General features: G+C 38.3%; 104 protein-coding genes, 1 tRNA gene and 2 pseudogenes (2 of these 107 cut by a window edge). 76 read left to right on the top strand and 31 right to left on the bottom strand.

Annotated elements, in window-relative coordinates; genetic code table 11:
• The 10 genes from CIL03_RS14155 to CIL03_RS14200 all read left to right on the top strand — a co-directional run.
• Positions 1-1,482, top strand: partial view of a heavy metal translocating P-type ATPase gene (locus tag CIL03_RS14155; RefSeq protein WP_094886531.1) — the 3' portion only. It extends 417 nt beyond the left edge of the window; the window shows 1,482 of its 1,899 coding nt (coding positions 418-1,899); the start codon falls outside the window, past its left edge; it ends in the stop codon at positions 1,480-1,482.
• A 116-nt stretch (positions 1,483-1,598) separates the two neighbouring features.
• Positions 1,599-1,808 carry a heavy-metal-associated domain-containing protein gene (locus tag CIL03_RS14160; RefSeq protein ID WP_094886532.1) on the top strand — a complete coding sequence of 70 codons (210 nt, stop codon included), beginning with the start codon at positions 1,599-1,601 and terminating at the stop codon, positions 1,806-1,808.
• A gap of 156 nt (positions 1,809-1,964) precedes the next feature.
• Positions 1,965-2,924, top strand: a complete 960-nt coding sequence (locus tag CIL03_RS14165; protein ID WP_240508089.1) for an alpha/beta hydrolase — start codon at positions 1,965-1,967, stop codon at positions 2,922-2,924.
• Between the two features lie 214 nt (positions 2,925-3,138).
• Positions 3,139-4,179, top strand: a complete 1,041-nt coding sequence (gene argC / locus CIL03_RS14170; RefSeq protein WP_094886533.1) for an N-acetyl-gamma-glutamyl-phosphate reductase — start codon at positions 3,139-3,141, stop codon at positions 4,177-4,179.
• Between the two features lie 17 nt (positions 4,180-4,196).
• A complete protein-coding gene (gene argJ, locus CIL03_RS14175) occupies positions 4,197-5,423 on the top strand; it encodes a bifunctional ornithine acetyltransferase/N-acetylglutamate synthase (protein WP_094886534.1) in 1,227 nt (408 codons plus the stop codon).
• A gap of 10 nt (positions 5,424-5,433) precedes the next feature.
• Complete coding sequence (gene argB / locus CIL03_RS14180) at positions 5,434-6,237, top strand: acetylglutamate kinase (protein WP_094886535.1); 804 nt, start codon at positions 5,434-5,436, stop codon at positions 6,235-6,237.
• Positions 6,230-7,429: an acetylornithine transaminase gene (locus tag CIL03_RS14185; protein WP_094886536.1), complete on the top strand. Its 1,200-nt coding sequence runs from the start codon at positions 6,230-6,232 to the stop codon at positions 7,427-7,429. Before argB ends, CIL03_RS14185 begins: the two co-directional genes overlap by 8 nt.
• Before the next feature lie 42 nt (positions 7,430-7,471).
• Positions 7,472-10,729, top strand: a complete 3,258-nt coding sequence (gene carB / locus CIL03_RS14190; protein ID WP_094886537.1) for a carbamoyl-phosphate synthase (glutamine-hydrolyzing) large subunit — start codon at positions 7,472-7,474, stop codon at positions 10,727-10,729.
• A 294-nt stretch (positions 10,730-11,023) separates the two neighbouring features.
• Positions 11,024-11,896: an Hsp33 family molecular chaperone HslO gene (locus tag CIL03_RS14195; protein WP_094886538.1), complete on the top strand. Its 873-nt coding sequence runs from the start codon at positions 11,024-11,026 to the stop codon at positions 11,894-11,896.
• A 1-nt stretch (position 11,897) separates the two neighbouring features.
• Positions 11,898-12,620: a MerR family transcriptional regulator gene (locus CIL03_RS14200; RefSeq protein WP_094886539.1), complete on the top strand. Its 723-nt coding sequence runs from the start codon at positions 11,898-11,900 to the stop codon at positions 12,618-12,620.
• Positions 12,621-12,772: 152 nt separating this feature from the next.
• Here the strand turns inward: CIL03_RS14200 and CIL03_RS14205 are convergent, their stop codons facing one another.
• Positions 12,773-14,188: a Na+/H+ antiporter NhaC family protein gene (locus tag CIL03_RS14205; protein WP_094886540.1), complete on the bottom strand. Its 1,416-nt coding sequence runs from the start codon at positions 14,186-14,188 to the stop codon at positions 12,773-12,775.
• 172 nt (positions 14,189-14,360) lie between these two features.
• On the opposite strand from CIL03_RS14205, the gene CIL03_RS14210 reads away from it, so the two are divergent.
• Complete coding sequence (locus CIL03_RS14210) at positions 14,361-14,492, top strand: YuzL family protein (RefSeq protein ID WP_094886541.1); 132 nt, start codon at positions 14,361-14,363, stop codon at positions 14,490-14,492.
• Between the two features lie 113 nt (positions 14,493-14,605).
• On the opposite strand, the gene CIL03_RS14215 is transcribed toward CIL03_RS14210, so the two are convergent.
• From CIL03_RS14215 to dat, 6 genes are all read right to left on the bottom strand, one after another.
• A complete protein-coding gene (locus CIL03_RS14215; RefSeq protein WP_094886542.1) occupies positions 14,606-14,869 on the bottom strand; it encodes a hypothetical protein in 264 nt (87 codons plus the stop codon).
• Positions 14,870-14,938: 69 nt separating this feature from the next.
• Positions 14,939-16,654, bottom strand: a complete 1,716-nt coding sequence (locus CIL03_RS14220; RefSeq protein WP_094886543.1) for a GMC family oxidoreductase — start codon at positions 16,652-16,654, stop codon at positions 14,939-14,941.
• A 21-nt stretch (positions 16,655-16,675) separates the two neighbouring features.
• A complete protein-coding gene (locus tag CIL03_RS14225; RefSeq protein WP_206207708.1) occupies positions 16,676-17,437 on the bottom strand; it encodes a gluconate 2-dehydrogenase subunit 3 family protein in 762 nt (253 codons plus the stop codon).
• Between the two features lie 359 nt (positions 17,438-17,796).
• Positions 17,797-19,800 (bottom strand): S9 family peptidase, encoded by a 2,004-nt coding sequence (locus CIL03_RS14230; protein ID WP_094886545.1) that lies wholly within the window; start codon positions 19,798-19,800, stop codon positions 17,797-17,799.
• 77 nt (positions 19,801-19,877) lie between these two features.
• Positions 19,878-20,387 (bottom strand): DNA topology modulation protein, encoded by a 510-nt coding sequence (locus tag CIL03_RS14235; protein ID WP_094886546.1) that lies wholly within the window; start codon positions 20,385-20,387, stop codon positions 19,878-19,880.
• A 345-nt stretch (positions 20,388-20,732) separates the two neighbouring features.
• Positions 20,733-21,605, bottom strand: coding sequence for a D-amino-acid transaminase (gene dat / locus CIL03_RS14240; protein ID WP_094886547.1), 873 nt, complete (start codon positions 21,603-21,605; stop codon positions 20,733-20,735).
• 227 nt (positions 21,606-21,832) lie between these two features.
• Here dat and CIL03_RS14245 point away from each other — a divergent pair, with 227 nt between their 5' ends.
• From CIL03_RS14245 to CIL03_RS14290, 10 genes and pseudogenes are all read left to right on the top strand, one after another.
• A complete protein-coding gene (locus CIL03_RS14245) occupies positions 21,833-22,522 on the top strand; it encodes a Crp/Fnr family transcriptional regulator (RefSeq protein ID WP_094886548.1) in 690 nt (229 codons plus the stop codon).
• Positions 22,523-22,925: 403 nt separating this feature from the next.
• Positions 22,926-22,999: transfer RNA gene (locus CIL03_RS14250), tRNA-Gly, on the top strand.
• Positions 23,000-23,154: 155 nt separating this feature from the next.
• Entirely contained in the window at positions 23,155-24,852 is a 1,698-nt protein-coding gene (locus CIL03_RS14255) for an ABC-ATPase domain-containing protein (RefSeq protein ID WP_094886549.1), read from the top strand.
• A 16-nt stretch (positions 24,853-24,868) separates the two neighbouring features.
• On the top strand, positions 24,869-26,014 hold the full coding sequence (gene queG, locus CIL03_RS14260) for a tRNA epoxyqueuosine(34) reductase QueG (protein WP_094886550.1): 1,146 nt from the start codon (positions 24,869-24,871) through the stop codon (positions 26,012-26,014).
• 144 nt (positions 26,015-26,158) lie between these two features.
• Positions 26,159-27,001: an amidase domain-containing protein gene (locus CIL03_RS14265; protein WP_094886551.1), complete on the top strand. Its 843-nt coding sequence runs from the start codon at positions 26,159-26,161 to the stop codon at positions 26,999-27,001.
• A gap of 46 nt (positions 27,002-27,047) precedes the next feature.
• Positions 27,048-27,521 (top strand): tRNA (uridine(34)/cytosine(34)/5-carboxymethylaminomethyluridine(34)-2'-O)-methyltransferase TrmL, encoded by a 474-nt coding sequence (gene trmL, locus CIL03_RS14270; RefSeq protein WP_094886552.1) that lies wholly within the window; start codon positions 27,048-27,050, stop codon positions 27,519-27,521.
• A 455-nt stretch (positions 27,522-27,976) separates the two neighbouring features.
• Positions 27,977-30,841 carry a 2-oxoglutarate dehydrogenase E1 component gene (locus tag CIL03_RS14275; RefSeq protein ID WP_094886553.1) on the top strand — a complete coding sequence of 955 codons (2,865 nt, stop codon included), beginning with the start codon at positions 27,977-27,979 and terminating at the stop codon, positions 30,839-30,841.
• Entirely contained in the window at positions 30,828-32,141 is a 1,314-nt protein-coding gene (gene odhB, locus CIL03_RS14280) for a 2-oxoglutarate dehydrogenase complex dihydrolipoyllysine-residue succinyltransferase (RefSeq protein WP_094886554.1), read from the top strand. The genes CIL03_RS14275 and odhB overlap by 14 nt, the downstream gene beginning before the upstream one ends.
• Positions 32,142-32,366: 225 nt before the next feature.
• Positions 32,367-33,557 (top strand): NupC/NupG family nucleoside CNT transporter, encoded by a 1,191-nt coding sequence (locus CIL03_RS14285; protein WP_094886555.1) that lies wholly within the window; start codon positions 32,367-32,369, stop codon positions 33,555-33,557.
• 550 nt (positions 33,558-34,107) lie between these two features.
• Positions 34,108-35,532: pseudogene (locus tag CIL03_RS14290) on the top strand (aldehyde dehydrogenase family protein).
• A gap of 64 nt (positions 35,533-35,596) precedes the next feature.
• Here CIL03_RS14290 and CIL03_RS14295 read toward each other — a convergent pair.
• A complete protein-coding gene (locus CIL03_RS14295; RefSeq protein WP_094886556.1) occupies positions 35,597-36,955 on the bottom strand; it encodes an MATE family efflux transporter in 1,359 nt (452 codons plus the stop codon).
• 132 nt (positions 36,956-37,087) lie between these two features.
• Here CIL03_RS14295 and CIL03_RS14300 point away from each other — a divergent pair, with 132 nt between their 5' ends.
• The 4 genes from CIL03_RS14300 (at position 37,088) to CIL03_RS14315 (ending at position 41,773) form a co-directional block, all read left to right on the top strand.
• Entirely contained in the window at positions 37,088-38,158 is a 1,071-nt protein-coding gene (locus tag CIL03_RS14300) for an undecaprenyldiphospho-muramoylpentapeptide beta-N-acetylglucosaminyltransferase (protein WP_094886557.1), read from the top strand.
• A 457-nt stretch (positions 38,159-38,615) separates the two neighbouring features.
• Positions 38,616-39,614, top strand: coding sequence for an ABC transporter substrate-binding protein (locus CIL03_RS14305; protein WP_094886558.1), 999 nt, complete (start codon positions 38,616-38,618; stop codon positions 39,612-39,614).
• Positions 39,615-39,707: 93 nt separating this feature from the next.
• Positions 39,708-40,565 (top strand): ABC transporter permease, encoded by an 858-nt coding sequence (locus CIL03_RS14310; protein WP_094886559.1) that lies wholly within the window; start codon positions 39,708-39,710, stop codon positions 40,563-40,565.
• The gene (locus CIL03_RS14315) at positions 40,565-41,773 is read left to right on the top strand and encodes a quaternary amine ABC transporter ATP-binding protein (RefSeq protein ID WP_094886560.1); all 1,209 of its coding nucleotides are present in this window, start codon (positions 40,565-40,567) and stop codon (positions 41,771-41,773) included. The genes CIL03_RS14310 and CIL03_RS14315 overlap by 1 nt, the downstream gene beginning before the upstream one ends.
• Positions 41,774-41,802: 29 nt before the next feature.
• On the opposite strand, the gene CIL03_RS14320 is transcribed toward CIL03_RS14315, so the two are convergent.
• The 4 genes from CIL03_RS14320 to CIL03_RS14335 form a co-directional block, all read right to left on the bottom strand.
• Positions 41,803-42,945, bottom strand: a complete 1,143-nt coding sequence (locus CIL03_RS14320) for a Ger(x)C family spore germination protein (RefSeq protein ID WP_094886561.1) — start codon at positions 42,943-42,945, stop codon at positions 41,803-41,805.
• Positions 42,938-44,056, bottom strand: a complete 1,119-nt coding sequence (locus CIL03_RS14325) for a GerAB/ArcD/ProY family transporter (protein ID WP_094886562.1) — start codon at positions 44,054-44,056, stop codon at positions 42,938-42,940. Before CIL03_RS14325 ends, CIL03_RS14320 begins: the two co-directional genes overlap by 8 nt.
• A 9-nt stretch (positions 44,057-44,065) precedes the next feature.
• A complete protein-coding gene (locus CIL03_RS14330; RefSeq protein ID WP_094886563.1) occupies positions 44,066-45,571 on the bottom strand; it encodes a spore germination protein in 1,506 nt (501 codons plus the stop codon).
• A 112-nt stretch (positions 45,572-45,683) separates the two neighbouring features.
• Positions 45,684-46,223, bottom strand: coding sequence for a beta-class carbonic anhydrase (locus tag CIL03_RS14335; protein WP_133087836.1), 540 nt, complete (start codon positions 46,221-46,223; stop codon positions 45,684-45,686).
• Positions 46,224-46,564: 341 nt separating this feature from the next.
• Between CIL03_RS14335 and CIL03_RS14340 the strand changes: the two genes are divergently transcribed.
• The 7 genes from CIL03_RS14340 to CIL03_RS14370 all read left to right on the top strand — a co-directional run bounded on the left by CIL03_RS14340 (position 46,565) and on the right by CIL03_RS14370 (position 55,075).
• Entirely contained in the window at positions 46,565-46,801 is a 237-nt protein-coding gene (locus CIL03_RS14340) for a hypothetical protein (protein ID WP_094886565.1), read from the top strand.
• Between the two features lie 400 nt (positions 46,802-47,201).
• Complete coding sequence (locus CIL03_RS14345; protein WP_094886566.1) at positions 47,202-48,947, top strand: ABC transporter ATP-binding protein; 1,746 nt, start codon at positions 47,202-47,204, stop codon at positions 48,945-48,947.
• Between the two features lie 2 nt (positions 48,948-48,949).
• A complete protein-coding gene (locus CIL03_RS14350) occupies positions 48,950-50,980 on the top strand; it encodes an ABC transporter ATP-binding protein (protein ID WP_094886567.1) in 2,031 nt (676 codons plus the stop codon).
• 31 nt (positions 50,981-51,011) lie between these two features.
• Entirely contained in the window at positions 51,012-51,824 is an 813-nt protein-coding gene (locus tag CIL03_RS14355) for a S1C family serine protease (RefSeq protein ID WP_094886568.1), read from the top strand.
• A 73-nt stretch (positions 51,825-51,897) separates the two neighbouring features.
• Complete coding sequence (locus CIL03_RS14360) at positions 51,898-52,611, top strand: PRC-barrel domain-containing protein (RefSeq protein WP_094886569.1); 714 nt, start codon at positions 51,898-51,900, stop codon at positions 52,609-52,611.
• Between the two features lie 455 nt (positions 52,612-53,066).
• Positions 53,067-53,795: an RNA polymerase sigma factor SigI gene (gene sigI / locus CIL03_RS14365; RefSeq protein WP_094886570.1), complete on the top strand. Its 729-nt coding sequence runs from the start codon at positions 53,067-53,069 to the stop codon at positions 53,793-53,795.
• Entirely contained in the window at positions 53,792-55,075 is a 1,284-nt protein-coding gene (locus CIL03_RS14370) for an anti-sigma-I factor RsgI family protein (protein ID WP_094886571.1), read from the top strand. Before sigI ends, CIL03_RS14370 begins: the two co-directional genes overlap by 4 nt.
• 51 nt (positions 55,076-55,126) lie before the next feature.
• On the opposite strand, the gene CIL03_RS14375 is transcribed toward CIL03_RS14370, so the two are convergent.
• Positions 55,127-55,363, bottom strand: coding sequence for a YhdB family protein (locus CIL03_RS14375; protein ID WP_094886572.1), 237 nt, complete (start codon positions 55,361-55,363; stop codon positions 55,127-55,129).
• A 166-nt stretch (positions 55,364-55,529) separates the two neighbouring features.
• On the opposite strand from CIL03_RS14375, the gene CIL03_RS14380 reads away from it, so the two are divergent.
• From CIL03_RS14380 to CIL03_RS20160, 8 genes and pseudogenes are all read left to right on the top strand, one after another.
• Positions 55,530-56,183 (top strand): YhcN/YlaJ family sporulation lipoprotein, encoded by a 654-nt coding sequence (locus CIL03_RS14380; RefSeq protein ID WP_094886573.1) that lies wholly within the window; start codon positions 55,530-55,532, stop codon positions 56,181-56,183.
• Positions 56,184-56,484: 301 nt separating this feature from the next.
• The gene (locus tag CIL03_RS14385) at positions 56,485-57,120 is read left to right on the top strand and encodes a class I SAM-dependent DNA methyltransferase (protein ID WP_094886574.1); all 636 of its coding nucleotides are present in this window, start codon (positions 56,485-56,487) and stop codon (positions 57,118-57,120) included.
• A gap of 21 nt (positions 57,121-57,141) precedes the next feature.
• Positions 57,142-57,603, top strand: coding sequence for an S-ribosylhomocysteine lyase (locus CIL03_RS14390; RefSeq protein WP_094886575.1), 462 nt, complete (start codon positions 57,142-57,144; stop codon positions 57,601-57,603).
• Positions 57,604-57,625: 22 nt separating this feature from the next.
• Entirely contained in the window at positions 57,626-58,540 is a 915-nt protein-coding gene (locus tag CIL03_RS14395; RefSeq protein ID WP_094886576.1) for a PLP-dependent cysteine synthase family protein, read from the top strand.
• A 14-nt stretch (positions 58,541-58,554) separates the two neighbouring features.
• A complete protein-coding gene (locus CIL03_RS14400; protein WP_094886577.1) occupies positions 58,555-59,688 on the top strand; it encodes a bifunctional cystathionine gamma-lyase/homocysteine desulfhydrase in 1,134 nt (377 codons plus the stop codon).
• Between the two features lie 104 nt (positions 59,689-59,792).
• A complete protein-coding gene (locus CIL03_RS14405) occupies positions 59,793-61,163 on the top strand; it encodes a dipeptidase (RefSeq protein WP_094886578.1) in 1,371 nt (456 codons plus the stop codon).
• A gap of 181 nt (positions 61,164-61,344) precedes the next feature.
• Complete coding sequence (locus CIL03_RS14410) at positions 61,345-62,103, top strand: (S)-benzoin forming benzil reductase (RefSeq protein WP_094886684.1); 759 nt, start codon at positions 61,345-61,347, stop codon at positions 62,101-62,103.
• Between the two features lie 148 nt (positions 62,104-62,251).
• Positions 62,252-62,338 (top strand): annotated as a pseudogene (locus tag CIL03_RS20160) (YjcZ family sporulation protein); the annotation flags it as partial.
• 100 nt (positions 62,339-62,438) lie between these two features.
• Here the strand turns inward: CIL03_RS20160 and CIL03_RS14420 are convergent.
• Both CIL03_RS14420 and CIL03_RS14425 read right to left on the bottom strand, forming a co-directional pair.
• Positions 62,439-64,076: a putative ABC transporter permease subunit gene (locus CIL03_RS14420; protein ID WP_094886580.1), complete on the bottom strand. Its 1,638-nt coding sequence runs from the start codon at positions 64,074-64,076 to the stop codon at positions 62,439-62,441.
• A complete protein-coding gene (locus CIL03_RS14425; protein ID WP_094886581.1) occupies positions 64,069-64,794 on the bottom strand; it encodes an ABC transporter ATP-binding protein in 726 nt (241 codons plus the stop codon). The genes CIL03_RS14420 and CIL03_RS14425 overlap by 8 nt, the downstream gene beginning before the upstream one ends.
• A 286-nt stretch (positions 64,795-65,080) precedes the next feature.
• Here CIL03_RS14425 and map point away from each other — a divergent pair, with 286 nt between their 5' ends.
• Complete coding sequence (gene map / locus CIL03_RS14430; protein WP_094886582.1) at positions 65,081-65,833, top strand: type I methionyl aminopeptidase; 753 nt, start codon at positions 65,081-65,083, stop codon at positions 65,831-65,833.
• A gap of 132 nt (positions 65,834-65,965) precedes the next feature.
• On the opposite strand, the gene nhaC is transcribed toward map, so the two are convergent.
• A complete protein-coding gene (nhaC, locus tag CIL03_RS14435; RefSeq protein WP_094886583.1) occupies positions 65,966-67,330 on the bottom strand; it encodes a Na+/H+ antiporter NhaC in 1,365 nt (454 codons plus the stop codon).
• Between the two features lie 690 nt (positions 67,331-68,020).
• Between nhaC and CIL03_RS14440 the strand changes: the two genes are divergently transcribed.
• Both CIL03_RS14440 and CIL03_RS14445 read left to right on the top strand, forming a co-directional pair.
• Positions 68,021-68,704, top strand: a complete 684-nt coding sequence (locus tag CIL03_RS14440; RefSeq protein ID WP_094886685.1) for an AzlC family ABC transporter permease — start codon at positions 68,021-68,023, stop codon at positions 68,702-68,704.
• On the top strand, positions 68,701-68,994 hold the full coding sequence (locus CIL03_RS14445; protein WP_094886584.1) for an AzlD domain-containing protein: 294 nt from the start codon (positions 68,701-68,703) through the stop codon (positions 68,992-68,994). Before CIL03_RS14440 ends, CIL03_RS14445 begins: the two co-directional genes overlap by 4 nt.
• Before the next feature lie 45 nt (positions 68,995-69,039).
• Here CIL03_RS14445 and CIL03_RS14450 read toward each other — a convergent pair whose 3' ends face one another.
• A complete protein-coding gene (locus CIL03_RS14450; RefSeq protein WP_094886585.1) occupies positions 69,040-69,906 on the bottom strand; it encodes a cation diffusion facilitator family transporter in 867 nt (288 codons plus the stop codon).
• Between the two features lie 527 nt (positions 69,907-70,433).
• On the opposite strand from CIL03_RS14450, the gene CIL03_RS14455 reads away from it, so the two are divergent.
• The 3 genes from CIL03_RS14455 to CIL03_RS14465 all read left to right on the top strand — a co-directional run bounded on the left by CIL03_RS14455 (position 70,434) and on the right by CIL03_RS14465 (position 73,627).
• Complete coding sequence (locus tag CIL03_RS14455; RefSeq protein ID WP_094886586.1) at positions 70,434-70,667, top strand: IDEAL domain-containing protein; 234 nt, start codon at positions 70,434-70,436, stop codon at positions 70,665-70,667.
• A 104-nt stretch (positions 70,668-70,771) separates the two neighbouring features.
• Positions 70,772-72,235: a methyl-accepting chemotaxis protein gene (locus tag CIL03_RS14460; protein WP_094886587.1), complete on the top strand. Its 1,464-nt coding sequence runs from the start codon at positions 70,772-70,774 to the stop codon at positions 72,233-72,235.
• An 87-nt stretch (positions 72,236-72,322) separates the two neighbouring features.
• The gene (locus tag CIL03_RS14465; protein ID WP_094886588.1) at positions 72,323-73,627 is read left to right on the top strand and encodes an MFS transporter; all 1,305 of its coding nucleotides are present in this window, start codon (positions 72,323-72,325) and stop codon (positions 73,625-73,627) included.
• 221 nt (positions 73,628-73,848) lie between these two features.
• On the opposite strand, the gene CIL03_RS14470 is transcribed toward CIL03_RS14465, so the two are convergent.
• Positions 73,849-74,763, bottom strand: coding sequence for a zinc dependent phospholipase C family protein (locus CIL03_RS14470; protein WP_094886589.1), 915 nt, complete (start codon positions 74,761-74,763; stop codon positions 73,849-73,851).
• Positions 74,764-75,086: 323 nt separating this feature from the next.
• Here CIL03_RS14470 and fumC point away from each other — a divergent pair, with 323 nt between their 5' ends.
• Both fumC and CIL03_RS14480 read left to right on the top strand, forming a co-directional pair.
• Positions 75,087-76,472 carry a class II fumarate hydratase gene (gene fumC, locus CIL03_RS14475; protein WP_094886590.1) on the top strand — a complete coding sequence of 462 codons (1,386 nt, stop codon included), beginning with the start codon at positions 75,087-75,089 and terminating at the stop codon, positions 76,470-76,472.
• Between the two features lie 137 nt (positions 76,473-76,609).
• Positions 76,610-76,813, top strand: a complete 204-nt coding sequence (locus tag CIL03_RS14480; protein WP_094886591.1) for an alpha/beta-type small acid-soluble spore protein — start codon at positions 76,610-76,612, stop codon at positions 76,811-76,813.
• Positions 76,814-76,963: 150 nt separating this feature from the next.
• Here CIL03_RS14480 and CIL03_RS14485 read toward each other — a convergent pair whose 3' ends face one another.
• Positions 76,964-78,064 carry an ABC transporter ATP-binding protein gene (locus CIL03_RS14485; RefSeq protein ID WP_094886592.1) on the bottom strand — a complete coding sequence of 367 codons (1,101 nt, stop codon included), beginning with the start codon at positions 78,062-78,064 and terminating at the stop codon, positions 76,964-76,966.
• A 127-nt stretch (positions 78,065-78,191) separates the two neighbouring features.
• A complete protein-coding gene (locus tag CIL03_RS14490; RefSeq protein ID WP_094886593.1) occupies positions 78,192-79,091 on the bottom strand; it encodes a PucR family transcriptional regulator in 900 nt (299 codons plus the stop codon).
• Positions 79,092-79,250: 159 nt separating this feature from the next.
• On the opposite strand from CIL03_RS14490, the gene CIL03_RS14495 reads away from it, so the two are divergent.
• Positions 79,251-79,610 carry a YlbF/YmcA family competence regulator gene (locus CIL03_RS14495; protein ID WP_094886594.1) on the top strand — a complete coding sequence of 120 codons (360 nt, stop codon included), beginning with the start codon at positions 79,251-79,253 and terminating at the stop codon, positions 79,608-79,610.
• A gap of 143 nt (positions 79,611-79,753) precedes the next feature.
• Entirely contained in the window at positions 79,754-80,524 is a 771-nt protein-coding gene (locus tag CIL03_RS14500) for an enoyl-CoA hydratase (RefSeq protein ID WP_094886595.1), read from the top strand.
• Positions 80,525-80,574: 50 nt separating this feature from the next.
• Here CIL03_RS14500 and CIL03_RS14505 read toward each other — a convergent pair whose 3' ends face one another.
• Entirely contained in the window at positions 80,575-80,760 is a 186-nt protein-coding gene (locus tag CIL03_RS14505) for a YhzD family protein (RefSeq protein WP_094886596.1), read from the bottom strand.
• A 179-nt stretch (positions 80,761-80,939) separates the two neighbouring features.
• Here CIL03_RS14505 and CIL03_RS14510 point away from each other — a divergent pair, with 179 nt between their 5' ends.
• From CIL03_RS14510 to CIL03_RS14550, 9 genes are all read left to right on the top strand, one after another.
• Positions 80,940-81,149 carry a helix-turn-helix transcriptional regulator gene (locus CIL03_RS14510; RefSeq protein ID WP_094886597.1) on the top strand — a complete coding sequence of 70 codons (210 nt, stop codon included), beginning with the start codon at positions 80,940-80,942 and terminating at the stop codon, positions 81,147-81,149.
• Complete coding sequence (locus tag CIL03_RS14515; RefSeq protein WP_240508090.1) at positions 81,142-81,459, top strand: DUF2178 domain-containing protein; 318 nt, start codon at positions 81,142-81,144, stop codon at positions 81,457-81,459. The genes CIL03_RS14510 and CIL03_RS14515 overlap by 8 nt, the downstream gene beginning before the upstream one ends.
• Before the next feature lie 57 nt (positions 81,460-81,516).
• Positions 81,517-82,416 (top strand): ABC transporter ATP-binding protein, encoded by a 900-nt coding sequence (locus tag CIL03_RS14520; RefSeq protein ID WP_094886599.1) that lies wholly within the window; start codon positions 81,517-81,519, stop codon positions 82,414-82,416.
• Entirely contained in the window at positions 82,409-83,659 is a 1,251-nt protein-coding gene (locus CIL03_RS14525; protein ID WP_094886600.1) for an ABC transporter permease, read from the top strand. The genes CIL03_RS14520 and CIL03_RS14525 overlap by 8 nt, the downstream gene beginning before the upstream one ends.
• A 103-nt stretch (positions 83,660-83,762) precedes the next feature.
• Positions 83,763-84,986, top strand: a complete 1,224-nt coding sequence (locus tag CIL03_RS14530) for a metallophosphoesterase family protein (protein ID WP_094886601.1) — start codon at positions 83,763-83,765, stop codon at positions 84,984-84,986.
• Between the two features lie 13 nt (positions 84,987-84,999).
• The gene (locus tag CIL03_RS14535) at positions 85,000-87,969 is read left to right on the top strand and encodes an ATP-binding protein (RefSeq protein WP_094886602.1); all 2,970 of its coding nucleotides are present in this window, start codon (positions 85,000-85,002) and stop codon (positions 87,967-87,969) included.
• A gap of 51 nt (positions 87,970-88,020) precedes the next feature.
• Positions 88,021-88,569, top strand: a complete 549-nt coding sequence (locus CIL03_RS14540; protein ID WP_094886603.1) for a GbsR/MarR family transcriptional regulator — start codon at positions 88,021-88,023, stop codon at positions 88,567-88,569.
• Positions 88,570-88,657: 88 nt separating this feature from the next.
• Complete coding sequence (gene yhaM, locus CIL03_RS14545) at positions 88,658-89,608, top strand: 3'-5' exoribonuclease YhaM (RefSeq protein ID WP_094886604.1); 951 nt, start codon at positions 88,658-88,660, stop codon at positions 89,606-89,608.
• Between the two features lie 70 nt (positions 89,609-89,678).
• Entirely contained in the window at positions 89,679-89,876 is a 198-nt protein-coding gene (locus CIL03_RS14550) for a sporulation YhaL family protein (RefSeq protein WP_094886605.1), read from the top strand.
• Positions 89,877-90,182: 306 nt separating this feature from the next.
• On the opposite strand, the gene CIL03_RS14555 is transcribed toward CIL03_RS14550, so the two are convergent.
• From CIL03_RS14555 to CIL03_RS14565, 3 genes are all read right to left on the bottom strand, one after another.
• Positions 90,183-91,067, bottom strand: a complete 885-nt coding sequence (locus CIL03_RS14555; RefSeq protein ID WP_094886606.1) for a peptidylprolyl isomerase — start codon at positions 91,065-91,067, stop codon at positions 90,183-90,185.
• Between the two features lie 94 nt (positions 91,068-91,161).
• A complete protein-coding gene (locus CIL03_RS14560; RefSeq protein ID WP_094886607.1) occupies positions 91,162-91,347 on the bottom strand; it encodes a hypothetical protein in 186 nt (61 codons plus the stop codon).
• Between the two features lie 150 nt (positions 91,348-91,497).
• Complete coding sequence (locus tag CIL03_RS14565) at positions 91,498-92,040, bottom strand: DUF3267 domain-containing protein (protein ID WP_094886608.1); 543 nt, start codon at positions 92,038-92,040, stop codon at positions 91,498-91,500.
• Positions 92,041-92,259: 219 nt separating this feature from the next.
• Here CIL03_RS14565 and CIL03_RS14570 point away from each other — a divergent pair, with 219 nt between their 5' ends.
• Positions 92,260-92,616 carry a DUF1878 family protein gene (locus CIL03_RS14570; RefSeq protein ID WP_094886609.1) on the top strand — a complete coding sequence of 119 codons (357 nt, stop codon included), beginning with the start codon at positions 92,260-92,262 and terminating at the stop codon, positions 92,614-92,616.
• Positions 92,617-92,629: 13 nt separating this feature from the next.
• Here CIL03_RS14570 and CIL03_RS14575 read toward each other — a convergent pair whose 3' ends face one another.
• Positions 92,630-93,118 carry a GbsR/MarR family transcriptional regulator gene (locus CIL03_RS14575; RefSeq protein ID WP_094886610.1) on the bottom strand — a complete coding sequence of 163 codons (489 nt, stop codon included), beginning with the start codon at positions 93,116-93,118 and terminating at the stop codon, positions 92,630-92,632.
• Positions 93,119-93,472: 354 nt separating this feature from the next.
• On the opposite strand from CIL03_RS14575, the gene CIL03_RS14580 reads away from it, so the two are divergent.
• From CIL03_RS14580 to CIL03_RS14590, 3 genes are all read left to right on the top strand, one after another.
• A complete protein-coding gene (locus CIL03_RS14580; protein ID WP_094886611.1) occupies positions 93,473-94,672 on the top strand; it encodes a quaternary amine ABC transporter ATP-binding protein in 1,200 nt (399 codons plus the stop codon).
• Positions 94,665-95,522 carry an ABC transporter permease gene (locus CIL03_RS14585; RefSeq protein ID WP_094886612.1) on the top strand — a complete coding sequence of 286 codons (858 nt, stop codon included), beginning with the start codon at positions 94,665-94,667 and terminating at the stop codon, positions 95,520-95,522. The genes CIL03_RS14580 and CIL03_RS14585 overlap by 8 nt, the downstream gene beginning before the upstream one ends.
• 137 nt (positions 95,523-95,659) lie before the next feature.
• Complete coding sequence (locus tag CIL03_RS14590; protein WP_094886613.1) at positions 95,660-96,574, top strand: glycine betaine ABC transporter substrate-binding protein; 915 nt, start codon at positions 95,660-95,662, stop codon at positions 96,572-96,574.
• A gap of 232 nt (positions 96,575-96,806) precedes the next feature.
• Here CIL03_RS14590 and CIL03_RS14595 read toward each other — a convergent pair whose 3' ends face one another.
• The 3 genes from CIL03_RS14595 to CIL03_RS14605 all read right to left on the bottom strand — a co-directional run bounded on the left by CIL03_RS14595 (position 96,807) and on the right by CIL03_RS14605 (position 98,395).
• Positions 96,807-97,166 carry a YtxH domain-containing protein gene (locus CIL03_RS14595; protein WP_094886614.1) on the bottom strand — a complete coding sequence of 120 codons (360 nt, stop codon included), beginning with the start codon at positions 97,164-97,166 and terminating at the stop codon, positions 96,807-96,809.
• 148 nt (positions 97,167-97,314) lie between these two features.
• Positions 97,315-97,836 (bottom strand): tryptophan transporter, encoded by a 522-nt coding sequence (locus CIL03_RS14600; protein ID WP_094886615.1) that lies wholly within the window; start codon positions 97,834-97,836, stop codon positions 97,315-97,317.
• 130 nt (positions 97,837-97,966) lie between these two features.
• Positions 97,967-98,395 carry an HIT family protein gene (locus tag CIL03_RS14605; protein ID WP_094886616.1) on the bottom strand — a complete coding sequence of 143 codons (429 nt, stop codon included), beginning with the start codon at positions 98,393-98,395 and terminating at the stop codon, positions 97,967-97,969.
• Between the two features lie 1,235 nt (positions 98,396-99,630).
• Here CIL03_RS14605 and CIL03_RS14610 point away from each other — a divergent pair.
• Complete coding sequence (locus CIL03_RS14610; protein WP_094886617.1) at positions 99,631-100,377, top strand: ABC transporter ATP-binding protein; 747 nt, start codon at positions 99,631-99,633, stop codon at positions 100,375-100,377.
• The gene (locus CIL03_RS14615; protein WP_094886618.1) at positions 100,370-101,581 is read left to right on the top strand and encodes an ABC transporter permease; all 1,212 of its coding nucleotides are present in this window, start codon (positions 100,370-100,372) and stop codon (positions 101,579-101,581) included. The genes CIL03_RS14610 and CIL03_RS14615 overlap by 8 nt, the downstream gene beginning before the upstream one ends.
• A 34-nt stretch (positions 101,582-101,615) precedes the next feature.
• Here the strand turns inward: CIL03_RS14615 and CIL03_RS14620 are convergent, their stop codons facing one another.
• Complete coding sequence (locus tag CIL03_RS14620; RefSeq protein ID WP_094886619.1) at positions 101,616-102,785, bottom strand: M20 family metallopeptidase; 1,170 nt, start codon at positions 102,783-102,785, stop codon at positions 101,616-101,618.
• Positions 102,786-103,551: 766 nt separating this feature from the next.
• Positions 103,552-103,986, bottom strand: coding sequence for a ferritin-like domain-containing protein (locus tag CIL03_RS14625; protein WP_094886620.1), 435 nt, complete (start codon positions 103,984-103,986; stop codon positions 103,552-103,554).
• A 110-nt stretch (positions 103,987-104,096) separates the two neighbouring features.
• Here CIL03_RS14625 and CIL03_RS14630 point away from each other — a divergent pair, with 110 nt between their 5' ends.
• From CIL03_RS14630 to CIL03_RS14660, 7 genes are all read left to right on the top strand, one after another.
• A complete protein-coding gene (locus CIL03_RS14630) occupies positions 104,097-104,735 on the top strand; it encodes a phosphatase PAP2 family protein (protein WP_240508091.1) in 639 nt (212 codons plus the stop codon).
• A gap of 88 nt (positions 104,736-104,823) precedes the next feature.
• Positions 104,824-106,056, top strand: coding sequence for an MFS transporter (locus CIL03_RS14635; RefSeq protein WP_094886621.1), 1,233 nt, complete (start codon positions 104,824-104,826; stop codon positions 106,054-106,056).
• 15 nt (positions 106,057-106,071) lie between these two features.
• Positions 106,072-106,836, top strand: a complete 765-nt coding sequence (liaF, locus tag CIL03_RS14640; protein ID WP_094886622.1) for a cell wall-active antibiotics response protein LiaF — start codon at positions 106,072-106,074, stop codon at positions 106,834-106,836.
• 12 nt (positions 106,837-106,848) lie between these two features.
• Complete coding sequence (locus CIL03_RS14645) at positions 106,849-107,886, top strand: sensor histidine kinase (RefSeq protein ID WP_094886623.1); 1,038 nt, start codon at positions 106,849-106,851, stop codon at positions 107,884-107,886.
• A 59-nt stretch (positions 107,887-107,945) separates the two neighbouring features.
• Positions 107,946-108,572: a response regulator gene (locus CIL03_RS14650; RefSeq protein WP_094886624.1), complete on the top strand. Its 627-nt coding sequence runs from the start codon at positions 107,946-107,948 to the stop codon at positions 108,570-108,572.
• Between the two features lie 161 nt (positions 108,573-108,733).
• Positions 108,734-109,177, top strand: coding sequence for a disulfide oxidoreductase (locus CIL03_RS14655; RefSeq protein ID WP_094886625.1), 444 nt, complete (start codon positions 108,734-108,736; stop codon positions 109,175-109,177).
• Positions 109,178-109,327: 150 nt separating this feature from the next.
• A complete protein-coding gene (locus tag CIL03_RS14660) occupies positions 109,328-109,807 on the top strand; it encodes a thioredoxin family protein (protein ID WP_094886626.1) in 480 nt (159 codons plus the stop codon).
• Between the two features lie 244 nt (positions 109,808-110,051).
• On the opposite strand, the gene CIL03_RS14665 is transcribed toward CIL03_RS14660, so the two are convergent.
• Positions 110,052-110,549 carry an antibiotic biosynthesis monooxygenase family protein gene (locus CIL03_RS14665; protein WP_094886627.1) on the bottom strand — a complete coding sequence of 166 codons (498 nt, stop codon included), beginning with the start codon at positions 110,547-110,549 and terminating at the stop codon, positions 110,052-110,054.
• A 157-nt stretch (positions 110,550-110,706) separates the two neighbouring features.
• Here CIL03_RS14665 and CIL03_RS14670 point away from each other — a divergent pair, with 157 nt between their 5' ends.
• The 4 genes from CIL03_RS14670 to hemY form a co-directional block, all read left to right on the top strand.
• Positions 110,707-112,875 (top strand): transglycosylase domain-containing protein, encoded by a 2,169-nt coding sequence (locus tag CIL03_RS14670; protein ID WP_094886628.1) that lies wholly within the window; start codon positions 110,707-110,709, stop codon positions 112,873-112,875.
• A 152-nt stretch (positions 112,876-113,027) separates the two neighbouring features.
• Positions 113,028-114,062 (top strand): uroporphyrinogen decarboxylase, encoded by a 1,035-nt coding sequence (hemE, locus tag CIL03_RS14675; RefSeq protein WP_094886629.1) that lies wholly within the window; start codon positions 113,028-113,030, stop codon positions 114,060-114,062.
• A 109-nt stretch (positions 114,063-114,171) separates the two neighbouring features.
• Positions 114,172-115,107 (top strand): ferrochelatase, encoded by a 936-nt coding sequence (gene hemH, locus CIL03_RS14680; protein ID WP_094886630.1) that lies wholly within the window; start codon positions 114,172-114,174, stop codon positions 115,105-115,107.
• Positions 115,107-115,343: the start of a protoporphyrinogen oxidase gene (gene hemY / locus CIL03_RS14685; RefSeq protein WP_094886631.1), read on the top strand. The gene runs 1,167 nt beyond the window's last position; the window shows 237 of its 1,404 coding nt (coding positions 1-237); it begins with the start codon at positions 115,107-115,109; its stop codon lies beyond the right edge, outside the window. Before hemH ends, hemY begins: the two co-directional genes overlap by 1 nt.

The raw sequence follows: 115,343 nt of genomic DNA on the forward strand, positions 1-115,343 counted from the left end.
GAAGGAGATCGCGTAATTATTCGCTCTGGTGGCAAAGTTCCAGTTGATGGCAGTATTGTAACAGGGCAGGCTTCCCTAAATGAAGCTGCAGTTACAGGAGAATCAGTACCCGCAACGAAAAAACAGGAGGATAATGTTTTCAGTGGAACGATTGTTGATAATGGATACATTGAAATTGTTGCAGAAAAAGTTGGTGATGATACAACCTTTGCTAAAATTATCGAGCTGGTTGAAGAGGCACAGGAATCTAAATCAAAAACTGAGAAGTTTCTGGATAAATTTGCAAACTTTTATACCCCAGCCGTTGTTGTATTATCTGTTCTAGTCTATCTATTAACAAGGGATCTTCACTTAGCAATCACCTTCCTTGTTGTAGCTTGTCCTGGTGCACTTGTCATTGGTGCTCCGGTTTCTAACGTTGCAGGAATAGGAAATGGTGCGAAGAATGGGGTTCTTGTTAAAGGTGGAGAGGTCATGGATAAGTTCTCCAAAGTAGACACCCTGGTTTTCGATAAAACTGGAACCCTTACAAAAGGGAAACCAGAAATAACTGATATAAAAACATTTAACGGTCAAGAAGAGAATAAATTGCTGCAGCTTGTTGCTCAAGCAGAAACTATTTCGGAACATCACTTAGGACAGACAATTGTAAAAGAAGCCAAAACAAGAAATATTGCTCTGGATCAAGAACCTGAAAAAAGTGAGGTAATCAAAGGAAATGGAATCCGTGTCACACTGGCAGGGCATGTACTGGCAATTGGAAATCGTAAATTGATGAAGGCTGAAGCAATTGAAATTCCGAAAGATGTTGCAGACTATGCTGTAGAACGTGAAAAAGCAGGAAATACCGCTATCTTCGCATCTGTAGATGGAAAAGTTTCCGGTATCTTCTCAATCGCTGATCAAATCCGGGAAGATGCACCAAAAGCACTGGCACAGATGAGAAAGAATGGCATAAAGAAAATTGTAATGCTGACAGGCGACAACAAACACACGGCAGAACTGGTTGCCAACCAACTGGGATTAGATGAATTCCATGCAGAACTATTACCGGAAGATAAAGTAGAATTTGTAAAACAATTAAAAGAGTCAGGGCATGTCGTAGCAATGGCAGGAGATGGAATCAATGATGCACCAGCGATTGCAACAGCAGATATCGGACTGGCAATGGGCGAGGGCGGAACCGACGTCTCGATGGAAACCGCAGATGTTGTTCTGATGGCGGATAAACTAATGCAATTCTCACATGCTTACTCGCTATCGAAAGCAACCATCCGCAACATGAAACAAAACACCTTCCTCTCAGTTGGAATTGTCTTCGTTCTGCTTGCAGGCGTCTTAGCAGGAAGTGTTCATTTAGCTTCCGGTATGTTCATCCATGAAGCAAGTGTCCTGCTTGTTATCCTGAATGCAATGCGACTGATTCGATTTAACCGTAAAGACAGGAGAGAAGAATCACACGTAGAAGTAGCACCTGCGTAATCAAGTAAGTGGTTCCTGCTTTTTAAAAGAATCAAACAAAAATTGACCTGCGTCAAGGAATGCAATCAGAAACACTTTTATAATAAAGATATAAGAAAACAAAGGAGAGATTCGATATGACAACAGCTAAATTTCAATTAGAACCATTAACTTGTCCATCCTGTATTAAAAAAATTGAAGGCAAACTAAGCAAAATGGATGGGGTGGTAGAAGCAAAGGTATTGTTTAACTCCAGTAAAGTGAAAGCAACTTTTAGTGAAGATCAGGTTACTGCTGATGAGTTAAAAATAACTATTGAAAAGTTAGGGTATCCAGTAATTGCATAGAGATTGATGAAATTAGAACCCCGCCTTTGGTTTATAAAGTGGGGTTCAATTCCTTTTTAGAAGAACTTTTGTAAACAAGTACCAGCCAAAAATAGGTTTATGCTGCTTTATTTTCCTGTATAATAGAATTAGAGATTAACAGAGAGGAGAGGCAGCGTGAAAAAGAAGAAACTTTGGATGAAAATAGGGATAGGACTGCTTTCTATTCTTTTAATTATAGATATTACTGCCAGCTTTTATTTCTATAATCTGGCCATCGAACGTAATGTGAAAGACTTTCTAGTTGGAAACTCAGATTTGGAAGTGTCCGCCGAAGCAATGGATGTATTCATTGATGGTGACTGGCGAGAGTGGGTGGACAATCAGGATTTTGAGCAATGGGAAATGGAATCCTATGACGGTCTGAAGCTGCAGGGATATTATTTAGAAGCAAAGGAACCAACGGATAAAACAGTTGTACTGGCACATGGCTATCTGGGCCGGGCTAGGGATATGGGGCTGTATGGACAGTATTATTATGAAGAGCTTGGCTATAACATATTTACTGCTGACCTGAGAGGACATGGACAAAGTGAAGGGGAATACATTGGATTTGGCTGGCATGATCGTCTGGATTACCTGGACTGGATTGATAAAGTGCTTGAAAGGACGGGATCAGATTCAGAGATTGTACTTCATGGTGTATCCATGGGTGCTGCCACAATGCTTATGACCAGCGGTGAGGATCTTCCTGAAAATGTAAAAGCAATTGTAGCTGACAGTCCATATACAAGTGTATATGATATGTTTGATTATCAAATGGGGCGCATGTTTCATTTACCGGCATTCCCTATTTTGCCAAGTACCAGTCTAATAACACAAATGAGGGCAGGTTACTCGTTAACAGAGGCCTCGGCACTGGATCAGGTTAAAAAAGCAGAAGTTCCAATTTTATATATTCACGGAAATGCTGATACATTCGTACCAACTTCAATGACGGAAGAATTATATAAAAATACGAAAAGTAATGCGGAAATGATTACCTTTGATGATGCCGGACATGGAGAAGCTTTTGTCACACAAAAGAATCGCTATATTAATAAAATGAATGCATTTTTAAATAAATATATAGATTAGCAGTTTAAAGGTTTTCTGTCTTCGGACAGAAAACCCTTTTAAACTAAAATGGCGGCTTATTTCTATGTTTATTCATTAATTAAATGAATTTTTGTTTATAATAATACATAAAAATGTATAAATATAAATAAAAATTCATAAATATACTTGATTAATGAACCCAAAACTTCTATAATAATGAATAATTTAATAAATGGAGGAAGGGAAGAGTTTCGTGAAAAAAGCAGCAATTATAGGTGGAACGGGTTATGGAGCAATTGAACTAATCAGGCTTATTCAAATGCATGAATATATACATCTGGAAAAAATTATATCTCATTCACAGCATAAAAAGCAACTTTATTCATTTTATCCGCATTTAACTAATTTTATAGATGATCCAATGGAGGAATTAGAGATTGACAGTTTGAAAGAGGAAGTGGATATAATTTTCTTCGCAACGCCAGCTGGTGTAACGAAGAAGCTTATCCCCAAGCTGATAGACTCATCTGTACAATGTATTGATTTATCAGGTGATCTCAGGATCAGCTCAAGAGAGCAGTATGAACACTGGTATAAAGGTGAGGCAGCTCCGCAAGTTGCATTGGATCTGGCAGTTTATGGAATGCCGGAATTATATAAAGAACAAATAAAAGGTGCAAGGGTAATTTCCAATCCTGGATGTTTTCCAACATCTGCCATCCTTGGATTGTATCCAGCACTTGAGCAGAAAATAATTCAGCCTAATCCCATCATTATTGATGGAAAGACTGGCGTATCAGGTGCTGGCAGGACACCATCAGCGATGACTCATTTTTCAGAGACGAATGATAATCTGAAAGCTTACAAAATCGGAAAGCATCAGCATATTCCTGAAATTGACCAATATCTGTCGACCGCAGTAAATGAACAGGTGTCTTCTGTTTTCACGACCCATTTGATTCCGATGACACGCGGGCTGGTCTGCACTATGTATGGACAATTGACAGAAGGAATAACTACAGAGGGTGTCGTCAGTTTATACAAAAATTATTATGAATCCGCTCCGTTTGTCAGGATCCGTCCAGAAGGAGAGTTTCCTGTTACGAAAGATGTTTACGGAAGTAACTTTTGTGACATCGGATTTTATGCAGATAAACGAACAAATCAGCTAATTATTGTTTCTGCAATAGATAATTTAGTAAAAGGAGCAGCTGGTCAGGCAATACAAAATGCAAATATAATGAATGGCTGGGAAGAAGGCCACGGGTTAAACTCAATACCAATGTATCCATAAGAAAGGGTGAAAAATCAATGATTACTGCAACAGAAAAGAGTATTCAAATTATTGAAGAGGGGCATATAACAAGTCCGAAAGGTTTTACAGCAGGGGGGGTACATTGCGGACTTCGAAAAACAAAGCTTGACTTTGGCTGGCTCCACTCGGAAATACCAGCTGCTGCTGCAGGTGTTTATACATTGAACTCCTTTCAGGCTGCGCCACTAAAGGTTACGAAAAATAGTCTTGAAAAATCAAAAAAGCTGCAGACAATTGTCGTGAATTCAGCCAATGCCAATGCATGTACCGGAAAGCAGGGCTATAGCGATGCATTGGAAATGCAAAAGCTCACGGCGGAACAAATGGGAGTAGAGACTGACCATGTAGCTGTATCATCAACAGGGCTTATTGGTGTCCCGCTTCCAATGGATAAAATCCGTTCAGGTATCGGGATGCTTGGAAAAGAAGCAGATACTTCACCTGAAAATTTTGAGAAAGCTATTTTAACTACAGATACTGTAACGAAGCATCTTGCTGCTCAAGTGGAAATCGATGGGAAAATGATCACAATTGGCGGTGCGGCAAAAGGATCTGGAATGATCCATCCAAATATGGCAACAATGCTTTCCTTCATTACGACAGACGCTGCGGTTGAACAGAAAAGTCTGCAGTCTGCTTTAAAGTCTGCAACTGACAACACATTTAATATGATCACGGTTGATGGAGATTGCAGCACAAATGATATGGTGCTGGTGATGGCGAACGGTATGCAAAAAAATAAGCCATTAAATGAGTCTCACCCTGAGTGGGATAAATTTTTTGAGGCATTTCAATTTGTATGTCAGGGGCTTGCAAAGCTAATCGCTAAAGACGGAGAAGGCGCGACAAAGCTGATTGAAGTTAACGTAACTGGAGCACCTTCAGAAATTGCTGCAAGACAAGTAGCAAAGGCGATAATTTCCTCGAATTTAGTCAAAACAGCAATTTATGGAGCTGACCCTAACTGGGGAAGAATTGTTTGTGCAGTTGGCTACAGTGAACAGCCGATTGATGCAGACAAAGTGGGTATTTCTCTAGGCGATATTGCAGTTGTAAAAGATGGACTGCCACTGGATTTTGATGAAGGAGAAGGGAAACTATACCTGCAAAATGAAAATGTCAAACTGATTGTGAATTTAAACATCGGTGAATACGAAGCGACTGCATGGGGCTGTGATTTGACCTATGATTATGTCAAAATTAATGCTTCCTACCGGACATGAGGTGAATGTGATGAATGCAGTGATTTTAAAAATCGGGGGAAGTATTTTAGCAAAACTTCCTGATTCCTTTTATGAGATGGTTGTACAATTGAAAAAGTCTGGCATCTGTGAGCCTGTCATTGTCCATGGTGGCGGGCCGGATATTAATCAGGCCTTAGAAAAATTTGAGGTTGAAAGTACTTTCATTGATGGATTGCGAGTAACAACAGATGAAGTTCTTGATATTGCAGAAATGGTAATGAGCGGGTCCGTAAATAAAAAAATCGTTCATCAGCTAGAGAAGGCAGGGGGAGCAGCATGTGGAGTGAGCGGATTGGATTGCTCCCTGCTAAAGGCTGCTCCGGTTGATCCGACGGGGGCTCTGGGCTATGTTGGACAGGTGGCAGAGGTAAACTCCGATTGGCTGAATCTCTTAGTGAAGACTGGAATAATTCCAGTAATTTCACCAATAGGAATGGATGCTTCAGGCCAGCGATATAACATTAACGGAGATATGGCTGCATCGGCAGTTGCCGGAAGTTTGAAGGGGAAGCTTGTCTTAATCAGTGATATTCCCGGTGTAATGGAAAGCCTTGATAATACCAAGATTATCCATCCAGTACTGACGAAACAACAGGTTGAAGAAAAAATTTCAACTGGTGTTATCCATGGCGGAATGATACCAAAAGTCCGTTCAGCGTTAAAAGGGCTTGATGGCGGTGCAACTGAATCAGTAATTTTAAATGGATTGGATCCTATTGATTTGAAAAATTATATTGAAGGTAAAAAGGCCGGGACAAAAGTTGTTATGGAGAAGGAGGCTTATCATGTCTAGCGTTACAGTAAAACAGAGCAATCTAATGAATACCTATAACCGTTTTCCAATCAGCCTTGTGAAAGGAAAAGGCAGCTATGTCTGGAATGAAAAAGGAGAGAAGTTTCTGGATTACACGTCCGGTATTGCAACATGCAATCTGGGGCATGTACCAGATTCAGTTCAGCAAAAATTAAAAGAGCAGGTCGATACACTATGGCATTGCTCAAACCTATATGAAATTCCATCTCAGCATTCGCTTGCAGCTGCATTAACGAAGAATAGCTGCTTAGACCAGGCTTTTTTTGCTAATAGCGGGGCGGAGGCAAATGAAGCTGCCATCAAAATAGCAAAAAAATATGCAAAGGACAGCGGGCATCCAGAGCGGACCGAAATCGTTACATTCAAAAGTTCATTTCATGGGAGAACAACTGCAACTTTGGCAGCTACTGGCCAAAAAAAGATCCATGATGGTTTTACTCCATTAACCCCTGGCTTTCGATATTTGCCGTTTAATGATTTCGAGGCTCTTCAACAAATAAACAATGAAAAAACAACTGCCGTGCTTCTCGAGCTTGTTCAAGGTGAGGGAGGAGTAAATCCTGCTGATAAGCAATGGGTGAATGAGCTTGCTGATTTATGTAAAGATAAGGATATATTGCTGATGATCGATGAAATTCAAACCGGAATCGGCAGAACAGGGACGTTATTTGCCTATCAGCAATACGGTGTGGAACCAGATGTTATTACATTGGCTAAAGGACTGGGTTCCGGTTTTCCTATTGGTGCCATGCTAGCAAAAGAACATGTTGCAAAATCCTTTCAGCCGGGTAGCCATGGCAGTACTTTTGGCGGAAATCCATTGGCAATGACTGCAGGCTTGGCAACACTGGAAGAAATACTGGAAGAAAACTTGCTGCCAGATGTTTATAAAAAGGCTGTATGGTTCTGGAACGAAATGGAAACTGTAAAACAGAATTTTAACTGTATTAAAGAAGTCAGAGGGACCGGTTTTCTGATCGGGGTTGAATTATATGACGAAGCAGCTCTAGTGATTACCAGATTCAGAGAAAAAGGGATCCTTGTCCTGGCTGCAGGAGCTAAGGTGCTTCGAATATTACCACCATTGACAACCTCACAAGAGGAACTGGAGATTTTTACAGATACATTCAAACAAATTGCTGCTGAAATAGATGCCACTTCAACAAACTAAAATTGTATATTTTCAGTAACTCACCTCAGGAGGAATTTAATTATGTGGAAGCAAAAAGCTTTAAATAAAGTGCTTGTAATAGGCTCCGGTCCAATTGTCATTGGGCAGGCTGCTGAATTTGATTATGCAGGCACACAGGCGTGCCTGTCTTTAAAAGAGGAAGGAATTACTGTTGTACTTGTTAATAATAATCCCGCAACCATCATGACAGACGAAAAAATTGCGGATTCTATCTATATGGAGCCACTGCAAGTGGATACATTGGAAAAAATCATCGCAAAAGAGAAACCGGATGGATTGATTGGGTGTCTGGGAGGACAGACGGGATTAAACTTAACGGTGGAGTTATCCGAAAAGGGAATTCTGGATAAATATAAAGTTAAGCTTCTGGGTACTTCTGTTTCCTCCATTAAAAAAGGCGAGGACCGTGAACTATTCCGCAATTTAATGATTGAAATAAATGAGCCAATCCCAGAGTCAAAAATAGTGGAGTCCATGGATGAGGGTATTGATTTTATAAAAGATGTTGGATTTCCAGTGATTTTGCGGCCAGCTTACACACTCGGCGGTACAGGTGGCGGGTTTGCATATAATGAGGATGAATTTATTGGAATTTTAAATCAGGGGCTGAAATTGAGCCCGATTCATCAGGTGCTGGTTGAAAAAAGCATCAAAGGCTGGAAAGAAGTAGAGTATGAGGTAATGCGCGATTCCGCAGGTAATTGTATGGTTGTCTGTGATATGGAGAACATGGATCCAGTAGGGGTGCATACAGGAGACTCCATTGTTGCTGCACCCGCGCAAACATTATCAGAATTTCAAAAACAGATGCTAAAGAATGCATCCATCAAAATAATTCGGGCACTCGATGTTGTCGGTGGCTGCAATATTCAATTTGCATTGCATCCGGAGGCCAATGAGTACTTCATCATTGAAGTAAATCCAAGAGTGAGCCGGTCTTCAGCACTTGCTTCAAAAGCAACCGGATATCCAATTGCCTATATAACAGCAAAGTGTGCGGTTGGAAAGCAGCTTGATGAGATACAGCATCCTGTTCAGATCAGCACAAATGCTTACACGGAGCCAATACTGGATTATGTTGTTGTAAAATTGCCCCGCTTTCCGTTCGATAAATTTACGGAAGGTGATCGGACATTAGGGACACAAATGAAGGCTACTGGTGAAGTAATGGCGATTGACTCCACATTTGAAGGTGCACTGAATAAAGCTGTCCGTTCCCTGGAAATGAATGTGACCAGTCTAAACTGGCCTGGAATGCATGATAAATCACTTGTGGAACTGGTAGACCTTTTATCAACCCCGAATGATTTAAGACTTTTTGCAATTACTGAAGCCTTTCACCGTAAAATGAATATTGATCAGCTGATAAAGCTCACAGATATGACTGAATGGTTTTTAGGCAAAATTAAATCGATTATTGTATGTGAACAATTACTGGTAAAGGATAAATGGCCAAATTTATCGATGAAAAATCTAAAAGAAGCGAAGCGATTGAATATCAGTGATGAGCGGATTGCTGATCTAGCTGGAACCACAGCAAAAGAGCTGAGAAGTTTTTATCGGAAGCATTCCATGAAACCTGTATATAAGGCAATTGGTTCAGGTGAATTTGATGATTCTTCAGTATGCTATTACTCCACCTGGCAAGGCAGTGATCATGCAGTCCAAACTAGTAACAAGAAAAAAGTTCTTGTTCTGGGTTCCGGTCCAATCCGTATCGGGCAAGGAGTTGAATTTGATTACTGTTCAGTTCATGCCGCGTTGTCTTTAAAGAAGATGGGCTATGAAGCAGTAGTGATCAATAACAACCCGGAAACAGTCAGTACCGACTATTCAGTTGCAGACCGTCTGTATTTTGAACCATTGGCATTGGAAGATATAATGGCAGTTATTGAAAAAGAAAATATAGATGCGGTACTGATTCAGTTCGGTGGTCAGACGGCTATTAATTTAGCAAATGATCTGAAAGAGGAAGGAATCAATGTTTTGGGGACCACGCCAGAACATATTGATCAAATGGAAGACAGAGAACAATTTTATAACCTGTTAAATAAGTTAAATATCCCTCATATTGAGGGGCACATTGTGAGAAAAAGTGAGGAATTAACGGAGTCTGTTCAAAATCTTGGATTTCCAGTTCTGATTCGACCATCCTATGTGATAGGGGGACAGTCGATGTTCATTTGCAATAATGAACAAGAGATGAACAGTTACATGGAAAGAATGAAAAAAGAGACGAATGGACGAATCTGGCCACTATTAGTTGATCAGTACGTTCCGGGACTGGAGTGCGAAATTGATGTAATAAGTGATGGCAACGAGATTGTCATTCCAGGGATCTTTGAACATCTGGAAAAAGCAGGGGTCCATTCCGGTGACAGTATGACAATTTTCCCATCTGTAAGTCTACCTGAAGAAACGAAAATGCGCATTGTGGAAATTGCAGAAAAAATCAGCAGTGCTGTGCCTGTTATTGGAATGATGAATATTCAATTTGTTATTTTTGAAAATATTATTTATGTCCTTGAAGTAAATCCTCGTTCCTCCAGAACCGTGCCAATTATGAGCAAAGTGACTGGAATCCCGATGATTGAGTGGGCGGTGAAAGCACAGCTCGGCACCCCGCTGATAGAGATAACAGAGGAATTGGGTTTATTAAAGGAACCAGTCCACTTTACTGTAAAAGCACCAATTTTCTCAGCTGGTAAGCTAAATGGTGTTGACCATGTTTTAGGACCGGAAATGAAATCAACCGGAGAAATTATTGGATTAGGATGGTCGAAACCGGAAGCATTGGCAAATGCATCTTCTTTTCTAGGAATCCAAAATCTGCATCAGGAAAAATTACAGCTCTTTGTGTCCGTTTCTGACCGCATGAAAAAGGAAAGTATAAAGCTGATAACAGAATTTATGCAGCTTGGAGTACAGATAACTGCAACGGAAGGTACAGCAAAATATTTGCAGAAAGCGGGTATTCAAGCAGAAGAAATCATAAAAAATAAAGAAGGTTTGCTCAATCACTGGAAAAATACACCGCCACATATCGTCCTGAATATACCTAATCAGGGAAGGCAAAAAGAAAAAATCGGATTTTATATCCGTGAATTATCAGTTAGATACCAGGTTCCGTATTTTACCAGTTTGGAAACATTACAGGCAATGACAGGCTGGTTTAAGAATAAAAAATTTGAAGCAAAACCGAGAACATTAAGAGAGTATTTAAAGCAAATGGATGTGGAGAAAAATGTAAAGGAGAATTTTGAAAGTGCAGTACTTTAATAACATCCAAACGAGTATATTTCAGGAATGAAAATGAAAACAAACACGTTATTTCACATTAGAAATAACGTGTTTGTTTTTGTTGTTATATCATGATTTGAAGAACTGGGATGATCAATATAAAATTGTATTTTCAAAAGTATAAATTTTGGGGGACAGAGATGAATATTCAACAAAAGTACTATTTGGTCATTTTTGCTGAAAAATAATTTCGCATTATACTTGAACCTTACGTAAGGTAATGTTTTATAGTTATCTAAAAGGATTAATTTACGTAAGGAAAGGATACTCCAAATGAAAAATAAAATCATAAAGGCATTGGTTTTTGATAAACAGGTTCGGTTATATTTTGTAGATAATACAGCACTGATTAATGAAATTATCAATTTGAACGGTCATAACAATCGAATAATTAATGTTGCTCTGGGAAAAACCGTATCTGGAATTAGCCTCCTTTCTGCAACTTTAAAGGGAGAGCAGAGGTTGAGTGCTACTATTACGATGAGCAATCCTAAATATAAAATTTTTGCGGATACAAGTGCACATGGTAATGTACGTGGTTATGCTAATCAATCGCTTGTGAAAGCTAGCGGCATGGAAGATGTTTCTATTCAAAACCTTATCGGTCAGAAGGCTTCTATTCGAATGATCACAGGCTCTGATATGAATCAATTTACTGGGATTACAGATATGCCTTATCAGAACATAGATAAGGATCTGTCCCATTATTTTAATCAAAGTGAGCAACTGGAAACATATATTGAGACAAATTTAGCTATAAATAAAGAAAATACCGTTCTTTATAGCTATGCCATGTTTGCTCAACTGCTTCCCGGTGCTCCACGGCATTTGTTAAGTGAAATGAAGGAAAGAATTAATACGAGCTCAAGCTTTTTAGCAAAACTTAAAGGGATAGATCGTATACAGATCCAAGAAGAGCTAAGAAACTATTTCAGTGACTTAGAAATCATAGGTCAGGTTCCAGTTCAATTCTCATGCAGGTGTTCCAAGGAAATGTTCTATGGAATGCTGAATTCTTTGGATGAAAAAGAGTTAATGACATACATTTATGCCAACAAGATAATCAAATCAAGCTGTCACATCTGTGGAAGAACTTATCAATTTTACCCGACTGAAATTAAAACCCTTTTACGGAAAGAGGAATAACATGACTAATTATTGGAAGGTAGGCGAACTAGCAAAATTAACAGGTCTTTCGATTCGTACATTAAGATATTATGATCAAATTCAATTGTTCTCTCCATCTGAATACACAGATTCTGGCCATCGTCGTTATACGCATGCAGATTTGCAAAAACTACATGAGATACTTGTTTTAAAGCAGATGGGCTTATCATTAGAAGAGATCCAAGAAATAATTGAGAGTGAAGAAAACACTTCTGTAATGGAGACGATCGATAAACAAATTGATCGTATAAGGGAAGATATTAAAATTCAACAACAATTGCTCTGCCAATTAGAGCAAACGAAAAATGAACTTGCCAATCAAAAATATATTTCCATTAAAGAACTAACATCGTTGTTCGAACTCATGAAAATGAATCGATCTAAGTATTTTTCAAACTCGCAATTAGCAGAAATGAGAAGTTACTATGAGCAAATGGATAAGGATGCGTTAAAAGCTGCAGAGGAAGAATTTCAATTGTTGTTAACAAATTTGCGTTTGGAAAAAGAGAAAGGAACTTCGCCCAAAACAAAAACTGTGCAAGAGTTAGCGGAGAGATGGAAAAGCATGGCATATTCATTTTCAAAAGGTGATTCAGAAATCGAGAAAAATGCTGAGGCATTTTATGCCGATAATCCAAGTGTTGCATTACAATACGGATTGGACGCTGAATTATATCTTTATATACGTGAAGCATTACAGTAAACTGATCAATTTCAACACGGTAAAACTTAAACTCGATAGATAAGAATCCATTTTGAACATATTTTTCAAAATGGATTCTTACTTTCAATATACTATCTAACGATTACAGATGTAAAAACGAACAGAATTAGCATTTGCCTTGTCTAATGAAGTCACCCAAGAAAGAATGCTGCCGCTAGATACAAAACCGCAGCGATGCCGACACCGATTGATACAATTTTTAATTTATATCGTGCATAAGCGATAAGGGGGACTTCCATAATGGATGCCGTTGTGATCGTTGTATCACCAAGCGGAGAGGTCATGGCACCGAAAGACCCACTGGCAAATACCGCGCCGACTGTCATTGGGAGGGATGCACCGGTGGATGTTGCCAATGCAATTCCAAGGGGCATGAAAATCCCCCATGTTCCAAAGGAGGAACCTAGGAAATAGCTGACAACTGAACCGATTAAAAAGACGATGGCCGGGATGGTGAAGCCCGGAAGAAATGACCCCAGAGTTGCTCCGATAAACTGGGAAAATCCAAGATCTTCTGCCACCAAAGACAGTGACCATACTAGTACAAGGAGAATGATCGGCTGCATCAGCTGATTTCCGCCATCATAAAAATGATAGATCGTTTCACCAAGTTTCTGTTTTCTTAGCATATAGTAAATAAATGTAACGATCAGTGTAATAAATACTGCAAGCAAAATAACAAAAGTTGCATTCGCTACCGCAAAAGCATCCAGGATTCCTGTGGCACCTTTTTCTATACCGTCTTGCCACAATAGGTACAATGTCAGCCCAAGCAGCAAAAACAAAGGGACAATCAAATTCCATGGCTGTGCTTTCACCGTGGACAATTCCTTCTTAATTCCCATGCGGTGAAGATTCTCCTCTGCACCCTTTAGTTTGTTTTTCTTTGCATTTTTCTTTTTTGGTTTTGACCAGAATGTCCAAATCAGTCCAATGATCAGCATCACAATCGCAAAAAAGTTAAACGGAATACTGTATAGGAATACCTGATACGCATCTGCTTCCAGGTTGTGTTTTTGGATACCACCTTCAATGAGTGAGACCATAAAGCCGACAAATGCGGTTGCAACCGGCAGCAGCACAATCACCGAACCAGTAGAAATGTCCATGGTAAAACCGACTTTCCAGCTGGACGTGTTAACTTTTTTTAGCAATGTTTTGATAACTGGTCCGATCATCATGATTCTAAACATCGGCATCATGAATGTAAAAGGGAGGGTCAGCCAAATGAGCGCAAGGAGACCGCGCTCGGAATCTATTTTGCTGCCGACCCAATCCGCAAAACCTTTGATGCCTCCGGATATCTGCATCATACCAATCAGTCCGCCGAATAGATAGAGAAAGGCAATAATGTTTATATTCCCGGGGTCGGATAATGTAGTTACGATATAGTTAACCGTCTCTTTTGCCCCATCAAGCAAGCTGAAGTCCACCAAAAATGCGCCAACAAGCAGTCCTAGCACAAGTCCGGGCAAGATTTTTCTAAGCCAGATGGAAAATACAATCACGATGATAAATGGAATCAATGAAAGCCATGTCTGTTCCACAGAAAAATCGTCTCCTTCCCACAGATACATAATGTTAACATTTGTCACACCGGCGGATTTCATACAGTTTTATTTTTAAGGTTTGTACTAAAAATATAGGGCATTATACAAATAGCAGCAAAAAAACATATCTCGATTATATTAAGGAATACTCAAATTGGAGGTGATCAGAGTGAAAAAAAGAAAAGTAAACCCAGTAACAGATGGCTTGAGTTCACCAGAGATAGAGGGGCAAGGGACTACAAGAAGGGAAACAGGGGGAAAAAAGGCAGATTCTTCAAGGAAAAAGCAAAAGCGTAATTAACTTTTCAATCAAAAAACAGGTGGAAACAATTCCACCTGTTTTTTGATGGGATCATATAAACACAGTTTATATTAGTCTCTCGAAGCTTTGGCGATAATATTATTTTTCTATATTTATTCAGCGCCCCTGTCTTTATCAAATTGCCGATCGTTTCCCTTTTCCATTTGCTGATCTGTTTGATTAGGGTTTTCATCATGGATAAAAGGTCTGTTTCCTTGATCCGGATCATTTTGATTTGGATTAGGTTCATAACGAACAGGTTGATCATTTACTTCTTCTTCTTGCTCAACTGGTTCATTATTGCCCGTGTTACATGCTGATAAAATACTTATTGAAAACAAAATAAAAACCATTGATAATTTCCATCTGCTTTTCAAAGTATCACCTCCGTGCCTTTCATATTGTAAGTTTTTTAAAACAGGTGCATTAATACTTCTCTAGTTTATCTAAACAAGAGATCCGCCTTCCTTCAGGTATCTCCCAATTCCTTCAGCTGCTCTGTATGAAAGTGCGCCTAGAGTACCAGTAGGGTTAAAACAGCTATTATGCGGAAATGCAGATGCGCCTACTACAAATACATTTTCAGCATCCCACATTTGCTGATAGGAATTAATTGCGGAGTCTTTCGGGTCAGCACCCATAATGACACCTCCTGTGTTATGTGTGTTCGTATCAACGTTCACGTTAAATGGTGCTTGTTCTCCAACAGTATCAATATGGTCAGGGCCCATTTCTTCTGCAATCGCTCTTGTTATTTTCGATATATATTTTACTAATTGGCGGTCCTGTTCTGTATAATCATAAGTCATACGTAATAGTGGCATACCATATGCGTCTTTATACGTTGGATCAAGATCAAGATAGTTATTTCGATGAGGCAAGCTTGCACCTTGTGACTTCACTTGCAGTACGCTATTAGCATATTTAATGGATTGGTTTTTAAATTCTTCGCCCCATGCAGGTGTTCCAATTGGGGCATTATTATTTGCAATTGGGCGATTACCGTATTGAGTAGAGCGTACCCCTGCTCCGTGAAGGAAATTTTCATTAGTATGGTCAAAATTGTCACCCGTAAATTCAGGAATCTCGATACCCAATGCACCTGCTCCAGCATATAGATTAAACTCACGGTCATTATAGTATAAAGTGGAATATCCTGAACTTACCTGGTAACAGTAATTTTTACCAATGACGCCTGTCCCAGTATCTGGATTATAGGGTTTACCAAGGCCTGAATTAAGCAATAGTCTTACATTATTGAATACATAACTTGCGAGTACAACGACCTCTGCAGGCTGCTCAAACTCTTCTCCAGTGAAAGTGTCTACATAAACAACGCCCGTAGCTTTCGTACCATCATTTAAAATGCGCGTAACATTCGAGTGTACTCGCAAGTCAAGGTTCCCCGTTTTTTGTGCAACAGGAATCGTTGTAACTACAGGATCAGCTTTTGCACCGTACTCACAGCCGAAGTTTTCACAGTAAGCACAATATTGACATGCGGCACGGGCAATACCATCAGGATTTGTATAGTTTTCGGAAAGGTTGGCAGATGGCATCATATATGGATTATAGCCAAGTTTTTTAGCCGCCTTTTCAAATTCTTCCAACACGGGTGTTTTTAGCATAGGTCCTGTTGGATATGGGTTTGAACGATGTCCATATAGTTCAACTGTTTCACCGGAAATACCTGACATTTTTTCAAATGTATCATAATAGGGTTCCATTTCATCATATGTAATGCCCCAATCCTGAAGTGGATACTCTGGTTTAATTTTGTTTTTGCCATACCTTTTTTCAGTTAACGATTTAATTTCAAAATCGTAAGGGAGGAAACGATAGGTTTGTCCATTCCAGTGACTGCCAGCACCACCAAGACCATCACCGACGATAAATGTTCCATAATGGCGCATTGGAAGAGCTCTCATACCTTGGTTATTCCGTGAAGTAATGGTTTCTTTTGATAAATCCTGCATTAATTCCTCACGATGCTGGAAACGGAGCTCGTCATGAACCATTAAATAATCGCTCATCTTACGTTCCTTTCCTCGCTCAAGCCCAACCGTTTTAATTCCAGCTTTTGTTAATTCTGACGCAATGATACTTCCCGCCCAGCCCATTCCAGCAATTACAACTGGTACTTTTGGCAGTTTTTTAGCCATGTTTATCATCCCTTTCAATCTTTACGAATGTCCCATATGACTATGAAGACTTTGCTGATCTAACTCTACAAATTCGTCACTTTTGATTTCTTTTACATAACTCATATAAGTACCAGGGTACTTTCGCATTTGCCATCCCAGCATTTCTTTATTTCCACCATATAACGGATCTGCATAAATACCCTCAATGGTTAGCTGTCTAAGTAATTTGAAAAAATCTGATGTAGATACACCAGAAAGTGAAGGACCTTCACCTTTCTCAAATGCAGTCAATACTTCATCCTGTTCGGCTGCTTCTAAATCCGCAAAATTTGTTTGATAGTTTTCATTGCTGTAATTATCTAATCCTTTCAAACCTAAACGGAAGAGATCCTTTCGTAAAACTTTAATCTGTTCTCCTTGTGTGGGCTCTGGCTTATAAAATGGACCATCCGTGTAATCTCTTGCATTTACTCCCCATTGGCTGGCAAGTTGATGGTCAATATAAATCCCTGCATTTAATTCCATAGCCCCTGGGCCAAGATCGTTTTTAGGGAAGATACGTTCAGCAGCAGCCATTGTTGTCTCATATTCCTCAGGGTAAAAAAACATTAAGGCAACATTAGGGTTTGCAACAGGTGCACCTGATTCTGTATTTACATTACTTTCATTTTTCGTGTCTGTCGTCCCAAGCAAGCTGCCAACTGTTCCTCCAATAACAATACCGCCAAGGGCGAATCCTGAATTTCTTAAAAAGGTACGTCTTGTACGATCTTCTACTTGATTTTTCTCTTTGTCCGACATAATAAAACCTCCTGGAATTCCTGAAGATAATTAGTGATTAGCACAACTCAAACTATTCAGCTAACATGCCTGCAATTAACGGAGATGGAGAGGCAAAGCTGCATATCTTTATTAAGTTTTTCTCAAATCTAGAAAAATATGTATATTTTACTAATAATTTTTATCTAAGTTGAGGTGAAATCTTTTATTGAAGAAGCAATATAAAAAAGGCTTAGGAATAAAATCTCCTATGCCTTTTAAACTGCGAATTATAGTGTGCATCGTACAATGAATTGCTGTGTTTTTCTATGCAGACAGTATTTTGCACATTACTAATAAACTGTTATAAATTTTTGAGAGTACTTTTATTTTAAACTCTCTTATAAATACTCATCAAACCAGCGGCATATATGATTTAACCGCTCGATCCGCATTTCAGGCTTTCCGCTTCTGCTCAGTTCATGATTTGCCCCAGGGAAACGGACAAATTCTACATCTTTCCGTAAATGTTTTAATGTAATAAACAGCTGTTCACCTTGTTCAATTGGACAGCGGAAATCCAGTTCACCGTGTAAAATTAATAATGGTGTTTCCACGTTTTCAGCATATTTTAATGGGGAAAACTCCCAAAGCTTTGCAGGATCGTCTAATAAGTTCAGCCCATGCTCCCATTCTGTGAAGAAGAAGCCGATATCACTCACCCCGTAAAAGCTGATCCAGTTGGAAATGGAACGCTGTGTTACTGCTGCTTTAAAGCGGTTTGTGTGGCTAACGATCCAGTTCGTCATGAAACCGCCATAACTGCCTCCGGTAACACCTAGTCTCGTTTCATCAATGAAACTATAATTTTCCAGTGTGTAATCTATTGCACTCATTAAATCAGTATAATCTCCACCGCCATAATCTGTCCGGCAAGCATCTACAAACTCCTGACCGTATCCATGGCTCCCTCTTGGATTTGTGTATAGAACTACATAGCCCTTGGCAGCAAGCAGCTGCAACTCATGGAAAAATGTCTGGCCATACATTGCATGTGGCCCACCATGGATTTCTAATACAAATGGATATTTTTTATCCTCTTCAAAATCATATGGACGAAGCAGCCATCCTTGAATTTCCCAGCCATCCTTAGCAGTAAAGGTAAGTGTTTCCGGCTCTGAAAGATGGACCTCTTCCAGGAAGTCTGCATTTGCATTCGTTAATCTAATCAGTTTGTCATCCTGTTTCAGCTGATAAAAATTACATGGATTTGTTGGTGTACTTATCCCAAGGATGAAGGAATTTGTTCCTGCATCATAGGAAAAACCAAAAACGTGATTATCATCTTTATAGAGTACCTTTAGTTCACTATTCAAGGAAACCTGATACAATCCTGTAGCACCATGATCTGTTGCAAGGAAAAATAAACTGTCTTCATCTTCTGACCAGACTGGGCCATTTTCCGATTCTCCTAAACGGGTATCACCTATCATCAAATCACCAAGCTGCATATCCCATTGTTCACTTATTGTTGATCGCTCACCTGTTTTTATATCGAAAATGTACAATTCATTTAAGGTTGCACCTTTATGTGTAAATCCATGTCCAAAGCAGGCGATTTTCTTACCGCTTGGGGAAAATCCTGCATGATGATAAGCTCCGTCGCTGCAAGTTAATTTATTAATTTTTTTCGTTTTCAGGTCCATTGTGAAAAGGTCACTGATAAGCTCATAATCGGCATCTTCATTCAGATTTGCAGAAAACAGAATCAGATTCCCATCAGGAGAAATATCCTGGAAACTGTGATCCGCATCGGCTGAAGTTAACTGTGTGAAATTCTCATTTTCCACATCCAATAAGATTAGCTGACTGCGTTTATGGTCATGAAAACCCTTTGCGTCAGATTTATACTTTAGCCGGTTAACGACAAGCGGTTCATTCTCTTTATCCTTTTTTTCCTTCTGCCGTTCTTCTTTTGATAGTTCTTTTTGATTTTCGATATTATCATCCTGATTAAGTGATGCATGGAAAATAATATAATTTCCATCCTTCGACCATACAGGGCTTACTGCACCATTTTTAAAAAATGTAAGCTGTTTTGCTTCTCCGCCATTTGTGTTTAACATCCAGAGCTGTGGAATACTGCTTCGGTTTGATTGAAATACAACTTTTTTTCCATCCGGAGAAAAGCGTGGAGAGCTGTTTTTAACATTTCCAAATGTCCATTGTGAAGACTTGCTTTCCGAAACTTTTTGATGAAACAGATGGGATTCATATTCGTTTTTATCATTGATTGCTGTTGATATATATGTATAGGCCTCACCGCCGGGTGTAAATCTTGGATCACTGTATACTTCTAATCTGGTAAAATCCTCAGCCGTTAATGCGCGTTTTTCCTCACTCATAAAATAGCCTCCTAGTATATAACTAATTTTCAAAACTTTTGTTTCATTCTAAACTATTTCGGGATGCGAATCAATTGCTATGCATCGGGCAAGGTTTGAATATATTTCTGAAGTTCTTTTCTGTTTTTAAAAATATGGATATCAGTATCTCTGAGGGTGGAAAGTCGTTCGTAAATTGCCGGAGTTTTAGTTCTGTTGAATTTTAGCACCCATTGGAAAAACTCCCAATCTAGCTTTTCTGGACAGTCTTTTCCCATATCAGGGCGGGTTTTGTTGCGATAGGCTATTCGGCGTTTTGTAATTCCATACAGGCAGCGGATGGTGCTATAGTGAAGAAAAATAACTGTATCTGCTTGCTGGAGTCGCTGTTCCATTGTCGATCCATAGTTTCCATCAATTATCCAAGTATCACGTTCGAGGACTTTTTCGGTTTCTTTAATAAATTGTTCACGTGACAGTGGGACCCATCCGGGCTGCCAGTGGATGGCGTCCAGATGATAGATAGGAAGTTCAAGCTTTTTTCCAAGGGTTTGGGCAAGTGTTGACTTACCTGCACCACTGCCTCCAATGATTACAACTTTTTTCATGGGGGACCTCCTTTTGAGAGATTAGCAGAAGTATTATTATAGCATAATTTTCTGAATACAACATGAAGCTTTTGAAGGAATTTCACAAAAATAAAAACAGCCAGTTTCATAGAAGAACTGACTGTTATTTATAATTATTTTTGTATAGGAAATTATAAAATTTTTGACCTGTGGATAAATAAACAACCAAATCAGCCACGTCCGGCGCAAGCGCCCAGCGACTAGCGAACTTCCTTCACCTCCGTACGATAAGTCAACATCGGCTCCCTACGGTCGCCGTGTTTCCTTTAACTCCTGCGGTTCAGTCAAGTTCGTACGTCGCTAAACGGGCGCTTGCGCCTTTGTTCAGCTGCTGATTTTTTCACTAGCTTTTATATTTGCATCTTTTTCATAGGCTTGCTGCAGCATACGGGTTATCTTCCCAGGTGTACCAGTGCCAATTTGATTCTTATCAACATTTACAATTGGCGTAATTTCTGAGGTACTGCTGGATAAAAAAAGTTCATCTGCCATAGCAATGTCCTCAACGTTAAAGCCTTCTTCAATGAAAGGAATATTTAAATCCTTCACAAATTGCTCGATACGCATTCGGACACAGCCATGTAATATATTCTGTTTCACTGGGTGTGTATAAATTTTACCATCTTTAACCAGATACACATTGGATGAACTGCACTCTGTTACAAATCCATCTTTATGCAAAATTGCTTCACCGCAGTTTTGCTCTTTTGCTTCCTGCTTGGCAAGTACGTTTGGCAGGAGGTTGAGACTCTTAATATAGCAATTTTCCCAGCGGATATCTGGATGGGTAATTGCAGAAATACCATTTTCAAGATTTTCAATACCACGAGGGAAATCTTGAACATATGCATAAATATTAGCTGAAACATTGATCGGGAAAACATGATCCCTTGGTGCTGATCCCCTAGTTGCCTGCAGGTATACTTTCCCATCCTCTTTCATATCATTTCTTTTCAGTAATTCATCGAGCAGATTCCTCAGCTCTTCCTTTGTAAATAGAAGATTTATTTTAACAGCTTCTGCAGATCGAAAAAAACGATCAACATGTTCCTGAAGTAAATAATAAGAACCGTTATAGATCCGAATCACTTCATACACTCCATCACCAAACTGGAGCCCTCGTTCTTCGTAAGGATATTTTAAATTATCTCTGTGAGTAAAATTTGTTTGAGCTAAAATAATCGGATAAACTGACATTTTTTCTCCTCCCTTTAAAAGCCTATTTTATAACTTCTGAAACCGGTTGTAAACGAACAACTTTCAAGAAATGTTCAAATCATTGAACTTGATTTTTCTGCTAAAATAGATTTAGCAATATCACCTCAAATTTATATTGGATAAAAAGTGACAAATATCACAGTTTTATGTTTGGTGGTGTACTATAATGGTAATAGTGTTATAGGAATAAGAAAGGTTGGATAAATATGGAGCCTTTACTAAATAGATTAGATACATATAATTATGATATGCTGCTGGCTAACACGAGGAAACTGGATGTCAAGAAGGGGAACGTAATTTACAGAGAAGGAAGCCCCTCAAACTATTTATATTTCATAATGAAGGGCCAGGTGCGCATTTACAAAAAACTGGGACCTGGTAAGGAATTAACCATATTTACACGGAACCCTCATGATGGATTTGGAGAAATAGGTGTATTCAGCGGGAAAAATTACTCGAATACAGCGGAGGCAACAAAGAACACTACCTTATATTTTATCGGTAAGAATGAAATGGAGAGTATTTTAAATCAAAATGGTCAAATAGGCTTACAGTTTACAAAATGGGTAGCGGAGTCGCTGGAAGCGAGTAAAGCAAAAATGCGTGATTATATCGCGTTTGGATCTGAAGGCGCAGTCGCCTCGGTATTTGTACGTTACTCTAACATGTATGGCATTGTTACAAAAGAGGGCATCCGATTAACAGAACCTGTTATGCTGCGGGATGTAAGCAAACATATCGGTATTTCTCGGGAAACTGTCAGCCGTGTAGTGAATAAATGGAAAGAACAAGACATTATTGCAAATGACAATAAATACTTTTTAATTAAGGATATGAATTACTTTAGGAAAATATTAGTATGTGAAAATTGCGGAGTTGAAAATTGCGTTTTATAGAGTGTCGGAGAGCTGTTCTTTCAGGACAGTTCTTTTTGTTTTCGAAAAAGTCATTATAAATGTCCCGCTAGGTAAACTTGGTGTTTTTTATCGTCACATTTGATGTAAACTGCGACATAACTTTAAATGGTAATTGAGCCACCGCTGCGGAAAGCATCCGCCCGGAGCGATCCCGGACGGCGATTATAGCAGATGCTAAGTAGTCGCAGTCTATAGATTTTGTGTCAAAACAAATAATTCTTTTCGGTGACTCCTGCCGTACAGAAAAAGAATTCGATTGTTCGCAAGAGGATAATCTGATTATCACTACAAAATGTCGAAAAAAGTAAAATTACCCCTTGATTTGAAAAAAATTAGTTGGTATAATTATTTCTGTACTCAAAAAAAGAGCTTTTTAAAAAACGCGGGTGTAGTTTAGTGGTAAAACCTCAGCCTTCCAAGCTGATGATGAGGGTTCGATTCCCTTCACCCGCTCCATACATATGTCTTAACGCAGTATCTCGTAATTTAACGTACGAGGTGTTGCGTTTTTAATTTGCATTTTACTAATTCTGCCTGCATACCTCTTCACTTGAACTCACGCTTTTATACATAGTATTCTTAAACAAACTAAAAACTCGCGAGGGATTCAAATGAAAAAATTACTTCAGCAATTTAAACAACTTGATAATAAAGGCTATAAATCATATAAAAGTGTTCAAGGTCACTACAAGTATGATGATTTTGATTTATATATAGATTATGTGCAGGGTGATCCGTTTGCATCACCATCAAAGATCCGCGTCATTGTTTCCAATGAAAAACGCTATATAAAAAATGAATGGCTGGAAAATTATACACGAAGAGTCGCAGTGGAAGATGCCTTCGCTCGCAGCGTTGGAAAAGCAATATCGAAGCAGAACGTTACAATTAAAGGTTCAGGGAAAAGTGGTTTGATACATTTTGATCAGCCCGGTCAGGAAGTGTTGGAAAGAAGTGCTGTTCAGCTTAATGCTTCCTACATTACTATATGTATTTCAATTGGACTTCCAGCAAATGGCCGCAAGATTAATGGCAGAGAAGCAGAGAAATTATTCGGAAAAGCAATACCAGACATTATAAGGAATTCAATTTTCGCTATTAAAGATGAAGAAATAGAACGAGCTTTTCAGCTTGCAGATCAGCAGAAAGTGATCAGGGAACATATGAAGCAGAATAATTGGATTTCCTTTATTGCAAATGGAGCGATTCTTCCAAGGGAAAGTGGTGTGAGCAATCGCCCATTAAAAGACGCAGTTCCCTTCCAAAGTCCAGCAGAAAGTGAAGCAGAAATAAAGATACCCTATAAGAATGAACCATTAAAAGGGATGGCAATAAATGCGGGAATTACACTAATCGCTGGTGGCGGCTATCATGGAAAAAGTACAATCTTAAAGGCAATTGAACGAGGTGTTTATTCCCATGTTAAAGGCGACGGGCGTGAATATGTGCTGACAGACCCTAACGCGGTGAAAATCCGTGCAGAGGATGGCCGGAAAATTACAGGTGTGAATATTTCACCATTTATTAATAATCTGCCTCATAAGCAGGTTACTGAATTTTTCACAACAGAGAATGCAAGTGGAAGTACGTCACAGGCAGCTAATGTAATAGAAGCACTCGAAGCAGGGGCATCGACACTATTGATTGATGAAGATACAAGTGCAACCAATTTTATGATTCGCGATCACCGTATGCAGCTGCTTGTAAAGAAAAACAAGGAGCCAATCACCCCATTTCTAGATAAAATTAAACAATTACATGATGAGCTTGGTGTCTCCACAATCCTTGTTATGGGAGGATCTGGTGATTATTTTGCAGTAGCGGATACGGTTATTATGATGGAGTCATATATTCCGATGGACGTAACGGACAGAGCAAATGAAATCATGAGTGAACTTCCTCTGGAGCGGGAGACATTAACAGAGGTCCCATTTGGAGAAATTAGCAGCAGGTATTTCCAGCAGGATTCCCTGCAAACAAAAAAGGGAAAACGTTCCAAAACGCAGGCCAAGGGATTAAATAAAATTATCATGGGCAGAACGGAAATAAACTTTGATGATACAGAGCAGCTTGTGGACGATTCACAAACGAGAATGATTGCGGAAATTATTCAGTTTCTGGATCGTACTAATAAACTTGGAAGAATTTCTTTAAAAGAACTGCTGGATCAAATTGAGGTGCAGATGAACGAAAAAGGATTATCATCATTTACTGTTTTTAAAGATCAGCATCCAGGTGATATTGCTCGTCCCCGCAGATATGAAATTGCAGCTGTTTTAAATCGTATGCGAACAGCAAAAGTCAAATAGAAAGGAGGAAATTATTTTGGATACCAGACAGCTTAAGCAGGAAATAATTGAATACAGCAAGGAAATTGGCATTGATAAAATAGGTTTTGCCTCGGCGGATGTTTTCGGAGAGTTAAAGGAGAGATTAAAACGTCAGCAATCACTGAAATATCAATCAGGATTTGAAAAAGGGTCTAATGAGGAAAGGACGGAACCTGAGCGACTATTGCCTGGAGCTCAATCCATCCTTTCCATTGCGATTGCATATCCTTCACGTATGAAGGATGCGCCAATAAGCACAAAGGAGGATCGTCGCGGTATTTTTGCCAGAGCGTCCTGGGGGATTGATTATCATGTCGTTTTACGGGACCGTTTGGAAAAGCTTTCTGCTTTTATTAATGAGAAGCTGCCGGATTCAGTAAATAAAGTAATGGTCGATACAGGAGAGCTTTCAGACAGAGCTGTTGCGGAACGTGCGGGAATTGGTTTCAGTGGAAAAAATACATCAATAATTACGCCGGAATTTGGTTCCTTTGTTTATTTAGGTGAACTGATTACGAATATCCCATTTATCCCGGATGACCCGGTTGAAGATAGCTGTGGTGATTGCCGGAAATGTCTTGATGCATGTCCAACAGGAGCTCTTGTGCAGGGAGGACAGTTAAATGCGCAACGATGCATAGCATTTTTAACTCAGACAAAAGACTTTCTGCCTGATGAATTCCGTACAAAAATCGGTACTCGTATATATGGCTGTGATACTTGCCAAGTGGTTTGCCCACGAAATAAAAAAGTTGATTTCCATATTCATCCGGAATTCGAACCGGAAAATGAAATTGCGAAACCAAAATTAAAGCCGATGCTCAGGATTTCCAATCGTGAATTTAAAGATACATTTGGCCATGTTTCAGGTTCCTGGCGCGGAAAGAAGCCGCTGCAGCGTAATGCTTTAATCGCACTTGGCCATTATAAGGACAAAACAGCTGTTGAAGAGATGATTGGTGTAATGAATAATGACCCAAGACCAGTTATTCGAGGAACCGCAGCATGGGCACTTGGGAAGATTGGCACTGAAGAAGCTTATGAGGCAATTAAAACTGCGATGGAAAAGGAACAAGATGAACAGGTTTTATATGAAATGGAAAAAGGATTGGATTTTCTAAAAGAGCCTTCTGCCAAATAATCATGAAACTTTTATAATGGCAAACCTTACCTTTGGCCTTAACTGTTCCAAGCAGTTGTATTATTATTTCTATACTTCTAAGGTCAATAATTAGACTTCAGTCAAGCTTCCTCTCCATATACTTTCTATGGAGGGGATTTTAATATGGAAATATTAAAGGAGCTTTGGCTGGATTTTTTCCAATCGGAACGAAAAGCAGACTGGTGGCAAAGAAAAAAGGAAATGTGCAAAGAGCACGGAACGGAAATAGTGCGGATTCAGGGGGATGGGCATATTAATGGAAAAATAGATTATGACAGCAAATCCGATTATCATTATTTGCTGCATCTTTCACTGCTGATGAAGCAGGGTGAACATTTTCACTTGGAGGAACGTGTCATTCCCTATCAATTTTTTCTTGAGGAAGGCAAAATTACAGACCACGAACAAACATCACGTATGAGAGAATTAAAGGCAGAGCAATCGATCACACCTGATGATATCCGTAATGACAGCAACAGCCGATTTTCCTATGACCGGCGTGCAGCGGTTCAGTATGCAGAGCGCTGGTGGAACAGTTATAATCCTGAATACAGGAAATTTGATGTTGACTGTACTAATTATGTATCCCAATGTCTTTATGCTGGGGGTGCACCAATGCATGGAGCACCTGAAAGAGGGAGAGGCTGGTGGTACTCAACTGATAGCTGGAGCTTTAGCTGGGCAGTCGCCCACTCTCTAAGGTGGTATTTAAGTGGTTCCAGGGAAGGTTTGCAGGGGAGAGAGGTTGAGAATGCAGATGATCTCATACCAGGTGATATAATATGCTATGACTTTCAGGGTGATGGCAGATGGGATCATAATACGATAGTTACGGCAAAGGATTTATATGGCATACCACTAGTCAATGCACATACAGATAATAGCCGCAATCGATACTGGTCTTATGAGGATTCTACCGCCTGGACACCGGATATTAACTATAAATTTTTCCGAATCGGTCAGTAGAAGTGGTATAATGGAAAAGTTATTAAGAATTAAGGAGAGTTAGAAAGTGAGCTTACATGTAGTATTATTTCAGCCAGAGATTCCTGCAAATACAGGAAACATAGCCAGAACTTGTCTGGCAACAGATACAACACTTCATTTAATTCATCCACTGGGCTTTTCAACAGATGATAAAATGCTGCGACGTGCCGGACTGGATTATTGGAAGAACGTTGACATTAAGGAATATAATTCAATTGAAGAGTTATACGAGGCATATCCAGAAGGTGATTACTATTATATAGAAAACTTTGGAACGAAACATTATACGGATTATGTGTTTAACAGTACAGAAAATGATTTATTTTTTGTCTTCGGTAGAGAGACAAATGGAATACCAAAGGAATTGCTTGAAGGAAAAGAAGATAAATGCTTGCGTATTCATATGAATGACAAAGTACGTTCACTGAATTTGTCCAACACGGCAGCAATCATTATTTACGAAGCACTAAGGCAGCAAGGGTTTCAACATCTTAAATAAATACTAAAAAACCGTCATGTAGATTTTCACATGACGGTTTTGCTATTATTGATTTTTTCTTGGAACACCTGGTTTTGCTTCATATCCAGAAGTAAAGCAGGAAACGAGAAATGTAATAATTACACCAATTAAAAGTGCCAGCTTCATGAAGATATCCTCCTTTTAGAGCTATGTAAAAACGTTATGTTTGAAGTATGTCCTTATTATACCTAATAAATTACCTCTTGTGAATACATACCTTAAAATTTAGAAAAAATGTCATAATTTTAGGTTTTTAAATATATGAAAATTCCAACTAGTTTTTTTCTTGGATAAAGGTCAGCACATATATTGTTTCAACAACTAAAATAAGGTATATTAGTTGAAGAGCGCTGACGTCAGTTCTATAATATAAATGGAATTCAAATGACGTTATTAAATTGTGGATATGTTAACAGCTAATGGGGGTATCTAAAGTGGCACAGAGTGAAGAATCTATTCAAAGATTCTGGGGAGAATTTCATGGTCCAAACATGGGTTATGTGGAGGAACAATACGATTTATACAAAGAGGATCCGGAAGCAGTCGATCCATCTGTAAAAGAGATGTTCGATCAGTACGGTGCTCCAGTCTGGTTCAATGAAGCAGGGGCAATAGAACAGGAAGTATCCGAAAAAACCTCAATAAATGATGTGAAGAAATTAACCTCAGCGATGAAACTTGTTGAGGCTATTCGTCGTTATGGTCATTTGGAGGCGGATATTTATGCTGTCGGACTGGATAAAGAGCGTAAAACACATTTAATTAATCCTGGGAATTATGGATTAACTGAAAGTGATTTGGAAAATATGCCAGCTTCCTGGTTATGGGAGAAGGCACCAAGGAATATTGAAAATGGTTTGGATGTTATCAAAGAATTGAAGAAATACTATTCTGGAACAATCGCGTTTGAATATGATCATGTGAATAATGATGAAGAGCGTTCATGGCTTCAGGATCTGATTGAAGCAGGGGAAGCACGTTTGGATTTATCAGATAATGAGAAGAAGCAATTACTGGAGCGGCTTGCACATGTTGAAGGTTTTGAAGCATTTTTACAAAAAACATTTGTAGGACAGAAGCGTTTTTCCATTGAAGGTCTCGAAGCAATGGTTCCAATGCTTGATCAGATTGTAAAATATGCAATCGATGACAAAATTGAAAATATTATGATGGGTATGGCACACCGCGGACGTCTATCAGTACTTGCACATGTCCTTGGTAAACCATACGATAAAATCTTTTCAGAATTCCATCTTTCACCAGATAAAGAACTGATTCCATCTGAGGGATCAATGGGTATCAATTATGGTTGGACTGGAGATGTGAAATATCATTTTGGTGCAACGAAAGATGTTAAGGATGGCGATGAAACGAAAACACGAATAACACTGGCACACAACCCTTCCCATCTTGAATTTGTAAATCCTGTTGTAGAAGGTTTTTCACGGGCAGCACAGGACGACCGTTCTGAAAAAGGGTATCCAAAACGTGATTTTAACAAAGCTTTCGGTGTACTTATACATGGAGATGCTGCGTTTATTGGAGAAGGAGTTGTTGCTGAAACACTAAACCTGAGTGGTCTCCCAGGTTATTCAACGGGTGGATCTCTTCACATTATTGCGAATAACCTTGTTGGATATACAACTAACCAGAAAGATGGGCGTTCCACCCGCTATGCAAGTGACTTGGCCAAGGGTTTTGAAATTCCAATAATTCATGTAAATGCGGATGATCCAATCGCTTGTGTCTCCGCGATTAAAATTGCCTATGAATACCGTAAAAAATATAAAAAGGACTTCCTTATTGATCTGGTTGGTTACCGCCGCTATGGTCATAATGAAATGGATGAGCCAAGAACGACACAGCCAAAACTGTATCAGGATATTGATAAACATCCAACGGCAGCAAATGTTTTTGCTGGTGTCCTGCAGGATAAAGGTGTAATTAAAAATGAAGAATTCCAAAAAATCACAGAAAAAGTTCAAGAGGATTTGCGGAATATTTATGACAGCATGAAGGAAAATGAAACTGGTCAAGCTGAAGCGCAAAACATGCCTGAAGCATTAGCTAATGGCCTGGATCAATTTGATACAGCTGTTGATCTTGATATATTAAAGGCATTAAATAAAGGATTATTGAAGCGCCCAGATGGATTTAAAGGGTTTAAAAAGCTTGAAAAAATCCTGCAACGCCGTGAAAATGTGCTGGAGCAAGGCAATAAAGCGGACTGGGGTGCAGGTGAAGCATTAACATATGCTTCTATTCTGCAGGATGGTATTCCAATTCGTTTAACAGGTCAGGATTCTGAACGTGGTACATTTGCACATCGTCATATTGTATTGCATGACGTTGAAACGAGTGAAAAATATAGTCCAATGCATGGCTTAGATGAAGCAAAAGCGTCATTTGATGTACGTAACAGCCCATTATCTGAAGCAGGCGTTTTAGGTTTCGAATATGGGTACAGTGTACAGTCCCCAAATACGCTAGTAATATGGGAAGCTCAATTTGGTGATTTTGCCAATGCCGGCCAGGTAATATTTGACCAGTTTATTTCTGCATCTCGTGCAAAATGGGGTGAAAAATCAAATATGGTAATGTTATTGCCGCATGGCTATGAAGGTCAGGGACCGGAACACTCCAGTGCGCGTTTGGAAAGATATTTGCAAATGGCCGCAGAGAATAACTGGATTGTTGCTAATGTAACTTCATCAGCACAATTTTTCCATTTGATTCGCAGACAAGCCGCAATGCGTGGCAGGGAAGAAGCAAGACCTTTAATTTTAATGACTCCTAAAAGTCTATTGCGTAACCAGCGTGTCGCTTCAGCTGCGAAAGATTTTACAGACGGTAAATTTCAGCCTGTAAGACAACAGCCGAATCTTAAAGTCAGTAAGAAAAACGCAACACGTTTATTAATCGGAAGCGGTAAAGTGATGGTAGATATTGAAGAGGCATTGGATAGTTCAGAAGAGAATTTCGACTGGCTGCGGGTTTTGAGACTGGAGCAAATTTATCCATTCCCTAAGAAAGAATTAGAAAAAGAATTGAAAGAATTACCTAACCTAGAAGAGATTGTTTGGGTACAAGAAGAGCCCAAAAACATGGGAAGCTGGGATTTTGTAGATGATTATTTAAGAGATCTGCTCAAGGAAGGTCAAGTTTTGCGTTATATTGGCCGTCCTGATCGATCATCACCGGCTGTTGGTGTACCAAATGTGCATAAAACAGAACAAAATCAGCTTGTACAAAAAGCAATTAATCCATCCAAAGGAGGAGATTCCAGTGAAAGAAATTAAAATTCCAGAGCTTGCAGAATCCATAACAGAAGGAACAATCGCCGAATGGTTAGTTAAAAAAGGCGATAAAATTGAAAAAGGCGACCCAGTTGTTGAACTGGAAACAGATAAAGTAAATGTTGAGGTAAACTCAGATTATGCTGGTGTTATCACTGAAATTGTAAGTGAAGAAGGCGATGATGTTGAAGTAGGTGACATTATTGCAAAATTAGATGAAAATGGGGAAGCTTCAGGTGATTCTGCATCTGAGGAAGAGACTTCCAAAGAGGAATCAAAAGAAGATAAAAAGGAAGATAAAAAGGAAGATAAAAAGGAAGATAAAGAAGAAGAAATTATTGAAGATAAAGATGAATCTCCGAAAAAAGAAGAAAAGAAAGAATCAAACGAAACAAGTAAAGGTGATGTCATTGCTTCACCTGCAGCAAGAAAACGTGCTCGGGAATTAAACATCGATTTAAGTTCAGTGAATCCACGTGATCCATTAGGCCGTGTTCGTCCTGAAGATGTGGAGGCTGCAGCCAAAGGTGAAAGCGAAGAGAAATCGTCCAAGCCTGCTAAGAAGGAAGAAAAGAAAGAATCTGCTAAAACAGAATTTGACAAACCGGTTGAACGTGTAAAAATGTCCCGCCGCCGTCAAACAATTGCTAAACGTCTAGTTGAAGTTCAGCATGAAGCAGCAATGCTTACCACTTTTAATGAAGTAGATCTGACTAATGTCATGAAGCTTCGCAGTGAACGTAAGGAAAAATTCATTGAAAAACATGGTGTAAAACTTGGCTTTATGTCATTCTTTACAAAAGCTGTTGTTGGTGCATTAAAAGAATTTCCGCTATTGAATGCTGAAATTCAAGGTAAAGAATTAGTGTTGAAAAAATTCTATGATATCGGTATTGCAGTTTCAACAGATGATGGATTAGTTGTTCCTGTTGTTCGTGATGCAGACAGGCTGGATTTTGCAGGAGTAGAACGTGAAATTGGCAATCTCGGTAAAAAAGCACGTGATAATAACCTTGCACTGGATGATTTGTCAGGCGGCTCCTTCACAATTACCAATGGCGGTACATTTGGATCAATGCTTTCAACACCAATCCTGAACGCACCACAAGTTGGTATTTTGGGAATGCATAATATTCAAAAACGTGCAATGGTGATGCCAGATGACTCTATTGAAGTTCGTCCAATGATGTACCTGGCGCTTTCTTATGACCACCGTATTGTTGATGGGAAAGAGGCAGTACAATTCCTTGTTAGAGTTAAACAACTTCTGGAAGACCCATATGATTTATTGCTTGAAGGTTAATGCATAGATAATATAGAAAAACCTGCTTCGGTTTAAAACCAAAGCAGGTTTTTTTATGGAATTTTATTAAAGATAAAAATGTGTTAAAAGTAAATTAAATAGGGAACAACTAATTAGATAAGAAAAAGTACAAATTATACTTGCATGACGTCTGACATCTTGTTACAATTACATTTGTGATTTTAAATGTAAACATTTACAAAATGGCAAAAGGAGGCTTCATCCGTGGATATTCTTCTTGGATTACTAGCTATTGTTGTTGTCCTTGGACTGGCGTTTTTGATGTCCAATGATAAAAAGAGAATTAATTATAAAGGCATCGGTATCATGTTGGTTTTGCAATTATTGATAACATGGTTTATGTTCTCAACCCAAATTGGACAAAATATCATTAACGGTATTTCAGCAGGGTTTAATAAACTAATTGAGTTTGGGTCAAATGGAATAAATTTTGTAGTTGGCGGTTTTATGATTGAAGAAGGCAGCAGCATTTTCTTTTTTAATGTATTATTGCTGATTATTTTCTTTGCAACCATACTATCTGTACTGACCTATTTGAAAATTCTTCCAATAATAATTAAATTTGTTGGTGGAGTCATTTCCAAAATAACAGGATTGCCGAAAGTAGAATCATTTAATGCTGTTAACAGTATCTTTTTTGGTCAGTCAGAAGCATTGATTGCCATTCGAACACAGTTTCATCATTTAGCCGATAACAGGCTTTATATTGTTTCGGCTTCGGCCATGGGTTCTGTTTCAGCATCTATTGTTGGGGCTTATTTACAAATGCTTCCGCCGGAATATGTTCTGGTTGCATTGCCATTAAATATGTTTAGTGCCTTAATGGTTGCATCTGTTATTGCGCCTGTTCATGTTCCAAAAGAGGAAGATCGTGTGGATGTAACAGATGTTACTGATGATAAAAGTATTTTTGAGGCTATGGGTAATGGTGCACTGGAAGGTGGTAAAATTGCCTTAATTGTTGCCGCTATGCTAATTGCATTCATCGCTTCTCTGGATCTTATTAACTGGTTGATCCAGCTTGTATTTGCTGGTGTTACTCTGCAGGAAATCTTAGGATATATTATCGCTCCAATTGGGATGTTAATGGGAATTGCCCCAAGTGAAGTAATTGAAGCAGGAGCAGTAATGGGAACTAAAATTGTTACAAATGAGTTTGTGGCAATGCTTGAATTCCAGCCAATGCTTGAATCAATGTCTGAGAAAACAATTGGTATCGTAACTGTTTTCCTCACCAGTTTTGCAAACTTCTCGTCCATTGGGATTATTGCTGGAACAGTTAAAGGGATAGACAGTGAAAAAGCTGTAAGTGTATCAGGCTTTGGCATGAAGCTTTTGATCGGGGCTACATTAGCATCAATTCTTTCAGCTACAGTAGTTGGCTTATTTTTATAATAGATATTTTGAGAAATGAATATAGATACAAAAATTGTTAGATGTACAGAACAGTTGATGGAAACTGCGAACTACTTGAATTGACGGTTGGGCGACCGCTTCGGAAATACACTACGCTTTCCGTGGGCGGCTGATGAGCCTCCTCGAGCTGTCGCTCTGCGGGGTCTCATCTAGGCCTCTGCTCCCACAGGAGTCTCCGTGTATTTCCTCCGCTGATGGTCCGGTTACTGCTGACGTATTGCATTAGTAATAATATACAAAGCATCTAACCACTTCTCCAGTTCGGGTGAGCAAAGGGCGGTGACTCCTGCGGGAATAGCACGAGTCCGAAGACCCCGCAGAGTGGTTTTCTCGAGGAGGCTGAGGCCGTGCCCGCGGAAAGCATCCGCCCGCAGCGATCCCGACCGGCGATTTTAGCAGATGCTAAGTATTTCGCAGTCTATAGAAACTGTAGCCTAAAGTAAGATTTAATACCGTCCAATTGAGGCGGTTTTTTTATGTTTAGAACTATGTACATTAGGAAAGAGGTTTTAAAGAGGGGTTGAGTTAATTGAGTAATGAATTTAATTTATATATTAATGGTGAATGGGTTTCAACGAATGACAAACTGGAAGTGTATGATAAATATACAAATGAGGTTTATGCTAACGTTTCACAAGCAGGTGAAAAGGAAGTGGATGACGCAATTTCTAGTGCAGAATACGCATTCAGCAAGGAAAAGTTATCACCATATGAACGGTATAAAATACTTACAAAGGTAAAAGAACTTCTATCCGAGAAAAAAGAAGAATTTGCAATATCCATTGTAGCAGAGGCGGGAAAACCGCTAAAGCAGGCAAGAAATGAAGTTGACAGGGCTATCCAAACATTAGAAGTTTCAGCTGAAGAAGCAAAACGAATCAGTGGTCAGGGAATTCCGGTTGATGCTGCTCCAGGATCTGAAAATCGAATGGCGTTCACTATCCGCGTTCCAGTTGGAATTGTCGGAGCTATAACCCCATTTAATTTTCCGCTGAATCTGGTCACACATAAAATAGGGCCGGCATTGGCTGCAGGAAATGCTGTTGTATTAAAACCGGCAAGTGCTACTCCAGTCACATCTTTACGACTGGCAAAATTATTTGAAGATGCGGGATTACCAAAAGGATTATTAAATGTAGTTGTTGGTCCTGGCTCTGTTGTTGGAAATCAGATGCAGCGTGATAAACGAATTTCCGTTTATACGTTTACAGGAAGTGCCGAAGTCGGTCTAAAAATAAAACAGAACACAGGCCTGAATAAATTAATTCTTGAACTGGGAAATAACTCTCCGGTCATCGTGGATAAAGAAGCAGACCTTGATAAAGCCGCTTCAGCAATTTCTACTGCTGGTTTTGTTTATGCGGGACAAACCTGTATCACTCCTCAGCGATTATATGTGCACGAATCGATTAAGGATCAATTTGCAGACAAGCTAGTAGCCAATATGAAATAGCTTAAAATTGGAGATCCATATAGTGAAGAAACTGATGTCGGGCCAATGATCGACGAGGACGAGGCAAAGCGAGCAGAAACTTGGGTTCAGAAAGCCAAAGAAAAGGGAGCTTCTGTTATTACAGGTGGGAAGCGAAATAAAGCAATGTATGAGCCAACAGTACTCACAAATGTTACAAAAGATATGTCTGTCGTATGTGAAGAAATTTTTGCACCGGTGGTTAGTATCATTTCTTACAATAATTTGGGTGCGTGTATTGATGAGCTGAATGAATCCCCATATGGCCTTCAGGGTGGAATATTTACCAAAAACCTTGATATTGCGTTTAATGCAGCTAGGAAGATAAGGGTTGGTGGCTTAATGATTAATGACACATCCCAATACCGTGTTGATCTAATGCCATATGGTGGTGTGAAAGATAGTGGATGGGGAAAAGAAGGTCCCAAATATTCAATCGACGACATGACGGAAGAACGACTGGTTGTTCTAAACCTGGAATAATTATTTAAGAAAGCGAGAGTCGGCCTCAGCTCCCGCTTTCTTATTGTATTCAGTGAGGAGCAGACTACTGTATACTCATTCGTGCATATTTTTTCTGCAAGTATAATAAACGCCATAGTAATGCAACAGCTCCACAGCTTAACCCTACAATAATGCCAACCCAGTATCCAAATGGTTCAAGGGCTGTATAGTTTGCTAACAGCCAGCCCGTTGGAAGCCCGATAATCCAATACGATACGAATGCCATAATAAATGTCATATTAACATCTTTGTATCCCCGTAAGGCTCCTTGAATTGGTGCACCAAAGGCATCCGCCAGCTGGAAGAAGATAGCATAATATATAAATTGTTTTGTTAGTTCAATTACCTCTTGGTTTGAGCTATACATTGCAGCAACCCAATCATTGGTTAGATATAAAACTAGTCCTGCAAAAATGGCAATAAAAATGCCGCCACTGATGCCGATATACCCGTAGATTCGAGCTTCATCAAAACGCTTTCCGCCAATTTCATATCCTATTGCGATTGTCAGTGCCATGCCGACACTTAATGGAATCATGTATAATAGTGAAGCGAAATTTATAGCCGCCTGATGTGCAGCGATGGTATACGTACTGTAAACACTCATTAATAGGGTTACTGCTGAGAAAATACTGGTCTCAAAAAACATTGCAAACCCAATAGGAAGACCAATTTTTAACTGTTCCCGCCACACCTTCAAAGAAGGCTTTACCCAGTTTGATAATGTATGAAAAGTGCGAAACGGACTGATTTTATATACAATGCCTAGAGCAATTAAACATACCAGCCAATAGGTAATTGCTGTAGCGATTCCTGATCCGATTCCACCAAATGCTGGTACACCAAATTTACCAAAGATAAAAACATAATTAAAAAAGATATTAAGCGGTAATGAAATCAGAATGATAATCATGGAAATTCTCGTTTGCCCAAGCGCATCAATAAAACATCGTAATGTATTAAAAATAAATAGCGGAATAATTCCGGCACCTAAGGATATAAGATAATACTTTGCAATGTGGCGCACTTCTGATTCCAAATCCATCAGCTGCAGTACAGGATCAAGCACCATAATTCCAGCCAAATAAACAATAACTGCCAGACCAATGGATAAATAAATGCCTTGCTGTACTTTATTGGACACTTCATTCGTTGCTTTGGCTCCAACCAATTGAGCAATTATTGGGGTGATTGCAAGCAATATCCCATTGATCCCGGTGAAAATTGGCACCCAGAGACTGGAGCCGATAGCTACCCCTGCTAAATCTACAGCACTTGCTCTTCCTGACATTACTGTATCAAATATATTCATTAAATACATACTGACTTGTGTAATCAGAATGGGAATTAAAATAGTTGTAAACAATTTCAGCTTCTCTTTTAATGTGGATGTTTCATACATATTACTCTTCCTTTTTTTGTAGTAATCAATTAAACTTTAAGAGGATGTTTTAGAATTTAAGTATCCTTTTAAACAACCGTGATTTCCATTATACCTTGTTATTTTGTATTGCGATAGAAAGGAAGTTCATTTATGAAAAAGAAACGCATTCTGTTCACTGGTGGCGGCACAGCAGGTCATGTGATCGTTAATCTGGCACTTATTCCGGTCTACCAGCGGGATGGATGGGAAATTGATTATATAGGTTCAAAAGATGGTATTGAAAAAAAACTGATCGGGAAATTGGAAGGCGTTACTTATCATCCGATTTCGACGGGGAAATTACGACGTTATATGTCCAAGGAAAACTTTAAGGATCCATTTAAAGTATTAAAAGGAACGATGCAGGCGGCACGAATCATTGGAAAGCGCAAGCCTTCGATTATATTCTCAAAAGGCGGATTTGTGTCTGTACCGGTAATTCTGGCTGCAAACTTAAAAAGGGTACCAGCAGTTATTCATGAATCGGATTATACACCTGGGCTAGCAAACAAGATTGCCATCCCATTTGCGAAGAAGGTGTTGGCAACATTTCCTGAAACAATGGATTTTCTTCCAGAGAAAAAGACGGAATACGTTGGAGCAGTCATTCGCGAAGAGCTTTTTCAGGGAGATAAAAAGAAAGGACTGGCATTTGCGGGTCTAACAAAAGAAAAACCTGTCCTATTGATTATGGGAGGCAGCGGGGGTTCCAGAAAAATTAATGAAACTGTAAGAGAAAGTCTGCCACAGTTATTGGATACCCTCCAAATCATTCACATATGCGGGCAGGGAAATGTTGATTCAGCCATTACAGAAAAAGGCTATGCCCAATTTGAATATATCAATGAGGAACTTAAGGACATATTCGCTGCATCAGATTATGTGCTGTCACGAGCAGGTGCAAATGCAATCTTTGAATTTTTAGCACTGCAAATCCCGATGCTGCTCATCCCTTTATCCAAACAAGCCAGCAGAGGAGATCAGATTATTAACGCCAGATCATTTAAAGAAAAACAATATGCCCAAGTGCTGGAAGAAGAGGATCTGACCAGAGACTCTTTAGTCAAAGAGCTTACCAAACTAAAAGAAAAGGCTCCCATTATAAGAGATAAAATGAAGGAATACAAAAGTGAAAAAGCACGCGATCGCGTAATTGAAATCCTTAAGGAAATACAAAAATAAAAACATCCCCTAATCGTTCCAGAATAATTAGGGGATATTTATTAGTGCTTAAACAGTGGCTTTGTGACAGTGTTATTTTTGAAGTTTTGAGGATTAAATAATGAGGAAATGTTAATAAATCATAAATTATGCAAATTCCGCCAAAATCGGAGTTTTAACGAGAAATCATGATGATATCTTTAATAAGCTATTCTTACAGACGCTTGTTCCTCTATTATCACAATTATTCGAGCTATTTCAGCAATAAGGAGATTTGAGTAAATAAGAACACTTCGGTAAACTAAAAGATGTTGTTAATTTCATCCCCCTGAATTACTACCTGCATATGTGATTACCTGTCCTTACAGCCTATCAAAGGTAAACAGGTTTTTATGTGAATCACTTTTCTATCAATCTTTCTAATTACCAGTAATACTTTTCAGTAAAAAAATCAAAGAAAAAAGAAAGGGGTCTTTTAATGAGAAAATTAATAGGTTTGTTATCTATCGTTATTTTATCGGTAGTACTTTCGGCCTGCGGAGGATCTGAAACAGATGGAGAAATCGAGACAATTGTCTTAGCAGACGCAGGATGGGACAGTATCCGTGTTCATAACAGTATTGCTCAAACAATTATAGAAGAGGGGTACGGATATGATACAGAAGTAACCTCAGGTTCAACTGCAGCGACAGTTCAGGGATTACGTGATGGAGATATTAACGTTTATACGGAAGTTTGGACAGATAACATTAAAGAAGTTTATGAGGAGGCAATTGAAGCAGGGGATATTGAAAAAGTTTCCACAAACTTTGATGATAATAATCAGGGTCTATACGTTCCTACATATGTAATTGAGGGTGATGAGGAACGCGGAATAGAGCCAATGGCTCCAGATTTAAGAACGGTAGAAGATTTGAAGAAATATCCTGATGTTTTTGAAGACCCGGAAGACCCAGGCAGAGGAAGAATCCTCAATGCACCAAGCGGATGGGCTGTGGCTGAAGCGATTGATGCTAAGTTTGAGGCATATGGCCTGGATGAGACAATGAATAATTTCATGCCTGGTTCGGACTCTGCTGCTGTGGCGGATCTTGTGGATGCATATGAAGCTGGAAGAGCATGGGTTGGTTATTACTGGTCACCAACTGCAGTAACTGCACAGTATGACCTGACTTTATTGGAAGAACCTGAGTTTGATGAAGAAACATGGAACGAAACAAAAGCAACAGAGTTTCCTCCAAATGATGTAGTAGTTGCTGTTCATAAAGACATGCCAGACCAGGCTCCGGAAGTAGTGGAATTTCTAAGCAACTATGAAACAAGCAGTGAGCTTACTGAAGAGGCATTAAGCTATATGGACGATAACGATGCATCTCCTGAAGAGGCAGCTGATTGGTGGATGAAAGAGCATGAAGATATCTGGACAAGCTGGCTGCCAGAGGACATAGCGCAAAGTGTAAAGGATGCTTTAGAATAATATAGGAAGCAGCTGGCACTAGGTCAGCTGCTTTTCTGCTTACAAAATAAATATAAAGAGAGGTGAGATGGCTGTATTTCATACAGTCTGCCAATGGGAAAATTTCCTGACATACGAACACAATTAGGTAATTACGTTGATCAATTAGTATCATTTTTAGATTCAACACTGGAAGGGTTTTTTGATTTTATATATTTTGTTTCTTCCCGCACAATCAACGGAATAGATGATTTTTTAGTATGGCTGCCATGGTGGTTGTTTATTTTAATCATTATTGCTTTAGGATGGTATTTTAAATCGATAATAGCTGGAGTGCTTTATGGAGGTTTTATCTTTTTGATAGGAACTTTTGGATTATGGGAAGATATGATGACTACGATAGCAATTATAGTTACTGCGGTTATTATATGTTTGATAATCGGTATCCCATTTGGAATATGGATGGCATTCAGTAAAGGGTTCTCACAAGTAATGAGACCAATACTCGATGCAATGCAAACTATGCCAAGCTTTGTTTATTTAATACCAGCTATATTTTTCTTTGGGTTAGGAAATGTATCGGCAATTTTTGCGACATTAATTTATGCATTGCCGCCTGTCATTCGTTTAACGGAGCTTGCAATCAGGGGTGTGGATAAAGAAGTTATTGAATCCGCACAATCATTTGGTTCGTCAAGATGGCAAATGCTGCGTAAAATTCAATTGCCGCAAGCCTTGCCGACTATAATGGCTGGGGTGAATCAGACTACGATGATGGCACTTGCAATGGTTGTTATTGCTTCAATGGTAGGGGCGTCAGGATTAGGTGAACAGGTTCTTGTTGCCATAAACCGAATTGATATTGCTCTGGGCTTTGAAGCGGGTATTAGTATTGTGTTCCTGGCAATAATTATTGACCGGATCACAAATGGCATTGCAGATAAATTTCAAAAACATAGGGGGATAAACTAATGGAAACTAAAGTAAAGCTGGAACATGTTTCGAAGATTTTCGGGCCGAAGCCTAAGTCGGTTATCCCTATGATTAAAAGAGGCATGTCAAAGGATGAAATATTAAAGCAAACAAATCATACAGTAGGTGTCTATGATGCGTCTCTGGAAATAAAAAAGGGAGAAGTTTTTGTCATAATGGGCTTGTCAGGAAGTGGGAAATCAACGTTGATCCGCTGCTTTAACTTATTAAACAAGCCGACAGATGGTTCCATATTTATTGATGGCAACGATATCGTTTCCTTTAATAGTTCCCAGCTAAAAAAGGTAAGACAGGAAAAAATAGCAATGGTCTTTCAGCATTTTGGACTGTTTAGCCACCGGACAATTCTTGCAAATGTAGAATATGGATTGGAAATTCGAGATGTATCAAAGGAAGAAAGACGCAAAATTGCACTTGAGAATATAGAAATTGTAGGTTTGAAGGGATATGAGGATAAATATCCCGATGAACTTTCGGGTGGCATGCAGCAGCGCGTAGGTTTAGCACGTGCACTTGCAAATGATCCTGATATTTTATTAATGGATGAACCATTTAGTGCCTTGGATCCTTTGATTCGCCGTGAAATGCAGCTGGAGCTTCTGGATATTCAGGAACGTCTGCAAAAAACAATCGTATTTATCACACACGATGTCAATGAAGCATTTAAGCTGGGTGACCGGGTTGCAGTAATGAAGGATGGAAGAGTCGTACAGGTTGGTACACCGGAAGAAATTATTGAAGCACCTGCAAATGATTATATTTCAGACTTTATTAAAGATATTGATCGTTCCAAGGTGTTTCAGGCAGAGCATATCATGATTAAACCAAATGCATTGGTATCAATGAAGGATGGCTTAAAAGTTGCTGTAAAGGAAATGGAGGAAAATGGCATCTCAAGTGTTTTTGCAGTTGACCGCAGCCGCCATTTGAAAGGTATCATTACAATTGATGATGCTATTAAGGGAATAAAAGAGAAACAGTCATTGGAAGATGTTTTGCAACGTGATGTGACTGTTGTAAAAAAAGATGAATTTATCAATGATTTAATTCCTAAAGCACTCGAATCCATGTTTCCGCTTGCCGTTGTTAATGAAGAGGATAAATTAATCGGAATAATACTGCGGGTACATGTATTATCGGGATTGGTCTCAGATGATGTAAACGAGAGTAAGGAATATCATGGATAAAATAAAAAACTGGCTGATAAGCCAGTTTTTTATTTTGTAGTTCCGTAATTCAGCACTTCAACATTAACATTGAAATCAACAGAAATGGTTGGGAAAATTTCACGCCATTCTTTTTTTGTTAAGTCTCCGGCTTTTCTGTGGGTGCGGTAAATGTTGCCAAATCCAAATGGATCCGCGTTGGCCTCCTGAACTTTCTTTAAAAGCGTTTCATATTTGCCTTCTATTTGTTTGGCTATTTCTTTTTCCAGTAAATCGGCAGCTTTTTCATCTTTCATACTTATAAGTTCCGAGAATTCTTCTAAAATTATTCCTAAATTAATAGTAGTTTTGAAATGTTTTTCTTCGAAATCAGTCAGTTTTGTTTGGCTTTTCCCATTTAAACCAATCCGGACATAGAGATTTTCACTATTTGAGGGATGCAACTCTTTTTTAGCTTCATACTCTCTAAATGGTTCCATTGGAAGCTTTAATTCAAGTGGTGCATTGCCAATCGTTTTTTGGAATAGGTTTACCAGCAATCCATCAACCAAAGGAAGTTCTTTTACATATTTATCATCCTGAAATAAAGCAATAGAAGTTTTAACAGGCTCTCCGTTCTTGGATCCTATTACCGGTAGGATCGGATCTATACCAACATCGTTATATATATGGGAAAAATCATTTAATTCGACCCTTGGGAGTGTTTCTTCTTTGTGTTCCCGATCAATTACACCATGCAAATACTGACCGACATTGATGGAAGTTACCTTTTGCCCCTCTGTTAAAATTTCCTTTGCGCTAGAATCGGCTACTGCCAGCAGCATTGTATCAGAAATCCTGGCATCACTTATCATTGCACTAATGTATTCAATAATACCCTGTTCCGCTAATTCCCTGCCAAACAAGTTCAAACGAATTTGCCCGGGAGTTAAATTAAAGCTAGAGCTTTCGTTTGCTTTTTCCCTGGCAGCTTTTATTGTATGGCCAACTCCATACAGGGTTTTCGTAATATTTGTAGCCTGGTCATCAAACTGATATACAATTAATGTTGTTTCAATTTGATTCTCTTGATCAGGATTAATGTCAATCCCTCTTGTATTGATAATCCCCTGATTTTCGATCACCTTTGATTCTGGACAGGCCGTGAGAAACAATAAGGAAACCATTGCTATTATCAGTATCTTTCTATACACCCTTTCCACGCCCCTTCTTTCTGCGCCACCTTTTTTTTAACAGAACAAGTGGCAAAAGCAATAATGGGTAGATATATCCAACCCAAAAGCCGCTGCGAGCCACAATATCCGTGAAACTATAAATTTGAAAATGATTGTCCATAAATGCCGAGGCGATTACAAGCAGGATTGAAACAATGTATAATGTTTTCTTTTGGGGGATTTGATAAAGCCGTTTCATTCCATAGGTGATTCCCCACATTAAGATGACTATATTGGGAACAATGACCATCATCCATCCCGCAACCACGACAAAATCCAATCGTTCAATAAAAGAAAATGTTTGTATTTTAAACAGATTTAATACTGGCCATTCCCTTCGCATCAGCTGATCGGGACTGAAAAAGCCAATGGAGGTAATGACAGTGATAAGTATGATAACAGTTGTCCAGCCAACAGCTAGTATAACAGGCAGCTTTACTTTTTCTTTGTTTTTGATAAATGGATACACGAAAAATAATATCTCGAATCCCAATAATGTGTATACAGTTGCTTTAGCACCTTTAAATAATTCAGTAATGGAAGCTCCCATTACTGGCTGCAGATGTGTCCAGTCAATTTCAAGTGCTGGTTCGATCAGTAAAAATAATATCCAATGGGTAAGAATGAAAAATAGAAAACAGACCCCTACAATTACTCGAAATCCTCCCAGTACGCTGTAAGTAACTAATGACATTAGCAAAAGTGCCAATAAAAATGGACTTACTTCCGGAAAGATAAAAACCCTTACAACATCGATATAGGTAGTTACCACTGAAAATAATACAGCTAAAAAATAAATTATATAAACCGTGCCTAATAATTTGCCAAGCCATTGTCCAAAAACATCAGCCTGAATCCCAAATATATCCGTATTTTCATATTGTTTAAGGATGTACAGCATAATAAACAAAATGAAGACGATAATTAGAAAAGCAATCAGAACGGAAATCCATGAATCCTGCTTTGACTCCATAAAAACAATACTGGGAGCTCCCATTATTCCAACACCTAATTGAAGGGAAGATATAATGAAAAATAAGTAAAATGCCCGGATCTCTGTTTTTGGACCTGCCTTTACATTAATATCCATTGTTCCCACCTACTCATCTATATCTTTTTTCTTTTTGGCTTTAGTTTTATCATAGCGAGAAGTATCCTTTGGCTGGAACGAAAGAAACCGTCTCCATTGGAAATTTGGCGGCAGGCGGAATAATACCTTGTTAAGGTCTTTCATTTGGAATGGATAAATTGGGGTAAGGTAAGGGCGCCCCAGGGAAGTCAATTTCAATAAATGAATTGCCAGGAAGCAAATTCCGAAAATAATACCAACGATGCCTAAAATACCCGCCAGTATAATCATTGGAAATCGAAGCACCCGAATCGTTGTTCCCATCAAATAGCTTGGCGCAGTAAACGATGCCAATGCACTAATTGTAATAAAGATGATTAATATATTACTTGTAATACCAGCCTGAACTGCTGCAGTTCCAACCACCACACCGCCAACAATACCTATCGTTTGGCCAACCTTGGTCGGGAGCCTTGCACCGGCTTCTCTGAGAAGCTCAATCATCAGCTCAAGAAATAAAGCCTCGAAAATCGGTGGAAAAGGCACACCAGCTCTTGACTGTCCAATGGATATAAGTAAATCGGATGGTATTATTTCATAATGATACGTAACAGCTGCTACATACATTGGTGTAAGAAATATCGCAATAAAAACAGACAAAAATCTGAGAATCCGCAAAAATGAACCGGTATTCCAGCGCATATACAGATCCTCTGTTGATTCAAAAAAACTGAGAAAAGTTGAGGGGGCAATAATAGCCGTTGGGCTGTTTTCAACGATGACCCCAACTCTTCCTTGTGTGATAGTGTAGGCAAAGCGATCCGGCAGCTCTGTTAAATAAAATTGCGGAAAAATGCTGGCAGAGGAATCTTCAATATATTGGGCCAGTACGGAACTGTCGTCTATACTATTCACTTCTAAAGTTTTCAATCGTTCCCTCATTGTGTTAACATCTGTTTCATTTGCAACCGATTTTAAATAAATCAATCGGACTTCATGAATTGTTTCTTTTCCAAGCAATATTTTCTCCATAACAAGGTCTGTTGACCGGATACTCCAGCGGATTACATTCAAATTAGTTACAAGCGATTCTGTAAAGGCTATTTGCGGACCTATAACAACAGATTCGGTTTCGGCTTTAGTTAAGGCACGTTTTTCCTTGTTCGGCATCATATATGAAACAACAGAATCTTCACCTTCAATATAGATAAATGCTGTACCTAATAATATTTTTTCAAGAATATCTTCTAGTTTATTTATCGTTGCGTCACCTGAAATAAGTGGTATTTCATTTTGAATAGAAGCATTTGTCCATTCCTTTTGCATCGTTAAAAGAAGATTCAGTAAGAACTCTTCCGCTTTTTCCAAATCTACAAGATAGGAAATATAGAAAACAGCAGCTTTTTTGTTTTCATGTTCATAAACTGAGAAACTCAGATCCGGATTGTTTTCAAATTTGCTTTTTAAAAGCTTTTCGAATTGGTCAATTTTTATAGGGAAGAGGCTGGAAGATTCCTGTTTTCTTCTTTTTCTCATTTATACCTCTCCTTCACCATTTTTTACTATCTGTTAGTATGTGGAGAAGAAGAGAAAATATAAGGAGAAAATGAAAAAACTGCCACAACTTATATTGTGACAGTTCATCCTATTAATTTTCTTTTGAAACAATATCTACTTTTCCTGTTCCTGGATCAATTACAAGACCGTGGACCTTTACTTCTGATGGAAGAAGGGGGTGGTCGCGAATGATATTCACGCTTTGCTGAACTGATTCCTCTACAGTATCAAACCCGTGAAATTCCTCGTGGAAATCAATTCCGGCATGTGTAAGAGTATTTAGCTTTTTTTCTTCAATTCCGCGTTTTTTCATCGTTTCTGTTAAAGCATTCGTATCGACATGTGACATACCGCAATCATGGTGTCCGATAACAACGACTTCTTCAGCCTTTAGGTTATAAACAGCAACCAGGATGCTTTTCATAATGCTGTCAAAGGGTTTCCGAATAATTGCACCTGCGTTTTTTAACATTTTCACATCACCATTTTGAATGTTCAATGCACGTGGCAGCAGTTCTACCAAACGTGATTCCATACATGTGAAAATTACCATTCGTTTATTAGGGATACTATCTGTTTTGTAAGGTTCATATCTTTTTCCATCTACAAATTGTTTGTTGTATTCAAGCATTTCCTCAAAGTGCAATTACCTCAGCTCCTTTTTTGTTTATAAAAAAACTATAGCAGTTTTTCAGTAAATTAGGAAATCTGATGACTTTTTACAATCGATGTAAACTGTCACGTAATCGCCGTTTTTATAGTTGAAAAGTATCGATTCCTGTTGCATGTTGTACTATTTTACGAAATAAAACAGCTATGTAGTGAAATTCACTACTGATAAGATGCAATTATATATTTCTTTTTATTCAATAAAAGTTAAATATGACCAAAGAATCATTTTTTGGAAAATTCATTGTTCTAATTTGGCGAATGGTGTAATATTACAATAACAAATATATAAGGGGTGAGGAAATGGGAGAGTTTGTTCGAAATTGCCGATTGTGTAAGGAACCAATGGAAAGCAGTCCATTTATGATGTGCGCAACATGTTTAAATGAAAGCAATAATGTTCGCAGCTTTATCAGGAAGAACCCACAAGTTTCACTCGAAGAAATTTCCCGATCCACCAATGTACCATATGAGAAAGTTCAGGCCATGGTAAAACTGGGGCTGAGTAGTAAGACTGATTTTGAATCCAATGTACATTGAATGGAATACCCTCTTTTTCTCATGAGAGAATTCCTCACAAATTGAGTAATTCTCTTTTTTGTTTGTTTTTTAAAAAAAGTAGTTGACTTAAAAAATTCTAAATACTATAATTATTGAGAACTAAAAAATGAAAGGAGGTCATTGTAATGCAAAAAAGAATGAATTTATCCCAAAACAAGTTTATATATGCTGTGACCTTCACCGGTAAGAATCCGGATTTATATTAGCCAAATATAAGCTAAATTTTGGAGGTCACATAGGTCTGTGGCCTTTTTGTAATTTATAAGGGTGGGATTTGCATGTTTTACGTGCAGTCCATTCATTGATTGCATACGTCGGCACAGGCGTATGCTTTTTTTGTTTGGTTCGAAAGAAAAGAGAGAGAAGAGCAGGTGATTTTATGTTTCAGGTTTTTAAGAAGTTAGATTGGTTTTTTAAGCATTATTGGAAAAGGTATGTTTTCGCAATCATTTCCTTAATTATTGCAAGTGCCATTGGGTTAATACCACCAAAGCTTGTAGGTTTTACAATTGATAAGATTCAATTTGAAACATTGACAATGCAGCTGCTGATCGCAATTGTACTTGGCTATCTTGTGCTGACATTCGTCCATTACGGGATTTCATTTTTATGGGATTATACACTTTTTGGCGGTGCTGTTATTTTAGAGAGATGGACCAGAAGTCGCTTAATGGATCATTTTTTGCAAATGACTCCAACATTTTTCGGCAAATATCGTACAGGGGATTTAATGGCAAGGAGTACAAATGATTTAAAAGCCATTAGCCTTACTGCAGGTTTTGGAGTATTGACACTTGTAGATTCCAGTATTTTTATGCTGATGATTGTTGCCATGATGGGATTTACAATCAGTTGGAAATTAACACTTGCTGCACTTATTCCATTGCCAATAATGGCTGTCGTGATGAATAAATACGGGGCAGCAATTCATGCACGTTTTACAAAAGCTCAAGAAGCATTTGGAGATATGAACAATGAAGTCCTTGAATCGATACGAGGAGTACGTGTGATTCGTGCATTTGTACAGGAAAAGCAGGATGCGAAACGCTTCAGGAATATGACGGAGGATGTTTATCAAAAGAATATTGAAGTAGCCAAAATCGATGCATTGTTTGAACCAACGATGACAATACTTGTTGGTCTTTCCTACACAATAGGACTTGGGTATGGAGCATTGCTTGTATTTGAAAACAAACTCACATTGGGAGATCTGGTAACATTTAATGTTTATTTAGGGATGTTAATCTGGCCAATGTTTGCGGTGGGCGAACTGATTAATATCCTGCAGCGTGGAAACGCCTCACTGGATCGGGTGAATGAAACCCTAGATTATGAAGCAGATGTTAAAGATACAGCCTATCCAAAAACAGTTGCTGAGGTTGAATCCATTCATTTTGAGGATGTCTCATTTTCCTATCCATCTGCTGATTTAAAACAATTAAGCAATATCTCACTAAATCTGGTGCGGGGACAGACAATTGGAGTAGTTGGAAAAACTGGTGCAGGAAAAACAACATTATTTAAATTATTGCTTAAGCAGTACCCTGGATTAGAAGGGAAAATAACGATTTCTGATGTCGACCTGAGGGAAATCAGCATGGAACAAATGAGATCATGGATTGGTTATGTGCCACAGGATCAGATTATGTTTTCTAAAACGATCCGGGAAAATATTCAATTTGGCAAATCCGATGCATCTGATCAGGAAATTTATCGTGTGATGGATTTGGCATATTTTCTTGAAGATATCAAGCAGCTGCCTGGTGGTCTGGACACACAGGTCGGAGAGAGTGGTGTCACATTATCCGGCGGTCAAAAGCAGCGGGTGGCTTTGGCACGGGCTTTCATTAAGGATCCGGAGATTTTGATCCTGGATGATTCCATGTCTGCAGTTGATGGAAAAACAGAGGCTAAGATTATCGAACACTTGAAAAAAGAAAGGAAGAATAAAACAACATTTATTGCAGCACATCGGCTGTCTGCAGTAACACATGCAGATCATATTATTGTGTTTGAAGATGGAAAAATTATCGAAGAAGGAACACATGAAGCGCTGCTGAAACTGGGTGGCTGGTACAAAGAACAATACAGCCAGCAGCAGCTGGATGATAAGGGAGGTGTCTGATTATGAAGCCATCAACGGAAAAACGTTTATTTAATTATGCGCTGTATTATAAAAAGGGGATATTAATCGGGTTAGGCTGCTTAATAATTGCAGTAGCACTTGAACTGGCTGGGCCGCTGATTGCAAAAACAGTTATTGATGAACATATTCTAGGTGTCGAAGGAAATTGGCAGGAAGTTTTGACAGCAGATGATGAGAATACGGTTTCTTATAAGGACAGTAATTACAAAAGAGAGGACCGGTTAACAAATAATGATCAACCAACAGGAGATCCAGTTACTATTTTTCAAGTCGGTACAGCTTATTACTTTGTAAATGAAGAAGTGCCATTGCAAGGGGAAAGAAGTGCGGAAAATAACCGTATTACGATTTCTACTGCCGAAGAAACATTTATATTTGAAGGTGAAAAGCTGTCATTGGCAGAAATATATCCGTTCTTTAAGCCTGAACAGAAACCCATATTGTTTTTATTGGGGCTGTATATGGTACTTCTGGTTATCGCTGGTTTTTTCCAGTTTTATCAAACATTTTTACTGCAAAAATCGTCCAATCAGATTGTTAAAAAAATGCGTAATGATTTATTTGAGCACACCCAGCGTATCCCAATAAATTACTATGTGGATCAGCCTGCAGGCAAGATTGTTGCACGCATCACGAATGACACCGAGGCAATTCGGGATCTATATGAGCGTGTTTTATCAATTGTTGTAACAAGTGTTATCTATGTGGCGGGAATATTTGTGGCATTATTTATCCTGGATGCCAAACTTGCTGCCATGTGTTTATTGTTAATCCCGTTAATTTTTATCTGGATGAAGGTATATAAGCATTTTGGAACGAAATATAATAAGGTGATTCGTTCAACTATCAGTGAAATTAATGGCAATATTAACGAAGCTATCCAGGGAATGCCGATTATTCAGGCATTCCGGCGGGAAAAGAAAACAAAGGAAGATTTTGAAGAGTTAAATGAGCGTCATTTCATTTTTCAGCGTAAACTGGTGAAATTAAGCTCACTAACATCCTATAATCTTGTTACCGTATTTCGTAACCTTGCCTTTGTTGGCTTTATCTGGTATTTTGGATCATCTTCATTTGGACCTGAAAGTATCATTTCAATTGGGATGCTCTATGCCTTTGTTGATTATTTAACGCGATTATTCGAGCCTGTTACGGATATTGTTAACCAGCTGCCGCTCATTGAACAGGCGCGTGTGGCTGGAAGCCGTGTATTTGAGTTAATTGATCATGATGGTGAAAATATTGTAAATGAAAAAGTAGACAAATACCGGGGGAATATCCTGTTTAATGATGTGTCTTTTGCTTATAACGAAGATGATTATGTTCTAAGGGATATTTCGTTTGCGGTTAAAGCTGGTGAAACAGCAGCATTTGTCGGCCATACAGGATCAGGGAAAAGCTCAATTATGAATCTGTTATTTCGTTTTTATGATCCTCAAAAAGGCCGTATAACCATTGATGGTTTCAGTACACAGGACTGGTCCAGGCAGCAGGTGAGAAGTCATATGGGAATTGTTTTGCAGGATCCATTTCTGTTTTCCGGGACGATCATTTCAAATGTAACAATGAATGATCCGGCTATCTCCAGACAAAAAGCAATTCAGGCGTTAAAAACTGTGGGAGCTGACCGGTTTATTGAAAAAATGCCTAACTCATACGATGAAAAAGTCACAGAAGGTGGAAGTACGTTTTCACTTGGGGAAAGACAATTACTTTCTTTTGCCAGAGCATTGGCATTTGATCCTGCTATCCTTATTTTAGATGAAGCTACGGCTAATATTGATACCGAAACGGAGAGCATTATCCAAAGGGCATTGGATGTGTTAAAAAAAGGCAGAACAACACTTGTAATTGCACACCGTTTATCAACGATACAGCAAGCTGATAAGATATTCGTGCTGGAACATGGTACAATAAAGGAACAAGGAAATCATGATAAACTGATTAAAGAAAAAGGGTTATATTATCAGATGTATCAAATGCAGCAGGGAAGAAAAAAGGCTGCTGTATAAATGCTTCTACACGTTTGACGGGGTGATAGGCATGACTCGGAAAGAAGATAAAAATCATGACATTATCGATGAAGATCTTTATGAAGACTTTGATGATGAAGAAATATATGAATTAGTTCAGGAAGCAAGACAGAAGGCATTAGCCAGAGCGAAAGAAGAGAAAGAACCCAAACCAAAACGTCCATTTCCCAAATGGGCGTTTTGGTTAATTGCGTTTGCACTTGTTTTTAATGCTGCAGCATTATTGCCACAGACATTTTCCATCCCGGCAATCGATTTTTTAATTACCTCAGCAAAGCTATCTGCCCAGGATGATATTCAAGCATATAAAAAAGCAGTAGTAGTTGTTGAAACTGAAGATAGTAAGGGTACAGGTTTTGCGATTTCAGATGATGGCAGAATCATAACGAATCACCATGTCATTGAGGGAAAAGAAAAGGTCACTGTTGCCTTTCCAGATGAGGGATTGTTCTCTGCAGATGTAACGGAAATCTATCCTTCCATCGATCTGGCTGTTCTAGAAACAAATCAAAAAGACATGCCACATTTAACATTAGCTGACCAAACCGAATTTCAGCCTGATGAAACCATCAATTTCATCGGTAATCCACTAAGATTTAACGGCATTGCCAATGAAGGTTCGATTATCGGCTATACACAGCTATCAAGCTGGGAACAGGAAGTTCTTATGATTGAAGCACCCGTATACCGGGGAAACAGCGGCAGTCCTGTGATCAATGATGGTGGTGAGGTGATCGGGGTAATATTTGCAACACTGGATCATGATCAACATGGCAGAGTAGGCTTGTTTGTACCGATCGATTATTATTATGCAAAACAGTAGGTAACTATAGTTGGTTTCATTAAAAATGAATAGGGGTATAAAATATATAAACCGTTTAAAGGAGGCGTTATATATGTTTTACCTAACCTCAGATTTAAAAACCTATAACATACATGCATCAGATGGAGAAATGGGGAAAGTAAAAGATTTATATTTTGATGATAATAAATGGGCAATACGCTATGCTGTAATCGATACCAGAAAATGGCTTCCAGGCAGGCGTGTTTTATTATCACCATCCTCTTTTCTAACGCTGAATGAAGCAGATAAATTTTTGGAAGTCAAATACGATAAAGAAACAATCCGCAACAGTCCGTCCATCCCGGATGAATCTTTTATTACTAAAGATGTGGAAAATTCACTGGTAGGCTATTATGGCTGGACGAAATATTGGACCGGCAATATGCTGTGGGGACCAAATGATTACCCAATGGAAGAGTTCAAAAAACATGAAGATGTACAGCTCAGGGATGCCCCCGTTGATTCAGGATTGAATTATGATCTCCGAAGTGAAGATGAAACATTTGGTTTTAAAGTTCATGCAAATGATGGCAAGATCGGGACAGTAGCAGACATGATCTATGATGATGAAAACTGGAAATTACGCTATATTATTGTACAAAGCAGTGAGAGCATGACGGAGGAACAACTTTATCTTTTCGAGACAGAGGCAATTGAATCTGCTGATTGGTTTGAAAATGACATTTATATAAAAACAACCCTGGAAGAAGTAAAGCTGAAGAAATTATATAAGGAAAAAGGAAGCATGCTGACAGATCTGCAGTAAGTTAACTTTTGAATTACAAATGTCTCTAGCAAAAGCTAGAGGCATATTTTTTGCCTGAAATTGGGCAGGAAAGCTGAGTTGAAATAAATTTCGACATATGCCGGTAACTGTTATTTAAACAAATTGTAATTTAAATGTGATAGCAACAGGTATTACAGTACGTTAAGATTAATCTTATTGGATGATATAGGATCGATCAGTACGAATCGTGCTGAAAACTCTTCCTTTTTTCGACAAAATTGCCAATATGCCAAAGTTCACAATATAAATACCAAAGTTTATAATTTCAAGTTCAGAAGAAAAGCGAAACACCCATAAAAAATTAATGAAGAGATAAATATAAATAAAGATGGTGGATACATCGTGTTATATATAGATATTTTTTACTCAAAAACTACACCCAAAAATAAAAATCATAATACGTATTTTATAATGACTGGGGGTGCTGCCAGTTGATGATGAGAAAATCATTAAAAGACATACCCCTGGAAGAGATGATTGCAATGGTGCAGCAGGGAGATCAGCACGCACAAAATTATTTGCTGCAATCATATCAGCCATTTATCGCTAAATGTGTATCGGAAGTTTGCAAACGTTATATTGATCCAAAGAGAGATGATGAGTTCAGTATTGGATTATCGGCATTTAATGAGGCCATACTTTCCTATTCATCAGATCGGGGAAGCTCATTTCTTTCTTTCGCCAAGCTTGTCGTGAAACGAAAGGTTATTGACTATATTCGCTACACACAGAAAAAGCCAGTTGCTGTATCATTGGACGAAACGTATGATGCAGAACAGATGGAAAATCCGACAGAAATAGTTGCAGTAAAGAAAATGTATCAGCAGGAGCAGGATGCTTGGTATCGCCGTGAGGAAATTGCTGAATTTACACAAAAGCTAAAAGAGTATAAAATTTCTCTTGCAGAGCTGACAGAAGTTGCACCAAAACATAGGGATGCCCGTGATTCCGCTGTAGGCATTGCGCGGATGATTTTTGAGGATGATGGATTAAGAGAACATGTTCATCGTAAGAAAAAGCTGCCGATAAAAGATTTATTGAAAGTTGTAGATGTAAGTAAAAAAACCCTGGAACGCAATCGGAAATTTATTTTAGCGATATTTATCGTCCTGAGTGAAGATTTTATGTATCTGAAGGACTATTTGAAGGGGGTGGGTAAGTGAAAAAAGGAATCGTAATGGAAAAGCATAAGAAGTACACAATTATCATGACTAGAGAAGGTGTTTTCCATAAAGCTATTCCAATTGAGAATGCAATGATAGGTGCCGAAGTGTCTTATAAATCGCTGGAATTAGAAAAAAAGGCGAAACTATTTTTCTTTCCCAGTAAAAAGATAAATGTTCGTTTCCAATTACTTGCGACAGTTTGTGTACTGTTATTATTAGCTTTGCCATTTTATTTTCTTATGGGTACCAGCAAAACCTATGCATATGTGAATATTGATATTAACCCAAGTATCGAGCTGGAAATTGACGAAGAATTACTGGTAAGGTCTATCCGTCCGTTAAATAATGACGCTAAAATAATACTTAATCAATTGGAATCATATGAAGATGTGAAGCTGCAAACAGTTATTGAAAGAATTATGGATAAAACGGCAGAAACAGGATTAATAAATAATAATAAAAATATGCTTCTCGGAGTCAGCTACACCACGGATAAAAATGAAAAAATATCCATTCTTGATAATCTGGAACGTTTTCTCTTAAAAAATAATACGGAATGGGAAATTGCTGCATTTAATGTCCCTTTAACTGTCAGAGAAGAAGCTAATAAGAAAAAAAAATCAATGAATGAAGTTATGGCATCAACTATTATTAAAACTGATCAAACCAAAGCAATTAATAAAAAACGGGATGAATCAATGGATGATAAAGACAGAGCAATTATTCAATCTTTTTATAATACTGATAATAATCATTCAAAAGATAACACCCTTAATGATACAATTGAAATAACACCTAAAGAAACAAATAATAATTCCAAACCGATGAAAATTGAAAAAAATCAGGAAGAAAATATAAAAAGAAATAAAGAGAAAAATACTAAAGAGAAAACTCATCCGAGTGAATTAAAGGGAAAAAACGGCGCAATTAACTCCAACGGTAAAAATAAAGCTAAACATAATAACAACAGAGAAAAGAAAAACGATAATGGAAAAGATAAAGCCAATAAACACCAGCATAAGGATATGAAAAAAAACCATAAGAACGAAAATAAACATAAACATAAGAAATACCAAAACAAACATAAAAATAATGGTAATGGAAAAGACAGGAACAATGAACAGGGTAAATTTGATAGCAATGGACATGGTAAATACGGAAATAATGGAAAAGGCAAACATGATAACAATGGCCAAGGCAAACATAAAAACAATGGTAATGGAAAACACAATTATAGTGGAAAGGGCAATAACAATGGAAAAGGCCATAACCACTAAAAAGAGACCGTCAGCCTAAGCACTGATGGTCTCTTTTCGCTTTTGCCAGGATCATATCTCCATCGTTACTGTGGGATCCTGTTTCATGGCATGCTCTATATAATAAAGAAGGTTATCGTGGCTGGTCAGTATTTTTGTTTGATCCAAAGAATAATGGTAGGCATTTAAAAATAATTGTATTTTCTTTGACAGCATATCATCAGGTGTGCGAACCATAAGCACAAGCAAGTCATCCCATTGGCCCCAGAGGGTGTAGTACAAAGCTTTATCATAATCAGGAATATCCATTTTACCCCTCCTTGTCATATAAAGGGTTATTTCTATTGTCTCCTTATTTTATATATATTGTCTGACACAAAAATGGTGTAGTTTCCAAAAAAAGGTGCACATTTCTTAAAGAATAAAATAAATCCTCTGGAACATACTAAAAACAAAATTGTAAGGAGGATTTAAAATGAAGTGGAAACTTTTTAGTGCAATATTGGTCATAACTCTGGCTCTTGTGGGCTGCGGAAACATGGACGATAACAACAATGATGAAGGGGCATTGGATAATAATAATATCGAACCGACCCGATACAATAACAATGATGGCTTGGATGGCGATCGTGACTATAACATGAGAAGAACTTCCGACAGGGCACAGGATAGAAATGACAATAACAATAACAGAAATGACCGGTATGACGTTGCGGGCGAAGCAGCTGACCGTATAGCTGATGAAATTGTTGAAATTGATAATGCTTATGTGCTTACAACTGAAAATAATGCATATGTAGCGGCAAATCTTGATAATGACAGAAATAACCGCGACCAAAATAACAACGGAAACGACGCGGACAGAAATAATGATCAGAATCAAGACAATGGTGATAGGAACAACAATGATAATGGTGATGAACTAACCGATGAAGTAAAGGACAAAATCGCTGATATAGTAAAATCAGTTGATAACGACATTGATAATGTTTATGTATCAACAAATCCGGATTTTGTTGATTTAACGAATAATTACGTTGATGATATGGATAATGGAGAACCAATCGAAGGTTTCTTTGATCAATTCGGGAATATGATTGAACGTTTATTTCCGGAGCGGGAAAGATAATAAAACAAGTTAGACGGGTGACTGTTCTGAGCAGTCACTCTTTTTTTGTTGAATAGAAATTTAGCCGTTTTGGAATGAACAAACATTGAATGAGATCGAATGAAAGCAGATTCGGACTGGACTAATGCGGCCTTTGAAGGGATAACGCAGTTCTGCACCGTATTTTAAGAATTACGATCGACCGCAATATCAATCACTTTTTTACAAAACAGGAAACATGTGATAATATAGTACATATAATAATTCATACTATTCATAGTAAAATACTATGTTTTAATAAAAATATGGAGTTGAGTATGAAATGGGACGCGAGTTTCTTGATTTATTTGAAGAATGGGCAGAGACCTATGATGCAACAGTAACAGGTGTTGACCCTCAATATAGAGCAGTATTTGCAAATTATAATGAAATTCTTAACGAGGTTGCAAGTGCTTCTGGTGGAACGGTGCTTGAATTTGGTGTTGGAACAGGAAATCTGACAGAAAAGTTATTGGATTCCGGGTATGAAGTTATTGGAATTGAACCATCTCAGGCAATGCGGGAAATAGCTTTGGAAAAGTTTCCGGAATTGCCTTTACTGGAAGGGGACTTTCTCACGTTTCCAGAAATTAAATCCGCAGATACCATTGTAAGCACGTATGCATTTCATCATTTAACAGACAGCGAAAAGGAAATTGCAGTCCGTCAATTTTCCAAAATCCTTTCGTCAAATGGTAAAGTTGTCTTTGGAGATACGATGTTTGAATCGGTAGCTGTTAAAGATAAAATTATTAAACAAGCTTATGACAGGGGTTTTACGAATTTAGCCGAAGACCTGGAAAGGGAATATTATCCAACGCTGGATGTAATGCGGAATATTTTTACAACTCATAACTATGATGTTACATTTAAGCAAATGAATGAATTTGTCTGGCTAGTCACAGCAAAAAAACAATGAAAAATAAGGAGAGGTAATAAAATGGCTGAAAAAATGAATGTTGAAAGTTTTAATTTGGATCATACGAAGGTAAAAGCACCATATGTGCGACTGGTAGGCGTAACAGAAGGTGCAAATGGTGACAAGGTTTATAAATATGATATCCGTTTCAAACAGCCTAATAAAGAGCACATGAAAATGGACGGACTGCATTCGATTGAACATTTGATGGCAGAAAATATCCGCAACCATATGGATAATGTACTGGATATTGGGCCGATGGGATGTCAGACTGGTTTTTATTTAGCAATTATAAATAATGACAGCTATGATGAAGTCTTGGATACGCTGGAAAAAACATTAAATGATGTTATCGAAGCAGATGAAGTGCCAGCATGCAATGAAGTGCAATGCGGCTGGGCAGCGAATCACAGCCTGGAAGGTGCGAAGGAAATTGCAAGAGAAATGCTGGGACATCGTAATGAATGGCATGAAGTTTTCTAAGCTGAATTAAGAGGGGAAGAATATGACGGTTTACAGATCTGTGAAAGAAATAATCGGCAATACTCCATTACTCGAAATAACAGGTTTATCTTTTCCTGATGGAGTTCGTATTTATGCGAAGCTGGAATTTTTAAACCCTGGTGGGAGTGTAAAGGACAGACTAGGCATTGAACTGATTCAGGATGCATTAAAAAATGGGAAAATAAAAGAAGGCGGAACCATTATTGAACCAACTGCCGGAAATACCGGCATTGGTTTGGCACTTGCCGCACTCAATCAAAACCTGTCTGTTATTTTTTGTATTCCAGAACATTTCAGTAAGGAAAAACAATCGATCATGAAAGCTTTAGGAGCATCTATTATCCATACACCCCGGAATGCTGGAATGGTTGGTGCTATCGAAAAAACTAAAAAGCTGATTAAGGAAATCCCGAACAGCTTTTCCCCACAGCAGTTTGCAAACCCAGCCAATCCACAAACATATTACAAAACCCTGGCACCGGAAATATGGAAAGATTTAAATGGTGAAGTCGATGTATTTGTGGCCGGAGCAGGTTCGGGTGGAACGTTTATGGGAACTTCACGATTTTTAAAAGAGAAAAATCCGAATGTGAAGACTGTGATTGTTGAACCTGTTGGATCCATCATCGCAGGAGGAGAGCCAGGTCCACACCGAACAGAGGGCATTGGCATGGAATTTCTGCCTGAATATATGGATCGTTCCTATATGGATCAGGTGCATACTGTATCTGATGATGATGCTTTCAGGATGGTGAAGGAATTGGCAGAGAAGGAAGGTCTGCTTGTTGGCAGTTCATCCGGATCAGCTATGTATGCGGCATTGCAGGAAGCTGAAAATGCTGAAACCGGAACATCAATTGTAACGGTTTTTCCTGATGGAAGTGACCGATATTTAAGTAAACAAATTTACGATTGAAGAGGGGAAGAGACATGCGCGCAAAAACGAAGATGATTCATGGTGGAATTACTGGTGATGAAGCTACTGGTGCCGTTTCAGTACCAATTTATCAGGTAAGTACGTATAAGCAAGATAGTGTTGGGAATCATCGAGGTTATGAATATTCCCGCACAGGCAACCCAACAAGACATGCACTGGAAACTGTGATTGCTGATTTGGAAAATGGGAAAGCGGGCTTTGCATTTGGTTCAGGTATGGCGGCAGTTACGTCTGTCATGATGCTGCTTCAGGCAAATGATCATGTTTTAATGACAGATGATGTGTATGGTGGTTCATACCGTCTGATGACAAAGGTGCTCAATCGGTTTGATTTAGATCATACATTTGTTGATACAAGCTACCCAGAAAAAGTGGAAGCAGCCATTCAGAACAACACAAAGGCATTATTTGTGGAAACACCAACAAATCCACTGCTTAAAATTACTAACATTAAGAAAATGTCTGAAATAGCCAAGAAACATGATTTATTGCTGATTGTTGATAATACTTTTGCAACACCATACTGGCAGAACCCACTTGAACTTGGAGCTGATATTGTTCTGCACAGTGCAACGAAATATATTGGCGGGCACAGTGATGTCGTTTCAGGATTAGTAATTGTGGGCACTGAGGCCTTAGCTGAGGAGCTCCATTTTATTCAAAATTCTGTTGGTGCAGTGTTGGGACCACAGGATTCATGGCTGTTGCTCCGAGGTATTAAAACACTCGCCCTGAGGATGGAAGCAATTGAAAAGAATTCGCAAAAAATTGTGGAATTCCTTCAGAATCATGACAATGTTTCTACCGTCTATTATCCTGGCATAAAAGACCATCGCGGGCATGACATTGCCGCATCGCAGGCGAAAGGTTTTGGCGGTATGATTTCTTTTGATGCAGGCAGTGGGGAAAAAGCTGATCAAGTTCTGAGCCGTGTGAAGTATTTTACACTGGCTGAAAGTCTTGGAGCAGTTGAAAGCTTAATATCTGTTCCTGCAAAAATGACTCATGCATCGATTCCTGCTGATAGAAGAGATGAACTTGGAATTACAGATGGTCTCATCCGTCTGTCTGTTGGAATTGAAGATGCAGATGATCTTATTGAAGATTTGAAAGTGGCTTTGAAATAGATAAAAGGGCAATAACTGAGGGGACAGCTTACCAGGCTGTCCTTTTTGATTATGGTTTGCTAGAATGAATTATAAATATAAGTTATTGGAGGGATCGATCTGCCATGAGTGAAAAAGCGCTAGCCTACTTACAGGAGAATAGGGAAAAACTGTTAGAAAAATTAAATGGTTTTCTGTCAATTCCAAGTGTCAGCACAGACAGTTCACATAAACAGGATGTGGAAGCAGCTGCAGACTTTATCGTTACATATTTAAATGAAATTAACTTCGAGAATGTTGAAAAACAAGAAACTGGTGGACATCCACTTGTTTATGCTGAATACAACGGTGCGGGACCTGATGCGCCAACCGTATTGTTTTATGGGCATTATGATGTTCAGCCAATTGATCCGATTGATTTATGGGAAAGTGATCCATTCAAACCAGAGGTAAGGGATGGACGCCTATATGCCCGCGGTTCAAGTGATGATAAAGGACAGGTATTTATGCATCTTGCTGTCTTTGAAGCATATATGAAAACGGAAGGGAAGCTTCCCCTTAATGTAAAAGTCTGTATTGAGGGAGAGGAAGAAATCGGCAGTGAGAATTTATATAAGATTCTCCATGACAAAAAAGAACAGTTTACAGCAGATTTTGCGGTAATATCTGATTCTGGTATGATTGCCAAAAATCAGCCCACAATTCTTTATGGACTAAAAGGGTTCACAGGAATCGAGATCACTGTTACAGGACCTGATCATGACCTGCACTCTGGAATGTACGGTGGTGCTGTGAGAAATCCAATTATGGCATTGAACCATATTTTAACATCGATGAAAAATGCGGAAGAAGTTATAACCGTTGATGGATTTTACGATGATGTGGAGCCATTGACAGATGAAGAAAGAAAGCTGATAGACCAGGTACAAGGTGAAGATTATACCGCATCGACTGGTGTTAAGGAAACTGCTTCCGAGAAAGGTTATACAGCCAAGGAACATACGATGGCACGGCCGACTTTCGAAGTCAACGGTATTTTCGGAGGCTATCAGGGAGAAGGAACCAAAACAATTATACCTTCATCTGCAACAGCAAAAATTACATGCCGCCTGGTACCAGGGCAGGATCCTGAAAAAATCCAGCAATTCCTTGAAGACCATGTAAATAAAGTGGCGCCGACTGGTGTAAAGGCAGAGGTGAAGAAAGAAAAGCTTTCTGCCAAGGCATATAAAGTGGAACCGAACCATCCGCTTATTGAAAAGGCTGCAGCAAGCTATACAAAAGCTTTTGGCAAAGAGACCGTGTACGTAAGGATGGGAGGATCGATTCCAGTAGTGGAATGGATTGAAGCAATTTATGATATTCCAATTGTCCTGTTAGGATTTGGAACTCCCGATGACCGCCTGCACTCACCTAATGAGAGCTTCCCACTCGACAGTTTTGATAAAGGGATGGAAACACTTGTCTATTATTGGAATGAGGTAATTAATAAATAATCTTACTGAAACTTCTTCTCTTTTCCGTCAGCAAAGGGAAGAAGTTTTATAATCTAGATGAGAAAATGATAGCATAACCTAAAATGGGGTTTTAGTGAGTTAAAGAGAAATGTGGCTGGTTTTTCCGCTGAGAATGCAGGGTATGATAAGGAATGGAGATAAGGATAAGGGAGGCTTTTTTATGAAATTTGCAATTGTAACAGGAGTTTCGCGCGGATTGGGTGAATCGGCTGCTAAATTGTTTTTAGAGCAGGGAATTAATGTAATTGGTATTTCCAGAGGTAAATCAGATAGTTTAACGGAAATTGCTTACCAGAATAATGTAAGCTTTCAGCAATACAGCTGTGATTTAAGTAACCTGAAAGCAATTGATGAAACGTTTTCTGAAATTGCGGATGCTGTATTTGAACATGAACCAACGGTATTGTATTTAGTGAACAACGCTGGTGTCATCGAACCTGTAAATAAGTCTATGGATATTAATAGTGAGGATCTGGCATATCATGTTCAGGTTAATACAATAGCACCAATGGCAATCACAAATTTTTTATTAAAACAGGCGGGTAAACATGAGGTGCCACTTATTGCTGCAGGAATCTCTTCAGGTGCTGCAGAAAGAGCTGTATCCGGCTGGAGCGTGTATTGCAGTACAAAAGCCGCATTAAACAGATACACGGAGACTGTTGCTCTCGAACAGGAACAATTAAATACAGGAAATAAAGTGATAGCGTTCAGTCCGGGGATTATGGACACTGCAATGCAGGAAAAAATACGGTCAAGTTCTGAATCAGAATTTTCGGATGTTGAAACATTTAAAAATTATAAGGAAAACGGCCTTCTGAAAGATACAGATACTGTTGCTGGTGTTCTTGTGGATATTCTGACAGATGAAACGAATATTATAAACGGCAAAATATATAATGTAAAAGAATATTTTTAGACTTTAAGAGATGGACATTTTTCAAGCTTAACTGCAGATTATTGCAGCCGTGGAATAACTGTCTATTTCTAAAACTAAACAAACGCCCTTCCCAATTGATTTTCCTGTGCATAATCTATATTAATCTGTAAAACGGGGAGGGGTAGAAATGAGTAAAGGTGGCGGAGGATACGGCTCTGGATTTGCACTCTTAGTCGTATTATTTATTTTGTTAATAATTATCGGTACCGCTTATACTGGTGGCGGTTATGGCGGTTATGGCGGCTACGGTGGCTACGGCGGCTATTAATAAAAAAACAGATGCAGGGGACTCTATTCCTCTGCATCTTCTTTTTCTATATATGTTGATGTTCGTTTGCTTTGATTTTTTTGTTCAGTAATAGCTGCACAGTAAAAATGGCTGCCATTAAGCATAAAAACAATATAAACGATGTTGTATAAAGACCTTCCAGAACGCCAATATTCCATAAGATTAGAACGATAATACCAAATATGCCTGCTTCAAGGAGCAATGCGATAAAAGCAATCATTCTTGCTTTAAAGATTTCCTGCTCATCTGTCCAATTTAGCTTTGGTTTGAGAAAATCCAGATAAGTCCCCAAACTGCTGGTAAACCAGTTTGCCACCAATGCAAGAATCAGCCAAATTATAATCATTTCTCCCGGTACATGCAGTAGCCAGATGAATATAATCAGAATGAGAATAATGGATAATAAATTGATCAGCCAGGCTGTTAAAATTTTGCTGTAAAATATTTGCTTCGTTGCCAATGGAAGGAACAGATTTGCATGCCAGCTTTTACCTTCTCGTGAAATCGATGAGATGGAAGTAGCATTTCCACCCAAAATTAGTAATGTTGCAATAAACAGCATGAGAATGCTATGCTTTTCTGAAAATAAATTCATAAACCCTGATAAATTAGCTGTATCAAGCATTAAAAGTATCAGAATGAATATTGGGCCAAATAAGCTTTGAATCACACACTGCATTAAAAATGTTGGTGTACGCAGGATAATACGTATTTCTTTTTGGATATATGCCAACCATACCGGACGAGCTGTTATTTGCTTTTTCATTTTCTTTTGTGAAATCTTGCGCTTATTACCTGAGCCAAGGCCTAAAACTCCCTTTAAATAGAAAAGCTCACCAAGCCATATGAAAAGGAAGAATGCTCCCAAACTCAAACCAATCATTAGAAGAAAAAAGAGAAAACCTTCCGATGATGCAGTTTCGTTAAGTGCCCTTGTACTGAACAATGCTGGCGGATAAAAAGAGGTAGCCATTTGAAGCAGCCCGTCTTTTTCCTGAATAAATTTGGCAAGATCAGCCATCATTTCATTCGAATTTGTATTTAGGCGAATAACAACATTGATAAATATAATGAAAGCAAGCGAGAATATTCCTGCAAGAACCTTTGATCGATCCTTATTTTTGGCAATGTTCACAAAGCGCATGACAATCATTAACAGAATGGATGCAACTGTAAATGGAATGATAGGAAGCAGGATAAATAAAATAATTCCATAGAAGTAAAAGATTAAAGATGCATCGCTAACCATTCCGTAAATGAAAAATGCAGGTAAAAAGAAAGCGCCTGACGTTAAATATAAATATAGAAATGGACTTGCTGCTTTTCCAAGTAACAGCTGATAGGCTTTTAAAGGAAATGGAATAAATGATTCGATATCCTCTGCAAAATAAAATGCGCTTATTACTGTTATTAAACTAATCAGGAATAAAAGCATATGAATGCTTAAAAATAATAATCCCGGTATAATAGAATCCTGACCTAATGGCTGCAGCACGTTGTATAATTCACTGATCAAATTTTGCAGTATTCCTATGTATAGAGCCAGAAGCGGGATAGAAAAAATAATGACAATAGCCAAAAGCCAAATCTGAGAGCTATTCCCTCCAGCTTTCGAATACTGCATTTTCAGCATGGTTTTTATTAGAACCCAGGTTTTATGCATCGTCAGTCAGCTCCAGAAATACCTTTTCAAGGGACTGATCTGTATGATACTCATCCCTGAGCTCATCAATATTCCCATAGAATATAAGCCGCCCTTTATTAATAATAGCAACTTCATCACATAATTGTTCAACAACTTCGAGGCCATGACTGGAAAAGAAAACGGTATTTCCTTTTGCAGCGTGATCACGCATCATTTCTTTTAACATGTAGGAAGACTTTGGATCCAGGCCTGTTAATGGCTCATCAAGAATCCATATGTCTGGATCATGGATCAATACTCCGGTAACGATAATTTTTTGCCGCATTCCATGGGAAAAAGTTTGAATGTAATCATCCAATGCATCATAAATATTAAATTGCTTTGTTAATGTTTCAATCCGTTCTGCTCTAATTTCTTTTGGTACTTCAAAAATATCACCTATAAAGTTTAAATATTCAATCCCTTTAAGGCGCAAAAACATATCAGGCTGATCCGGGACATAGCCGAAAATCCTTTTGGCTTCCAGAGCGTTTTTTTCGATATCAAATCCGTTCAATGTAATGGATCCACTATCAAGTGGCAAAATACCAGTCATCATTTTAATTGTCGTAGATTTGCCAGCACCATTCGGACCTAAAAATCCTACAATCTTTCCATCTGGAATGGTTAGATTCAGTGAATCGATTGCTTTATTATTGCCAGGAAAGTCTTTTGTAACATTTTTAATTTCAATCATATGCCTGCCCTCATTTCTAATTGCTTTAATGAATAGTTTATCCCGCATGTAACTGGCAGTAAGACCCCACTTCGAGCCAATCAGTTAAACCGAGGAGGGATAGGTGGGGATCAACTGCCAGTAAATGTCCGATTCGTTCATCTAACAATCAGTGGGGGAAAGAACCCCCCACTGATTGAAGGTTCACTTTATTGTATGGTACACTTTATATTGGAAATTAATTATATTCATCTACAAAACAGTTTAACATATAGTTTTGCGTATTTTAACGAGAGGAAGAAATTTGATGATAACTAGAAAAAGTAAACGTGAAATAGAACAGATGCAAGCAGCTGGTGATTTGCTTGTTCAATGCCATAAGGAAATTGCCAAAATGATCAAACCTGGAATTACCACATTGGAAATTGATGCATTAGTAGAAAAGTTACTGGCCAAACATGGAGCAACCCCTGAGCAAAAAGGGTATAACGGCTACCCATATGCCATTTGTGCTTCGATAAATGATGAGATCTGTCATGGTTTCCCCCGTGATGAGAAATTACAAGATGGTGACATCGTAACAATTGATATGGTTGTAAACTTAAATGGCGGTCTAGCTGATTCTGCCTGGACCTATGCAGTAGGCAATGTTGATGAAAAAGGCAAGCGACTGATGGAAGTAACAAAAACGTCATTGGATAAAGGAATCGAACAAGCACAAGCAGGTAATCGCATTGGTGATATTGGGCATGCGATTCAAACCTATGCAGAGGGAGAAGGTTTTTCAGTTGTCCGTGATTTCACAGGTCATGGAATCGGTCCAACAATTCACGAAGACCCGCATATCCCTCATTTCGGTTTGCCAAATAAAGGTCTCCGTTTAAAAGAGGGTATGGTCATCACAATTGAACCAATGATAAATGAGGGAAGCTGGCAAAGTAAAATGGATCAGAATAACTGGACAGCAAGAACGATAGATAAAGGGCGCTCTGCACAATATGAACATACTATTGTCATTACAAAGGATGGCCCATTGCTGATTACAGATCAGGATAAGTAGAACCAAATTTAAGGGAGGCAGCCTTCTCCCGGGCTTCTTGAAGGTTAGCGTCCATTGAATCATGTTATAGATTAAAAAATGTGGTGGTCCATAAATAAGCGGACAGCCACATTTTTAATTTTTATATGAAGTTTATTCTTTCAATGCTTTCCCGCCAAATAACATCGTAATTACAGGACTTAATAGACAAAAGAAAGCAAATGGTAAATAAGCCAGTACCGATACACCCAGTACATCTGCGATAAATACACCACAAACACTCCATGGGACAAGCGGGTTAATAACGGTACCTGCATCCTCTAATGTTCTAGAGAGTGCCTTTTTGGAGAGTCCTGCCTTCTGATAAATTCCTTTATACGTTTCACCAGTTAACATGATGGAAAGATACTGTTCTCCGATTAATACGTTAACACCAATTGCTGTAGCAGCTGTTGAAACAATAATTGTCCTCACTTTCTGCAGTTTTTCTTTAAAAGCCATTAGCATACTTGGGATAATTCCAGTTACAAATAATAAACCACCAAAGCCTAGTGCCAGAATGACCAATGAAATGGTGAAGAGCATACTATTGATTCCGCCTTTTGACAGCAGATCATTAACGGGCTGGAAATCGGTAGTTGCAGTATAGCCATCGAACCAGATTGCCCAAATTTCAGTCCAGGAAATTCCACTCGTAAAACTGGCAAGCAATGTTGCAGCCAAACCGCTTATCCCAATTGCTATAAATGCATTCACTTTAAAAATGGTACATACAATTAATATCACTAGGGGAATCCATGAAGTCCAGTGAATTAAACCAGTTGCTTCAAGTGCTGATTGATAATTATTGCCCGTCTGAAGTGTTACAGTTTCATCCGGTGATAACAAAATATAGATAATAAAACTAATAATAAAAGCCGGAATCGTTGTTAAGCTTATGTGTTTAATATGTTCGAACAAGTCAACCTGAACAACAGTCGATGCAAGATTTGTCGTATCAGATAACGGAGACATTTTATCACCGAAAAAGGCACCTGATACAATTGCACCAGCAGTTATTGCCATGGAAGCATCCATTGCACTGGCAATTCCAATAAAGGCGACCCCAATTGTAGCAGTTGTTGTCAGGGAACTTCCCATTGAAATACCTATAATTGCTGTTATTGCAAAAACTATCGCATATAACCAAGTGCCACCCAGCAGGGAGAAACCTGTATTTATTAAGGCGGGAATAGTACCACTGATTATCCAGCTGCTTATTAAAACACCAATGAGTACGAATAAAAAAACTGCACCCATTCCTGTTTTCGCACCTTCAATCATACCGTCCTGCAAATCTTTAAAGGCGATATGCTTGATTAATCCATAGGTAATAAGAATAAAAATTCCTAATAAAATTGGAATATGCGGGACTGTCCCCAAACCAATTATAAAATAACTGATAAGGCCAACTATGAGTATAAAGGATAAAATTGATTCAACTAATGATGGGTTATGCTTTGGGTTGATTGGGAACATGAGACAGCCTCCTTCTTTAATTTTAATTGCATTATATTACTTAAAATGTTTATCTTGGATTTTAAAACAACATTATTTTTGAAAATAGCCAAAAACAAAGGCGCAAGCGCCCGTTTAGCGACGTACGAACTGGACTGAACCGCAGGAGATAAAGGAAACACAGCGACCGTAGGGAGCCGATGTTGACTTATCGTACGGAGGTGAAGGAAGTTCGCTAGTCGCTGGGCGCTGGAGCCGGACGTGGCTGATTTGGTTGTTTATTTATCCACAGGTCAAAAATTTTATAATTTCCTATACAATCAAAAAAGCCTCATCCCAATTAGGGACGAAGCTTGCTCCGCGTTACCACCCTGATTGCTGAACGGTACCTGTTCAGCCTCTCATGAAAAAATCCGCCTGAAAGAAATGTGTATTTCGATTAAGTTCTGCCAGAGTTTGCACCGGCCACTCTGTCTCTTCTTGCTGCGTCAATTTAATCTACTATGCATTTCCGGATTGCTATTATCTAATTTTCAAATATTACTATCGAATATACATGCGGAAATCGTCTCTGTCAATATTAATTTCCCGAATTACTTGCTTTTTAAATTTTGTGAAATCAGTTATAATAATCTGAATTACTGTTTTCAGGGGGGAATAAAATTGGTGAGTGATGCAGTTAAAAAGAGAAAAACTTCCGCATCTTTACATATGATACAAAAAGGTATCGCAACAGGGTTTCCCATCATGCTTGGTTACTTGCCAATTGCAGTAACATACGGGGTTTTAGCAAAACAATCAGGAATGACATTAACAGAGCTTACTTTGATGAGTGTCATGGTTTTTGCTGGTGCCAGTCAGTTTATGGGTGCAAATATGATTGCGGTAGGAGCAGGAGCAGTGGAAATTATTATTGCAACGTTTGTATTGAATTTCCGGCATTTTGTAATGAGTTTAGCTTTTATGAATCGCCTCCGTACAGTAGAACTAAAATGGAAAATTCCATTAACCTTGGGATTGACGGATGAAACTTTTGCAGTGTCAGCATTGCATCCGGAAGAATCCAAGAAGGAAAAGGGTGCTTATTTTTATGCAGCATTAATATTAACTGCTTATTTGTCATGGATTTTCGGTTCATTTCTAGGTGGAGTACTTGGTGAAGTAATACCGGAAAGGCTAAGTCAAAGTATGGGGATCGCATTATATGCCATGTTTATTGGGTTACTCGTGCCATCGGTAAAAAAAGAATTAAGAGTCGGGTTAATAGCAATAGTTGCCATGCTGATAAATACATTATGTATCCAGCTTGGAATGAGTACAGGCTGGGCGATTGTACTCGGTACCGTCTTAGGTGGAATGAGCGGCATTTACTTGCTTAAGGAGGAACGTCCATGATATTTGCTATTATAATTGGCATGTCTCTGGCAACAATGATTCCAAGAGTTATACCGGCTTTTATTGTAGATAAATTGCAATTTCGCGAATGGGTAAATCGCTGGTTAAATGCTATCCCATACGCAGCACTCGGGGCATTGATTTTTCCTGGGGTAACGACAGTAAAACCAGATGAACCGCATATCGGATTAATTGGAGGGATTGTAGCAATCATATTAGCCTATATTGGCTTGAATGTTATATTGGTTGTAATCGGAGCAATTGCTGCCGTATTTCTATTGTCTATCTAAATTTCAAAGCAAAAAGGAAGCATAAGAATTAGCCCTTATGCTTCCTTACTCATATGGTTCAATGTGAATCTGTGCATGTGTAATATTGTGTTTCTTTTCGAGATAACTTTCGATTCTTACGGTAATGTCATGGCTTTCCTGAACATTAAGGTTCGGGTCAACGAGGATGGTAATATCGATAAAAGCCTGGTTACCATGGATTCGCCCTTTAACGTCAACAACTTCTTTTACATCAGGATCTTTCTGGATACTTGCCCGTATTTTTTTAATTTGTTTTTCGTCAAATCCGTCAGTCAACGTATGGGTTGAATCCTTAAAAATTTCCCAGGCAGTTTTGCAGATAATCAATCCTACTACCAGGCCTGCTAATGGATCCAGCCAGAATAGACCAAATTGTGCTCCTATAATCCCAATAAATGCTCCAATACTCACTAAAGCATCGGAACGGTTATCCTGTGCTGCAGCATATAAAGAACTGCTTTTTATCTTTCTTGCAAGCTTAACATTATAAAAATAAACACCAAACATTACAACTGCTGCGCTAAGTGCAACCCAGGCCGTCAGTAAATCAGGCTGATGGGAAACTCCGCTTATCACTTTTTGAAAGGTATCAATGATAACCTGAATACCTACAAACATCATAACAAAGGCTGCAAATAATGAGGCTATTGTTTCGGCACGATAATGACCATAATGATGGTCTTCATCTGGTGGTTTTCTTGATATTTTTAATCCGATCAGTACGGCAATTGAGGCAATTACGTCTGTGGAATTATTTAATCCATCCGCATATAATGCATCTGAATTTCCGATTTTCGCAATCGAAAGCTTTGTAATAGCCAGGATAATGTAGGCAATAATGCTAAGCCAAGCCCCTTTTTCCCCTCTTTTTAAGTTATTGGAATGATCCATAGATGGCCAGCCTCCAGTTTTCATCTAAACGATACTTACACAGTCTATCAAAGTAAGGCATGATGGGTCCAGAGAAACAATGAAGCATACAGGTACATATATTGCGAGGACCAAATTAAGTTTAGCTTGCCCAAAAATTTGAAGAATCAATTTGGAAACACATCCTTAAAAGGTCACTTGGAAGCAGCCGACTGAATATTTTTTAAAGTTCTGTAGAAATAGTAAGGTGACTCAGGTTAAATTAAGGATAACCTCCTAAAATCGTGCGACAGGTCATTACAGTCGTGCGATAACTTGATTTTCGTGTGTATCGCACGACTCTGCCCAAGTATCACGCGATTTCCTGCATTTATCGCACGACTTTTAACCTGTGTCGTGCGACTTCAGATATTACGCAACTTTTGGTCCAAGTTTAAAATCAATAATAGTATCAGTATTAATGGATTTTATATTTATTAGAATTTAGGTGTTGCAATTATTCTAAAAATTTAGGATAATAGTAATAAAGGAACAAGGGGGCGTGTTCCATGAAAAAGGAAAAGCTGGTTTATCGATATTATAGATATGAAGGCGAAGTTCTTCAGGCAAAACGTGAAATTTCATTCGAATTGAAATTATCTTCAAGATTGTTATTGGATGAAATATGTTTCAGCTGGAATAAAGAAAAACTGGAAACTGCAATTAACAGCTCCATTGATACAGGAAATAAAGAAGAATTTTTAAAACTTAGTGAACTATATAAACATTTTGTATGGGAGTAAATAAACTCAGGAAAAATAGCCTTGCCTTTCTTTGGTGAGGCTATTCTAATGCAGGGAAACTGGGTCTTTTTTCATATGAACTAACTAGAATTCGGAGGTAAATAATGGGGAGAAATCAGAAGGTTGTACATAGACAGAATCAAATTTTATTTTATATTTTATTGTTTTCGTTGTTTTTAGGGGTTGGTGCTGAAATAATTGTTGGGGCACCGAAGGAAAACCTTTTATCATTGGGTATTGGCGGTGCATTGAGTGTTGGAGTAATTGGTATTTTCCATTATAAAAAATTATACTCGGCAATCATCCCATATATAGCAATTGCAGCACTTGCCAGTATTGCATTTTTAATTATTTTAAGTTCTGATTATGTGACGAATATGCTGTTTACTTTTTATGTACTTGCTGTAGCAGCAATATCATTATCTGTAGCAGTATTGATAACTGGTGGTGTACTCGGGCTGTCTCTGCTGATATTTTTCGTTATTGAAAAAGGGGCAATTATCGGTTTTGATGCAAGGGCAACAGCAATCACAATTGTGTTTTTTGTTTTAGTTTTTGCTGTGCTTATCATTCAGGTAAAGGTTGCCAGAAAGTTATTAACGAATGCGGAAGAGGCGCTGTCAGACAGTAAATTGATTTCTGCAGAGCAAAGAAAACTAACGGACATCGTACAAGCTGGGGCAAGAAATGTACGTTCACAAATGACTGCAATCGAACAGGATAGTCAGCTGAATTCTCATGCAATGCAGGAAATGAGGGAAGCATTTAAGGAAATCACAATAGCGAGTCATTCCCAGTCAGAAGCTGCAACTAACATAAATTACACTGTAGAAGGCACGAATCAGTTGGTCGGAAAAATGCTTACATCCCTGACTAAAGGCAAGGAAGATGGCGAAGTACTAAAGGATTTATCATCGAAAGGCCAGCAGACAATGGAAGGCTTGACTGATACTATTTATCAATTCCAGCAGTCCTTCGAGCATTTGATAATTACGATGGAAAACCTTGTTCAAAAAATGCAGGAAAACAATAGCTTTACTGCAAAGATTGAAGACATTGCTGAACAGACAAACTTATTAGCATTAAATGCGAGCATTGAAGCGGCCAGGGCAGGAGAAGCAGGAAAAGGTTTTGCAGTGGTAGCAAGTGAGGTTAGAAAATTAGCGGAAGTATCCCGAAGTATGGCAAAGGACATAAGGAAAAATCTAGAAACAATCGGGCAGGATGGACTTAAAACTCAAAAAGAAGTAAACCATAATAAAATTCAGCTCCAAAAAAGTACAGCAAGTGCCAAAGAGGCTGAGAAAGATTTTGGGAAAATCACCGATGAGCTGGCCAACTTTATTACGTACTTAGGGTACTTGGAAAAACAAGCAACGGAAATAAATAACTCCTCTGAAGATATTGATACATCTGTGGATCATCTGGCATCTGCGATTGAAGAGACCACGGCAACCATTGAAGAGCTTGAAGCAATGGTGGATGGTCAGGCGGACCGCATGTCCAATTTAGTATTGGTAATCGAAGAGACAAACCAGACAGCAGCATCGCTCGAAGAAGCAAGATGATTAACTAAATGTAATTTTTTCAAAATGCAGTACTTTTTCAGATGACATTTTGATATGCTTGCAGTAACAGGGGGAGTGAATGTACATATGAAAAACAAGAAAAAGATTACCCGCAGCTGGATGCTTTATGATTTTGGCAACTCTGCATTTGCAACAACGATCATGGCAGCAGTTCTTCCGGTTTTTTATTATGATGTAGCTGCGGTTGGTCTTGATGAAAACCTTGCAGCAAGCTATTGGGGATACTCACAGTCTATTGCTGTATTGATTGTGGCAGTGCTTGCACCAATATTAGGTGCGATCAGCGACTTTTCCGCAGCAAAAAAGAAATTCTTGCGCTTTTTTGCTTTCATGGGGATTGTAGCAAGTATTTTATTAGCTTTTGTTGGTGAAGGTGATTACCTGCTGGCCTCTATTTTATTTATTGTCGGTTCCATTGGTTTTTCCGGTGCTAATATTTTCTATGATGGTTTTTTGCCGGAAATTGCTGATGAGGATGAGATTGATAAAGTATCTTCAGGTGGATTTGCATTTGGCTATATTGGCGGAGGTCTATTATTGACCCTCAACATACTGATGATTCTAAACCCGTCCTGGTTTGGTCTGCCTAATGCGACAGTCGCGAGTCAAGTGTCATTTACAACAGTGGGTGTATGGTGGTTTATATTTTCACTTCCACTGCTGAAAAATATTAATGAAGAAAAGAAAACAGCTGTAAAAAGGGAAAAATCATATATTGCCATCGGTTTTTCCAGAGTGGGCAATACGTTTCGGGAAATAAAGCAGTATAAGCAATTATTAATTTTCTTATTGGCTTTTTGGCTTTATAATGACGGGATTTCCACAATTATCAGAATGGCTACTATTTATGGGCGTGAAGTAGGCATTGATGGAAATTCACTTATTGTGGCACTCTTAATTACACAATTTGTGGGGATTCCATGTACTTTCTTATTTGGATGGCTGGCAACGAAAATTACTGCTAAAAGAGCACTATATATCACGCTTTATGCATATTTGGGAATCGTTATTCTAGGTTACTTTATGACATCTGCAACTCATTTTTATTTATTGGCATTTTGTGTTGGAATTGTACAGGGTGGAGCACAATCCTTAAGCAGATCAATATTCGGCAGAATGGTTCCAGATAATAAACATGCCGAGTTTTTTGGGTTTTACGGGATATCCTCCAAGTTTGCAGCAATTTTTGGACCTTTCTTATTTGCGTTTATCGGTCAGATTACAGGGTCAAGCAGACTGGGGATATTATCATTGATTTTCTTCTTTATCGCTGGAATAATTCTATTAAGGTTTGTTAATATTGAGCAAGGAATGAAAGAGGCAAGAAAACAATCTGCATCTGCAGGAAGAGTGGAAGTAAAGCCAAAATAAAAGGAGTGAGCCTTCTTGCGTATTAATAATTTAAGAAGGATATTATACATGATAGCCCGAGTTCTTGGTGATGTGAATGCTACTAAAAAAGGAAGTCTTGGCAAACGTGTTGCCAGAAGAGCTGCAGGGAGAAGTACAGGAAAGATATTAAGAAGGCTATTGAAATAACAAAAGTCAGCTGTAAATCAATATACAGCTGACTTTTGTTATATCAATAAGAGTTAAACAATCGGATCACAATATCTATTTTCCAAATTTAATTCCAGTGGTTTTCCGGTATCATACGAAATGTTCCCAACGAGATCTGTTAAACGCTGTATTGAATGTTCCTTATCATCCTGCCAGTAGCTCTGCACCTCTGTTAATATTTCAATCCCTTCAGCACGCCCTTTTTTATACAGGTCAATAAAACTTTTATTGCAGGGTTCATTCGTTGCAGGATGGTGCCAGGTAGATTCATTCAAGTTTAAATAATCAACGTCGTTTTTTACAGGCTGATGGGAATAGGATGAGATGAGTGATTTGAATAAAATATTTTTCCAGCCATAAGGGTCTGACAAAATTCTGAAAGCAAGCTTCATATCCTGGTAAGCTTTTTGAATGTAGCCTGCAGATTCTCTGTAAAGATCCGGATAATGTTTGCCAATTAATTCATGCATTAGATCAATAATATCTTTATTCAATGATCTGCCAACATCGATTTCCTTATAAACCGGTGCTTTCCATGTTTTTAAATTATGGTATTTTTCCATCATCTTTGTATCAATTAATATTTCAAGCTTCTGGTGGTTGCTTCCTTCATATCCTGCACGATAATGAATATAAGGATGTGTATTTCGGTCTAAAATATGATGAGTAATAAAACCAATGACAAAGGCTTGCACTTGACCACTCTTATTTTTTGCATTTGTAATTAAGTCCATAAGGAAGTCACCGCAGCTTATTGTATGCAAAGCCATTCCTATATTATGAACTGGTTCATCCTTCACCCATGGCCAGAAGTTAAAGTAGAAGAAAGGGTCGGGTCCCTGAGCCCCCAGTTTCATGTACGCTTCATGCTGTGAAAATGGGTAAGGCTTTTTGACTGCATCAACAACATCCTCACAAAAAAGTATATGGGTCCATATATTCGGCATAGCGAAATCCTCCTTCTAATCGTTGCCATTCATCTTAATTATTATTAGAAGACTTCTGCTTGAGTAATTTTGTTATTTTTCATGTGATTAAAGTTCTATTGTCTTCGTAAAAGATAAATCTGATTTACTGCCTCTTTAGTATTATAAAAGAAATTTAGTAAGAAAGGGTATAAAAACATGGACAATTCTGTGTCATTTCTTAAAAATTCCCGCTTTTGAGTCAAAACGATGCTTTTTCGAATGATTTCATCGTATATTTTATTTTTTTTGAGCAAAATTTGGTACAATGGAAGAGGATTAATTTACATAGGGAGGAAAAGCATATGGATTATCGAATAGAGAAAGATACAATTGGGGAAATAAATGTACCTGCCGAAAAATATTGGGGTGCACAGACTCAGCGAAGCAAACAAAACTTTCCAATCGGAAATGAAAAAATGCCTGCAGAAATAATAAAAGCGTTTGCAATTTTGAAAAAAAGTGCTGCAAAAGCAAATAGTAATCTCGGTTTATTAGAAGAAAAGAAGGCAGAAGCTATTACCTATGCAGCTGATCAAATTATCGGTGAAAAGTTGAATGATCATTTTCCATTGGTTGTTTGGCAAACCGGAAGTGGAACACAGTCAAATATGAACGTGAATGAAGTAATAGCATTTGCCGGAAATAAATGGCTGAAAGAACAGGGGAGTGAGCTGAAACTTCATCCGAATGATGATGTAAACAAATCACAAAGTTCCAATGATACCTATCCAACAGCTATGCATATTGCTTCTGTATTGAAGCTTGAAGATACGGTTCTTCCGGCTGTTCGGACATTTAAGGAAACTTTAAAGCAAAAAGAAGAAGCCTTTTCAGAAATTGTGAAAATTGGACGTACCCATTTGCAGGATGCTACTCCATTGACACTGGGGCAGGAAATAAGTGGATGGCATCGCATGCTGGAAAAATCTGAAACCATGATTAAACAAAGCGGAGAATATTTGAAAGAATTGGCTATTGGCGGAACAGCAGTGGGAACAGGCTTAAATGCGCACCCTGAATTTTCGGAGCGCGTATGTAAAGCAATCAATGAATTTACTGGAAAAGACTTTGTTTCTGCTCCAAATAAATTTCATGCGCTAACAAGCCATGATGAAACTGTTTATGCACATGGTGCTCTAAAAGCACTGGCTGCGGATATGATGAAAATTGCCAACGATGTACGCTGGCTGGCAAGTGGCCCACGCTGTGGAATTGGTGAAATTACAATCCCTGCAAATGAGCCAGGAAGCTCAATTATGCCAGGAAAAGTTAACCCTACCCAAAGTGAAGCAGTTACAATGGTTGCGGCTCAAGTTATGGGTAATGATGCAGCGATTGGTTTTGCAGCAAGTCAGGGTAATTTTGAGTTAAATGTATTTAAACCAGTAATTGCTTACAATTTCCTGCAATCCAGCCAGCTGCTTGCAGATAGCATTCTTTCATTTGACGAACGCTGTGCTAAAGGAATCGAACCAAACCATGAACAAATCGAAAAATATTTGAATGATTCCTTAATGCTTGTAACTGCATTAAATCCGCACATTGGCTATGAAAATGCAGCGAAAATTGCTAAAAAAGCGTTTAACGATAATTCTACATTAAAAGAAACAGCTGTGGAATTAGGACTGCTGACAGAAGAAGAATTTGATAAGTATGTGAATCCAAAAGAGATGACACAGCCTAAATAGGGAACAGAGAAAAACTCACTTGCATTGCAGTGAGCTTTTCCTCTACTTTTGGAAGCATATCTACAATTTACCAATGGTTATTTGTCATAAGATTTCCTGTAATGCGGACAATAGGTATTACAGGAGGTGAAAAACACATGGCTAATAACAATTCAAACCAATTAGTAGTCCCTGGAGTACAACAAGCTCTTGATCAAATGAAATATGAGATCGCTCAGGAGTTTGGTGTGAACCTTGGAGCTGATACCACTTCTCGTGCTAACGGGTCTGTCGGTGGAGAAATCACAAAAAGACTTGTAGCAACTGCACAACAACAATTTAGCGGACAACAACCACAATAAATAATGGCTCGAGGGAAAGTCTTATATGGCTTTCCCTCTTTTAATTTCTGGGGAGTGTTAAGGCAGTGGATATTTTTCGAGGTCGTGCATATCCGTACAACTCTAGAAAAAAGAAAGCCTCCCAATTCGGAAGGCTTCTCTAATAATAGTCTATTTACGAATACGTAATTCTGTTTCTGCATCAAAGAAGTGTGAGTTGTTCATATCGAACGCTAAATCCACTTTATCTCCACCATTGATGTCTGACCTTGAGTCAACACGTGCCACGAAATCCTGTTCATTTATTTTGGAATAAAGATAAGATTCAGCACCCATAAGTTCTGCAACATCAATGGTAGCATTTACTTTAGTTTCAGGAGTTGCATTTAAAAATGCTGGTTCATCATGAATATCTTCCGGACGAATTCCTAAAATAATATCTTTTCCTATATAATTTTGTTCACGAAGAATTTTCAATTTTCCTTCAGGCACCTGTACTTTTACATTTTCCATTTCAAAGTGAGTTTCCGTCAGCTTACCAGTAAAAAAGTTCATTGAAGGTGAACCGATAAAGCCGCCAACAAATACATTTTCAGGATTATCATAAACATCCTTTGGTGCACCAACCTGTTGAATGATACCATCTTTCATAACCACCAGCCGGGTTGCCATTGTCATAGCTTCTGTTTGGTCATGTGTAACATAAATAGTAGTTGTTTGCAGGCGTTGGTGAAGCTTTTGAATTTCAGCGCGCATTTGTACCCGTAATTTTGCATCAAGGTTTGATAAAGGTTCATCCATCAGGAATACTTTAGCATCCCGGACAATAGCTCGTCCTAGTGCAACACGCTGACGCTGACCACCGGAAAGAGCTTTCGGTTTACGATCCAGGTAAGCTTCCAAGCCTAAAATCTTAGCAGCGTTGTTTACCCGTTTTTCGATTTCATCTTTTTTAAATTTGCGAAGTTTCAATCCAAATGCCATATTGTCATATACATTCATATGCGGATACAACGCGTAGTTTTGGAAAACCATCGCGATGTCACGGTCCTTTGGTGCTACATCATTCATTTTTCTGTCATCAATGAACAAATCACCGTCCGTAATCTCCTCCAGACCTGCAATCATGCGCAAAGTAGTTGATTTTCCACAACCGGAAGGACCAACAAAAACGATAAATTCCTTGTCCTTGATGTCCAAATTAAAATCATCAACAGCTATTACTTTCTTGTCATAAGATTTTTGAATATGTTCCAAACGTAATTCAGCCATAATATTCCCTCCATATATGTAAGCGTTTTAGATAATGTTCAAAAAAATATTGTTTTGAACAAGTATTTATTGATTTAATTTTACAGAAAGATTAACCATAAAAAAATGGCAAACATGCACAAAGATATTAATCCTCTTTGTGCATGTTTGACAATAAGGCTAAATATACTGTCATGGCTTCATGAAACTGACGCACATCTATGCCGGTTTTTTCATTGAATTTATCCAGCCGGTAATGCAGACTGTTCCGGTGCATATATAATTCCTTTGCAGTAACAGATATATTTAAATTGCATTGCATGAAAGTTTGAATAGTATGCAAGAGCTCTTCATCCAGAGCTAAATCTCCTAAAATAACCCGAATCAATTCATTCCGGAATGCAGGCTCTGTCCGGTCAATCAACATGGATGGAACAGCATCAATATAGGATATTACTGGTTTATCTGAGTAGGAAAATACAATTGGTGCAGTTGTAATAATTAATTCATAATGCTGTTTTATATTTTCCTGCTCATTGAAAAAAGGACCTACAAAAAAGTTGATTTTAACATACAGATCACTCATTAGTACATCAATAATCTGTTCATAGGATATCCCCTCATCCAATTGTGGTGACTGTTCCTCAATAATAATGCCTTCATGCTCATTTTCCCATAAAATTGGTACAGGTTTTGAAAAGAACTCATGTACCGCTTCTTTAAATGTGATTGGTTCCAACTCATTCTTCTTAAAAGTAAAATGCACAAATCGAAAAGCAGTTTCTGCATTAAAATATGCGAGCTGTCCACCAGAATGGATTAGTTGCTTCCACTGCTGCTCTTCTTTGGTTAATATAGGAAGATTAATATTATACGGGGATAGAAATGATGATAGTATGGAGACATCCTTCTCCGTTAATTCCTTTTTATCAATCCCAATTACTTCATTTTCACCTGTTAAAAACCATTGATAATTATCAGATAAGACGTTATTTTCCTCGTCGTACCTGATTAAACTGTTAAAAATTTTTTTCAGCTGTTGAATCACAAGCGAAAACTTCCTTTCTTCCAGTACTTTTTTAAATTATAGCAATGAATTGTATTTTGAAAAACAAATTTTACGTTTTTCATTGTTTTTCGAATTGGTATACATAGTAGATTTCGTCTGTTATAGTTATTTTAGTAAGAAACTTAAGGAGGTAAAATCATGCCTAATATTTATGATAGCGCTTATGATTTAGAAAAAGCAATCAGAGAAAGTGATGAATTTAATAACCTGAAAGTTGCATATGAAACAGTTATGAATGATCCGTCTGCAAAACAGATGTTTGATAACTTCCGTGACACGCAAATGGAATTACAGGAAAAGCAAATGCAAGGACAGGAAATTACAGAAGATGAGGTTGAAAAAGCCCGTCAGGTTGTAGAATTGGTACAGCAGCATCAGGATATTTCAAAATTAATGGAAGAAGAACAGCGCCTAAATATGGTGATAAATGATGTAAGCCGCATTATTACTAAACCATTGGAAGAGCTTTATGGCGTTCCTGGAGAACCAACTGAATAAATTCATACGAAAACATGCCTCGCAGATACTGCCTCTGCGGGGTTTTTTTGCAGTTTGGAACCGGAATTTTCAATTAAATAGCAGGAGTTTTCATTATTTTAGCGAATCCAATACATATCAGATGAGAAAAGGGGATAACTGAAATGAGCACAGTTTTACTGGAGAGAAAAAATAATATATCATATATTTTTCTGAATCGGGCGGAGCGTTATAATGCGTTAAATAAAGAAATGCTGACAGAGCTGTTGCAGATCATTGAAAAAGTAGAAGCAAATGACGATAAAATTGTTGTTCTTGCTGGTAAAGGAAATGCTTTTTGTGCCGGCGGGGACATTGGAATGATGAAAGATTTTTCGAATAAAGATTATTTTGATGAGGTAATGGCAACTATTGGAAAAATCTCAATGAAGCTGTATATGATGCCTAAAATTGTGATTTCAGCAATTCAGGGTTCAGCTGCTGGACTTGGAGTAAGCCTGGCCTTAACAGCAGATTATGTAATCGCCCAAAAAGAATCCAGAATTGGTATGCTCTTTATCGGAATAGGTCTTGCACCAGATGGAGGGGGACACTTCTTTTTAAAAGAACGCTTGGGAACAAATAAGGCGAAGCAATTCACCTGGGGGTTGAAGCAGCTTCACGGAACAGAAGCGAAAGCAATGGGGATTGTTGATATATTAACTGAGAAACAGGTTGTGGAAGAGGCCTCACAGATGGGACAAAAGCTGCTTGCAACACCGATCGTTTCAATGGTCAAAACGAAGATGATGTACCATTCCAAACAAGCGGAAACTTTGCAATACTATCTGGATGAAGAGCATAAAACACAGTGGGAGCTAAGGAATACAAAGGATCATCAGGAAGGAGTTCAGGCATTCCTGGAAAAAAGAAAACCAGAATTTAAAGGGGAATAAGCACATACCTTAAAAGCGACTCCAAAATTGATTGGAAGTCGCTTTTGATTTTAACGGTGGAAAAGGATTAATTTTGCATCCTGTGTGACACAGCGGTGTGTGTGTTCACTGTATCCTTCGTCATTCAGCCGGGCCTGGCCGATTTCTTTTGCCTCTTCATTGTTTGTGGCTTCGAAAGTCTCATCCAGCAATTTTTCTCCGGATTTATCAAAAACTGTTAATGTATAAGTTTTCATATTGAGTTCCTCCTTGAAGTAAAAGCATGTACAATATATATTCTTTTTTTATTAAAAAAATCCTGCTTTTAGGATCAATAATTTTTAATTAAAACAATGTAAAGCGTCCTTGACAACAAAACTTATGTAAAGTAAACTATATGTAAAGTTAACTTTACTGCGAAGTGTAGGAGATACCAATGAAAACGTTAATTAAAGAAAAACGCAAAGAGATGAATATCACACAGGAGGAATTGTCTCATAGGCTGCATGTTTCCAGACAGACTGTCATTTCACTGGAAAAAGGCAAGTATAAACCTTCATTAGTATTGGCACATAAACTTGCTCAGGTGTTTGGCTGTTCGATTGAAGAATTATTTATTTTCGAAGGGGATGAGAATATTGAGTGAAGATTTTTTGGAAAACCCTTATGGTATATTAGGGTTGGTTATCGCGGTTATTATTATGATTATTGTTTATTTTATCAATCTCCGTATCGGGAAAAAAAAGCATTTATTCGATGAGCGTTATCAGCAGACAAGCAATCGTGCAAAGGCAAGGTCTTGGGATGCAATGCTCGTTATTTATCTTGCAGCATGGTTTGTAGTAATTATATTTGATGGGATATCATTCAGTTTTTTTCTGCTGACAGCCCTTTATGTTTTGCATAACATGACTTTAATGATTACGGGCTTATATTTTTCAAATAAGGATTTATAAAAGTTTGAAACATTAATGAAATTAATACGTATTACCAAAAGGAAAGGGGAATGAAAATTGACATTAATTTTGAAAGACGTTACAAAACGATTTGGTCAGCACACTGCTGTTGATCATCTATCACTTGAAATCCCGGCAAAAGAAATGTTCGGGTTTTTAGGTGGAAATGGGGCAGGAAAAACAACAACATTCCGGATGATTCTCGGTTTACTGGATATTACTGAGGGGGAGATTTCCTGGAATGGAGACACCATTAATTATGATAAGAGTCATTTAATCGGATATTTGCCTGAAGAAAGAGGACTGTATCCTAAACTTACCGTGAAAGATCAGATCGTTTATCTGGGAAAATTAAGAGGAATGCAGAAGCAGGACGTATTGACAGAGCTTGACAGGTGGCTGGAACGTTTTAAAGTACCGGAATATCTGAATAAAAAGGTAGAAGAATTGTCTAAGGGTAATCAGCAAAAAATCCAATTTATTTCTGCGGTTATTCATAAGCCAGAATTATTAATATTGGATGAGCCGTTTTCCGGACTTGACCCAATTAATGTAGAGATGCTAAAAGAAGCTGTTGTGGACCTGAAAGAGCAGGGTACCTCCATTGTTTTTTCATCACATCAAATGGACCATGTTGAGGAATTATGCAAGCATTTATGTATATTACATAAAGGAAATCCAGTTGTACAAGGTTCATTGCGTGACATTAAACAATCCTTTGGAAAGAAAAATCTTGTTATTCATGCAGAGTTTCCATTGGAATTTTTAAGGGATTATCCCGGTGTCATCCGGTATAAGAAGGTAATGGAAGGTTGTGAGCTTCAGATTGAAAATGAAGCTGCTTCACAGGATATTTTTAAAGCACTTCAAGGAAAAGGATTTGTTCGTAAGTTTGATCTGGAAGAGCCTTCATTGAATGATATCTTTATCGAGAAAGTAGGTGCCTCCTATGAATAAGTTTTGGATCATTTTGTCACATACCTACATGACAAGAGTTAAAACGAAATCATTTCTCATTAGTACAGCAGTTACGCTGTTACTTATTGTAGGACTTGCAAATTTCCAGTCAATTATCGAATTATTTGATGATGGCAAGGATGAAATTGCCGTTATTGATGAATCCAATGAATTGTTTGATGCTTATAAGGAAAGTGTTGAAAATGTAAATGAAAATATTGGAATAGTGGCTTTTGATGGTACGGAAGAAGAGGGGAAAGAAGCGGTTCAAGAGGAAGAATATAATGCACTTATTGTATTATCCACCAATGAAAATCAATTACCGGAAGCTTCTTACTATGCCAACACTATCTCAGAAACCAGCAATCAGCAAGTGCTTGTGCAGCAATTGCAGCAATTGAAAGTAGCAATAGCAACACAGCAGGCAGGGGTTGATGAAGCAGCCTTGGCTGAAATTTATGCACCGGTAACTTTTGATACGATTGCTTTAGACGAGACAGCAAAATCTGAGGAAGAACTAAGTCAGGCGAGGGGTATTGTCTATGTCATGCTCTTTTTACTGTATATGGCTGTCATGATGTATGGTCAGATGATTGCAACAGAAGTAGCGACTGAAAAATCATCACGGGTAATGGAAATTTTAGTATCCAGTGCATCACCTGTTACACATATGTTTGCAAAAATCATTGGGATCGCATTACTTGGATTAACACAGGTCGGTTTATTTGTTGGAATAGGCTATTATTTAATCACATCAAAACAGGATGAACTTACAGGCGGGTTCTTTGAAATCTTTGGAATCCAGGATACATCACTATCTATTTATATTTATGCAATCGTCTTTTTCGTCCTGGGATATTTATTATATGCAACACTTGCTGCAATGCTTGGATCACTTGTAAGCCGAGTGGAAGATGCCCAGCAGATGATCATGCCAATGACTTTCTTAATACTCATTGCCTTTTTCATCTCAATGTTTGGTATTGGAATGCCGGACTCCGCACTGGTAACGGTAAGTTCCTATATTCCTTTTTTCTCGCCAATGGTAATGTTCCTGCGTGTTGGAATGCTTGATATTCCTGCATGGGAGATTGCGCTATCTATCGGTATTCTGGTCGCGACAATTATTCTCTTGGCTGTTATCGGAGCAAGAGTTTATAAAGGCGGCGTTCTGATGTATGGACGTTCAAGCTCCTTTAAGGATTTGAAAAAAGCTATGGCATTATCGAAAAAAGATAAATAATAAAAAGGTCACATTACGTGGCCTTTTTATATTGACTTTTGATAGAACGTGCATTCTGTCAAGACGTTTGTTAAAATAGAAATTAAATGGAGGTGTTTCAAAGATGATAAAACCTATTTCATTTATTCATGCAGCTGATCTGCATCTGGACAGTCCGTTTAAAGGGCTGGCAAATTTGCCTGAGCATATTTTTGAGAGATTATATAATAGTACATTTACTGCACTGAATCGTCTGGTTGATGCAGCCATAGCGAAAGAAGTAGATTTTGTACTGATTGCAGGAGATTTATTTGATAATGAAAAGCAAAGCCTGAAAGCACAGATTCGTTTACGGCGTGCATTTGAAGAACTGAAGCGCCATGAAATCAATGTTTATTTATCGTATGGCAATCATGATTTTATCAATGGCAATATTCATCCAGTAACCTATCCGGATAATGTATTTATATTCAGTGACGAAAATGTAAGTCAGTTTATATATGAGAAAGAGGGCAGGGAACTTGCAGTAATCTATGGATTCAGCTATGAAAACCGTGCAGTATTAACAAATAAAGCATTGGAATATACCATTACAGAACCCCAAATACCATTTCATATCGCAACATTGCATGGAAGCATTCGAAGCAATACGGAACATGATGTATATGCACCATTTCAGCTTAGTGATCTTACAAGAAAAAACTTCGATTACTGGGCACTCGGTCATATTCACCAGCGCGAGATTTTAAAAGAAGACCCTCCAATTGTCTATCCTGGCAATATTCAGGGACGTAATCGAAAAGAGACTGGTGAAAAGGGATGTTATCATGTAGTTTTATCTGAAACGAGTTCGGAGCTTTCTTTCATTCCACTGCAGGAAATCGAATTCCAAAAAATTACAATTGATGTTTCCTCTTGTAATGAAATTCATCAGATAGAATCAAAACTGCAAGCTGAAATAAAGAATAGGCAATTTCAGGGGTGCCAGCTAATCCAGCTAATACTGCACAGTGATCAGATAAAGCTAAAACGATGGGAACAGGATAATGATCTGGAAGAGATCATCGAGCTTGTTAATGAGTCATTTATTCATCATGAAAATTGGTGCTTTATTTATAGTGTTAAAGTGAAAATAAAGGCAGCGGCAGTAGATTCGAAAATCTATGAGGGTGAGCATTTTATAGGTGAACTCATCCGACACTTTGAAGAAACCTCAATCCAGCCACATATGGATGAGCTGTATCAGCAAAAACAAGTCCGAAAATATATTGATCCGGTGACAGAGGAAGAAGAGGAAATTAAACAGGATGCCCGGCAGCTGCTGCTAAATGAGCTCCTGAAGGAATGAGGTGACACTGCAAATGATGCTGTTGGATGCAAAAATATATGGATTTGGTAAATGGGTAGATTATGAAATTGACTTTTCCAGTGAATCAGCAGTATGTATTTACGGAGAAAATGAATCGGGAAAAACAACCTTGCATCATTTTATTTTATTTATGTTATTCGGTCTCCCGCCAAAACAGCGGAATTTTTACCGGCCAAAAACAAGTGGAAAAATGGGCGGAAGAATAAGGCTTGATGATACGGAAACCGGGGAATTTACTATTGAGCGCTTTGATGAGGTAAAAAATGGTGCTGCAGTTTGTTATACGGCGGATGGTCTTGAATATGGCGAGGATTGGCTGAAAGAACGGCTAAAAGGCATGACAGCAAAAACATATCAGGCTATTTTTTCCTTTTCTGCAATGGATTTAAATCAATTGCGCGACATGAATGAGGAAGACCTGGGAGAGGTTTTGCTGGGAATTGGATTAACCGGATCTACCGACATCTATGCGGTTGAAAAGAAATTAGATACCAGAATCGGTGAATTATTTAAGCCATATGGAAAAAAACCTGCCATCAACAGGCAGCTGGAATCCTTAAATGAGTTATTTACATCTCTCCATAATTATAAATCGGCAGAAGGAACATATCGGGAAAAACAGGAAAAAGTTACTCGCTTACAGGATAAAATGGCAAATTTACAATATGAACGCAATCAGGAAAAGTCAGTTCAGATATCTATTGAAAAACAGCAGCACGCCTTGCCAATTCTCCATGATTATCAACAGTACATGAAACAATTAAGGGAATTTCCTGCTGAAATCAGCTTCCCTGAAAAAGGAATCGAACGAATGGAAAGAATGAAGGACAACCTCCTGCCATTACAGAGTGAGCTAACCGTTTTAAATGAAAACGAGAAGAAGTATTCCAAAAGAAAAGCAGCCATTCGAAATGAACTGGAGGCTATTCCCATCCAACAGCAGGCGGAAGATATAATACAGAAAAAACAGCACTATATACAGATACAAAATGAACTGGATAAGAATGAAACTGCTTTATTGAAATTGGACGCGCAAATTAATTCAATCATTCACCAGCTCGATATCCAGTTAAAAGAAGATGAATTAAATAAGTTATCTTTTCCTTTTCACATTGAAAAAACATGGAATCAAATTAAAAGTGAAAAAGATCAGCTTGAATTGGAAAAAGACCAGCTCAATCAGGAACATTATAAGCTGAAGCACCAGCGAATGTACGTTTTAAATGAAATGAATGAATTAGAAGATGGATTATTATCTGCAAATCATGAAAAGGAAATGCAGGATAAAGTGAATGAACACAGGGAAAATGAATTATTAAACAAATTGCGGTCTGAAGCTGATTTGAAGCGAAAAATATGGGAAAAGGAAAAAGCAAAAAAAGTTCAAATATCGGTTACTATTTTTACAGGCAGTATGATTACCGCGGTATTGGCTGCATTCGCTGCAGTATTTATGGATCAAAACTGGCTGTTCGGTTTAGGGGCTGTACTTTTGATAGCGGGTATAGCACAGTGGATCATGGAAAAAAGGTCAACCGCTTCGATAGAAAAAATGCTATCAGTTGAATATTCTGGCTCCGGCGGCTTAGAGCTTTCTTCTAAAGAAAGAGGAGAGATTGAAGAAGTATTGGCATTGAATCATAAAAAGAAGAATGAACTGACCTCACTTGAAGAACAGCTGAAATCAGTAGATATTCAGCTGATTCAATGGAAGGAAAAAGAAAAACTGCTGACAAATAAAGAACGACGTACACATTCACTAATAGAAGAACAGCAGGAAACCTATCCATTTCTCAGGTCTGTTGAATTATCATTTTGGCCGGAGCTTTTTCACAATATGAAGCAGTTATTGCGTTTAATACAGGAAAAGAAGGAAAGTAAGCAGGTTTATAAAGAGCTTTCAAGTCAACTGGAAAGTTACCTGGTTAGAGTAAAAGGGTTTTTCCAGGAGAGAAAATGGGAAACTGAAAATAAAACTTTAGAATTTCAGCTTAAGGAGCTGGAAACCTTTCTGCAAAACTGCCAAAAACACAGGGCTGAACTAGAACATTATGAAAATATTTTAGCAGAGAACAAAGAAAAACAGCAGGAAATCAGACGAAAAATGAGTGTTTATGAAATAGAGTTAACATCATTACTCAAACATGCAGATGTAAGCACTGAGGATGAATTTTATAAAAAAGCAAACCAGTCAGCAAAAAAGACAGAAACAGAAGAAGCTGTAAAAAAGGTTTCCAGTCAGATTAAGGCTATTTTTCCCGATGAGACCTGGGAGCAATTCATTGACGCTCACCCCGAGGAAAATACACTTCGAATCAATTTGGAGCAATCTCAAGAAAGGATAGCAGCCATTGAAGAGGAGATAGAAGACTGCAGAGAAAAGCTGGCAGAAGTTAATGCAGATCTTCTGCAAATGGAGTCCTCAGATTCATATTCAAAAACAGTTCATCAGTTTCAGATGGAGCAGGATCATCTTAGAAGTCTTGCGAAAAAATGGGCAGTGTTAAAAACAGCTAAGGAAATGCTTATTGAAACAAGGAAAAATTACCGCGACAAATATCTGACAGAGGTAATCTCGAACACTTCCAGCTATTTTCAGGAACTAACCGGAAATGTATATCAAGCAGTATATGCACCGTCTGGCAACAGACCTTTTCAGGTGGAAACGACGGATCATATGCGTTATGCTGTAAATGAATTATCCAAGGGAACCATCGATCAGCTGTATATTTCATTAAGGCTTGCTGTAAGTGAGCTGATGAGTGAAAAATACCGGCTTCCATTTATTATTGATGATGGATTTATTCACTTTGATGCGATTCGCACAAAACGAATGATAAAAATAATCGAGAGAATTTCCGGAGCGCAGCAGGTAATCCTGTTTACTTGTAAAAAGGAAGTATCCGAGGCTTCAAATTCTGTTAGAGTGATTCCATTAAAGAATTCCGTTCGCATAATTTGATAAATAATGATAAACTATTTTCAGAATTAAAAGCAGTTGGAGGGACATCCATTGCCAGAAGAAAATAAAACAAAAGACTGGGAAGAATATGAAGAGACCATTGAAAGATTTATTCAGGTTATAGCGAAGAATATGAATCTGTACGGTATTACGTCTTCAATTGGACGCTTGTACGGGGTTTTGTATTTTTCAGATGAACCAATGACATTGGATGATATGCGAGATGCACTGGAAATGAGCAAGACAAGCATGTCCACTGGTGTAAGAACATTGGCAGATATGAAGATGGTTGAATCCACCTTCAAAAGAGGAATTCGCAAAGACCTGTATGAATCAGAAGAAGATTGGTATAAATCTTTTACTGCACTATTTGGAAACCGCTGGCGTAAACAGACGGAAACAAACATTGAAGAGGCAGAAGAATCATTAATAAAGCTTCAGTCATTGCAGGAGAGTACATCTGATGAAACATTAAAGGAAAAAATAGAAGCCGATATCGAAAAACTCTATTTTGCCAAAAATTATTATGAATGGCTTATGAAGTTTATTAAGGTAATGGAATCCGGGGAAATTTTTAATTATATACCCAAAAACAAATAACAACAGGGAGATTGACAGTGAAATATGGCTTGTGAAAAAATGCCTGTTCTAAAGTCAGTCTCTTTTTGATTCAAAGGGGGAAGATTATATGAATAAGGGAATAGGACACGTCAATGTTGGTGATGCCATTGACAGTTTTATGCTGATAAAGGACGTTACAAAAGGAGTTACCAGTAATGGAAAACCATTTTTAACCTTAATTCTAAGGGATAGTACCGGGGAAATTGAAGCAAAACTATGGGATTCCACCAAAGAAGATGAGGCTCTTTTTATTCCGGAACAGATTATTAAACTGGCAGGGGAAATAAATCAGTTTCGCGGAAAATCACAGCTTAAAATTTTCTCTGTCCGTCCAGCACAGTTAACAGATGGTGTTCATATTTCCGATTTTGTGGAAAAGGCACCAGTTGAAAAAAAAGTTTTGACAGAAAAGCTTACTGAGGCAATTTTTGAGATGAAGAACCCAACTCTGCAGCGGATTGTCAGGGCTTTTATTAAAAAGTATCAGGAAGACCTATTAAACTATCCTGCTGCTGTTAAAAACCATCATGAATATGTTTCTGGATTGGCCCATCATGTTGTAAGCATGCTGCAGATTGCAAAAGAACTGCATAAATTATATCCGCAGCTTAACAAGGATTTATTGTATGCCGGTGTCATTTTACATGATATCGGAAAAATAAGGGAATTATCGGGAGTGGTTACCACTTCCTATACGGTGGAAGGGAAACTGCTGGGACATATTCCAATGATGGTGGAGGAAATCGCACTAATGGCGAAAGAGCTGCAAATTGAAGGTGAAGAAGAAGTATTGATCTTACAGCATCTTATTTTAAGCCATCATGGAAAAGCAGAATGGGGAAGTCCAAAACCCCCACAGGTACGTGAGGCAGAGCTGCTTCATTTAATTGATTTAATTGATGCAAAAATGAATATGCTGAACAGAGCACTTGATAAAGTAAAACCTGGCGAGTTTACGGAAAGGTTATTTGCAATGGATAATCGTGCATTTTATAAGCCTCTATTTGAAGAAGGCTAAGATTGGTTATTTTTTAGTCTTCTTGTACATATATATGTGTTAGACGATGATGGACAAGGAGGCTTACATAATGATAGCTGGAGTGCCATGGTGGGTTTTTGTGATGATCCTTTTCATTTTTTTAAGCGGCTATATGGCGTTCAGGGCAATGCAGGCAGAAAGAAGGCTGGAGCAGCAGTTTATTGAACGGGAAGGAAAAGTATATATTGACCGGATAGAAGCAGAACGGGTGCTTAAACAGCGGGGTAAAGAGCATATGCGGGATTAAAGATAGATGCCATGATGGTATGAGATGTGCTATTAAAAAGTTGAGGGGTATTCCAGCAGAGTTGAGAGACAAAGCTGTAAAGTAGAGAGACAATCCCTTTATAATCAACATCTCTCAACTTAATACATTCTCTCTCAATTTTAATGGGTTATCTCTCAAAGTTCAGCCCAATATCTCTCAACTAAAAAACAAAAGCGCTGGAGGCCATCTGTGATTCATCAGTTGAATTGTAATCCAACTATTAAAATTAAAAAGCAATTAAAAAAGGGAGTGAGACATGCTGACATGTCTTGCTCCCTTTTAAAATTAACCTTTAGCTTCTTCTTCTGGTTCTTCTTGTTCAAACATATTTTCCAATCCGTCAACGTTTACGTCAATGTTTGCCTCTTTCATAAGCCCGTCCATTTTTTCCTGAACTTTGGCAACATCCATTCTTTCGTTTAACAGTTCACGATGGATATCATCTTTAACGTCTTCATATTTCGTAGGCTCTTCTACCTGGCGCTTATCATTTACCTTAATGATATGGAAGCCATGTTGTGATTGTACGAGATCACTTACTTCACCTGGCTCTAGGCTGAATGCAGCCTCTTCAAATTCCGGTACCATTTTTCCTTTTGAAAAATATCCAAGGTCTCCGCCTTGTTCAGCAGATCCATCTGTGGAATATTCTTTTGCAAGCTCTGCGAAATCTCCGCCTTCATCCAATTTCTTCTTAACTTCATTAGCTGTTTCTTCATCTTCCACTAAAATATGCTGTGCTTTAATTTCAGTATTATTTTCTTCATGTCTTTTCTTAATATCTTCTTCTGGGATTTCAATGTCTTCTGCAATTGCAGCTTCCTGAAGAAGGCTTAGATGTACGATGTTGCGGTATGTTTCTTCATCACCGAGTCCCTGTGCCTGCAATGCCTGTTCAAATTGATCACCTAGTTGATCCTTTGTTTTTTGTACTTCTTCATCAACCTGTTCCTCGGTTACTTCATATTTATTTGCTAAAACTTCTTTTGTTACTAATTCCTGAAGAACCTGCTCACCATGTCTATCCACTAATGCTTGATAAAATTCATCTTTTGTAATGTCTCCTGCTTCCGTTTCAACTACTGCTTCTGAATCAGATGTATCTGAACTGCATGCAGCCAGTCCCAAAACACTTGCAGTTAATGTTGCTGCAATTGCTAATTTTTTCATTTACAAACACTCCTAATCTTAAGTTGCTTATTGTAGCACATAAATAAATATAACATATTAACGAAGGAAAAAAATAGTCTTATGTATAGTATAATTAAACCATCGCATTTAATACTCTAAGGTAGGAACAGACTAATAGAATGACAATCATAATATTTATTACACGAAATACTTTATTTTGTTTCAGTTTTTCCATTTCCATCTTTACACAAAACTTATGTGTCAGGATATTAAATATTAGAAGTACAACAAATGCGTAAATAGGAAATATAATACTCAATTTTAAAACCTCCTTAAAAGCCGGATTCTATCCCATTAGAATATTCATTCATAATCTCATACTAATTACTGTACCAAAAGTTGAGGTCTGTGAACAGTGCTGATTTATAAAAAATAAAAGGACCTGGTTTCCCAGGCCGTTATACACGTATTATTTTGTTTTGAGCAGTATATCAATACCATCATTTCCATTTTCGATAAATGCGCTTTTTGGTGCCTTTAAGATATGAATCACATATAAAAAGTCAATAAAGGAAATACCAATATGAACACATGTAAACAATAAAATAAAAACATATACTTCTGCAAATAGATAACTGCCGATTAACCCAGGTATAGTAATTAAAATGCTTGGAGCCAGGGCAACTAGCAGAGAAACTTTTTTTGTTAAGTGATATTGCGTATAATAGTTAAAAACAGGTAAAAATTTACTTTTCGTATTATAATATATTTTAATTCGTTTATTCATTATAATTAGTGGTAAAATATGCATTAACGAATGCACTGTAGGCAACAGCACCAATGCGATGATTAATGGCAGGAAAGCTGCTTCATTTACAGCATTGGCGTTTTGAGTTATAGAAATTGGCACATAGAGAAAAATAAATGCCAGCATGCCGATCAAAAATGATACAAGCTTTAGCCGACGGTGTCCAAATTCCTTAGTGAAATTTATTGATTTCCAGCAATTCATTTTTGATCCCTCCATAACTGATTTCAACATAATACTTTGTGCAACTTAATGAGCACCCAAGAATAATAGTATGTTTGGAGAGAAAAATCAATAGTTTTTCATACATTTTTTTTAAAAATTTTAAGAAGAAATTTTGGTTTCAAAAGCAGTGGTGCAAGAATACCAAATTAAACGAAAAGAGCTTTAGTTTTCAACCACGTAACTGATGGGGGATTTGGAATGGGAACCTTACATAAAAATGGAGTTTCGTCTTTTCATATACAGCTGCTTTCTAAGATTATCGATATGGATCAATATCCAGTGATTAAGCTGATTATTGAGAATAACATATCCAGGGAGGAATTTTCAGAGCTGATTCAAATGCTTGAAATGCTAGATGAAAGCTATGTTCAGCAAAAGGAAGAGGGTTTTATGGATTTCACATCATTATTGGTCCATTTTGCCGGCATGCTGAATGAAAAATTGAATCCCAATCATCTGATTTTTGCATTAAAAAAAGAAGGATATTTTCCTTCTTTAATGGATGAGTTCATCAAAATTATAAAAAGAGACAGGAGGGGGAATAGAAAATCTTAAAATGCAGGTTTTGCTACTCCTGTTTTATATCCCTGAATAATATTTCTACTTCATTATGGAATTGAATGATGGCTTTTAGCTGTTTCTCCAAGTTTGCCAGATTCTCTGACGCGTCTTCATTATCCTGCTCATGTCTAATTTCCTTATCTATTTCAAGCAATGAATCCTTTTGATGGTTGGCAGCTTCAATCCATTTATTGATATACCAGTTCATAAAAGATTTAAACAACTGCGAGTTCGCCTGGTATAAATCCTTTCTTATCCCTTTTTTCCAAACTCTTGTTACGAGATTAACATCAGATAATGAACGTATTCCAGTACTCATTGATGTTTTGCTTTTCCCCAAGGCTTCACTCATTTCATCCAATGTTAAAGGCTTTTCCGATAAGTATAAATAAGCGAATAAACGCGCTTCCAGTTGGTTTAAATTAAACATTTCCAGTGTTTTTGAGAATTCAATAATAATCTTGTTAGTTAAATTTTCTCTTTTTGCATCATTCATAAAATCCCCCTAAACCTTTGTTATATAAAGGTTACACCAAAAATCATGATATTAAAAACTGATAGTTGCATAGGAATTTCAAGCAAATTAAAGATAAACAAAGGAAACAGCTTATAAAATTTGTACAGTTTAAACTGTATGTAAATTATATACAAAAACAACGATATTTAAAGTTTGAATTGTATGTGCTAAAAGGTTTATAGTATTAAAGTAATGAGTGTTGTTCGGCTGGAACAGAAGTTTTGCAGCAATTAATAGATACATGCATGATGCACGGGATATATCTGGTTAAAAGGTTGCAAGACGAAATTCACGGTTCATTAACAAAAACAATATAAAGCAGAGGTGAAAGATGTGCCGGTTATAGAAGCTAAAAATCTATCAAAGGTATTTGGTAAAAATCCAAAACAAGCTTTGAAGCTAATGGATAAAGGGTTATCCAAAGAGGCTATATTAAAAGAGGCTGGTAATACAGTTGGGGTTAACCGGGCTTCATTTTCAGTTGAAGCAGGAGAAATATTTGTAATTATGGGCTTATCGGGAAGTGGTAAGTCGACATTGGTGCGTTTGATCAACCGATTGATTGAACCTACGGAAGGCAGTATTTTCATCGATGGCGAAGACCTTGCCAGAATGGATAAAAAGTCCCTTCGCAAAACGCGAAGAGAAAAACTTAGTATGGTATTCCAGAAATTCGCTCTATTTCCACATCGCAGTATCTTAGAAAATGCGGAATTCGGGCTGGAAATTCAAAATATACCAAAGGAAGAACGCAAGGAAAAAGCGAAAAAGGCACTGGAGATGGTTGGTCTTGGAGGGTATATTCAACAAAAGCCAGGTCAATTATCCGGTGGTATGCAGCAGCGTGTTGGACTGGCACGTGCACTTGCCAATGATCCAGAAGTTCTGTTAATGGATGAGGCATTCTCAGCATTAGATCCTTTAATCAGAAAAGAAATGCAGGATGAGCTTATAGATTTACAGTCGTCCATGCAAAAAACAATTATCTTCATTACACATGATTTAGATGAGGCATTGCGTCTGGGTGACCGGATAGCACTTATGAAGGATGGGTCCATTGTGCAAATTGGCACACCGGAAGAAATCCTTGTAAATCCTGCCAATGATTATGTTGAGAAATTTGTGGAAGATGTTGACAGATCCAAGGTTCTGACAGCACAGCATATTATGAAACGGCCGGAAACAGTCAATATTGACAAACATGGCCCACGGGTAGCTCTTGAGCGGATGCGTGAGGAAGGCCTGTCAAGTATGTATGTGGTTGACAGCAAGAGGAATTTAAAAGGATATATTACTGCAGATGATGCTTCTGCTGCAAGAAAAGCAGAGATCAGCAACTTGGATGAAATATTGAAAAATGATATCCCAAGAGTAGATAAAGAGACTTCAATGAATGATATTTTTAATATTATTCATGACTCACCAATTCCGGTTGCAGTTGTAGAAGATGGCAAACTGCTCGGTATCATTGTACGTGGTGCTGTTATTGCAGCACTTGCTGGAGATGGCGAGGTGAACATGGAAAATGCTTAATAAGATGCTTGATTTTATTCCGGAAATACCGATTGCTGAAGGAACTGAATGGTTTACCGATTTGTTAAAAGAAAAATTTTCTATCCTGTTTGACCCAATAAAAGAACATCTGGGTAACTTTATGGAATTTATGTCTGAAGAAGTTCTAATGGCGATCCCGCCAATTATTTTTATCATTGTTATTGCATTACTTGCATTTTTTATAAGTGGTAAAAAATTAGGGCTGGCCGCATTTTCGATTGTAGGTCTTTGGCTGATATATAATCAGGGTTATTGGGATCACCTGATGAATACAGTTACGCTAGTAATTATTGCGAGTGTTCTATCTGTTATTATTGGCGTTCCTATTGGAATACTAATGTCGAAGAGCAGAATTGCAGAGGCTATTATTACACCAATCCTCGACTTCATGCAGACAATGCCAGCATTTGTTTATTTGATTCCTGCCGTTGCATTTTTCGGTATTGGCATGGTTCCAGGTGTGTTTGCATCATTGATATTTGCAACACCACCGACAGTGCGTTTCACTAACCTGGGGATTCAGCAGGTTTCAAAAGAATTGGTGGAAGCATCTGATGCATTCGGAAGTACTGGAACTCAAAAACTGTTTAAGGTTGAACTGCCGATGGCTAAAGCCACTATCATGGCCGGGATTAACCAAACAGTAATGCTGTCATTATCCATGGTAGTTATCGCATCGATGATCGGTGCACCGGGACTTGGACGTGAGGTTCTTTCCTCATTACAGCGTTCAAATGTTGGAACAGGATTTGTTGCTGGTGTAGGTATCGTTATTTTAGCAATAATTATTGACCGCTTTACACAGACTATGAATAAGAAGAAAGACTAAATGAATTGCTGGTATCTTTTCTTCACGAAAAGCAACGGTGTCTGAGCCTGGGGTTAATTCCTCTTGTACACGCCACTAGGTTTTCGGATGAGAAGTTTCCATATATAAAATATTTTAAAAAGGGGAGTTTTATAGTTATGTTTAAACTTAACTGGAAACGTCTGGGTATTGCAGCCGGACTTTCATTATCATTATTCGCAGCAGGTTGTGGATCAGATGAAGAAGAAGCAACTGATAACGGATCAAACGGAGGATCCGATGATGCAACTACAGAAGAAGCAAAAGAAATTGAGTTATCTTATGTAGAATGGGATTCTGAAATTGCATCTACAAATGTAATCGGGAAGGTTTTAGAAGATCAAGGTTTTGATGTAACCTTAACACCGCTTGATAATGCTGTTATGTGGGAAGCAGTAGCAACTGGGGAAGCAGATGGAATGGTTGCAGCATGGCTGCCGGCAACACACGGAACACAGTTTGAAGAATATGGAGATCAAATGGTTGATCTTGGAGAAAACCTGTCAGGAGCAAAAATTGGATTAGTTGTACCATCTTATATGGATGTTGATTCAATTGCAGATTTAGACGCACAGGCTGACCAGAAAGTAACCGGTATTGAACCAGGTGCTGGTGTTGTAGCTGCAAGTGAGCAAGCCCTTGAAGATTACGACAATCTGGAAGGATGGGAAGTTCAAACTTCTTCCAGTGGTGCAATGGCAACAGCATTAGGTGAAGCATATGAAAATGAAGAAGATATTGTTGTAACTGGTTGGACTCCACACTGGAAATTCGCTGAGTATGACCTTAAATACCTAGAAGATCCAGAAGGTTCATTTGGTGAAGAAGAAATTATTAGTACAATGGTCCGTGAAGGATTGGAAGAAGATATGCCAAATGCATATAAAATATTAGACCAATTCAACTGGACAACAGAGGACATGGAAACCGTTATGCTTGAAATCTATAATGGTACATCACCAGAAGATGCAGCTGCTGCATGGGTAGAAGAGAATCAAGAGAAAGTATCTGAATGGACTGAAGGCGTAGAATAAGTTAATAAAACCAGGCTATCGATTTGATAGCCTGGTTTTATTTTTTAAAAATTCCTTAAAAATACATACCGTAACAAATCGCATGTGTTAGCAGTATTCTAATACCGATGAACGACTGAACGCGGAAAAAGAAGCATCATTTAGTCTCAGCGGATTAGTATCTTTCTTAATTATATCAACAAAAATAGCATACTAATCACTATGTGATTTGGTATGCTATATAACTTTTTATTTATTGTTTTTTTACTTTTTCCTCGAGGTCTTTTAAACTGGATTCTATCTGTTCTAAATATTGATGGATGTTTTCCTGATGGGGCTCGACAGTCTCTTTCCATTCCTTCACGGATTTTTTCATTTCCTGTGTAAGTTCTTTGATTAATGCTGCACCTTCTTTTGAAGTCTCTGTAATTTGTTCCTTAAGGCGTAAACCATCCTGTTTTAGGTTGGCAATCATCTCTTTCCATTCCATGCCCTGATCTTTAACACGACCGCGTAAATCTCTTCCTGAGGCAGGGGTGCTCAGTAATGTTGCGGCAGCACTGACAGCGCCTCCCACCATGATTCCAAGTAATAATGACCTTCCTTTTGACATAATCCAATACGCTCCTTTCAGCTCTTCTTATATCTTTTCCACTTTTTGAATGACTATCAAACCTGTTTCTGCAAATCATATGTATGTATTACTTTTAAAAAATCCTCTGACATACATTTGCCAGAGGATTTTTTAAAATAAATCTTCATTAAGATACTGTAATTGGCTGGGATCTTTTTAAAATCCGCTGAACTACCGGATAGACAATTACCATTATCACTGTATTTAATACTGCGGCAGGCAGGACAGCCAATGTAAACATGGAAATAAATCCGCCTTCCATTAAACCGATGATAAATAGTGCAACACTTAAAAAGATGGAACCGCTGATGATTGTTCCGATAAACGTAAGTACAGGAACACTGATAGTATCCTTCACTTTATTTCCAACTGTAAGAAGCAATGCAAGGAACACCAATGCTGTAACTGGTTTATCAATAAGGTTTGCAATTTGTCCTCCCGGAGCAGAGGTCGTCAATGCCGAAATCACACCTGTTGCGATTGCCAAAAGTGCTACATACTTAAATTTAGGAAATAGAAGAATACCTAAAAACATCATGGACAACAGCATATCTGGCTTAACCCCAAAAATTACCGGTGGAACAACAGCGTGCAATACTGCACCAATCCCTACTAGCAGTGACAAAATAACTAAAATTCTTGTATTCATTTGTAACTCTCCTCTTCTCAGCTATACTCAGCTTTTCTTTTATTTCCCAGCTGTACACTCGTTGTCAGCTGCGGAAACTTATTTTAAAGTATATCAGATTTCGTACTAAATAAAAAGTACTAATTTTCAGCTATTTCAGGGTTTCGCTGATTTCTTTAGCAATTTGCTGTAAGTCTTGCGATGTATAATCATCTGCATGAACAGTCCAGTTGGATGAATACCCATCACCATCACCGTATCTTGGTATGATATGGATGTGTAAATGGAATACGGACTGATCGGCAGGTTCCTCATTATTGTTTAAAAGATTCATGCCAATCGGATTGTATGTATCTTTTATCGCATTTGCGATTTGTGGTACACGTGCAAATAGTTCTTTTGCAACTTCCGGAGGTGTTTCATAAATATTTTTGGTATGTGTTTTTGGAATCACCAGTGTATGTCCTTTTGTTACCTGACTAATGTCCAAAAAAGCATAAACCTTATCATCCTCATATACTTTTGCAGAAGGTATTTCCCCATCAATAATCTTACAAAAAATGCAATCCTCATGACTCATTGAAATCACCACTCCTTAGCTTGTATTGTTATTAATTGTATATAGGAATGGGGGGTATGTAAAGCATTCCGTGTTAAATATGCGGAAAAGTAGAAACAGGCTTAGCCCGGGTGGGCCAGCCTGCTTTAAGAAGAGCGGGAGTTGATTAGTTTTCTAATGTGGGGACTGTTAGATCAATTAGTTAAATAGTATTTAGCTACCTAACATTTTGATTTACAAAAACCTTTTTGTCAGCACCTCAAGTTTCCTTGAGATGGATTCAGGCAAAAGGGTTTTATTCATTAGATTACCGTTCACTAACACCTCATTTTGTGTTTAATCTACAAAATCAGATTAGATATCGATCACTAACACCTCATTTTGTGTGTAATACACGAAATTCCAGTAGCTATTCGATCGCTAACACCTCATTTGTTCTACACGAAATTGCACTGTAGTGATACAACCCCGCTCTTCAATAACTAGTATGTGAAGGAAATCAGCATTTATACACTTAATTTTATTTTTATTTGGTAGTTGTTATGTAACCCTTCACAGTTGATGGAAAAGGCGACGTAAAATCAGCGATGATAATTCCATCTGCCGCTCAGGAAATCTAACCACACTTCCACCATCATATCAGCCATCACTCTCTAGCTACTTATTTCTGGTTGTTTGGACATAGAGAGGTGCTCTATGTGACCGGTGGCAACTTGTTTCAGGCTATTTGGGCTTAGAGAGGTGCTCTATGTGACCGGTGGCAACTTGTTTCAGGCTATTTGGGTATAGAGAGACGCTCTATGTGACCGGTAGCAACTTGTTTCAGGCTATTTGGGCTTAGAGAGGTGCTCTATGTGACCGGTGGATAATTATTTCAGGCTATTTGGGCTCAGAGAGACGCTCTATGTGACCGGTAGCAACTTGTTTCAGGCTATTTGGGCTCAGAGAGACGCTCTATGTGACCGGTAGCAACTTGTTTCAGGCTATTTGGGCATAGAGAGGTGCTCTATATGACCGGTAGCTATTGTTTTCGAGCTGTTGGGCTCAGAGAAGTATTCCAAATCCTGATAATCCCGTTCAACCCGCGAAACATCCGTCCGAGGTTGAAAACAACAGAGCAGTTATGTCGCAGTTGCGCGCTTTAGAATACAGTTAAAATAAATAATTATACTTTATGTGGAATGCACACTTTGCTTTGGCATACGTTTGAATAAGTGGTAAAATTTTAGTAAGTGATGGTACGAGGAGGAAACGGTGTGGAATCATTGTTGCATATAGAAAATCTTCATGGCGGATATACCCATAAAAATGTTTTGCATGGTATTTCATTTGATGTATATCCTAAGGAAATTGTAGGATTGATTGGGCTCAACGGAGCAGGGAAGAGTACGACCATTAAGCATATTATTGGTTTAATGCAAGCAAAAAAAGGCTCTGTGTCTGTTAACGGAAAAACGTTTAAGGAAAATTCCTCATCCTATAGGAATCAAATGGCATACATCCCGGAAATGCCGATATTATATGATGAATTAACACTTTATGAACATCTTCGTTTAACTGCAATGGCCTATGATATTTCTGAAGATGTTTTTGAAAAAAGACTGCATCCGCTGCTGAAGGCATTTCGCATGGAGAAAAAGCTGAAATGGTTTCCGGTACATTTTTCAAAGGGGATGCGGCAAAAGGTTATGATTATGTGCGCATTTTTAATTGAGCCTCCGCTTTATATTGTGGACGAGCCTTTCGTCGGTCTTGACCCATTGGGAATTCAATCCTATTTGAAGCTAATGGATGAAATGAAAAATAATGGGTCAGGAGTATTAATGTCTACACATATTCTGGCAACTGCAGAACGATATTGTGACCGCTTTGTTATTTTGCATGATGGAACCATCCGTGCAATTGGCACACTGGATGAGCTTCGTGAAAGCTTTAATATGCCTGAAGCCACATTGGATGATCTATATGTGCAACTGACAAAGGAAGAAGATAGCCATGTTTAATTCACATGAATTTTTTAAAAAGCGTTTCTCTGCCCATTTAAAAGAGATGAATCGTTATCTTCGCTATGTTCTTACTGGTCATACAGCGATTGTCCTGCTGTTCTTTATCGCAGCATTAGCCTACTATTACCAGCAATGGCTGGCAGACTTGCCGAAAAATTTTCCTGCAGCTCTTATAATTGGGGCTGGACTTGGTTTAGTTGCGTCTTACAGTCCGATTAGAACTTTATTAAAAGAACCGGATTTGGTTTTTTTAATTACTGCTGAAAATAAAATGAATGCTTATTTTCGCAATGCGATTATCTATAGCTTTGTGATTCAATTATATATCGTGCTTCTTGTTGCAGCAGTCTTTGGTCCAATGTATTTTGCAGCATTTCCTGATCGTGATGGAAGTCTTTATTTACTGACTATCGCTGTCGTTCTCATTTTTAAAATATGGAATCTGCTCGCTAACTGGTGGATGCTGAAAGTAAGAGAGCCTGGGATCCGAAGAACAGATACTGCTGTACGTACTTTGTTAAGCATCGCTGTTTTTTATTTTATCGTTGATGGAAATATGCTCATGGCCGGGATAACAACCACTTTGTTCGTTTTTGTTTATTTTTATGATTTTAGTCTTTCCAGAAAACAGCCAGGCATTGTCTGGGACCTGCTGGTAGAAAAAGATCAGAGCAGAATGCATACCTTTTACCGGTTCGCCAATATGTTTGCAGATGTTCCTCATATTAAAAATCGCATTAGAAGACGGGGATGGCTGGTATCACTCGTAAGTAATGTTCCTTTTGCAAAAAAACATACATATGAATATTTATACCGGATTACGTTTGTACGAAGCGGTGATTATTTGGGGATGTACATTCGATTGATACTAATCGGAGGCATAGCTATTTACTACGTTCCAAATTTATGGATGAAAATCATCTTTGCAATTCTTTTTCTTTATTTAAGCTGTTTCCAGATGATGACATTATACCAGCATCATCGAACAGTCATGTGGCTTGATCTTTATCCGGTAGATATAAGCATTCGCAGGAAAGCTCTGACAAAGCTATTGTTCCAGTTAACGCTCGTGCAGACAATCCTGTTTTCACTTCTTTTCTTAGTGATGCAGGTATACCTGGGATTTATAGTTGCACTTGCAGGAGGGGTCCTGTTCAATTACCTGTTTATTAATGGATATGTCAAAAAGAAAATTGCTTAAAAGATCCTGCAGGCAGAACCTGCAGGATTTGACTTTATTTGTTCTGATACGCAAAATATGCCTCAATTAAGGTTTTTGCAGCAATTGGCAATGCACGTTCATCAATATCAAATTTCGGATGATGATGCGGGTAAGGATTGCCTTCCTTATTGGCACCGGTGAAGAAATATGCTCCAGGTTTTTTCAGCATATAGTATGCAAAATCTTCTCCGCCCATAACCGGAATTACCTCTTCGCGTTTGGTAATGCCCTCTACATTTTTTCCTGCTTCAAGGACAAGCTCTGCCTCTTCTTTATGGTTAACCAGTGGGGGATAGCCTTTAAAATAGTTAAATGTAAAGTCCCCATCATTTGCTGTACAAATACCCTTAATTATTTTTTCCATTTCTGAAATTACTTTTTCCTGAATATCCGGATTAAGATAGCGGACAGTCCCAATTAATTTAGCTGTATCAGCAATGACATTAAAGGTTTTTCCTGCTTCAAATACGCCGACAGTAACGACTGCTGTTTCAAGTGGATCCAGACGTCTGCTTACAATCTTCTGAAGCCCTGAAACAACTTCAGCACCGATGACAAGCGCATCCTTTGTTTCATGTGGATAAGCCCCGTGTCCTCCTTGGCCTTGAATATTGATTTCAAAGCGGTCTGCACCTGCCATGAAGACATCTTTAGAGGTCTGCAATACTCCAACAGGGGTTGTAGCCCATAAATGGGTCCCAAAAACAGCATCAACATGGTCAATAGCTCCTGACTCGACTATGGGTTTTGCTCCACCAGGGGAATATTCTTCGGCATGCTGGTGCAGGAATTCGATGGTCCCAGGCAATTCCTGCTGATATTCCTTCATTACTTTTGCAAGTGTGAGCAATGTCGATGTATGGCCATCATGTCCACAGGCATGCATCACTCCATCGACTTTAGATTTATAAGGAACATCCTTTTCATCTTGAATTGGCAGTGCATCAAAATCAGCCCTCAGTGCGACTGTTTTCCCTGGCTTGCCACCTTTTAGTGTTGCGATTACACCATTTCCACCTACCTTTGTTTTACAAGGAATCCCTAATTTTTCATAAAAATCAGCAATGTATTTTGCGGTTTTGTATTCCTTGAAGGAAACCTCGGGGTATTGATGCAGGAATCTGCGGATTTCTACCATCTCGGGGTATAGATTATCAATTGATTTATGTATATGCTTTAGCAATAAAAATACCTCCTGATACTATTTTCTAACTATTATAACATCTTAGCTTGATGAGGTGAGGAGGAATTTAAAAAATAAGAAATATTTCATTTGTTCTTTTTGTATGGAATAATACTATTAAGTTCGTAATTGATGTAAATTGCGAACTAAAATCAGCGATGATAATTCCATCGGCCACCCAGGAAATCTAACCACACTTCCATCATCTTATCAGCCATCCACCGAAATATCCTCTATGTGACCGGTGACTACTTGTTTCTGGTTGTTTGGGCTCAGAGAGGCGCTCTATGTGACCAGTGGCTACTTGTTTCTGGTTGTTTGGGCTCAGAAAGGCGCTCTATGTGACCGGTGACTACTTGTTTCTGGTTGTTTGGGCTCAGAAAGGCGCTCTATGTGACCAGTGACTACTTGTTTCTGGTTGTTTGGGCTCAGAAAGGCGCTCTATGTGACCAGTGGCTACTTGTTTAAGGCTATTTTGGCATAGAGAGGCGCTCTATGTGACAAGTAGCAACTTGTTTAAGGCTATTTGGGCTTAGAGAAACGCTCTATGCGACCGGTAGCAACTTGTTTCTCGGTGTATGGGCTCAGAGAAGTACCTCAAATCCTGATAATCGATTTAACCCGCGAAACATCCGTCCGAAGTTGAAATCAACAGAGCAGTTACATCGCAATCTATAGAAACTGCGTGGATTAAAAAGTAACAAGATTCATGAAAAGATCCTTTCATTAAAATAGAGCACCCAGCAAGGTGCTCTAAAAGAATAAGTTATGACAATCTTGGGTCTGCAAGCAGTCGTTCAACTTCTTCTTTATGATGGGTCTCATCTGTGATTAAGTCTTCCAACTTCACAACAAGCTCGGTATAGCCTAGGTTTTCAGCTTGTTTCTTGCGTTTTTCATATCTGTCAATTGTATCTGATTCTGCTTTAAGTGTAGCCTCCAGTAAGTCCTTTACATCTGTTGGCTGTGGAACTTCAGCAGATTTTGTAGTTGGTGAACCTCCAAGTGATTTGATTTTTTCGGATAAATATAGGGCATGTCCCAGTTCATCTGTAATTTCTGCTTCGAAGAATGGCTTCAGTGCGGAACGATATAATCCGGAAACTACTGAGGCACTATAGGTATACTGTATTGCTGCACCGTATTCATGTGATAAATCTTCATTTAATCCGTCAATTAAATCCTGTAATTCTTTTTCCATTATAAAATCCCTGCCTTTGTTTTGTTTAGTAAGTATATAAATAAGATACCCTGCGCAGTTTTTTTCAAACATGAATTAAGGTATTATAAAATGAAGGAGGTTGTAACGTAGTGAAAAAACGTAATTATATAATTCTTTTTTTATTGACAATGGTTTTAGTAACAGTGGGGGTCTGGATCGTTAAAATTGTCAAAGGAAATGTTCCCTATGTCGATCAGTGGACGCGAGAACTGGTTGCAAGAATGGACGATACATACATCTATACGATATTTCGATGGATTACTAATTTGGGTTCTGAACCCTTTATGGTGCCTTTTACAGTTGCTGCAGCCATTATTTTATGGTGGGCATACCGCGACTGGCTGCCAGCACTTATTTTTGCCGGTGGAACGCTTTCCAGTCATATGCTGAATAAGCTGATTAAACTGCTTGTGGAAAGAGATCGTCCCAGCATTTTGGCTTCAGCAAATGCAGAAGGACATAGCTTTCCATCCGGACATGCGATGATTTCAATGGTATGTTATGGATTATTAGCGTATTTTATCGCAGGAAAAATTAATTCATCCAAGCTGAAATTCCTGGTGCAAGCGTTCCTGGCACTTTTGATCTTCTTGATAGGAATAAGCCGCTATGTTATAAACGTACATTATTTAACCGATGTCGCTGCAGGCTTTTTAATAGGTTTTCTATGCATGGTTGGATTGATTTATCTTTACGACTGGGTGCATAAACGAAGAAATCAGACCTAAGGCGGAGACAAAAGCAATCTGGGGATGGTGCCTCTCAAGGCAAATTACTATTAAACTGATGGTAAGATACTTGAGAGGGGCAGTTGAAATGGAGATAGCTGCAAATGATCAAGCACAGGTGAAAATACCTGTCTTCAGAAATCGAAATTTTCTATTATTATTTATCGGAGCTTTATTTTCATCACCAGGTTATTTTGTTTACCTTATTGGTGCTGAATGGTTGATGCTGTCATTAAGTGATAATCGTTTTTATTTTGGAATGCTGTTTTTCGCAGCATCTATTCCCAGGTTATTACTTCTTACCGTCGGAGGGATTGTTGCAGACCGGTTCAATAAGCGAACGATTTTATTCTTATCTGACCTGACACGTGCCTGTCTTATTTTGATGTTGCTTTTCTTTTTGGTCAATGATCTGGTAACTGTTTGGCATTTGATAATACTAGCAGCATTGTTCGGGATCTCGGATGCATTCAGTTATCCTGTAATTAACTCATTGACACCGATAATCCTTGAAGAGGATCAGCTGCAGCGGGGTAATTCACTCATCCAAATGACCGGTCAGATTAGTCCGATTTTAGGACCGGCATTAGGTGGTACATTGATCGCCGTTCTTGGATTTGAAGGTGTATTTATTGCAGCATTCATTATGTTGTTACTGGCTTCTATAACGGTTCTGTTTATCCGGATCAAAAAAGAGGAAACTGGAAACACGAAGCAATCGGCTTGGTTAGATTTAAAAGAAGGTTACCACTATGCGAGAAAAAATGAACTGGTAATTTCGATAGTTAGTATGGCGTTCTTTTTAAACTTTTTCTTCTCCGGACCGTTAGCTATTGGATTGCCAATCTTAGTGAAGGATATTTTTCATGGGGATGCAGTTAGCCTGGCAACTGTTCAGACAGCAATGGGGATTGGTGCACTGCTTGGAGCAATCGTTTTGGCTTCGATTACTTTAAAGAAACCGGGCATTGCAATGGTTGGAGGATTGATTGGACTAGGGCTTCTTTATACATCAGTCGGATTTACCGGACATCTATATCTTACAGCTGGGTTAGTTGCATTAATGGCGTTTACAATGCAGCTTGTAAATATTCCTTTAATAACAATGCTTCAGAAAACAACCGAAAAGAAAATGCTGGGGCGGATGATGAGTTTTCTAATGACGGTTTCTACTGGACTGGTGCCTGTATCCTTTGTTGCTACATCTTTATTAATAGCAGCAGGGGTTGAGATGCAGACAATCATCATTGTAAGTGGAATTATTATTACATTAATAGCTTTATATAATTTGAAAAATAAAAATATACTAACGTTTAAATAGGAAAGGGTGAAATAGATGAGTCGTATGCTCCGATACTTTCTGGCAATTTGTTTAATTGGTTTGGGATTCATGCTGGTATTTGCTAACCTTGGAATGGTCGATTTTGATATTAATACATTATGGATTCATATTTATCCTGTGTTTTTCGTAGTAATCGGTCTTAAATGGCTGATTGACTTTTTCAGAAAAAAAGGAAACAGCTGGTTCTGGGGCTCTTTCTTCCTTGCATTTGGAACCTTGCTGCTGCTGGATCGTTTTGAAATCATTACATTTCATTTTAAGGATGTGCTGAAATTATGGCCATTGTTAATTATATATTTTGGTTTTCTACTGATTAGGGGCGGCGGGAAAACGATTATTATCCATAGAAATAAAGATGACTATAACGAAAAATACTTTGATAAGAAATATTATAATAAAGGAAGCTTCACAATCGAAGATCTGGAATACAATCAGCCTAACTGGAAAGTGGAGCCAATGAAGTTAAATAAATTAGCAGGTGATTTTTATTTTGATTTCTCTAAAGCCTTTATCCCTGAAAAGGAAATACCAATCCGAGTTAGTTCACTGGCGGGAGATGTTCATATATTGATGCCGGAAAATGTGGAATTTCGTATTGATGCAAGTGTAAAAGCGGGGGAACTTATTATTCTTGATCAGCGGGCAGATGGAGTGAATAACTCTGTCTATTATGAAACTGAAAATTATAAGGAGTCTGTCCGAAAATTAGATTTCAAGGTGAAATTAAAAGCTGGGTCTATAAGGGTTGACAGGGTTTAGGAGGGCAGATATATGAGGAAAAGATTTTCAAGCATTCGCTATGTTTTTATTCATTCCCATCTTTCCGGATTATTTACAACAATGGTAACATTGCTGGCAATTTTACTGTCAGTTTATGTTCTGGCCGAACCGGATTGGCTTACTGCTTCAGGTATTTTCCTGTTCATTGCGTTGTATTTGTTTTTAGGTCTTATTATATCTTTGTATACAGGATTTACCTCAAGTGGAAACATGAAATCACGGCTTGATTCCATCTCTGTTCTGATTACGCAATTTGCAAACGGAAATTATAATTCTAGTGTTCGCTTTGAAGAAGATGATGAGATTACAAGAATCGGCAACGAATTGAATGAATTGGGTAAAAAACTGCTTGATCAGGTAAAATCCCTGCAGCGTATGGCAGATGAGAAAGCAGAGTTTGCTAAGTCAGCACATAAATCTGCAGTTATTGAGGAAAGACAACGGCTGGCACGTGATTTGCACGATGCAGTCAGCCAGCAGCTTTTCGCACTAACGATGATGTCCGAAGCTGCAGTGAAGCAGTTGGAGAAGAACCCGCAAATTGCTAAAACCCAGATGGAAGAAGTGGCAGCTTCTGCACTTCAGGCTCAAACTGAAATGCGTGCATTATTATTACATTTGCGACCGGTACATTTATCTGGTGAACCACTTACAAAGGGGATTCACAATCTGGTAAATGAACTTAGGCAGAAAAGTCAGCTTAATTTCAAAGTCGAGATGGATGAGGAACTAGCTTTATCAGAAACAACCGAAGAGCATGTTTTTCGGATTGTCCAGGAGTCCTTGTCAAATATTCTTCGCCACGCAAATGCGAAGGAAGTGAACTTGAATGTTTCTCAGCGTTCCAAGGAATTATTCATTCATATTCGTGATGATGGGAAAGGCTTTGATATAACAAATAACACTGACAAAAAAACATCTTACGGCTTAAAAACAATGCGTGAACGGAGTGAAGAGCTTGGGGGAACTTTTACAATTCGTTCGAATAAAGATGAAGGTACATATATTGATATTCGCATTCCATGTTAGTAGGAAAGGAAGTCTACTACAGCTTTAGCGCTGGTGCTAGACAAGGAGGAGGAAGCTAAATGATTCGAGTAATTGTAGTTGATGATCATGATGTGGTCAGAAAGGGGATTATCGCCTATTTGCAGACAGATGAGGCTATCAATGTAATTGGCCAGGCATCGAGCGGAAATGAAGGAGCAGAGCTGATTATTAATGAAAAACCGGATGTTGTGCTGATGGATTTAATGATGGATAATGGATCAGGAATTGAGGCAACAAAGCAGGTAATGGAAAAGTATCCTGCCTGTAAAATTATTATACTGACAAGCTTCTATGATGATGAACAGATTTTTCCCGCCATTGAAGCAGGTGCCTTCAGCTATATTTTAAAAACATCTTCTGCTGATGAAATTGTTAATGCGATTAAAAAAGCAGCCAAAGGTGAAAATGTTATTGAACCGAAAGTAGCTGGTAAAATGATGACAAGCTTTCGCAAAGAAGAGAAAAAACTTCATGATGATTTAACGGATAGGGAGCTTGAAGTACTGTTATGTATCGGTAACGGGATGACAAACCAGGAAATCAGTGACAAGCTTTATATAGGCATCAAAACAGTCAAAACCCATGTAAGCAATATTTTATCTAAACTGGAAGTTAATGACCGGACCCAGGCTGCCGTATATGTGCATCGGAACCATTTGCTGTGATAGGATAGTAGAGAAAGGTTTGAACCATTACTTCCAAAATAATAAATGCGTGTTCAAAAAGTTGTCACACCAAAACTTACTTTTTGTAAGCAATACTATTGTGTTATCTTTTTCTCCTTTGTATAATACAAAGGGAATTAATAAGAGAGGAATGCTTGTATATGAAAGAGCTGACCAAAAGGGCCGAAAATCTGCTTCTGCTGATTTGGGTGCAAAGCTTTATTGCTTTAGCAGGAAGTTTATTTTATTCGGAAGTTATGGGCTATGTCCCATGTGAGCTTTGCTGGATTCAACGTATTTTAATGTATCCGCTTGTTGTAATCTATGGGTTGGCTGCAATCAAAAAAGAAGTTTCCATGGCTTTGCCAGGATTGATTTTAAGTGGAATCGGTATGTTTGTTTCCACATATCACTATCTGGTTCAAAAGTTGCCGGCATTACAGGATACTGGTGATGCTTGTGGGCTTATACCTTGTAATCTGACCTATGTAAATTATTTTGGTTTTATAACCATACCTTTTTTAGCAGGAATCGCGTTTATTGTTATTTTTATCCTGCACCTTATGCTACTTAAAGAGGATGTTCAAAAAGTCACCAAATTATAAGCGTCGAATCTCTTCGTTGGCTTGTTTTTCCGGTTCTCACGTATCAATTGCATACGTTCCGATCCTCAAAACTTCGCCGCCTCGACCTTCTTGCTTCTAATTCGGCAACTTTTTGAACACATACTTAAAGAAATTAGGAGGAAATAAGTTATGCAGAAGAAATTGCTGATCTTCGGTGGAGTTATTGTTTTATTGTTTGTTGCTCTATTTTTTGTAACTAATTATCAAAAGGATAAAGCATTGGAAGATAATGAGAATCCGTATGGAACAAAAGATCTGGATCAGGCGACAATTGATCAGCTGGATGATCCGAATTACGGAAATCAGATTCTGCCGGATGAACTGGAAGAATCACTGGATGATAATGGAGATGTGACGGTTTATTTCTACAGCCCGTTATGTGTGCACTGTCAAAATACAACACCATATCTCGTACCGCTTGCAGAGGGAAATGATATTGATTTGAAAAAATATAATCTGCTTGAGTTTGGTGAAGAGGCAAGACCATATATGATTGAATCCACACCAACCGTGATTCGTTTTGAAGATGGAGAAGAGGTTGGCCGAATCGTGGGAGATCAGGGAGAAGAATCATTTCAGGCATTTTTTGATCAATATGTATTAAACTAATTAAAGAAGCTAACTGGTCATGAAGCCAGTTAGCTTTTGTTCTTGCATAGGAAAATTTTTGATCTGTGGATAAATAAACAACCAAATCAGCTACGTCCAGCTCCAGCGCCCAGCGACTAGCGAACTTCCTTCACCTCCGTACGATAAGTCAACATCGGTTCGCTTACGCTCACCGTGTTTCCTTTATCTCCTGCGGTTCAGTCCAGTTCGTACGTCGCTAAACAGGCGCTTACGCTTTTGTTCATTACTCTTCCTTTTTCAACATATGATATTCTGTCAAAAAAGGTCTGTCTGCAGCGTATGCGGGTGGTTTAGTTGCCTGCCCTTTATGTGCTTTTTTGAAATGCTCCGAGTTCTTCCAGTTTTCAAAGTCCTGTATAGAAGCCCACTGTGTAAAGACTACATAAGTATTTCCTTTGAGAGGTCGTAACAGACGGAAAGCCTGAAAGCCTGGCATCATATCCATCTCATTTTCTCTTTGCTTGAAACGGTCTTCAAATGGAGCTCTGCCATCTTCAGTTACAGGAATATTATTCATGACAACATATCCATCTTTTTGGATATTGCCACTTTGGATAACAATCTCATAATTCCTTCCGGCTGAAAAAACACTTTTACCTTCGCTTTCATAGTAGGCGAGTGCACCAGAATTGCTTGTCATTAAAAAGAAATCAATAGCTGAATGCTTATCCTCCAGCTTCTCCAAAAAGTTCACGGTTCCATTTGTCATAAATGCTTTCATCATCGATTCCCCTTTCTATTCTTTTATTGTGAACATCTTTTTTATACTTTACCCTATGATATCAATGAATAGTCCTAATTAGAACATAAAAGGTTCCACTTTCAGATTGTAGAAATCTGTCGTATAATGGTAAAGGTCAAGGGGTAGAGGTGAATAAATGAATGAAGATACTAAAGAAGGCGTAAAACAAAAAGCACCTTTGACCAAAAGGATCAAGAGGCTATTCATTATCCTTCTGTTCATGATAATTTTTGGGCTTATTGGTTATGCTGGTTTACTATATGGCGGTAAGCTTATAGCAGATGAAGAAAAATTGATATTAGATGTTACAACGACAATCGAAACAGCTGACGGGGAAGTTATAGATAAATTGTATAATGAGAACCGGTTATTTGTTGATATTGAAGAGGTGCCGGAACATATAACAAATGCATTTATTGCTGTAGAGGATGTACGCTTCTATGATCATGGGGGCATTGATTTCAGATCTGTTATACGTGCTGCATACAAGGATATTATAGCGATGAGCAAGGTCGAAGGAGCAAGTACCATTACACAGCAATTAGCAAAAAACCTGTTTTTATATAATGATAAAACATGGACACGGAAAGCAAAGGAAGCAATGGCAGCATTATATTTGGAAAGAAAGCTGTCAAAAGATGAAATTCTGGAATTATATATAAATGAAATTTACTTTGGTGCCGGCGTTTATGGAATCGAAACAGCATCCCATTACTTTTTCTCGAAATCAGTTGATGAATTAACTATTGCTGAAGGAGCGTTGCTTGCAGGTCTCGCCAAGGCTCCAAATGGCTATTCGCCGGTAATTCATCCGGAAAAAGCATTGAACAGGAGAAATACTGTACTCAGGTCCATGGAAAATGCCGGAATGCTCTCCACAGAAAAACGGATGGCAGAACAAGGAAAAACGTTAGGGCTGAAAATACAGAAGCCGGAAGCTAAACCATGGGCAGACAGCTATATTGATTTGGTAATGAAAGAGGCAGCCGATGAGCATCAGCTGTCAATTAATGAATTAAAGCGCGGTGGCTACAGGATTGTAGTGACTATAGACGAAAGCATCCAAAAAATTGCCTATGAGCAATTTCAAAATGATGCTTATTTCCCTGGTAATACGGATGGGGTAGAGGGTGCCTTTGTCATGATGGATCAGCAATCAGGTGAGGTTGTTTCTGCAATTGGCGGCAGAGATTATCATTTAGGAAACCTGAATCGGGTAACAGTGAACCGTCAGCCAGGATCAACGATAAAACCGATCGCTGTGTATGGGCCTGCCCTGATGCAGGAAGAAACCTATACAGCCTATTCCCTTTTGCCGGATCAGCGGATGGATGAATATGCTGTTGCCAATGTGAATGGTGAATATGAAGGCTCTGTCTCTATTTACAATGCGATCAAACAATCAAAAAATGCTCCTGTAGTTTGGCTTCTTGATCAAATCGGGATAGACTATGCTAAGAGTTATTTGGAGAAAATGAATATTGACATAGCAGATGAAGGGCTCGCAGTTGCACTTGGGGGATTGTCAAATGGATTGACACCATTGCAAATGATGGAAAGCTATCGTCCATTTGTTCACCAAGGTGAATATGTAAACACCCATACGATTAAGCAAATTTATAATAAGAATGATGAATTGATTTTTGAAAGCGATCCTGAAACTGCTGAAGTTTTCAGTCCGCAAGTAGCTTGGAATATGACTGAGATGTTAAGGGCGGCTGTACAAAGCGGAACTGCAGTACCGGGTGAATTTTCAAAGGCCCTGGCTGGAAAAACAGGGTCAACACAGCATCCTTATGCTGAAGGAAAAGTAAAGGATGCCTGGTTTGTCGGTTATACACCACAATATGTCAGTGCTCTGTGGATGGGATATGATATCTCTGATAAAGATCATTATTTAACAGCAGGAAGTGAATATCCCACAAGACTTACGAAAGCTATTTTAACTGAATTGGGTAAACAAGAGCCACTTGCAGCAGATTTTACAAAGCCGGATGATGTGGAATCACTTCCAGAGCCGATTGAATTGCCAAAAATTACCGATTTAAAAGCAAGTTATTCATTTGGTGGGATCTCACTTGTGAAAGGGAAACTTTCCTGGACTGGTTCTGAGGACAGCCGAGTCGTTTACCGGATTTACAGGGAAAGAGATGGTATCGATAAGCGGGTAGGGGAAGTGGAAGGCCAGACGGAGTTCGTAATTGATAATGCCTTATTCCAATCAAATGAATATTATGTCGTGCCATATGATCCCTTAAGAAAAGTGGAGGGAGAAAGGTCAGAATCGATTGAGCTCTCCTGGTAATTTAGACAAATTCTTGACAATCACACGGCTTCGCTATACAGGTAAGCTATAAATAGATATAGTAAGTAAGGGATGTTAAAAGCTCATCAATCATCAGATTTTAAACAAGTATCAAAAGTGGCATTAGAAGTATATATAAAGGGTGAAGAATATTGTCCAAGGAAATAAACGATACCATTATCAGGGCGTATAATGGTGAGGAAACCGATTATACGCCTGCCTGGTATATGAGACAAGCAGGCAGATCACAAGAAGAATACCGGGAATTAAAGAAAAAATATTCATTATTTGAAATTACACACCAGCCGGAATTATGTGCATATGTTACACGCCTGCCAGTTGAGCACTATGGAGTGGACGCTGCAATTCTATATAAAGACATTATGTCACCACTTCCTGCATTAGGTGTAGATGTAGAAATAAAATCAGGGATTGGTCCAGTTATTCATAATCCGATTGAAACAGTTCAGGATGTCGAAAATCTGGGAACAATCAATCCGACAGCAGATGTACCTTATGTGCTTGACACAATTAGGCTTTTAACAGAGGAGCAGCTTGAGGTGCCTTTAATTGGTTTCAGTGGAGCGCCATTTACATTGGCTAGCTATATGATTGAAGGCGGACCATCAAAAAATTACAGTAAAACAAAAGCGTTTATGTACCGCAATTCGGAAGCATGGTTTTTGCTGATGGACAAACTGGCAGACATGATAATAGCTTACGTAGAGGCACAAATTGAAGCCGGTGCGAAGGCAATTCAAATTTTCGATTCATGGGTTGGGGCATTAAATGCGCCAGATTACCGTGTTTATATTAAACCAGTTATGACAAGAATCTTTTCAGAATTAAGACAGTACAATGTGCCATTGATTATTTTTGGTGTAGGTGCTCGTCACCTGTTATTGGAATGGAATGATCTACCTGTCGATGTTGTCGGGCTTGATTGGCGTACCAGTATTAGTGAAGCACGCCAAATGGGGGTAACAAAAGTCGTACAGGGCAATTTGGACCCAAGCCTGTTATTGACAGAATGGGAAACAATTGAAAATCGGACAAAAGGTATTTTGGATGAAGGCATGGAACATGGAAAGCATGTATTTAATTTAGGCCATGGGGTCACCCCGGATATTAAGCCAGCAACGTTGAAGAAGCTGACTGAATTTGTCCATTCATATTCAAAGCGTTAAATTTTTATACTGATTTTAAATTATAACTTTTCGGAAATTAGTATAAGTGCAACTAAGGCTTCCGCCAGGCTTGGCGGCAAGCCAAGTTTTCTAAAAAGAGGTGCTTAAAATGGGAAAAAGAAAAATGGGATTACTAGTAATGGCGTACGGAACTCCGTATCAAGAGGAAGATATTGAACGCTATTATACACATATTCGTCATGGCAGAAAACCCGCTGAAGATGCCCTTCAGGATTTAAAAGACCGTTATAAAGCAATCGGTGGAATCTCACCACTGGCAAAAATTACAGAACAGCAGGCACATGCAATCGAGGCAAATTTAAATGCTGCACAGGATGAGGTTGAGTTCAAAGCGTACATTGGCTTAAAGCATATTGAACCATTCATTGAGGATGCAGTACAGGAAATGGCGAAAGATGGAATAGAAGAAGCTGTTTCACTGGTACTGGCACCACATTATTCCACGTTCAGTGTGAAATCGTACAATTCACGTGCGAATGATGAAGCAGCAAAACATGGCATTAAAATTGACTCAGTAGAAAGCTGGTATGATGAGCCAGGCTTTATCAGCTTATGGGCGGACCGGATTGGTGCTATTTATTTCGAAATGACTCCGGAAGAACGTGAAAAAGCAGTATTAATCGTTTCTGCACACAGTTTACCAGAAAAGATTCTTCAAAATGGCGACCCATATCCGGATCAGCTTAAAGAAACAGCCAAGCTTATTGCAGAAGAAGCAGCTATTAAAAATTACGAAATCGGCTGGCAAAGTGAAGGGAATACACCAGATCCATGGCTCGGACCAGACGTACAGGATTTAACTCGTGAACTATATGAGCAAAAAGGGTATCGTTCGTTCGTCTATGCGCCTGTAGGATTTATTGCAGATCATCTGGAAGTTTTATATGACAATGATTATGAATGTAAAGTAGTTTGTGATGAACTGGGTGCAAACTATCATCGTCCGGAAATGCCGAATGTGGACCCACGGTTCATTAATACATTGGCTGAAGTTGTATTGAAAAAAGTAAAGAGTGAAGTGTAATGACCGAAATGAAAAAAATTGTAATTGTAGGCGGCGGGATAACAGGTTTATCCTCTGCTTACTATCTGCAAAAAGAGATCAAAGAAAATGATTTGCCATATGAAGTAAAATTGGTTGAAGCCGGTAATCGATTAGGTGGAAAAATTAAAACGATGAAACGGGATGGGTTTACCATTGAACAGGGACCGGATTCTTTCCTGGCAAGAAAACAGCCTGCTGTAAAGCTTGCTAAAGAA

Source organism: Virgibacillus indicus (genome assembly GCF_002266285.1).
Taxonomy (GTDB): Bacteria; Bacillota; Bacilli; order Bacillales; family Amphibacillaceae; genus Virgibacillus_K; species Virgibacillus_K indicus.

Coding starts and splice junctions, on each gene's coding strand:
- CIL03_RS14160 (WP_094886532.1), top strand. CDS start 1,599: ATGACAACAGCTAAATTTCAATTAGAACCATTAACTTGTCCATCCTGT.
- argJ (WP_094886534.1), top strand. CDS start 4,197: ATGATTACTGCAACAGAAAAGAGTATTCAAATTATTGAAGAGGGGCAT.
- argB (WP_094886535.1), top strand. CDS start 5,434: ATGAATGCAGTGATTTTAAAAATCGGGGGAAGTATTTTAGCAAAACTT.
- CIL03_RS14185 (WP_094886536.1), top strand. CDS start 6,230: ATGTCTAGCGTTACAGTAAAACAGAGCAATCTAATGAATACCTATAAC.
- carB (WP_094886537.1), top strand. CDS start 7,472: ATGTGGAAGCAAAAAGCTTTAAATAAAGTGCTTGTAATAGGCTCCGGT.
- CIL03_RS14195 (WP_094886538.1), top strand. CDS start 11,024: ATGAAAAATAAAATCATAAAGGCATTGGTTTTTGATAAACAGGTTCGG.
- CIL03_RS14200 (WP_094886539.1), top strand. CDS start 11,898: ATGACTAATTATTGGAAGGTAGGCGAACTAGCAAAATTAACAGGTCTT.
- CIL03_RS14220 (WP_094886543.1), bottom strand. CDS start 16,654: ATGGCTAAAAAACTGCCAAAAGTACCAGTTGTAATTGCTGGAATGGGC.
- CIL03_RS14225 (WP_206207708.1), bottom strand. CDS start 17,437: ATGTCGGACAAAGAGAAAAATCAAGTAGAAGATCGTACAAGACGTACC.
- CIL03_RS14230 (WP_094886545.1), bottom strand. CDS start 19,800: ATGAGTGAGGAAAAACGCGCATTAACGGCTGAGGATTTTACCAGATTA.
- CIL03_RS14235 (WP_094886546.1), bottom strand. CDS start 20,387: ATGAAAAAAGTTGTAATCATTGGAGGCAGTGGTGCAGGTAAGTCAACA.
- dat (WP_094886547.1), bottom strand. CDS start 21,605: ATGTCAGTTTATCCGATTATTTTAGCTCAAACAAATTTTACTCACAGA.
- CIL03_RS14245 (WP_094886548.1), top strand. CDS start 21,833: ATGGAGCCTTTACTAAATAGATTAGATACATATAATTATGATATGCTG.
- CIL03_RS14255 (WP_094886549.1), top strand. CDS start 23,155: ATGAAAAAATTACTTCAGCAATTTAAACAACTTGATAATAAAGGCTAT.
- CIL03_RS14265 (WP_094886551.1), top strand. CDS start 26,159: ATGGAAATATTAAAGGAGCTTTGGCTGGATTTTTTCCAATCGGAACGA.
- CIL03_RS14295 (WP_094886556.1), bottom strand. CDS start 36,955: ATGTATGAAACATCCACATTAAAAGAGAAGCTGAAATTGTTTACAACT.
- CIL03_RS14300 (WP_094886557.1), top strand. CDS start 37,088: ATGAAAAAGAAACGCATTCTGTTCACTGGTGGCGGCACAGCAGGTCAT.
- CIL03_RS14305 (WP_094886558.1), top strand. CDS start 38,616: ATGAGAAAATTAATAGGTTTGTTATCTATCGTTATTTTATCGGTAGTA.
- CIL03_RS14310 (WP_094886559.1), top strand. CDS start 39,708: ATGGGAAAATTTCCTGACATACGAACACAATTAGGTAATTACGTTGAT.
- CIL03_RS14315 (WP_094886560.1), top strand. CDS start 40,565: ATGGAAACTAAAGTAAAGCTGGAACATGTTTCGAAGATTTTCGGGCCG.
- CIL03_RS14325 (WP_094886562.1), bottom strand. CDS start 44,056: ATGGATATTAATGTAAAGGCAGGTCCAAAAACAGAGATCCGGGCATTT.
- CIL03_RS14330 (WP_094886563.1), bottom strand. CDS start 45,571: ATGAGAAAAAGAAGAAAACAGGAATCTTCCAGCCTCTTCCCTATAAAA.
- CIL03_RS14335 (WP_133087836.1), bottom strand. CDS start 46,223: ATGCTTGAATACAACAAACAATTTGTAGATGGAAAAAGATATGAACCT.
- CIL03_RS14340 (WP_094886565.1), top strand. CDS start 46,565: ATGGGAGAGTTTGTTCGAAATTGCCGATTGTGTAAGGAACCAATGGAA.
- CIL03_RS14345 (WP_094886566.1), top strand. CDS start 47,202: ATGTTTCAGGTTTTTAAGAAGTTAGATTGGTTTTTTAAGCATTATTGG.
- CIL03_RS14350 (WP_094886567.1), top strand. CDS start 48,950: ATGAAGCCATCAACGGAAAAACGTTTATTTAATTATGCGCTGTATTAT.
- CIL03_RS14355 (WP_094886568.1), top strand. CDS start 51,012: ATGACTCGGAAAGAAGATAAAAATCATGACATTATCGATGAAGATCTT.
- CIL03_RS14360 (WP_094886569.1), top strand. CDS start 51,898: ATGTTTTACCTAACCTCAGATTTAAAAACCTATAACATACATGCATCA.
- sigI (WP_094886570.1), top strand. CDS start 53,067: ATGATGAGAAAATCATTAAAAGACATACCCCTGGAAGAGATGATTGCA.
- CIL03_RS14375 (WP_094886572.1), bottom strand. CDS start 55,363: ATGGATATTCCTGATTATGATAAAGCTTTGTACTACACCCTCTGGGGC.
- CIL03_RS14380 (WP_094886573.1), top strand. CDS start 55,530: ATGAAGTGGAAACTTTTTAGTGCAATATTGGTCATAACTCTGGCTCTT.
- CIL03_RS14385 (WP_094886574.1), top strand. CDS start 56,485: ATGGGACGCGAGTTTCTTGATTTATTTGAAGAATGGGCAGAGACCTAT.
- CIL03_RS14390 (WP_094886575.1), top strand. CDS start 57,142: ATGGCTGAAAAAATGAATGTTGAAAGTTTTAATTTGGATCATACGAAG.
- CIL03_RS14395 (WP_094886576.1), top strand. CDS start 57,626: ATGACGGTTTACAGATCTGTGAAAGAAATAATCGGCAATACTCCATTA.
- CIL03_RS14400 (WP_094886577.1), top strand. CDS start 58,555: ATGCGCGCAAAAACGAAGATGATTCATGGTGGAATTACTGGTGATGAA.
- CIL03_RS14405 (WP_094886578.1), top strand. CDS start 59,793: ATGAGTGAAAAAGCGCTAGCCTACTTACAGGAGAATAGGGAAAAACTG.
- CIL03_RS14410 (WP_094886684.1), top strand. CDS start 61,345: ATGAAATTTGCAATTGTAACAGGAGTTTCGCGCGGATTGGGTGAATCG.
- CIL03_RS14420 (WP_094886580.1), bottom strand. CDS start 64,076: ATGCATAAAACCTGGGTTCTAATAAAAACCATGCTGAAAATGCAGTAT.
- CIL03_RS14425 (WP_094886581.1), bottom strand. CDS start 64,794: ATGATTGAAATTAAAAATGTTACAAAAGACTTTCCTGGCAATAATAAA.
- map (WP_094886582.1), top strand. CDS start 65,081: ATGATAACTAGAAAAAGTAAACGTGAAATAGAACAGATGCAAGCAGCT.
- nhaC (WP_094886583.1), bottom strand. CDS start 67,330: ATGTTCCCAATCAACCCAAAGCATAACCCATCATTAGTTGAATCAATT.
- CIL03_RS14440 (WP_094886685.1), top strand. CDS start 68,021: ATGATACAAAAAGGTATCGCAACAGGGTTTCCCATCATGCTTGGTTAC.
- CIL03_RS14445 (WP_094886584.1), top strand. CDS start 68,701: ATGATATTTGCTATTATAATTGGCATGTCTCTGGCAACAATGATTCCA.
- CIL03_RS14450 (WP_094886585.1), bottom strand. CDS start 69,906: ATGGATCATTCCAATAACTTAAAAAGAGGGGAAAAAGGGGCTTGGCTT.
- CIL03_RS14455 (WP_094886586.1), top strand. CDS start 70,434: ATGAAAAAGGAAAAGCTGGTTTATCGATATTATAGATATGAAGGCGAA.
- CIL03_RS14460 (WP_094886587.1), top strand. CDS start 70,772: ATGGGGAGAAATCAGAAGGTTGTACATAGACAGAATCAAATTTTATTT.
- CIL03_RS14465 (WP_094886588.1), top strand. CDS start 72,323: ATGAAAAACAAGAAAAAGATTACCCGCAGCTGGATGCTTTATGATTTT.
- CIL03_RS14470 (WP_094886589.1), bottom strand. CDS start 74,763: ATGCCGAATATATGGACCCATATACTTTTTTGTGAGGATGTTGTTGAT.
- fumC (WP_094886590.1), top strand. CDS start 75,087: ATGGATTATCGAATAGAGAAAGATACAATTGGGGAAATAAATGTACCT.
- CIL03_RS14480 (WP_094886591.1), top strand. CDS start 76,610: ATGGCTAATAACAATTCAAACCAATTAGTAGTCCCTGGAGTACAACAA.
- CIL03_RS14485 (WP_094886592.1), bottom strand. CDS start 78,064: ATGGCTGAATTACGTTTGGAACATATTCAAAAATCTTATGACAAGAAA.
- CIL03_RS14495 (WP_094886594.1), top strand. CDS start 79,251: ATGCCTAATATTTATGATAGCGCTTATGATTTAGAAAAAGCAATCAGA.
- CIL03_RS14500 (WP_094886595.1), top strand. CDS start 79,754: ATGAGCACAGTTTTACTGGAGAGAAAAAATAATATATCATATATTTTT.
- CIL03_RS14505 (WP_094886596.1), bottom strand. CDS start 80,760: ATGAAAACTTATACATTAACAGTTTTTGATAAATCCGGAGAAAAATTG.
- CIL03_RS14510 (WP_094886597.1), top strand. CDS start 80,940: ATGAAAACGTTAATTAAAGAAAAACGCAAAGAGATGAATATCACACAG.
- CIL03_RS14525 (WP_094886600.1), top strand. CDS start 82,409: ATGAATAAGTTTTGGATCATTTTGTCACATACCTACATGACAAGAGTT.
- CIL03_RS14530 (WP_094886601.1), top strand. CDS start 83,763: ATGATAAAACCTATTTCATTTATTCATGCAGCTGATCTGCATCTGGAC.
- CIL03_RS14535 (WP_094886602.1), top strand. CDS start 85,000: ATGATGCTGTTGGATGCAAAAATATATGGATTTGGTAAATGGGTAGAT.
- yhaM (WP_094886604.1), top strand. CDS start 88,658: ATGAATAAGGGAATAGGACACGTCAATGTTGGTGATGCCATTGACAGT.
- CIL03_RS14550 (WP_094886605.1), top strand. CDS start 89,679: ATGATAGCTGGAGTGCCATGGTGGGTTTTTGTGATGATCCTTTTCATT.
- CIL03_RS14555 (WP_094886606.1), bottom strand. CDS start 91,067: ATGAAAAAATTAGCAATTGCAGCAACATTAACTGCAAGTGTTTTGGGA.
- CIL03_RS14565 (WP_094886608.1), bottom strand. CDS start 92,040: ATGAATTGCTGGAAATCAATAAATTTCACTAAGGAATTTGGACACCGT.
- CIL03_RS14570 (WP_094886609.1), top strand. CDS start 92,260: ATGGGAACCTTACATAAAAATGGAGTTTCGTCTTTTCATATACAGCTG.
- CIL03_RS14575 (WP_094886610.1), bottom strand. CDS start 93,118: ATGAATGATGCAAAAAGAGAAAATTTAACTAACAAGATTATTATTGAA.
- CIL03_RS14585 (WP_094886612.1), top strand. CDS start 94,665: ATGCTTAATAAGATGCTTGATTTTATTCCGGAAATACCGATTGCTGAA.
- CIL03_RS14590 (WP_094886613.1), top strand. CDS start 95,660: ATGTTTAAACTTAACTGGAAACGTCTGGGTATTGCAGCCGGACTTTCA.
- CIL03_RS14595 (WP_094886614.1), bottom strand. CDS start 97,166: ATGTCAAAAGGAAGGTCATTATTACTTGGAATCATGGTGGGAGGCGCT.
- CIL03_RS14600 (WP_094886615.1), bottom strand. CDS start 97,836: ATGAATACAAGAATTTTAGTTATTTTGTCACTGCTAGTAGGGATTGGT.
- CIL03_RS14605 (WP_094886616.1), bottom strand. CDS start 98,395: ATGAGTCATGAGGATTGCATTTTTTGTAAGATTATTGATGGGGAAATA.
- CIL03_RS14615 (WP_094886618.1), top strand. CDS start 100,370: ATGTTTAATTCACATGAATTTTTTAAAAAGCGTTTCTCTGCCCATTTA.
- CIL03_RS14625 (WP_094886620.1), bottom strand. CDS start 103,986: ATGGAAAAAGAATTACAGGATTTAATTGACGGATTAAATGAAGATTTA.
- CIL03_RS14635 (WP_094886621.1), top strand. CDS start 104,824: ATGGAGATAGCTGCAAATGATCAAGCACAGGTGAAAATACCTGTCTTC.
- liaF (WP_094886622.1), top strand. CDS start 106,072: ATGAGTCGTATGCTCCGATACTTTCTGGCAATTTGTTTAATTGGTTTG.
- CIL03_RS14645 (WP_094886623.1), top strand. CDS start 106,849: ATGAGGAAAAGATTTTCAAGCATTCGCTATGTTTTTATTCATTCCCAT.
- CIL03_RS14650 (WP_094886624.1), top strand. CDS start 107,946: ATGATTCGAGTAATTGTAGTTGATGATCATGATGTGGTCAGAAAGGGG.
- CIL03_RS14655 (WP_094886625.1), top strand. CDS start 108,734: ATGAAAGAGCTGACCAAAAGGGCCGAAAATCTGCTTCTGCTGATTTGG.
- CIL03_RS14660 (WP_094886626.1), top strand. CDS start 109,328: ATGCAGAAGAAATTGCTGATCTTCGGTGGAGTTATTGTTTTATTGTTT.
- CIL03_RS14665 (WP_094886627.1), bottom strand. CDS start 110,549: ATGAAAGCATTTATGACAAATGGAACCGTGAACTTTTTGGAGAAGCTG.
- CIL03_RS14670 (WP_094886628.1), top strand. CDS start 110,707: ATGAATGAAGATACTAAAGAAGGCGTAAAACAAAAAGCACCTTTGACC.
- hemH (WP_094886630.1), top strand. CDS start 114,172: ATGGGAAAAAGAAAAATGGGATTACTAGTAATGGCGTACGGAACTCCG.